We start from the raw sequence: 112611 nt of genomic DNA, 5'->3' as shown, positions 1-112611 counted from the left end.
GTCGCAGGCCGACGTAATCGGCTTCGACACCGAATCCAAGCCGACCTTCTCGAAGGGCGAAGTCTCGACCGGGCCGCACCTGGTGCAACTGGCCACCGACGAACTGGCCTACCTGTTCCAGATCGGCAGCGCCGCCAGCGCCCAGACCGCACTCGACGTACTCAAGCCGGTGCTCGAATCGGCGGCCATCCTGAAGGTCGGGTTCGGACTGGGGGATGACCTGAAGCGCCTGCGCGCCAAGCTCGGCATCGACGCGTGCAACGTCCTGGACCTGGCGACCGCCATGCGCCGGCGCGGCGAGCGCAACACCCTCGGCGCCAAGACCGCCGTGGCGCGCTTCTTCGGCCAGCGCCTGCAGAAGTCGCGCCGCATCACCACCACCAACTGGGCTCTGCCGCAACTGAGCGAAAAGCAGGTGCTGTATGCGGCCGACGACGCCCATGTGGCGCTGCGCCTGTACCGCTTCTGGCGCGCCAACCCGCCGGCCGACGAGGCTAGCGCGTTGCCGCGTCGCGCTTCCTGAGCACGCGCTTTTCCACGACAAAGTAGGCTTCCGGGCAAAACGCCGTTCCGAGCACCGGGAACGGGCTGGCGCTCGCCATTTTCACGGCGAAGCGCGCCGCCAGGTCCCGGCGGAACACCCGGTGATCGAAACCCATGTGCTCGTGATGGACCTCGACGTCGGGCGGCAGGCGACCGAGCGGCCGGTCCTTGGGCGGCATGCCGAGGGTCGCCATCAGGACGTGCCCGAGCCTGGCGTCGTAGGCGCCATGGCGCCGGCTCATGCGGAACATCCCCTTGTACAGCGCCGGCAGGCCCACTTCGACCGGCACGCCGAACACCGCCTCGCCATCGTCCTGCAGCAGCGCCACGATCTCGGCCAGCGACTGCGCGCGCATCGACAGCGGAATATGCTCGAAGACCTCGAGGCAGAACAGCAGGTCGACCTGTCCTTGCGGGATGGTGTCGAGGGCGGCGTGGAACTCGACCCGCGGCAGGCTGCGCAACTCGGTCCGGGCTTCTTCGAGCAGGTCCGAGCAGGGCTCGTAGCAGATGATGGTCGCGTTCGGATAGGCGCGCACCAGGTGCTTGCAGAGTTCGCCGCTACCGGCGCCGAAATCGAGCACGCAGCGGACCGCTTCGGGGGCTTTCTGCGCGAAACCGAGCGCGCTGCGCAGGCGCTGCCGCTGCAGCCAGCGCTTGATGGGATTGCGGTCCCCGAATACCCCTTCGGTGTAACTGACTCCCATCCTGCGCCCCGGCGATCCAAAGGGCTGCGATTATAACAAGCGGGCGAACCGGCAAGGCGCGCTACGCGTTATCATTCCAGCATTCCTACTGCCGGGTTCATCCATGATCGGACCACTCACGCTTCCGCGCCCCACGCCGTTCGCCGCGATGCCCTTCGCTGCGATGCTGGTCGCCGCGATGCTGTTCGCCGCGACGCCGCCGGCTGCCGCCGCCCCCCAGGGCCCGCCGGACACGCTGGCCCAGCGCCTGCTCGCCTGCGCCTCCTGCCATGCCCGCGTCGACGCGCGCGGCGATCCGGTCAACGACAGCTACTTCCCGCGCCTCCAGGGCAAGCCGGCCGGCTACCTGTACAACCAGCTGCTGAACTTTCGTGAAGGCCGGCGCCAGTATCCGCTCATGACCTACCTGGTCGAGCACCTGCCGGACGCCTACCTGCGCGAGATCGCCGGCCATTTCGCGGCCCAGCCGCCCGCCGCCCATGCCGCCGCCGCCCCGACGGTATCGCCCCAGGTGCTCGAGCGCGGACGCCACATCGTGATGAACGGCGACGGCGCGCGCAAGATCCCTGCTTGCGTCGCCTGTCACGGCCAGCGCCTGACCGGCGTCGAACCGACGATTCCCGGCCTGCTCGGCCTGCCGCGCGACTACGTCAACGCGCAATTCGGCGCCTGGCGCAACAAGGCGCGCCGCGCCCACGCGCCCGACTGCATGGCGCAGATCACGGCGCGCCTGTCGCTGGACGAGGTGAACGCCGTCGCGAGCTGGCTCGCCGCCCAGCCGGTGCCGTCCGATCCGCGCCCGGCGGCCTCGATCGCACGCCCCCTGCCCCTGGCCTGCGGCAGCGCCCCGGAGCAGCCATGAAGAAGCTCGCCCTGGCGCTGGTCGCGCTGGTCTCGCTTGCCGCGCTTGCCATCGCCGTCGCCTGGCCGCGCGAAGAGTTCGTGCCTTCCACCTCACCCCAGGCCTGGGCCGCGACACCCGAAAACATCGCGCGCGGCGCCTACCTGGCACGCGCCGGCGACTGCGTCGCCTGCCACACCGCGCGCGGCGGCGCCGAATACGCGGGCGGACGCGCACTCGACACGCCGTTCGGGCGCCTGTACGGCCCCAACCTGACGCCGGACCCCGACACCGGCATCGGCCGGTGGTCCGCCGACGACTTCTGGAACGCCCTGCACAACGGCAAATCGCGCGACGGCCGCCTGCTGTATCCGGCCTTCCCCTACCCGAACTACACCAGGGTCGCGCGCACCGATGCCGACGCCCTGTTCGCCTACCTGCGCAGCCTGCCTCCCCGGCGCCAGCCGAACAAGGCGCACGAACTCGACTTCCCCTACAACCAGCAGGCGCTGCTGGCGGGCTGGCGCCTGCTCTACTTCAGGCCGGCCGGCTTCACGCCGCAGCCGGCGCGCGGCGCCGAATGGAACCGCGGCGCCTACCTGGTCGAGGGCCTCGGCCACTGCAGCGCATGCCACAGCAGCCGGAATCGGCTGGGAGCGACAGGCGAGGCGCTGTCGGGCGGCCTGATGCCGACCAGCGGCTGGTACGCACCCTCGCTCACCGCCGGCGGCGAAGCCGGGGTGGGCGACTGGGACCGGGAACACATCGTGGCGCTGCTCGGCACCGGCGTCTCGCCGCGCGGCGCGGCCACCGGGCCGATGGCCGAGGTGGTGGCGCGCAGCCTGCAGCACCTGACCCGGGCCGACCTGGGGGCGATGGCGACCTACCTGAAGTCGCTGCCCGCGACCGAGGCGCCGGTCCGGGAAAGCGGCGAGCGCGCCAGCGAGCCCTTGCTGGCCGAGGGACGCCGCCTGTATGGCGCCTACTGCGTGGACTGCCACGGCGCCGACGGCAAGGGCAAAGCGCCGGCCTACCCGCCGCTGGCCGGCAACCGCGCGGTCAGCTTGAGCCCGCCAGTGAACGCGATCCGGATGGTGCTCAACGGCGGCTTCCCGCCTGGCACCGCGGGCAATCCGCGGCCCTACGGCATGCCGCCCTTCAGCCACGAGCTGAACGATGCGCAGGTGGCGGCGGTGCTGACCTACGTGCGCGCCAGCTGGGGCAATGCGGCGCCGCCGGTGGCGGTGCCGGATGTGAACCGGTACCGGAGCGTGCCGCTGGATTGAAAACGATGCCTGCCACGCGCGAACGGAGGACACTGTGGGACGCTTAATCTTCAGCATCAACCTGACCCTGGACGGCTGCCTCGACCATCGGGAAGGAATCGCCGACGACGAGACGCACGCTTTCTTCACCCGCCTCATGGACCAGGCCGGGGCAATGCTATGGGGCCGTGTGACCTACGAAATGATGGAGAGCTACTGGCCAGGGGTCGCCTGCGGCGCCGTGCAGGCAGCGCCGGCGATGCGCGAGTGGGCGCTCAGGCTGGAAGCCAAGCCAAAGTACGTGGTTTCCTCGACACGCACCGACTTCCCCTGGACCCACAGCCACCACATCGCCGGCGAGCTTCGTACGGGCATACAAAGGCTCAAGGACGCGACCCCGAAGGGCCTGCTCCTCGGCAGCGGCAAGCTCGCGGCCGAGCTGGAGCGGCTGGAGCTGATCGACGAGTACCAGTTCCTCATCCACCCCCGGATTGCCGGCCACGGCCCGACCCTGTACGAAAGCGGCCTGCACGGCACCCGACGGCTCGAGCTCGTCTCGGCCACGCCACTCTCCAACGGCGCCGTCGCCATGCACTACCGGCGCGCGCGCTGAGCTGGTGAAGGTAGTGGTGGCGTTCGACGTGGCGCCGCTCACGGGGAGCGCCGCCTGCGCGCGCTGTCAGTCGATCAGGGTCTTCACCATCACGCGCCCGTCCGGCAGCGGGCTTTCCTGGCGCAGCATCAGCTGGCTGCCCTTGGCGAACCAGAAGGTCGATTCGCTGCCCGGACGGTTGTAGTCGGTCTTGACCACCCAGCAGTCGACCGGGCCGCCCGGGCCTGCGATGGCGGCCGAGCCGGTGACGCGGAAGCTGTAGCGCTGCGGCGCCGGGCCGCCCGGATGGTAGAAGTTGATGCGCGCATCCAGGCCCTCGGCCAGCGGCAGCGCCTGCAGGAATTCGATGTCGGTCTCGAAGTTGTAGGTCGGCTCGCCGGAGGCCACCACCAGGTCCTTCCGGGTGTTCTCCGCCAGTTCGCGCATGCCGGTGATCCGGTCGGGCGCGAACACGAAGCCTTCGACCACGCGCTTGCCGTCGCGCTCGCTGATGCGCTCGTGGCTCAGGGGCCGGAAGGTACCGGCCTCGAACCAGGAGTCGAGGGTGCGCGTCGAGGGCGTCGGCAGCACGCCGTCCCAGCGCTGGACCACGCGCATCAGGCGCTTGCCGTCGCGCTCTTCGAAGCGGATCTCGCGGGTCCAGATGTCGATCGGCTGGTTTTTAGCTTGACCCGCCGGCTGATCCGCGCCGCTCGCGGGCGTGCGCATGAAGCGCAGGTAATGGTGGGTGCCCGGCTTGAGCAGGGCGAAGCGCGCCAGCGGCGTGCCGACGTCGACCTGGAGAACGGTGGCGGCGGCGGCGGAGTGGGCGTGGGCGTGGGCGGACAGGCTCGCGCCGGCGGCGAACAGCGCCAGCATGGCGGTGCGGAGGATGCGCATGGGGTCTCCCTGAATGACGATGCCGCAGAGTATCGCCGCAGTCCGCGCAGGGCCGCAACAGGAAACGGATATGCATGCCGGCGCCGCGGCGCCGGCCCTCCCCCCTCAGACCATGTCGGCGAAGCCCACCCGGTCGGTGGTGGCGTTGCGCGCATCCTCGACCCGCACCTTGTGCGCCGCCAGCAGCTGCTCCAGCGAGGCGTTCATGGTGTGGCAGCCGGGGTCGCGCCCGAGGTTCATGTGGGCGCGGATGGCGCCGACGTCGCCCGCTTCCAGCATCCGCATCACGGTGCTGCTGGGGGTCAGGCATTCGGTGGCGAGGTGGTAGCGGTTGCCCTCGACCGAGGGCAACAGCGCCTGGCACAGCACGCCGCGCAGGGCGTGCGCCAGGGCCTGCGACTGGGCTTCCGAATTGCCGAGCAGGCGCAGCATCTTCTGCAGGCCCAGCTCGGTGGAGCGCGCGTGCAGCGTGGCCAGCACCAGCGGGCCGGATTCGGCCAGGGCCAGGGCTTCCTGCGCGGTCTCGGCGTCGCGGATCTCGCCGATCACGATCACGTCCGGGCGCTCGCGCAACGCATCCAGCGCGCCCAGGTAGTAGCTGGCGACGTCGGCATCCTCGCCCACTTCGCGCTGGGTGATGATGCACTTGCGCTGCGGGATCAGGGTTTCGACCGGGTCTTCGATGGTGATGATGTGGCCCGAGCGCTGCCTGTTGATCTCGTCGATCATCGAGGCGATCGTGGTCGACTTGCCCTGGCAGGTGTCGCCGATGATCAGCACCAGGCCGCTGGCCAGGCGCGCGAACTCCTGCTCGTCCGGCCACAGGCCCAGCTCGGACAGCACCAGCGGCTCCTTCGGAAAGCGGCGGATCACGCAACCCAGGCGCTTCTTGCCCTGGAAGCTGAAGCAGTTGGCGCGGATGCGCGCCGTGTGCAGGTCGATCGAACGGTCGAAGGCGCGCAGCGCGATCCGCTCGGCCCAGTTCGGCTCGATGACGTCGAAGAATTCTTCCAGCTCTTCCTTGGTGATCGGCGAATCGGTCACCGCCACCAGGCCCTTCGGCTGGCGCAGCATCAGCGGACTGTTCTGGTGAATGATGATGTCCGAGAACACCAGGCGCGAATTCAGCAGGTGCAGAATCTGCTCGACCAGGGTCCCGAATACCGGGTGGTCTTCGTTCTCGATATACGACAGGGTGGGAATCTGCGAGGACTGGTGGTATTCCATCTGGCCGGCACGTAGGAAAAGTTTGAATGGTGCCGGACATTATAGGACCATGCCTCACCGAAAGATTGCAAAAGTGAAAGAAATGTTCCGGTTGCCCGCTCAGCGTGCCAGATTTGCAACGATGCGCTCGCCGAACAGCGTGATCGCCACCCCCAGCGCCACCACGCAGGCACCCACGACCCGGATGTTCGAGACCTTGCGCACCGCCATGTTGACCAGGCCAAAGTGGTCGATCGCCATCGACGTGAGCAGCTGGCCGGCGATCACCAGCACGATCAGGCTCAGCAGGCCGATGCGCGGCGCCAGGAACACCGTGCCGAACACGAAGGCCGCGCCCAGGAATCCGCCGGCGAACTTCCAGGCCGGCTGGCCGGCCAGGGCCGCAAAGGTCGGTCCCAGCCCGCCGCGCGAGACTGCCACGCCGGCCAGGACGATGGTCCCGCAGGCAAAGGACACCAACGCGGCCACCACGGAATTGGCGCCGATCGAGGCGGCCAGCTGGGTATTGACGGCGGCCTGGATCGACATCGCCATGCCGACACAGAAGGCCATCAGTAAGAAAATCAGGTTCATTGCTTCCTCAACCGGCTGCATGCCGGGGCAAAAAGCGGACGATTCTAGTGCAATCCGGGCGTTCGGGATAGCCACCCGGCCTGCCGGCGTGCATGCCGGCCTGTCACGCCAGCGCGCATTCCAGGTGCGCGACCCTGCGCTTCGTCGCATTCGGCATGCGCCGGGCTCGGCGCTTTCCTAAGATGTCTGCATCGACAAACGCTTCACACAGGAGACACCCATGAAGAAGACCTCCCTCGCGGCCGCCCTGCTTGCCGGCCTGTTCGTCACCGCCAGCCTGCCCTCGACGGCCGGTATCTGGCCCTGGAGCGGCGAACAGGTGCAAGGCAGCGGCACCGTCAAGCGCCAGGCGCGCCAGGTCGCGCACTTCACCGGCCTGGCGTTCGACATGCCGGGCAAGCTCGAGCTGCGCCTGGGCGACGCCGAGGGCGTCACCATCGAGGCCGACGACAACCTGCTGCCGCTGGTGGAGACCGTGGTGGAGAACGGCACCCTCAAGATCCGCCCGTCCAGGCGCAAGCTGAACCTGCGCACCAGGAACCTGAAGGTGGTGGTGACTGCCCGCCAGATCGAGCGCGTGGCGCTGGGCGGCTCCGGGTCGATCGACGCCGCCGTGCTGCGCGCGCCGAAGCTGAGCATCGACCTGGGCGGCTCGGGCGAGATCGATGTGGGCAAGCTGGACAGCGAATCGGTGGCGGTGGCCCTGGGCGGCAGCGGCAGCTTCAAGGCCGGCGACGGCAGCGCGCGCGAGCTGTCGGTATCGATCGGCGGATCGGGCACCGTCGACATGGGCAAGGTGCGGTCGGACAGCGTGAGCGTCAGCGTGGCGGGATCGGGCGACGTCACCGTATGGGCGCGCCAGGAGTTGAGCGCGACCATTGTCGGCTCGGGCGACGTCGGCTATTACGGCGATCCGCGGGTCAGCAGGTCGGTGATCGGGTCCGGAGAGACGCGCCGCATCGCGGCGGCGCCACGCTAGGCCGTTCAGTGCCCGGCGTGCGCGCTGTAGGTCAGTGGCCGCACCGGCACGCTCAGCTTGACGTCCTGGCGCTTGCCGGCCGCATCCTGCACCTGCAGGGTCAGGTCGACGTTCTCGCCTTCCTTCACCTGGCGCTTCAGGTCGAACAGCATCACGTGGTAGCCGCCGCTGGCCAGGTTCACGGGTTGACCGGCCGGCAGTTCGATCGACTCCACCCGGCGCATGCGCATGGTCGACCCGACCATGGCCATCTCGTGCAGCTCGGCGCGGCCGGCGACATCGGCCTGCACCCCGACCAGGCGCGCGGGCGCCGCCGACTGCACGCGCATGAAGGCGCCGGTCGCCTTCTGCGCGGGTACGGTGGCGCGGATCCACGGCTCGGAGACCGTCACTTGGGCATGGGCGGCGGCCGACAGCAGGCCGCCGGCGAGCAAGGCGAACAAGGCAGGAGCAAACGCAGGAGAAAACGCAGGAGCAAATGCAGGTTTCATGGTACGCAATCCAGGATGATTGAACCGCGATTATAGCTTTACCGCACGCCGCGCAGGGTTTCGCGCTCGACCAGCACCGTGTCCGCGCCGTCGGTCAGCCACACCTGCCCGTCCTGGATCGTGCACTGCAGCTGCATGTTGCGCTTGGCCATCTTCTCGAGCTGGACGCTGGCTTCGTTCGGGATGTTCACCACCGAGACGTTGCGGGCGCGGTCGATCTTGTTGGCGATGCCCTTGAACCAGATATCGCTGGTGGCGCTGTAGCTGTACACGATCACCTTGTCGGAACGTCCGGCCGCCTTCAGGAGGCGCTTCTCGTCCGGCTGGCCGACCTCGATCCAGGTCTGGATGGCGCCGGTCAGGTCCTTTTGCCAGAGCGCCGGCTCATCGACGTCGAACAGGTCCTTGGTGAAGGCGAGCGCCGGGTCCGCGTGCAGCGCGAAGGCCAGCACCCGGATCATCACGCGCTCGTCGGTCTCGGACGGATGGCGCGCGATGGTCAGGGTGTGGTCGCCGTAGTAGTTGCGGTCCATGTCGGCGATCGACAGGTCGGCCTTGTAGATGGTTGCCTTGAGAGCCATAAGCGGGGTTATCGGTATGCGCGCAATGCGGATTGGTTGGGGAAAGCCCGCTATTGTCGCACGCGCCGCGCCGGCCGGGGCAAGTGGCGGTATAGTCACGTTGTTAACATCTTCCCATCCAGGAGACAGCGATGACCAATGCATTCCCCCCCAACCAGCAGTTCCGCCTCGCCGCGCGTCCGCTCGGCCTGCCGCGCAAGGAGGACTGGGCCTTCCATGAAGAAGCCGTGCCCGAGGCCGCGGACGGCGGCATCGTCGTCAAGGTGCTGTACCTGTCGCTCGACCCGGCCATGCGCGGCTGGATGAACGAAGGCAAGTCGTATATCCGCCCGGTGGCGATTGGCGAAGTGATGCGCGCCGGCGGGCTCGGCGTGGTGGTGGCCTCGCGCTCGCCGCGTTTCGCGGTGGGCGACTACGTGCTGGGTGGCACCGGAGTGCAGCGCTACTGGTCCGGCGCGGCCGACGACAAGACCGCCGCGTTCACGAAGATCGACCCGGCGCTGGCGCCGCCCACGGCCTGGCTCAATACCCTCGGCATGCCCGGCATGACCGCCTTCTTCGGCCTGCGCGAAGTCGGCCAGCCCAAGGCCGGCGAGACGGTGGTGGTCTCGGGGGCGGCCGGCGCGGTCGGCATGACCGTCGGCCAGGTGGCCAAGAAGATGGGCTGCCGCGTGGTGGGCATCGCCGGCGGCGCCGACAAATGCCGCTTCGTGGTCGAGCAGCTCGGCTTCGACGCCTGCATCGACTACAAGGAAGCTTCCGTGCACGCCGGCCTGAAGCAGCACTGCCCGCAGGGCGTGGACGTGTACTTCGACAACGTCGGCGGCGAGATCCTGGACGCGGTCCTCACCCGCATCAACATGAAGGCGCGCATCGTCATCTGTGGCGCGATCTCGCAGTACAACACCACCAGCCAGGTCAAGGGACCGGCCAACTACCTGTCGCTGCTGGTGAACCGCGCGCGCATGGAAGGCATGGTGGTGTTCGATTACGCGGCGCGCTACCCGGAGGGCGTGGCCACCCTGGCCACCTGGATGCAGGAAGGCAGCGTCAAGAGCATCGAATACGTGGTCGAGGGCTTCGAGCGCTTCCCCGAAGCCCTCTTGATGCTGTTCGAGGGCAAGAACCTCGGCAAGCTGGTGCTCAAGGTGGCCGACGCCTGATCGGTTGGGCCGGTTCGGCGCGGCGCCCTGCACATGGAATGAACTTATCCTCTCGCGGCGCGTCTACGTGGATTTGACCCGCCCATTTCCTTGCGAGGTGAACATGGTTCAACTTCCACAACCCGACCCGCCCGGCGGCATCCTGGCCCAGCTGCGCGCCGACCATGCGCACATGCGCGCCCTGTTCCACGCCTTCGCGATGCTCGATCGCGAAGAAGAAGCGCAGCGCGCCCGCGTGGTGGACGATCTGTGCGACACGGTGCTGATGCACACCCTGCTGGAGGACGAGCTGTTCTATCCGGCACTGGGCAGCGTGGTCGACGACGCCCTGCTCGAAGACGCGGCGCTGGAACACGACAGCATCCGCGAGCTCATCGACCAGCTCGAATCCCTGTTCCCGGGCGACGACTACTTCGACGTCACGGTCGCGGTGCTGGCCGAGGAAGTGGAACGCCACGTCGCTTTCGAAGAGACCCTGCTGTTCCCGGCGCTCGCCCGTTCCGGCGCCGACCAGCTGGCGCTCGGATTGCGGCTGCGCGCGCGCCGCGACCAGCTCGAGTCCGACCTCGCCGCCCCGCCGTCCGGGATCGACGGCTGCGCGCCGCGCGCCCCCCTGCACGCGGCGGCCGGCCGCCTGCGCGAACGCCGCTCGCGCCCGCGCTAGCCGCCGAATGCACTGCCGGTCCCGGCGTGAAGGAACTAACGCTCCAGCCTCCTCTCTAAACGGCACGAGCGCATCCATACGCGCTCGGGGCTTCCCACTTCGACAGCGTAGGCACCACAAGGAGAGCGACATGGCGACAAGTAAAGAGAACGGCAAGGGCAGCGCCCAGAAAGGCAGCGGCGGCAACGGCGGCCAGGCGCCGGCCAAGCGCGGTTTCGCGGCAATGGACCAGAACCAGCAGCGCGAGATCGCCAGCAAGGGCGGCCAGGCGGCGCACCAGAAAGGCACCGCGCACGAGTTCGATTCCGAAGAAGCGCGCCGCGCCGGACAGAAAGGCGGCGAGGCGGTCAGCCGCAACCGCGCGCACATGGCCGATATCGGGCGCAAGGGCGGCGAAAGCCGGCAATCGGCCCAGCGCGCCGCGGCGGCGGCCAGACAGGCCGGCAACCGCCAGGGCGAAAAGGAAAACTGACAGGCGGTCCGCCCGAGACTGTCCGCCCGCGGCTGTCCGCCCGCGGCTGTCCCCACAACGATGCATCCACACCACGGCGCCCGCGGGCGCCGTGCTCCTGCCGAACCCGAACCTGCGGCGCCGTGGTACATTGCGGCCGCCATGCACAAGCTTCCCTACCTTACCCACTATCCCGAGCAACTGCGTACCCAGGTCGGCCAGCTGATCGACGCCGGCCAGCTCGGCGAGGTGCTCCTGCAGCGCTACCCCGAGCCCCATGGCATCCGCACCGACAAGGCGCTGTACGCCTACGTGCAGGAGCTCAAGGACGACTACCTGCGCCAGGCCGAACCGGTGTCCAAGATCGCGTTCGACAGCAAGATCCACGTGGTGCAGCACGCGCTTGGCCTGCACACCGCGATCTCGCGGGTGCAGGGCAGCCGCCTGAAGGCCAAGCGCGAGATCCGCATCGCCAGCGTGTTCCGCGACGCTCCGCTGCCATTCCTGCGCATGATCGCCGTGCACGAACTCGCCCACCTGAAGGAGAAGGAGCACGACAAGGCCTTCTATAAACTGTGCTGCTGGATGGAGGCCGACTACCACCAGCTCGAGTTCGACCTGCGGCTCTACCTGACCTGGCTCGACCTCGGCGGCGGCCGGCTCTGGGCTGGTCCCGCCTGAGTCCACCGCCATTCGGTCACGTTGCCATCGAACAACAATGATTGTCAGACCGCCTCGCCCCGGGGTGCAAATCGCTCGACTTTCACTGTTGCGTTCGGTAAAGTCTGGACGTCGCACGCCCCGGGTGGGGCCCGCTTTTCCACGCCGTCCAGCATCGATTCGACCATGACGTACCCGTTTTCCCTCCCCGCCAATCGTCTGCCGGCTGCCCTGCGTGGCGGCGTATTCGCCTATGGTCTGCTGGCCGCCGCCGTCACGGGCAATGCGCTCGCCGGCGACAGGGGCACGGTCGACGCGCCCCACGGCCCGGCCTGGAAGTTCTCGGGCTTCGGCACGCTCGGCGCGGTGCACGCCAGCATCCGCGATGCCGATTTCAGCTCGACGGTCCTGCGCGCCAACGGCGCCGGCCGCAGCGAGCGCTGGAGTCCGGACGTCGACAGCCGCCTCGGCGCCCAGCTCGACCTGTCGCAGGGCCGCTGGTCCGGCGTGCTGCAGGTGGTCAGCGAGCAGAACATGGACGGCAACTACCGCCCGCGCGTGGAATGGGCCAACATCAAGTACCAGGCGACCCCGGACCTGGCGCTGCGCATCGGGCGCATCGCGCTGCCGGTCTTCCTCGCCGCCGACTACCGCAAGGTGGGCTATACCATGCCATGGGTGCGCCCGCCGGTCGAAGTCTACGGCGCGCTGCCCATCTCCAGCAGCGACGGTGTCGACGCCACCTGGCGCTGGGGCCGCGGCGACACCCGTCACGCCATCCAGGCCTTCCACGGCCGCACCGACACCCGCCTGTACGACGATCGCCGGCTCGAGGTGCACCGCATCGCCGGTCTTTCCCACAGCATCGAACACGGCCCGCTGAGCGCGCGCCTGTCGGCGCTCAGCGGCCACCTGACGACCGGGGTCGGGGACGAAGTGTTCAGCCTCCTGCGCGCCTTCAGCCCGCAGGGCGTGGCGCTGGCCGACCGCTACCAGATTGCGCACAAGCGCGTGAGCATGATCAGCGCCGGGATCAGCTACGACCCGGGCCGGTGGTTCGTGAGCGCCGAGGCCGGCCACTCCCATACCAATTCCCTGCTCGGCGAGACCAGCACGATGTACGCCGGCGGCGGTTACCGCTTCGACAGCCTGACCCCCTATGCCGGTGTCGCCAGGGTGCGGGCCCACGGCGCCACCAGCGATCCGGGCCTGGCCCTGGACGGGCTGCCGCCGCCGGCCCGGGCGCTGGCCGGCGCGCTCAACGCCGGGCTGAACGCCTACCTGGGTACGATTCCGATCCAGACCACCTTCAGCACCGGCCTGCGCTGGGACCTCGCCACCGACGCCGCGCTCAAGGTCCAGTACGACCGCGCCCGCCCGAGCGGCGGTTCGCGCGGGACCCTGATCAATACCTCGGCCGGCTTCCGCTCCGCCCAGGTCGTGCACGTGGCAAGCGTGGCGCTGGACTTCGTGTTCTGAGGCCGGCATGGGTATCCGTCTTCGACACCTGATGGCAGCCGCCGCATTGATGCTGGCGCAGGCCGCTTCCGGCAATGCATCGGCCGAGCTGGTCGTGATCGTCTCGGCGCGCAATCCGCTGCCGGCGCTGTCCGGCGACCAGGTGGCCGCGATCTTCCTCGGCCAGGCCGGACGCTTCCCCGACGGCGCCGAAGCGGTCGCGCTCGACCAGCGCCTCGGCTCGCAGGAACGCGCCCAGTTCTACAGCCAGGTCACCGGCAAGACCCCTGCCCTGCTCAAGGCGCACTGGTCGAAGATGGTCTTCACCGGCCGCGGCCAGCCGCCGCGCGAACTGGCCGACAGCGCCACCGTGCGCCGCATGGTGGCCGACAATCCCGCCATGATCGGCTACATCGACCGTTCCGCGCTCGATGCCAGCGTGCGTCCGGTACTGGTGCTGCGCTAATTCCATGGACAGGCTGGCCTCGCCCGCGCATGCCCAGGCGGCGCCGCAACCCGGCGCGCTGTCGCGCTGGCTCGGGCGCGGGCTGGAAACCCATATCTCGCTGCCGCTGTTCGCGCTGCTGCTGGTGGCGGCGCTCTGGATTGGCGCCCTCCACATGATCCGTGCCGAGGAGAGCGCCGCGCAGGCCGCGGCGCGGGCGGCCACGCGCGAGCTGGTCGACACCTACGAAGCCCAGATGGCGCGCAGCCTGAGCGGCATCGACCAGACCTTGCGCGTGCTCCAGTACGCGGTCGAGACCAATGGCCCGAAGACGGCGCTGGACGCGATGGCGGCCAAGGGCCTGCTGCCGCCCGGACTGGTGTTCCAGGTTGCCATCACCGGCGACAACGGCCGTGTGCTGGCCAGTAATCCGCTCGCGCGCCGTCACAGCGATGTCTCGAACGCGCCCTGGTTCGCCTGGCACCGCGCGCACGACGGCGACATGCCCTACGTCAGCACCCCGGTCGGCAACGACGAGCCGCACGTAGTCTTCTCGCGCCGCATCAACAGCAGCGACGGCCTGTTCGCCGGCGTCGCCAGCGTGGCGGTCGAACCGGCCTTCTTCACCAGCTCCTACGAACACTCGCGCCTGGGCGGGCGCGGCCTGCTGGGCGTGGCCGGCAGCGACGGCGTGATGCGCGCGGTGCGCATCGGCGAACAGGTTTCCTGGGGCCAGCGCATCGCCCTCGGCAAGGCCGACAGCGTGCAACTCGACGCGGGCGCCATCGACGGCGAGCTGCGCTACACCAGTTCGCGCCCGATGAGCGGCGCTCCGCTGGTGGCGGTGGTGGGCCTGTCCGAACCCGAACAGATGGCTGCCTTTCGCGCCCAGCGCCGTGCCTGGCTGCTCGGCGCCAGTGCCGGCACCGCACTGCTGCTGTGCGTCGTCGCGCTGGTCAGCGCCTGGTCCTGGCAGCTGGCCAAGGCGCGCCGCCGCGAGCGCCTGGCGCAGGAAACCTATGCGGCCGCCTCCGAGGCCAGCCTGGACGCCTTCTTCGTGCTGCGCAGCATTCCGGGCGCCGTCGGCGGCGTGGACGACTTCCTGATCGAGACCACCAACAGCCGCGCCGAGGAGCTCACCGGCCTGCCCAAGGCGCGCATGCAGGGCAAGCGCATGTCGGTGCTGCTGCCGACCCACCTTGGCGTCGGCATCTTCGACGACCTGGCGGCGGTGGCCACCGACGGGGTGGCGCGCGAAGCCGAATGGCTGGCCCACATGCTGCCCGACGAGGACCGCTGGCTGCACCGCCAGGTGGTGCCGGTCGAAGGCGGCGTGGTGGCGATCGTGCGCGACATCACCGAGCGCAAGCTGGCCGAGCAGCGTATCCGCCACCTCGCCCACCATGACGACCTGACCGGCCTGCCCAACCGCAGCCTGCTGCGCGACCGCCTCGGACAGGCCATCCGCGACGCCGAGCGCAAGGGCGGCGCGGTGGGCCTGGCCTTCATCGACCTGGACGGCTTCAAGCTGGTCAACGACGGCCTCGGGCACAATGCCGGCGACGAACTGCTGAAGGTGGTGGGCGCGCGCATGGGTCGCTGCCTGCGCCGCAACGACACCCTGGCGCGCTTCGGCGGCGACGAGTTCGTGATCCTGCTGCCCGACCTGTCGGGCGACCCGATGGCGATCACGCCGCTGCTGGAAAAGGTGCGCCAGGCCGTCACCGAGCCGGTCGAGGTGGAGGGGCAGGAAGTGCAGGTCAGCTGCAGCATGGGCGTGGTGCTGTACCCGCGCGACGGCCTGGAGGCCAACACCCTGATGATGAACGCCGACGCCGCGATGTACCGCGCCAAGGAAAACAAGGACAGCTTCCAGTTCTATGCCAGCGAGATGAATGCCAGCGTGGAAGAGAAGCTGGTCCTGCTGGAAGGCATGCGCAGCGCGCTCGACACCTGCGTCGCCCCGGGCGGCCGGCCCGACGACTGCCAGTTCCAGTTGCTGTACCAGCCCAAGGTCGACCTGCGCACCGGCCGCCTGTTCGGGGTCGAGGCCCTGATTCGCTGGAAGCACCCCGAGCAGGGCATGATTTCGCCGCTGCGCTTCATCGGCCTGGCCGAGGAGAGCGGCCTGATCGTGCCGCTGGGCGAATGGGTGGTACGCACCGCCTGCGCCCAGGGCATGGCCTGGCGCGCCGCCGGCCTGCCTCCCGTGACCATCTCGGTCAATGTGTCGGCCCGCCAGTTCGAAGAGAAGCGCCTGGTCGAACGCATCGCCGAAGCCTTGCACGAGACCGGACTGCCGGCGGAGGCGCTGGAAGTCGAAGTCACCGAAAGCTCGATCATGCGCGACCTGGCGCGCTCGGTGGAAAAGATGCGCGAACTGAAGAGCATGGGCGTGTCGCTGTCGATCGACGATTTCGGCACCGGCTATTCGAGCCTGTCGGCGCTGAAGTCCTTCCCGATCAGCCGCCTGAAGATCGACAAGAGTTTCGTCAGCGACCTGGCCGTGAGCCCGGACGACCAGGCCATCGCCATGGCCGTGATCTCGCTCGGCCACAAGCTGAACCTGCGCGTCATCGCCGAAGGCGTCGAGACCGAAGAGCAGCGCGCCTTCCTGCGCGCCAACGATTGCGACGAAATGCAGGGCTACCTGTTCAGCCGCCCGGTGCCGCCCGAGCGCATCGCCGAACTGCTGGCCGCCAGCGCCGTCCATCCTTCAAGGAAGGCGGCATGATGCCGGCGCGGCACCTGCTGCGGCAATGCGTCGTCCTGCTGTGCGGGGCCGACCCCAGGCTGCGCCGCATGCTGCAATACTGGGCCGCCACCTGCCTGCTGTACGTGGTCTGCATCGTGCTGCTGCTGATGCAGGTGCGCCAGGGGCTGACCGATCCAGTCGCGGCGGGACGCCTGATGGCCTTCGGCGGCTGCGGCGCGTCGGTGTTCTACGTCCTGATCCGCGCCAGCGCGCGCCTTCGGCTGGCGCCCGACCAGCTGGCGGTGTCGCAGGCGGTCTTTTCGCTGATCTGCGCAATGATTGGCTACGCGATTTCCGGACCGCTGCGCGCCACCATGCTGTGCATGGCGGTGGTGGTGATCGTGTTCTGCATGTTCGCCGCGCGCCCGCGCCAGACCCTGCTGCTGACGGCGGGGGCATTGGCCGGCATGGGCACCGTCATGTACTGGCTGCAGGCCACCGACCCCTTGCGCTTCCCGCCGATGACCGAGGCGATCACCTTCGGCTACCTGGCCGGCAGCCTGCTTTCCACCGCGGTGCTGAGCGGCGAGATGAGCAAGCTGCGCGCGCGCCTGAAGCGCCAGCGTCGCGAACTGACCGAGGCGCTCGAGACCATCCGCGTGCTGGCCACGGTCGACGAACTGACCTCGCTGGTCAACCGGCGCCACATGCACGAGGTGCTCGAGGCCGAGGAACGGCGCCCGCCCGACGCCCGCCAGGGCGGCAAGGGCTGCTGCATCGCCCTGCTCGACATCGATTTCTTCAAGCAGGTCAACGACCAGCATGGCCATGCCGCCGGCGACGCCGTGCTGCGCGGTTTCTCGATCGCGGCGCGCGCCTGCCTGCGCGCCAACGACGTGCTGGCACGCTGGGGCGGCGAGGAATTCCTGCTGTTGTTGCCGGACGCCGCCCCCGAGGACGCGCGCCTGGTGCTGGAGCGGATGGCCGAGCGCGTCCATGCCATGCCGGTGCCGGGCCTGCAGGGGCGCCGCATCAGCTTCTCGGCCGGCCTGGCCAGGCGCTGCGACGGCGAACCCTTCGCCGACGCCATCCACCGCGCCGACAAGGCGCTCTACCGCGCCAAGGAAACCGGGCGCGACCGGATCGTGCTGGCCTGAGGGCCGCCCATATGCGTGGCGTCGGAAGTTAAGGCGCGCTGCATCGACGGCTGGCGGCGCGCCATCTGATCCGGAATACGCTGTGGTGGACCGCGCATGCGGACTTGCCGAGCTGGCGCGCTTCAGCTCCTGAGCAGCTGCGGCAAGGCCTTGCCGCCCGGCGTATCCGGGAACAGGGTGCGTGCCATCCGCCCCGGATCGAGCCGGAAGGTTTCGGCGCAGGCCTGCGCGATGAGCGTGTCGAGTCCCAGGGTCGGGCGCAGGTCGCGTCCCTCGAACAGGTCGGCCGGCGCCAGGCCCGGCCAGTCGGCCAGCACGCGGCCGCCCTGCACCGCGCCGCCCAGCAGCATGGCGGCCGCGCCGGTGCCATGGTCGGTGCCGCCGGTGCCGTTGGCCGCCGCCGTGCGCCCGAACTCGGTGGCGACCAGCACCACGGTGTCCATCCAGGCCGGGCCCAGGCCCTGGCGCAGGCCGCCGACCAGCGCGTCCAGGTTGCGCAGCTGGGCCGCCAGGCGGCCGCCCTGGCCGGTATGGGTGTCCCAGCCGCCGGTGTCGATCATCGCGATGCGCGGGCCGTCCGCGCGCGCCAGGAAGCCGGCCGCCATGCGGCCAAGCTCGCCCGGCGCCTGGCGCCTGGCCCTGGGGTCGGCGCCGCCCGCCATGCCGCGCGCCTCGAGCGCGGCCGACCACAGCGCATGCAGCTCGGCGTCGTGCGCGTACAGCTGGGCCACCCGCTGCATCAGGTCCTCGTTCGCGTCCGGCAGTCCCGAAGGCGCATAGGAAGGCACCGCCAGCGCGCCGCGCAGCGCCATCGGCACGGTCGGAGCAAAGGCGATGGCATCCCTGCCGCGCTGCGACAGCATGCCCACCAGCCGGTTCATCCAGCCATCCTTGACGGCGAACGGGGTGCGCCCGCCGGTTTCCAGGATGTTCTGGCCGTCGAAGTGCGACCGTTCCCGGTAGGGAGACGCGATGGCGTGGACGAAGCTGGCCTGGCCTGCCTGGTACAGCCCGTGCAGCGTGGCCAGTGAAGGATGCAGCCCGAAGCTGCCGTCGAGCTTCAAGGCCGTTTCCGGGTCGATGGCGAGCGCGCCGCGCAGGCGCGCGTAGTGCGGATCGGCGGTGGGGATCAGGGTGTGCAGGCCATCGGCCGCGCCGCGCTGGATGATGAAGACGAAGCGCCGCGCGGTGGGGAGGGCGTCGCCGGCAAAGGCCACGCGCGGCGCCGCCAGCAGGGCTGCGGCGCGGGCCAGGAAAGCGCGTCGGTCCAGGCTCATCTTATCTCCTCAGGAAGTCGGGCGAAGCGAACAGCAGCGCCAGCGCGGTGGCCGGGCTGTCGGCGCGGGCGATGGCCAGGCGCGTGGCCTGGCTCAGGGAAGCGGGCAGCACCTGTGGCGCCAGCGTGCGCGCATCGACCATGGCGGCCGCTTGCGCGCCGAGTCGCTGCGCCACCTCGACGCGGCGCAACAATGCGTCCGGCGCGGCCCAGGCGGCGGCGGTGTCGCCATAGCCGGCCGGCGAGCCGGGGCGCCAGACCGGCTGTCCGAGCTGGTTCAGCACGTTGGCCGCCGCCTGCGCCGGCATCTCGCGCCGGCCCAGGGCGCGCAGGCTGGAGATGCTCCAGTCCCACGGCGACTTGAACTTGCCGGGCCCCGGGGCCCAGGCATCCGGCGCCAGCACCAGTTCGCGGTACACGTTCGGCAGGTCGCCGCCGCTGCGCAGGAAGGCCTCGGCCAGGCGCCGCACCAGCGCCGCGGGCGGCTCGTCGGCAACAAAATGGCGCGCCAGCTTGCGCGCGATGTGCTCGGCCGTGGCCGGCGCCGTTGCCAGCTCGCGCAGGATGGCGCGCGCCTGCTCTTCGCCCCCCGGCGCATGGCTGCGCCCGAGCACGCGCCGGCTGCCCGGTTCGTGCAGGGCGGGAGCGAAGCGGAACGGCGCCGCCCCCTCCTCGCCATCTTGCGGCAAGGTCCAGCCGGTAAGCGCGCGCGCGAACTCGGTGACGTCGTCCTGGGTATAGCCGCTGCGTACCCCGAGCGTATGCAGCTCGAGGATCTCGCGGGCGAGGTTTTCGTTGAGGCCCGCGTTATTTCCCCCGCGCCGGCGCGCGCGGCGCCCCGCCACGCTGTCCGGGCCGGTGGAGCGCACCTGGTCGAGGTAGACCAGCATGGCCGGATGGCGCACCGCGGCCAGCAGCAGGTCTTCGAAGCGTCCCAGGATGTGCGGACGGATGGCGTCGGCCTCGAAACCGCCGGCCAGGCTGGTGACGGGCCGCTTGTCCACCGAGACCGCGAAATGGTTGGCCCAGAAATGCACCAGGCGTTCGGCGAAAGGCGTGGCTGTCTGCAGGGCGCCGGCCACGCGCGCCCCGAGCGCGGCGCGGTAGGTCTGGCCCTCGCTGTCGCGCCAGGCTTCGCGCAAGCTGCTGCGCTGTTCTTGCGGCGCCTGGCGCAGCGCGCGCTGGTGCGCGACCCAGCCGGCGGCCAGCTGCGGGGTGCGCGGCAGCGCGCGCCAGGGCGCGGGCAAGGGATCGAAGCGCTCGAGCTGGGACAGCAGCCAGCGGCGCGGATCGTCCGGCGGCCGGTCGTCAGGGCGGGCGCCGAGCCCGAAGCGGTTGAGGGCGATCGATGGGGGCATCATGGGCGAACAGGTAGGTGCATGTCGGTATTCCGTCCAGCCAACAGAAAAGTTCCAACTATTTTTTACCGCCGGCCCGCCCGCCGGCCTGGGGGGGGGAGGAGCGCCGCGTCAGGCGGCGCCGGGCGTGGCCGCGCGCAGGCGCCGGATCAGCGCATCCGGATCGGCCTCGACCTGCATCAGGCCGACGTGCTCGGCGCGCACGAAGCCTTCCTCGCACTGGTGGCGCACGAAGCCCACCAGGCCGTCCCAGAAGCCGTTGGCGTTGAGCAGGCCGATCGGCTTGGCGTGGATGCCCAGCTGGGACCAGGTCAGCATCTCGAACAGCTCTTCCAGCGTGCCCATCCCGCCCGGCATGGCGATGAAGCCTTCCGACAGCTCGGCCATCATGGCCTTGCGCTCGTGCATGTCCTTGACCACGAACAGGCGGGTCAGGCCGGCGTGGCCGACTTCGCGCTCGACCAGGGCCTTCGGGATCACCCCGGTGGCTTCGCCGCCGAGGCGCAGCACCTCGTCGGCGATCACGCCCATCAGGCCGACCTTGCCGCCGCCGTAGACCAGGCCGATGTTGTGCTCGACCAGTGCGGCGGCAAGCCGGCGCGCGGCATCGGTGTAGATCGGGTTGACGCCATGCGAGGCGCCGCAGTAAACGGCCAGGGTCTTCATCGTCGGGAGCATGTGAAAATCTTACAGGAATTCGGCGCCGGAGCCGGGCCTGGCTTCGGCGGACAGCTTCTTGAGGTATTCCTCGGACAGCTTCTCGAACAGCAGGCGGGTGTCGCCGCGCAGGTAGGGGCCGACCATCGACAGCACCTGGTAGCAGCCGCGCGCGAGTGCATCGGCGATGGCCTGCTGCTCGCTGTACTTGCGCGGATTGCGCACGTATTCATAGGACAGCCAGTAGGTCGCCACCACCACCATGTTGGTGGCCATCGCGCCGATCTGCTGGTCGCCCGCCTCGAGCGAACCTTCGCTGCGCAGGTCTTCGCACAATTGGCGCGCCACCTTGATCTTGTGGGCCAGGATCGCCTTGAAGTGCAGCTCGAGCTTGCGGTTGCGCGACAGGAGGTCGTTCAGGTCGCGGTAGAAGAAGCGGTAGCGCCAGATCAGCTCGAACATCAGGTGCAGGTAGAGCCACACGTCTTCCATGTTCGAACGGCGCCCGGCCGGCACGGTGAGGATGCGCTCGATCTCCGCCTCGAACTGGACGAAGATCGAGTTGACGATGTCGTCCTTGTTTCGGAAGTGATAGTACAGGTTGCCGGGCGAGATATTCATCTCCTCGGCGATGACCGTCGTCGTGATGTTCGGCTCGCCGAACTCGTTGAACAGCCTGAGCGAGAGCTCGAGGATGCGTTCGCGGGTCCGGCGCGGAGCTTTTTGTTGCATGAAGGGCGAAGTTTATGATTCCAGCCGGGAGGATAACACCAAAAGCTGTCAGGGAGACAGCATTGGGAATGCCATTCAGGCGCCTTCTTCCGCGGGCGGCGCGGCCCCCGGTGCGCGCCGGGCGCGCTTTCCCGGCGCCTTCGCCACGGGCGCCGGCGCCGGCAGGCCTGCGCCGCGTTCGGCCAGCATCGCCTCGAGCGCGTCGACGCGGCGCCGCAGGGCCTCGACCTCGCTGGCGGCAGGCACGCCGATGGTGGCCAGGGCGCGCGCCACGCGCTCTTCGAACACCTGTTCCAGCTTGCCCCAGGAACCGCCGTCACGCCCGATCCGGCGCGCGGCGCGCTCGGCGGCGCGCGCCACCGTCCCGGTGGCTTCCTCGACCTCGCGCGCGCGCCGGGCCAGCACGCTGCCGTCGCGCACCAGGCGCGTGAACGAGCGCCCGCCCTCGCCCGCTTCCTGGGCCTTGGCGAAGGCGCCGAGGCCGGCCTGCCAGATCTGCTGCGCCGATGCGCGCACGGCCCGGGCCAGCGCCTCGTCGTCGTCCTCGACCGGAAGTTTCTTGCTCATGATGTTCCTTGTAAACCGGTACGTCGATTCTAGGCGCGCACGCTAGAAGACGGGTTCTAAAGCGTCAGGATTGCCGACGCCCGCGCTGCAGGGCCAGCGCTTTGCGCATGCGCTCGCGCAGCATGGCCGCCGACACCGGCTTGGTGTAATGGGCCTCGGCCACGCCCGAACGCAACGCGGCCTCGATGTCGGCCAGGTCCTGCTGCCCGGTCAGCATCAGGCGCAGCGTGCGCGGATGGCGCGCCGCGACCAGGGCCAGCACCTCGGTGCCGCTCATGCCGGGCATCGCCTGGTCGCACAGGATCACCTCGACCGGCTCGCGCTCGAGCAGCGCCAGCGCCTCGGGACCGGATGTGGCGCTCAGCACCCGCACCGGTTCGTCGCCGAGCATGTCGGCCAGCACGGCCAGCATGAAGGAATCGTCGTCGACCAGCAGGATGGCCGGCAGGTCGTGCGGCGCGGCGCTGCCTGCGCCGGCGGCCGGCGCGGGCGCGGCAGGCGGCGCCGACGCAGGGGCGGCAGCGGCAGCGGCGCCGGCTTCGGCGGCAGGCAGGAAGGCTTCGAGCTCCGCCACGAAGCTCTCCGGTTCGATCGGCTTGCTGATGTAGCCGTCGAAGCCGGCGGCCAGTACCCGTTCGCGGTCGCCGGCCATCGCCAGCGCGGTCACGGCCAGCACCGGCACCGCGGACAGGCTCGGCTCGGCCTTGAGCGCGGCCAGCACCGCGTAGCCGTCCATGCCGGGCAGGTGGACGTCGCAGGCCACCAGCTCGGGCGGTTCGGCGCGGGCGAGCGCGATGCCGCGCGGGCCGTCGGGCGCGCTGACGGCGACGTGTCCGTAAGCGGTGAGCAGAAACGCCATCAGCTCGACGTTCGCGGGGTTGTCTTCGATGATCAGGATGCGGGCCAACTCGGCGCTCCAGTTGCGGCGTTGGGCTTACTGTAACACGCGAGGCGTCAATACAGCCAACACGGCCGGCGCGCTCAACCCGCCTGTTCCCGGCGGCGCGCATGTGCCTGGCCGCACCCGGCGATCTCGCGCATCACCGCGTCGAGCACGCGCGGATTGCGGCCCAGGGCCACGTGGCCGACACCGCCGAAAGCCAGGTTGCGCGCACCCGGCAGTTCGCTCGAGGTTTGCGGCGCGATGATGTTGTCGTGGTGCGAATACATCGACGTGACCAGTGCGCGCGCGGCCGGATCCTCGCCGGCGGCCAGCGCGCGCAGCCAGGCGCATTCGGGCGGTTCGGCCTGCGCGGCAAGGCCTGGAGCGGCCCGGCCTGGAGCGGCCCTTCGCATCTGGGCCGCGTTCAGGCCGAGGCCGAAAGCGGCCAGGCAGGTGCCGTGGTGCGGCGTGCCGAGCGTGATCACGCGCGCCACCCTGGCGCGGCCGCAGGCGCGCATCCAGGCCCGCGCCACCAGCCCGCCCATGCTGTGCGCGACAATCACCACCTGCTCGGCGCCGGTGGCGGCGCGGAGTCGCTCGACCGCGCGCTCGACCAGCGGCGCGTAGCCGTCGATGTCGCCCATCAGGGGTTCGAGGTCGACCGTGGCATGGCTGATGCGGGCCGCGTCCAGGCGCGGCAGCAAGCGCGACCAGTAGCCGCTGTTGCAGCCGTAGCCGTGCAGCAGCAGCACCGGCGGTCCCTCGGCGCCGGGATAAATGCGGGTGCCGGCGCAGGCGCGCGGCATGGTCCAGGAAGACTGCAGCATGCTGGCGCCGAACTCCTCCAGGAACATGCGCAGGCGCGCCCCCGGACCGAGCCGGAATTCGCGCGGCGTCGGGCTGGCGAAGCGCGTGCTCATGAAGAAGTTGTTGGCGTTGATGAGCAGGCGCACCAATGCCACGCCGCCCAGGCCCACGGCCAGCCCCTGCCAATGGCTGGCGCCGAAGATCCGCACCGCCGCCAGGCCGATGCCGAAGGCGGACAAGGCCTGCACGAGCAGCACCAGTTGCAAGAGGCGGCGCGCGCTCACGTCCGCATCCCTAGGCCACCGGCCGCGCCGCCGGCCTGCCGGTCAGCGCGCTCGCCAGGCCACTGGCCAGTTTCGCGCTCAGGCCGTAGATCGACAACTGCGGGTTGGCGCCGATCGAGGTCGGGAACAGCGAGCCGTCGTGCACCGAGAGGTTGGACAGGCCGCGGTAACGGCCATCGGGGGTGGCCACGCCGAGGCGCTCGTCGCCCGACATCGCGCAGCCGCCCATCACGTGGGCCGACGCCACCCGCGTGAGCTGCAGGCCCTGCGGCAGCGCCGCGATAGCTAGCTTCGCCTCGCGCCACGAGGTATAGCGGCGCGCCATCTCGTGCGCCGGCTGCACGCCGCTGGCACCGGCGGCGAACTGGATCTCGGCCATGGTGAGCAGCGCGCGCCGGGCCCCGTCCCACAGGTAATCGGTGAGCGGATAGTCGAGCTCCGGGCTGCCGTCGCCGCGCAGGCGCACGCTGCCGCCGGGCGCGCCCTCGTGGAAACCGTCGCGCAGCAGCGCCAGCATGCCCTGCAGGTGCGGGAAGTCATGCATGAGGGCGGCGTGGGCCGCCCCGAAACCGTTCATGGTGGTGGCCAGCAGCAGCGGATGCAGCGGCGGCGCTTCCAGCTTGTAGCCGATCGGGCCGTCGAGCGCGCCGGCCAGGAAGTGATCCGAATACACGGTCTGCGGCGCCCCGGCCCAGGCTTCCACCCGCTGCGGAAAGAAGGCGGCCGAGATCAGGGTCGGATGCAGGAAGCTGCGCCGGCCCAGCAGGCCGCTGGGGTCGGGGGCGCCGGAGCGCAGCAGCAGCGCCGGAGAATTGATCGCGCCGCCGGCCACGACGTAGTGGCGCGCGCGCAGGCGCAGGGTGCGGCCGGTCGGGTAGACGCCGGCAGCGTCCAGCGCCTGGCACGACAGCTCGTCGGCGCGCTCGCCCCGGAAGGCGAAGCGCTGCGCGCGGGCGCGCGTGACCAGCGTGGCGCCGTGCTCGAGCGCGGCCGGGATGGTGGTCACCAGCATCGATTGCTTGGCATTGGTCGGGCAGCCCATGCCGCAGTAGCCGAGGTTCCAGCAGCCGTTGACGTTGCGGCGGATGAAGCCGGTCGGGATGCCGAGCTGCTGCGCGCCGCGGCGCAGGATGTCGTTGTTCTCGTTGGGCGCGCCCGTCCAGTCGGCGATGTGCAGGCGCGCTTCCATCATGGCGAACCAGGGCGCCATCGCCGCCGGCGTCGCATCCGGCAGCGCGTAGTGGCGGCGCCACCAGTCGAGGGTGGTGGCGGGGGTGCGGAAGCTCGAGGTCCAGTTGACCGTGGTCGAACCGCCCACGGTGCGGCCCTGCAGGATGTTGATGCCCTTGTCGACCGTCTTGCGCGCGGCCGATTCCTGGTACAGCGCGGGATAGGCCTCGGCTTCGCGCATCTTGAAGTCGCTCGAGGATTTCAGTGCGCCCTCTTCCACCACGATGACGGACAGACCCGAGCGCGCCAGGATCTCGGCCGTGACGCCTCCGCCGGCGCCGCTGCCGACGATGACGACGTCGGCTTCCAGCACGCGGTCCTGGGTGAGCGCGGCGGCGTCGACGATCTTCCAGCCCCTGGCGATGCCGGCGTGGATCGGGTCCGGAATGATCGGCGAACTCAATGGCGCACTCATGACAGCTCCTTCATCGGCCCGGGATAGCCGGTGGCGGCCCAGCTGGCCGGCTGCGCGTACCAGGCGCCGAGCACCAGGTCGTGCAGCGCGTGGTAGGCGCTGCGCAGCAGGCCGAGACGGTGCAGGCGCCACGCCTGCAGGAAGGCGCCGACCTCCTCGGTGCGCGCACCTTCCCAGCCGCCGGCCACGCCGGTCAGCAGGCGGCGGGCAGGCGCCAGCGCGAGCAGGCCGAACAGGTCCTGCACTTCTTTCTGGGTGGCGGGCGGCAGGCCGAGGATGGCGCCGTGCACGCCTTCGATGGTGCCGGCCAGCGCGGCGTCGCGCCCTGCGCCCTGCGGCAGCGCGCCGGCCAGGATCGCGGGCAGTATCGCGTGCAGGGCCGCGCGCGCTTCGCCGTCGAGGGCGAAGCGGTGCGGCGGCGCGGCATGCGTCGCGCGGTAGAGCGCGCCGCCGGTCGCCAGCGCCAGCGCGGCCAGGCCGCCGGCTTTCAGGAAAGTCCGTCGTGATGTCCCCATGGTCTGCCTCTTGTGTTTTTTCCCCGACTTCAGTGTACGTCAAAGGACAAGGCCATCGGCGGGCCGCCATTAGAGGGGCGCCTCCAGGAGTGGAGACGGAACGGATACCCGACCTGTGGACTGCGCACGCGCTCCGGGCTGACGGAAGGCATCGCGGCCAAGGACCTGGCGATCCGCGCGATGGAGGAACTGACTGCCGACGGGTTAAGTACGCGATGTGCCTTGCGGGCCGTGGATGCAAAGGATATTTGCATCCACGCCCCCACAGGCAAATATTCTGTGCCGCCTACTTTTTCGGCGCGTGCTGGAGGATCTCGCGGGCGATGCCGCGCAGGATGTTGACCTCTTCGGTTTCCAGCCCGGTGCGCGCGAACAGGCGCTTCAGGCGCGGCATCAGCTTCCTCGGGTTGTCCGCATCGAGGAAGCCGATCGCCACCAGCGCTTGTTCCAGGTGGGCATACATGCCGTCGATCTGGGCCAGGCTGGCGGCATCGCCCTGGAAGCCGACCGCGCGCGCTTCCACGGCATCCCCCGCTTCGCCCAGGCCGGCGAGCCGGCACTCGTAGGCCAGCACCTGGGCCGCCTGCGACAGGTTCAACGAGGAATAGTCGGGATTCGAGGGGATGTTGATCAGGACGTTGCAGCCTTCGACGATCTCGTTCGGCAGGCCGACCCGCTCGTTGCCGAAGACGAGCGCCGGATGCAGCTCGCCCTGCCCGGCCACGTGGGCGGCGAAGGCGCGCGGGGTCCACACCGGCGGCGAGAACTCGCGCAGGCGGGCCGACACGGCAGCGGCGAAATTGCAGCCCGCCAGGGCTTCCCCGATACTGCCCACGATGCGCGCATTGGCCAGCACGTCGCCCGCGCCGCTGGCGAAGGCCACGGCTTCCGGATCGTTCAGCGGATCGGCGCAGCGCGGGGCGACCAGCACCAGTTCGCTGAAGCCCATGGTCTTCATGGCGCGCGCCACCGAGCCGACATTGCCGGCGCGGCTGGTTTCGACCAGCACAAAACGTAGCCGTTTGAAGAGAGATGTGTTGATTTCGGTCGGGTTCATTTAAAATAGCGCCAACGCGCGGTGCGGGCTGTTGGGATCCGGGGCTGGAAAGTCCCGAATTGTAACGGGTTCGGCACCGCTTTGCTCTTTGTCATCCTCTATTCAGCAGACCGTTCACGGCGCTTCGATGCGTGGTGGGCGTTCGCGTTTTTTCCACGGAAAGCCACATGCACCCAATGCTCAACACGGCCATCAAGGCCGCCCGCCGCGCCGCCACCGTCATCAACCGCGCGTCCTTCGATCTCGATCGCATCACCATTTCTGAAAAAAATCACAACGATTTCGTCACCGACATCGACCAGGCGGCCGAGGCGGCCATCGTGGAAACGCTGCTGAAGGCCTACCCGGACCACGCCATCCTGGCGGAGGAAAGCGGCGCGTCGAAGAACCTGAATGACGAGAGCGAGAACGTGTGGATCATCGACCCGATCGACGGCACCACCAACTTCCTGCACGGCTACCCCAACTACTGCATCTCGATCGCCCTGCAACAGCGCGGCGTGATCACCAACGCCCTGGTCTACGACCCGGTGCGCAACGACCTGTTCACCGCCACCAAGGGCGCCGGCGCCTACCTGAACGACAAGCGCATCCGCGTGCGCAACCACGACCGCATCGGCAAGGCCCTGCTGTCGGCCGGCCACGGCCCGGATCCACGCGCGCTGGCCGAATACCTGCGCATGTACGAAGTCGTCGCCTCGCGCTGCCACGGCGTGCGCAGCGGCGGTTCGGCCGCGCTGGAACTGGCCAACGTGGCCGCCGGCCGCATCGACGGCTTCTTCGAGAAAGGCCTGAAGGTATGGGACATCGCCGCGGGCGCCCTGCTGGTGACCGAAGCGGGCGGCATCGTCGGCGAGTTCAACGGCGAGTCGGAATACCTGCACAAGGGCGACATCATCGCCGCCGGCCCGAAGGTATTCGGCGCCATGATCCCGCTCCTGTCGCCTTTCGCGTAAAATACAGCTTGTGTTTCCGGGGGTGGTCATGGATTCGGTCCTTCACCCCCGTTTCACCGGACGGAAAGTCCCGGTCAGAAACTTTCCATAGAGAAACAACTCCTCTATAATCCCGGCTGCCAGTGCGTGTTTTTGCACGAGCGTTCCATGCGCGGCAGCGTCCGGCGTTCCCGCGGTTTGTACTGCGTCCCGCCTGCAATGACTAATCCGATTTCCCTGGACCGGCGCCGTGTGGCGCAGGCCCCCTTCTTATAAAGAATCTATGTCATTTTCTACTCTCGGTTTGTCCGACGCCATCGTGCGCGCGGTAACTGAACAAGGCTATACCTCGCCCACCCCGATCCAGGCCCAGGCCATCCCGGCGGTCCTGAACGGCGGCGACCTGCTGGCAGGCGCCCAGACCGGTACCGGCAAGACCGCCGGCTTCACCCTGCCGATCCTGCAACGCCTGTCGACCGACCAGGTCGGCAGCACGCTGAAAAGCAAGAGCGCCCCGCGCGCGATCCGCGCCCTGGTGCTGACCCCGACCCGCGAACTCGCGGCCCAGGTCGAGGAAAGCGTGCGCGTGTACGGCAAGTACACCAACCTGAATTCGGCCGTGATCTTCGGCGGCGTCGGCATCAATCCGCAGATCAAGCTGCTCAAGCAGGGCGTCGACGTGCTGGTCGCCACCCCCGGCCGCCTGCTCGACCACGCCGGCCAGCGCACCGTCGACCTGTCCAAGATCGAGATCCTGATCCTGGACGAAGCCGACCGCATGCTCGACATGGGCTTCATCCATGACATCAAGAAAGTGCTGGCCCTGCTGCCGCCGAAGCGCCAGAACCTGCTGTTCTCGGCTACCTTCTCGGACGACATCAAGGCCCTGGCCGACAAGCTGCTGAACAACCCGCAAGCGATCGAAGTGGCGCGCCGCAACTCGACCGTGGAAGTGATCGCGCAAAAGATCCACCCGGTCGACCGCGACAAGAAGCACCCGATGCTGTCGCACCTGATCAAGGAAAACGACTGGCACCAGGTGCTGGTGTTTACCCGCACCAAGCACGGCGCCAACAAGCTGGTCGAACAACTCGGCCGCGACGGCATCGGCGCGATGGCGATCCACGGCAACAAAAGCCAGTCGGCGCGCACCAAGGCGCTGGCCGAGTTCAAGGACGGCAGCCTACAGGTGCTGGTGGCGACCGACATCGCGGCGCGCGGCATCGACATCGACCAGCTGCCGCACGTGGTGAACTACGACCTGCCGAACGTGCCGGAAGACTATGTGCACCGGATCGGCCGTACCGGCCGCGCCGGCGCCACCGGCGAGGCGGTTTCGCTGGTGTGCGTGGACGAGCACCAGATGCTGAAAGACATCGAGAAGCTGATCAAGCAGACCCTGCCGCGTCAAGTGATCCCGGGCTTCGAGCCGGACCTGAATGCCAAGGCACAGCCGATCCAGCTGCGCAGCGGCGCGCCGGGCCATGCCAACCGTGGCGGCGGCCGTCCAGGCGGCAACCGCGGCGGCCAGGGCCAGCCGCGCAGCGCCGGTACCGCCGGCAACGGTGGCGGCAACGGCGGCCGTCCGGCCGGCGCCGGCGGCAACCGTCCGGCGGGCGCCAATGGCGGCAACCGCAACGGCAACAGCGCCGGCCGCGGCCCGCGCTCGGGTTCGGCACCGCGCCAGGGCGGCCGCGACCGCTAACGGACGGGGCAGCCAGCCTGCCCGCTCCCTGAACGGGGCCAGCGTCGAATGCTCGGACATCCGCAAGGTTTCCGCAGCATGCGACGCTGGCCTTTTTTGTCTTTCCAGCAAGCTCATCCGATCCAAGCTGCGCTTCCTCACTCCTGCACCGCAATCGCTCGCGCGCATACTTGCCGAATGTCGACAGTGGGTATATATTTGAGTAATCAACTATCTATTCATGACGGGAGTCTTCCATGACCGACCAGTACCAAGCCGACGGCGCTGCCGCGGCAGCGCTCGACAGCCCGACCAGCGAATTCTGCCTGCGCATGGCGCGTGCCTGGGCAGCCGTGTCGCGGCGCCTGGACAATTCCCTGGGAAGCATGCACGGGATTAGCTTTGCCGACTACCAGCTGCTGCTCAAGCTGCAGCGGGCGCCGGGCGGCCGCTTGCGCCGGGTCGACCTGGCGGAAGCGCTCGGCCTGACCGCCTCCGGCGTGACCCGCTCGCTGCTGCCGCTCGAGAAGATCGGCCTGGTCGGACGCCAGAGCGATCCGCGCGACGCCCGGGTCGGCTACGCCATCATCACCCCCGCCGGCGACGAGCTGGTCACGAACGCCGGCCTGGTCGTGCACAACGTCAGCCGCATGCTGCTGGGGGCGCCGTCGCGCGAGCAGATCGCCGCGACCTCAAGCCTGCTGAGCCAGCTCGCCAGCCAGTAGGTCTTGCGTCTTGCCGGGCCGGGATCGGCTAGGATAGCGGGGTCGCCACCGGAGCACCCATGCCCAAATTCGCCGCCAACCTGAGCCTGATGTTCAACGAAGTCGATTTCCTCGAACGCTTCGCCGCGGCGCGCGCGGCAAGCTTCGACGCGGTCGAGTTCCTGTTCCCGTATGCCTTCGAGCCGGAACAGATCGCAGCCCGCCTGCAGCGCTACCGGCTGGAGCTGGTACTGCACAACCTGCCGGCCGGCGACTGGGCCGCGGGCGAGCGCGGCCTGGCCTGCGATCCGCGCCGCAGCGCGGAATTCCAGGACGGGGTCGGCCTGGCCATCGATTACGCGCGCGAACTCGGCGTACAGCGCCTGCACTGCCTGGCCGGCAAGCTGCCGCCGAAGCTGTCCCACGAGCGCGCCCACGCCGCCTACGTCGCCAACCTGCGCCATGCCGCGGCCGAGTGCGCCGCGCACGGCATCGCGCTGCTCATCGAGCCCATCAACGACCGCGACATGCCCGGCTACTTCCTCACGGGCACGCGCCAGGCAGCCGCCATCATCGCCGAGGTCGGCGCACCGAATCTGTTCCTGCAGTACGACATCTATCACATGCAGCGCATGGAGGGCGAGCTGGCCGCCACCATCCGCCGCTACCGGAGCCTGATCCGCCACGTCCAGCTGGCCGACGTGCCGGGCCGGCACCAGCCCGGCACCGGCGAGATCGATTTCCCCTCCCTGTTCCGCCTGCTGGACGAGCTCGGCTACGACGGCTGGGTCGGCTGCGAATACCTGCCCCGCGGCGATACCCAGGCCTCGCTCGGCTGGCTGGAGGACGAACGCCGCAGGGGCGCCGAGACGCTGGACAGGCTCTGATCATTCGGGCAACATCACGGCTTTACCCTGGCCGAGGAGCCGCGATGATTCAGGGATTGCGCACTGTAATTTACCCCGTCACCAATCTGGCCGAGGCCAAGGCATGGTATGCGCAGGTACTCGGGCGGGCGCCCTATTTCGACGAGGTGTTCTACGTCGGTTTCCAGGTCGGCGGCTTCGAACTGGGGCTGATCCCGGACGGCCAGCCAGGCAGCGCCGGCGCCACGGCCTACTGGGGGACGCAGGACATCGAGGCCGAAGTGGCCCGCCTCATGGCCCTGGGCGCCGAGGTGGAGGCGGCGGTCGCCGACGTCGGCGGCGGCATCCGGGTCGCCACGGTGCGCGATCCCTACGGCAACCTGTTCGGCGTCATCCAGAACCCGCACTTCGACCGCGCGAAGGTCGAGTAAGACCGCCGTGCGAACGGGACAAGAAAGTCTCATTCACTGCGTACAATTTAACTGCGTGCAATTGACCGTCAGCAAAACTCCGCCAGACGGAGTTTGAAACAATGGGTACTTTCGGGCCGCCCCCTCCGGCCAGAAAGGACCCACATGCTGCGACAATTCTCGATCCGCCTGCTGTTCCTGTGCGCCCTGCTGCTGGCCGGTTGCACATCCACCGGCGGCACGGTCAGCCTGCAGGAAGTGCGCGAATTCGCCGACGCCTCGGCGCGCCTGGGCGGCTATGCCGAACTGGCGCGCCGCTACCGCGATACCTACGAGCGCGAGCAGCCCTACCTGTCTCCCGTGGCCGACAAATTGGCGCGCGAGAACGACGCCAAGCGCAAGGCGGCGTACGAGGACTTCGTCGCGATCCAGAAGACGCTGGTGCTCTACATGCAGACCCTAAGCCTGCTTGCCGGCGATGCGCGCTATGACCTGTCCGACCGCATCGACGACCTCGGCAACGGCCTGAAGGCGAACACCGAATCGGGCCTGCAGCAACGCCACATCACCGCCTACACCGGCCTGACCCGGCTGCTGACGCGGGTGATCGCGTCCGGCTACCAGAACCGCAGCGTGGAAACCATGGTGCGCGACGGCGATGCCGATGTGCAGACCCTGCTCGAGGCCATGATCTCGCTCACCCGCCTCTACTACAAGACCAACGAGAATGAGAAGAAGACGATTCTCGGCATCTTCGATGTCGAGATTCCGTTCTCGACACGCAATTCCGATCGCATGCTGGTGACGCTGGCCAAGGTGCACTACCTGAACAAGGCCACCGAATACAAGCTGATCGACCGCCGCTATGAACTGGCCCTGCAAGGCCTGACCAAGGTGGCGCTGGGACACCAGAAGATGCGCGAGAACCTCGGCAAGCTGTCGGATGCGGAGGTCCGGCGCCTGCTGGCCAACTACGGACGCGACCTGCGCAGCATCCGCGACGGGCTGTCCGGCGACTGACAGGAGAGCACATGGCTACCACCCCGACCCCTACCCGCACTGCATCGGCCGGTTCCGCCGCGGACCAGGCCGGCGCCGCCGATGACAGCGCAGCGGCCATCGCTCCGGACGCCGGCGCCGCCAGGGCGCCGGCCGATGGCGGCAGCGCCCTGTCCAGCACCGACAAGATCGTCGAACTGGCCGACCAGCTCTCGGCCTGCGCCGACCAGATCCACGACCGCGTGATGAAGGAGATCCGCAGCTATGGCGGCAAGCCGGTGCCGGAACGGGTCCAGGCCAGTGCCCGCGCGCTGCTCGAGGACGAAGTACTGCTGCGCCAGCGCGCCAACGGCCTGTACACCGACGCCGCCACCTTCATCGTCAAGGGCCTGGGCAGGTCGCAGGCCAACCTGGTGAAGCTCACTGCCGACGCCGCCGAGAAGATCCGCAAGATCGGCGTCATCGGCGAAACCGTGGGCCTGGTCGGTGGCCTGCTGGCCCTGGCCGGGGCTGCCGCCACCGGCCAGCCCGTGGTCATCCTGGCCGCGATCGACAAGGTCGAGAAGCACGGCAAGGCGCTCAATGCGCTCCAGCCGAAGCCGCCCGCCAAGGCAAGCTGAGCCCGGGCGGCCGGCTCAGTACATGTGCTGGCCGCCATTGATCGCCAGGTTGGCGCCGGTAACGAAACCCGCCTGTTCCGACACCAGCCAGGACACCATCGCCGCCACCTCGGCCGGCCGCCCCAGGCGTCCGACCGGAATCTGGGGCAGGATGCGTTCGTGCAGCACCTGGGGCGATACGTCGTGCATCGTGCGCGTGTCAAGGTAGCCCGGCGAGACCGTGTTGACGGTGATCCCGTGGCGCGCCGACTCCAGCGCGAGCGCCTTGGTCAGCCCGTGCAGGCCGGCCTTCGCGGCGGCGAAATTGGCTTGGCCGATGGCGCCGCGCTGGGCGTCGACGGCGCCGATGTTCACGATCCGTCCCCAGCACTGCGCCACCATCGGCGCGATCGCATGGCGCGCCATATTGAAGGCGCCGTCGAGGTTCACCCCCATCACCGCATGCCAGTCGTCCAGCCCCATGCCGCCCATGCGGCGGCTGCGGGCCACCCCGGCATTGTTGACCAGCACGTCGATGCGGCCGGCATGTGCCAGCAGCCGCCGGACGGCGTCGGCCGCGCCATCGAAATCGGCCACATCGGACTCGACGGCAATGAAGTCCATGCCGTCGCGGCGATGGCTGGCCAGCCATTCGTGGTGGTAGTGGTTGGACGGCGAGAAAGTGGCGGCGACGGTGAAGCCGTCGCGATGCAGGCGGCGGCACAGGGCCGTGCCGAGTCCGCCCATGCCCCCGGTAACGAGGGCGACGCGTTTGGTCATGAAGGGTCCCCTGAACATGGTGGTGCACGCCCGCCGGTAGAACCGGCGCGACGTGAACTACCGAGTGTAGGGAGGCGCCCCCTGCAGCTTGTTGACCAAGATCAAGCCCGGGCCCATGCCCGCCGCCTCAGGCAATCAGCTCGGGACGGCTGTCGGGATCGAAATCGGCCCAGTCGCCGTCCACGATATTGCCCTCGGCACGCTCGATATGGTGGGCGCCGAGCTGGCGCAGCACGTCGACCGCGCGGTCGATCATGCCGGCGTCGTCGAAGGCCACCGCCACCAGCATCCCGGCTTCGCGCGGCGGAATGCGGTTCTCGGTACTGCCCTCCTCCGACTCGCCGCGTTCCTTCATCTTGGAAAAACTGAACAGCGAGCCGACATGGCCGCCGACCAGGCCGCCGACGACCGGCCCCAGCGGCCCGGTAAGCGGCGCGGTGGCGGCGCCGATGACCACGCCGACTGCGCCGCCGGTGGCGACACCCTGCACCACCCCCTCCGGCGTCTCCTTGGCGCCGGGGGACTGGATATGGTCGCCGCCGATCGGGGTTTCGTCGTGCTGGCCCGGCTGGCTCAGGTAGAACGTGCTGATCCGGCCCGCGTCGAAGCCGGCGGCGTCCAGCGCGCTGCGCGCGCTGTCGACCTCATCCTGAAGCTGGAAACGCCCTGCAATAATGGTGGACATGACGATTTCTCCTGGATCTGTTTGGCTCAACTATGCCGAGCAAGCCGGCTTTGCTCTGTACGCGGCCGCACGCAGGCTGCCGCAGATTGTCAGCGCCATTGCCCGTACACCACCTGGGTGCCGAAGCTTTCCTCGACGACCGGCTGGGGCTCCGGCATCCAGTGGCGCGGATCTACCCTGAAATACTTCAGGAATTCGCCGTACAGGTCCGGATGGCGCGCCGCCAGCGCCCATGGCTGCTCGAAAAAGCTCTCGGTGGCCACCGCGAAGAACTCGGCCGGACTGCTGGCGCCATAATGATCGAGCACGCCCCGCTGCCCCCACATCGCGTCGCGTCGCAGCGCGGCGTAGTTGCGCGACAGGACCTCGGACCAGCTGCGGTAGCGCTCGGTACTGCCCAGGTAGGGCGCGCCGTTGGTGCTGCCCGACTCGCTGTCGAGCTGGTGGGCGAACTCGTGCAGGACCACGTTATGCCGGTCCGGCGCATCGCTGTCGTGGGCCGCGCTGTCGGCCCGGCGCACATGGTCCCAGGACAGGATCACGCGGCCGTCGCCCCAGGACTCGCCCAGCAGGTCCTGGCGCTGCTCGGTGATGACGCCGGCGGCGTCGACTTCGCGGCGCGGCACCATGAAGGCGCCCGGATAGACCAGCACCGCATGCAGCGACGGATACAGGCTCGCGGGGCCATCCTCGCCGACATCGCCGGTGCGCCCCAGCACCAGCATGCAGGCCTGACCGGCAATGGTCATCCGCATCTCGTCGGTGAGTTCGAGACCGGCGCAGCCGACGAAGGCTTTCTCGTGCAGGAACTGCTGCACCAGGCCTTGCAGGCGGCGCTGTTGTTCGGCATCCATGCCGGCATACTGGGCCAGGTTGCGCTCGAGGATCGCGACCAGGCCGGCGTCCAGCGGGCGCGCCAGGGCCCGGCGCAGGCGCCACTTCGGCAGCAGCCACGCCACCAGCAGCCCGGCCGCGGCCAGGCCGGCAAGGATTCCTTCCATCTCAGCCTTCCTGCGGGGACGTGGCCCAGGCCAGCACCTCGTCGGCGCCGCCGATCAGCCTGCCGCCAACGAATACCTGCGGCCAGGTGAGGCGGCCGGTGAGTCCGCGCAGCACACTGGTCGTGATGGTCTGGTCTTCCGCAATATCGGTGAACACGATGTCATTCTCGCGCAGTGTGGCCTTGGCGCGCGCACAATGCGGGCAGCCGGGCCGCGAGAACATGACGACCGGCTCGGGAATCTTTGCATCCGGGTTGATGTAGCTCAGCATCGTATCGGCGTCGGAAACCTCGAACGGGTCGCCTTCGCGCTGCGGCTCGATGAAGATTTTGTCGATCACGCCGTCTTTGACCAGCATCGAGTAGCGCCACGAGCGCTTGCCGAAGCCGAGCTCGCGCTTGTCCACCAGCATTCCCATGCCTTCGGTGAAGTCGCCGTTGCCGTCCGGGATCACGGTGATGTTGGCGGCGTCCTGCCCGGCCTTCCACTGGTTCATCACGAAGGCGTCGTTCACGGAGACGCACAGGATGTCGTCGACGCCGTTCTGGCGCAACACCGGCGCCAGCTCGTTATAGCGCGGCAGATGGGTCGACGAACAGGTGGGCGTGAAGGCCCCGGGCAGCGAGAACACGACCACGGTCCTGCCCTTGAACAGTTCGTCGGTGCTGATGTCGCGCCACTGGTCGTCGGGGCGGGTCTTGAACGTGGCGCGGGGGACCGGCCTGCCCTGCAGGGACTCCGCAGTCGGTAATGCTAAGCTGTTTGACATCGGTCTTCCTTTCCATGATGCGGCAGTCTCGGCCGCGTTGGGAGGGAGGTAAGGCTTGTTGACCGGATTTCAACGCTTCCGCCATAAATAATTGTTCGCCCGAAAAGCATGGACGCAAGGCAGCACCGAAAAAAACAAAGCCGCGCACGGGGCGCGGCTGAAGCGACGACAGCGATCGTCTGGACCGGTACCTGCCGCGGGTCTCTACCGCGGCGAACCGGGGGCGCTTATCAGGCGCGTTCCTTGGCCGGTTGGGTCGGAGCCGGGCCGAACAGTGCTGCGACCAGCGGATCGCGGGACACCGGGCTGCGGTTCACGCGGATCGCGTAGTGGGTGTCGTCCGCCAGGATGTGGAAATGGCGACCGCTGCCGGCCATGTTCTGCTCGCGCAGGCCCGGGCGCTCCTTGCGCGGGGCGGCGCCTTCGCGCTTCGGCTGGCAGATCGCCGCCAGGAAGGCCTTGACGCGCTCCTGGTCCGGGCAGATCTGGTACACGGCCTTGCCCAGGTAGGTGGCGGTGCCCTCGATGTAGCGGGCCAGTTCGATGACGCCGGCTTCGCGCAGGTCGCGGATGTACTTGCGCGCACCCGACGGCGAGAACTTCAGGAACCAGGCGATTTCATCGGCCAGCATTTCGTGGGTCGACAGTTCGTTGATCAGCTTCTGCATGTTTTCGATCCGGCGCTGCGTGGCCGAGGTCGAACGGACTCGTTCGATCGGCGCCAGCGAAATCGGCGCACGCTCGGTTGGTTGCGGGGGGACGCGTTCGATCAGCGCAGAGTTGCTGGAAGTGTGCACTGCGCCGATGTCGCCTTGCACCGCGTTGTGATGGGTCGTTGCATGCATATTGGTGAGCTCCGTTATAGAGTGAGACTGTGTGGTCCGGGTCGCTGTGTGTCGTTTGACACCCTGACAACACTTCGGTTCCGCTTAACTGGCCTCAAGATTGCCTGCGTCGGCATCGATGGTCTGTGCGCCATCCAACATTCAAGAACATTCCTGAAAGCATTCTTGATAAGTCTGCTTGCCAGGAACTTTTTTCCCATGCTCATTTCTTCAAATAAAAACGCACCAAAACAGTGCGGAGGTGAGGTGACGTGGTTTTTTTACCACTGTTGTAAAATCGCACAACAGGCCCGGGATGGGTGCGGTACCGCACCGAGGTTGCGGAACTTGGACTGTTATTCTTTATCCAACATGTGTGTCACGGCATGCGATGTCATCCACCTTCACCTTATGGGAGTTACCTGTGAATAATACGAAGAAGATCGCCCTGGCCGCCGCCATGCTATGCGCGGCCGGCACCACCATGGCCCAAGAAACGATCAATCCGTCGTGGTACATTCAGCCGAGTGTCATCCACGCCAAGGCGGACGGCCGTTTTGGTGTGGACGACCGCGACTGGGGCGGCGGCCTGAAGTTCGGCAAGGCCGTGTCGCCCATGTGGGACATCCAGTTCGGCGGCAGCCAGGTGCGCTTCGAGGACGGCCCTGCCCGTTACCGCCAGACCCTGCTGGGCGCCGACGCCCTGCTGATGTTCTCGCGCGAACGCTTCCGTCCGTTCGTGCTGCTCGGCCTGGGCTTCGAACGCGACAAGGTGCAGAACCCGCTGCGCAACGTCGCCAAGAATTCTCCGTATCTCACCGCAGGCCTGGGTTTCCAGGCATCGCTCACCGACCAGTGGTCGCTGCAGGCCGACCTACGCGCAGTGCGCGGCTTCCTGCGCGACCACGAAGAATTCGGTTTCCGCCGCAGCAACAACAAATACCTGACCATCGGCCTGAACTACGCCTTCAACCCGCCGCCGGCGCCGCCGGCACCGGCACCGGAACCTGCCCCGGTCATGGAAGCCCCGGCCCCGGCGCCCGCCCCGGCCCCGGTCGCCCCGCCGCCCGCGCGCTTCGAGAAGATCACCCTCGAAGCCACCAAGCTGTTCGAGTTCGACAAGTCGGACCTCATCATGCCGTCGCCGAAACTGGACGAGATCGCCGCAGCCCTGCAGGCCGACCCGAGCATCACCGACGTCGACATCACCGGCTACACCGACCGCCTGGGCTCCGAGAAATACAACCTGAAGCTGTCGGAACGCCGCGCCAACTCCGTGCGTGACTACCTGGTCAGCAAGGGCGTCGACGGCAACCGCCTGAAGGCCTATGGCAAGGGCGAAGCCAACCCGCTGGTCCAGTGCGACCAGAAGAATCGCCAGGCCCTGATCGACTGCCTGGAGCCAAACCGCCGCGTCGAGGTCGAGCAGATCACCATCGAAAAGCGCGTTCAGTAAAAGCCGGCCTTGCATGCCCGCTTCCCTGCCGCGACGTGCGGCGCGAAGGCCGGGCATGAATGCCGCCGTGTGACACGAGGGGGCTGCGGCCCCCTTTTCAATTTAAGGATGAGACATGGCTGTTAAAAATTGGCTTCCATATTCACGCCAGCTGGTGCATGTGATGCGCTGCGCGGTGACCGAGTGGCTCGACCATCGGGCTTCCAGCAAAGGCGCCGCGCTCGCCTTCTATACCCTGTTCTCGCTGGCGCCGGTGCTGGTGCTGGTGATCGCCGTCGCCGGCTTCTTCTATGGCGCCGAGGCGGCCCAGGGCCAGCTGATGAACCAGCTGCGCGGCCTGGTGGGGCCGCAGGGCGCCGAGACGATCCAGACCATCCTGGCCGGCGCCCAGAACAAGGACACCGGCTTCATCGCCACCATCGTCGCCACCGTGCTGCTGCTGATCGGCGCCACCACCGTGTTCTCCGAGCTGAAAGACAGCCTGGACGAGATCTGGGACGTACCGAAGCCGAAGGACGCCGGCTTCTGGAACCTGGTGCGCACCCGCCTGCTCTCCTTCGGCCTGATCCTGGTGCTGGGTTTCCTGCTGATGGTGTCGCTGGTGGTCAGCGCCGCGCTGGCGGTGGTCGAGAGCTACATCGGCGGCATGTGGAAGGAAGCCGCGGTGGTCATGGGCTGGGTTGCCTGGGCCTTCAGCTTCCTGGTGATCGCAACCCTGTTCGGGGTGATCTACAAGCTGCTGCCGCGCATCCATCTGTCCTGGCGCGACGTGACCATCGGCGCGCTCGGCACGGCCCTGCTGTTCACGCTCGGAAAGTTCGGCATCGGCCTGTATATCGGCAATAGCGGCACGACCGACAGCTTCGGCGCGGCAGGTTCGCTGATCGCCCTGCTGCTGTGGGTGTATTACTCGGCGCAGATCTTCTTTCTGGGGGCCGAGTTCGCCCGCCAGTACGCGCTCAAGATGGGGAGCCTGAAGCACAAGCCGGCGCACGAGACCGGGGACAAGAAGAAGGCGGCAGCGATGGAACCGGACGCCACCTGGAAGAACGGGCGCACCGGCTGAGGCGAAGGGCGTTCAGGCACGCACGGCGTCGGGGTCCACCTGGCCGACCGATGCGCTGCCTGGACGCCCCGGGGCATGTCGCCCCCAGGGGGCTTACTCGCCCAGCAGCTCCGCCAGCACTTCCATCCCCTCGACGCGCTCCGCCACCACTTTCAGCACCACCACGACCGGCACGCCCAGCAGCAAGCCCCACATTCCCCACAGCCAGCCCCAGAACAAGAGGCTCACGAACACGGCCGCGGGATTCATCTTGGCGATCCTGCCGGTCATCCAGGTGGTCACGACCATGCCGACCAGCGTGGCGATCCCGAGCGAGGCGCCGGCGACCAGGATCACCATGCGCAGCGACTCGAACTGGAAAAAGGCCACCGCCCCGGTCGCGAAGGTGATCAGGAGCGGCCCGAAGTACGGCACCACGTGGGCCACGCCGGCGAAGGCGGCCCAGGCGCCGGCGTTTTCCAGTCCGATGGCGCGCAGCGCCGCCCAGGTCAGCAAGGCCAGCAGGACATTGGTGACCAGCAGCATGAACATGTAGTTCTGGATCGCATTATTCATGTCGTCCAGGATGTGGACCGTTACTTTCTTTCGCGTCAGCGATGGCCCGGTCAGCTTGACCAGCTTGCGTTTGAAGGTGTCCCCCGCGAGCAGCAGGAAGAACACCAGGAACACCACCATCGTCGCCTGCGACAGGAACGTGGCCAGGCCCACCGACCCGACCAGCACCCAATCCATCACGCGGATGCTCGATCCGCCTTCGGCTTGCGCCGCGGGCACGGACTGGGTCCGCTTCTGGATGGCGTGGCGCTCTTCGCCGCCGGTCGCGTTGGAGGCGGCGCGCTCGATCTCGGCCGCTGCCGCCTGCACTTGCTGGATGGTGGAGCGCTGGCCGCTGCTGTTGGTCAGGATTCGGGTGACCTTGTGCGTCAGGGCCGGGAGCTCGTCGATGATGTTGAAGAATTCGTCCTGCAAGCGGTACAGGGTGCCGCCCAGGGCGCCCATGATCAGGACCGTCACGAGGGTGGCGCCGATGACACGCTTGACGTGCCAGCGTTCGAGCCAGCGCACGACCGGATTGAGGGTATAGGCGATGAAGATGCCGAGCAGGAGCGGCACCAGGAATTTTTGCGCCCATTGGAGCGCGAAGATGCAGGCAATGGTGGCGATGATGCCGAGCGACAGCCCGCGCGCATTGACGTGAATCGGCAGCCGCAGGCCGCCCACGTGCATCGTGAGCTCGTCGCCTGCAGGGCCGGGCTCGGCGCCGCCTTCGGGATTGCCTCGGGCTGGCGCCGCCGGAGCGGCATTGTCGGGCGCGTTCGCAGCAGGTTCTACAAAAAGTTCACCGGATTCGCTTGGTGCTGGCTGCATGGATCGTGCCTTGACAATGGAGCCGGGCCGCCCCGGCATGGGGGATTACTTGACGCGGATGTCGTTCTTCACCGAGGTTACACCTTTTACGCCACGCGCAATTTCGACGGCGCGCTGCGCGTCACGCGGCTCGGCCACGAAACCGGACAGCTGGACGTCACCCTTGTAGGTTTCGACGTTGACTTCGGTGGCCTTGACGGTCGGATCCGCGGCGAAAGCAGCCTTCACCTTGGTGGTGATGACGGCGTCATCGACGTATTCGCCGGCGGTCTTCGAGGTCGGGTTCGACGATGCGCAGCCCACGGCGGTGATGGCGACGGCGGCAGCGAAGGTGGCGGTGACGAGGCGTTGTGCGATTTTCATGATAGCTCCTTGTTGATAAGTCAGACTACGAAAGCAAGCCCAATGCGGGCAAGTGGGCGGTACCGGCACGCCGGCCCGCAAATCATTTTCCGAACGCAGTCTTGGCAGCGTTCACACACTGGTCCTTGACTGCGCCGGCATAGGCGTCGCATTTTTCCATGGCGACGCGGTATTCGGCGGCGAGCTTGTCTTCGCGCGCATCCTGGCGCGCCTCGATGCTCTTGCGGTCGGCCTTGGCATCGGCCTGCACAGCGACCAGGGTCGCCTTGGCCTGCTCCATGCAGACGTCGCGTTCGTTGCCGGTGACGGCGGCACAGCGCACCTTGTCGCGGTCGTAGTTGGCCGAGGCGATGCGCATCCGGGCCCGGGTATATGCCGACAAGGTGTTCTTATAGGCGGCCTCGGCCTCCTCCTCGGTGCGGACACGCGCCGCACGGGCTTCGGCCACGCACAGCTCATGCGGATTCCCGGCGATCTGGTCGCAACGCGCACGGGCCGCCTTGAAGTTCGCTTCGGCCGTGTCCTTGGCCTGTTCATAGACCGCCCTGGCGTCGGGCGCAGCCTCGGCACGCGCAGAGCCGGCCCAGGCGAGCGCGGCGCCGATGAGCAGGAAAGCATGGGATGTTTTCATTTTTTATTCTCCATTTGTCAACACGCCAGTAACGTTTTACACGTCAGTAGCCCGGGTTTCTGTTCGGTGCCGAACACAGCATCGCTCGTACAACAACTCATCTGTATGCGGCACGATCCGGCGGCCGACCGGCAGGCGAAGTCGGCGCCCCTTCTTGTCAATACCGTAAGGAAGGACGGTTAGGCAACGCACAGACCCCCAACGCGACGGTGACTAAGCTGGAATCACACTTTTGTCAGGAGAACAACATGAAAGCAACCCGTACCCTTGCTGCTGCCGTGCTCGCGACCACCGCCCTTCTCACCGGCTGCGCCAGTACCTCGACCAGCCCGTATGCGTCCAACAATGGCTACAACAGCGGCTACAACAACGTGTCGATGGGTTACGGCACGATCGAGTCGATCCAGGTAAGCCAGGGCAGCAACCGTACCAGCGGCGCCGGCGCCATCCTCGGCGGCGTGGTCGGCGCGCTGGCCGGTAACCAGGTCGGCAGCGGCAGCGGCCGTACCGCGGCGACGGTTGCAGGCGGCGTGGCAGGCGCGGCGATCGGCAACAATGTCGAGCGCAACCGCCAGGCGGGCGGCCAGGAGCAGTACCAGATCAACGTGCGCATGGATAACGGCGAATACCGCAGCGTGACCCAGGACAGCGTCTACGACCTGCGCGTCGGTAACCGCGTCCGCATCGTCGACGGCCGCGTCTACCGTTACTGATCGGCGCGATCGGCGCGCCGGGCAGGCACCGCAAGAACGGGCTTGCTCGCGCCGCCCCACCCGGTCCGGCCCGAGCGGACCGGGGATCTGCGCATTGCCCACGATCGCTGGAGGACCCATGCGACATCTTTCCCCCATCATGCGCGGCCTGTGCGCCTGCCTGCTGGGCGCCAGCCTGCATGCACAGGCCCAGTCCCCGACTCCACCCCGAACCAATGGCGACGCCGTCGTCGCGCCGCTCGCCGCCGCCAAGCAGGCGCGCGAGATCTCCCAGGGCGACCCGGCACGCTGGTACCGTGAGGACGGCAGCCCACAGGCCCGGCTACGCACCCTACAGAAGGAAATCGGGGCAGCCTTGCAGGAAGCGGAGAACGCCTGCAAGAAGGCAGCGGCTGCCGAGCGCACTGCCTGCCTGCGGGAAGCCCGTGCAATTTACCAGCGCGATCTTACGCATGCCCAAGCGCAGACCGAGACGCAGGCCACAGCGAACCCACCGACTCCTGCGCGCTGAGCCGCCCAGGGCCACCTTTTCAAACCTCGGCTGAGATGCCTGCCGCTGAGTAAAATCGTGACACCGAACCAGGGCAGCGAAGTGCCGTCATGATGAAACCCCGGATCAGTCCGTTTGCCGGGGAGACGAGCATATTCAGCGGCGCTCATGCGACCAAACACATTTATGCGACGCGGAAACGGCGCAAGCGCGCGATCGCCACACCGCGCATCCGTGTCGAGCGTGTGTTTGGCGCCCTGGCCCGGATGGGCGGCAAACTGCTGCGCTGTCCGGGGACTGTGCGCACCACGTTCGTCTTGCAGCTCAAGGCCGCCAGTTACAAGCTCAAGCGTTTCGTCTTTTTACAAGTAGTTTGGCCCAAGGTGCCGGACGCTTTGAACATCACGCTGCTGAGCTGATGCTGGAATGCGGCATCACGCTTCGCGTGGCATTGCTTACGCCAAAAACGGGTGATTCGAGGTGGCCCCAAGGCGCGCATCCTCCACACACCCCTTCCTTGCCCTGGCAGGGCGCCCCGCGCATCCCGGCTCGCGTCGCGGCATGCGCTCCGTGGCATGGCTGCTGCCCTGCTCATCCGTCAGGCCGAAAAAAAACGGCGTGCAATCAATGATTGCGACGCCGCTCAAGCCCCACCATATTCAGTACGAATGCTGCGTTCCTGCCCTGTCAGCTCAGCCCTTGCTGCTGGACGCGGCGCTTGTTCAAGTACCAGCCGGCCACGCCAAGCAGGATGGCGGCGGCACCGACCGGCTTGCCCATCTTACGCTGTCGAACAAAATTGAACAGCGCCAGCCCGTAGGGCATCAGGACCGACACGCTGGTGCCTGTCGGCTTCAGCAGAGCGTCGGCACGTGCCCGCAGGGCCCAGGTGGCGTGGTCGATCACACCGTGCAGCATGACCTCGGGACGCGCCCCATGGCGGATCTGCGCTTTCGCGTGCACCGCGCTGCTACGAAAGAACTCGCCTTCGCGCAGGAGCTCCTGCTTGCGCACTGCCGGGTCAAGGCTGTGCTTGTGGCCGGCCATTCCGGTCGTTCCGTCTTGATTGTGCATGTTTCCCCTCCTTCGTGTCGCCGCTTAGAGCAGCATGTCGCGGTCGTTCTTCAGTTCCTTCATGGTCGCCGGCAAGGAGAGCTTGTCCTGCTTGAGTAGTGCCAGGCCCTTCGCCACCAGGATGCCGGTGATGACCAGGAACACGACGAACATGATCAGCAGGATCTTCCAGCCCATGTCGTCCCAGGCCAGCGCGACGATGGTCGCGGTGCCGTAGGCGATGGTGAACCAGACCGTCAGGATGGCCGCGCCGAACAGGGCCGCCAGTTCGACCAGGTGCTTGCGCACCTCGGACAGCTCGAGCGCGGCAAGTTCCAGGCGCGAGACGAGCAGTCCGAACAGGCTCTTCATGAAGCTGGAGACCCCGCCCATGAAACCGGGTTGATGCACGACGGTGTCGTCATTTTGCATGGCAGTCCCCGGCCGCGCTTATTGCTTGCGGCTCAGGAGGACGCCGAGCAGCACGCCCACGCCGGCGGCGAGCGCCAGCGTACGATATGGGTTGTCCTTCACATAGACATCGGCCTCGTGTGCCAGTTCCCGGCCCTTTTCCACGGCCTGGCCCTGGTAGTGGCCGGCGCGGCCGAGCGCACGATCGAGCATGTCCATGCCGCGATTGCGCAGTTCCTCGGCCTTGTCGCCCGTCAGCGCGGCGGCAGCGGTCAGCATCGACTGGGCGTCACGCACCAATGCCTTCACGTCCGACGAGGCGTCCGATGCATTGCTGTCGAACTGGTAGCCGTGGGCCTGGGATTTGAAGTTGCTGCGGTTGGTGTCTAGCATGGTCTACTCCGGTAGTGTTGTGGTTGTTGGATGCTGCCTGGCTTCAGGCCAGCAGGTCGCGCATGTCGTCGGCATGCTCTTCTTCGACGGCCATGATGTCGACCAGCAAGGCTCGCGTGGTCGGGTCCTGGTCGCCGATCGCCAGGATCATCTGACGGTAGGACTCGATCGCCACACGTTCGGCGATCAGGTCGGCACGGATCATTGCCTGCACGTCGTCGGAATCGTCATACTCGGCATGGCTGCGCGCGGTCAGGGTGGCCGGGTTGAAGTTCGGCGATCCGTTGAGCTGCACGATGCGCTCGGCGATGCGGTCGGCATGATCCTGCTCCTGCTGGGCATGCTCGAGGAACTCGGCCTTGATGTGACCGGTGTTCGGGCCGCTTACGGTGTAGTAGTGGCGCTTGTAGCGCAGCACGCACAGCAACTCGGTGGCCAGCGCATCGTTGAGCATGGCGATGACCGCCTCGCGGTCGGCCTGGTAGCCCTCGGTGACGGCGCCGTCGTCGAGCCTGGCCGCGGCGCGGCGGATCGCCGCGACGTCGAAGCCATGTGCCAGGTGTTTTGTTTCTTCCATAAACGCTTCCTTCACTTGAAGAGCCGGCTCAGCGTCCCGCCGTGCGCGGCGGAATCTGCGCATTCTCGTTGGACAGCACGATCTCGACCCGACGGTTGAGCTGTCGGTTGGAGGCCGTATCGTTCGGTGCTACCGGGAACGCTTCGCCGTAGGCTTTCATGGCGATGCGGTCACGCGGCACGCCCATCGAGCTCAGTGCCGAGGCAACGGCTTCGGCGCGGCGCTGCGACAGCTCCATGTTGTACGAGGAGCTGCCGGTACTATCCGTAAACCCTTCGACCAGCACGGTGCGGTTCGGGTTCTGCGACATGACATCGGCGAGTTTGCGCAAGCTCGACATACCGTTCGGTGTCAGGGTCGCCTGGTTGGTGGCGAACAGCACGTCGCCGATGGTCACGACATAGCCGCGTTCGGTCTTGACGGCCTGCAGCTCGACCAGCATGGCTTCCAGCACGGCGGCGCGCTGGGCCAGCGCGGCATTCTGCTGCTGGACGGCGGCGGCCTGCTGCTGCGCGGCCTGGGCCTGCTGCTGGGCCTGGGCGGCGGCGGCCTGCGCGGCCTCGGCTTCGCGCTTGGCGCGGTCGGCTTCCGCGGTACGGGCTTCCAGGCGAACCTGGTTGCGCTCGCGCGATGCGTTGGCGACGTCGGCTTCCGCCGCCTTGGCCTTCGCGATCTCCATGGCGGTGGCGATGCGCTGCTTGGCGACATACGCCAGACGGTCGACGTCGGCCAGGCTGTCGCGGCGCGCGGCCGCGGCATTGGCCTGGTCGAGCGCGTCGCTGGCCTGCTTGAACTCGAGCGGCGCATACTGCGATACCCGCGGATTGTTGTTGGCGGCAACGAAATCGGCGCGCGCCTGGTCCAGCGTCGGCGTCGTCATCGGGGCGGTAGCGCAGGCTGCGGCCAGCACGGCGGCGGCCAGCAGCGACATCGTGGAACGGGTTTTCATGGGTCTGTCCTTTTTTCCTGGGCGCCGCGGCTTGCGGCGGTCAACGAAGGGAACTTCTTGTTATTGCGGCTGCGATGCCGATCCTTATTGCTGGATCGTGGCCGGCTGCGCCGCATTCGCGCGGTCGACTTCCTGGCGCAGCACGCGCAGGTCTTCGTCCAACGCCTGCGAAGCGGCGGTGGCCTTGGCCGACCTGGCCTTGCTCTGCGCCAGCTTGGCGTCGGCCTGGGCCTGGATCGCCAGCTCGCGGGCCAGCTTGTAATCCTTGGCGGCCAGTGCGGCATTGGCGCGCGTCATCTTGTCGCGGGCAGCCGTGATCTCTTCCGGCGCCAGCTCCGCCGCGCCAGCCGATACCGCGTTCTCGACCGCATTGCGCGAGACCGCCACATCGGCGGTCGCCGGGGCCTTTTGCGGGCTGGCACAACCGGCCAGCACCATCACGCCGGCCACGGCGGAGGCCGTAGCAAGCGACTTCAGCAAACGGGTGAGCGGGTATTGTTGGTCCATCGCTTGTTCTCCTGTTGATGAGGAAATGTCTTCAGTAACGTTATAAACCTGTTATCGCCTCGCTTCGGTTCGCTGGCGCACATTGACTGTCCCACGGCGTCTCGCTCAATGGCAGAGCGTTAGGCAGCGCACATTGGCGCCGGCTGGCTTTGCGCTAAGCTGGCCTGAACCTTCCACTCACGAAAGTCCGCCATGGCCGAGTCAGACAAGCCGGCGGCGCAAGGCCGTCACTCGGCGCGCCGCAAGAAAAGCAAGACAATACTCCTGAGCACAGTCGGCATCCTGGTCGCGCTCCCGGTGATCGCCATCGTGTTCATCCTGAGCTTCGACTGGAACCGCGCCCGCCCCTGGATCAACGCCAGGGTGAGCGATGCGATCGACCGTCCCTTCGCGATTCGCGGCGACCTGGACGTCGAATGGGAACGCCCCGCCGAGACCATGGCGCCATCGGAACGCACCTGGCGCGACCACATTCCCTGGCCGCACCTGATCGCCAACGACACCCACATCGGCAATCCGGCCGGCATGCCGGCCCGGGACTCGGGCAGCGCGCGCCGGTTCTCGTTCTCGCTCAATCCCTTCGCCCTGCTCGCGCGCACCATCCACATTCCGCTGCTGCGCTTCGACGGTCCGCGCGTCGACCTGCTGCGCCTCGACGAGCAGCGCAACAACTGGACCTTCAGGAAAAAAGCGGAAAAGTCGCGCTGGACACTCGATCTGGAACGCGTGGTTCTGACCGACGGCGTCGTGCACATCAAGGACGCCGTGACGAAGGCCGACGTCACGGCGCAGGTCCGCACGCTGGAGCGTGACCCGCGCTACGGCGTCGGCTGGACCCTCGACGGCACCTATCACGGCGCCAGGGTGGACGGCGGCGGCAAGGCCGGCGCGGTGCTCTCGCTGAAGCAGCAAGGCACGCCCTATCCGATCCAGGCCGATATGCGTTCGGGCAAGACCCGGATCGCAGTCGAGGGCACGGTGACGCGCCCTTCCAGGCTGGCCGCGCTCGACCTCAAGCTCGAACTGGCCGGCAACAGCATGGGCGAGCTCTACGGCTTCACCGGCATCCTGCTGCCCACCACCGGGCCGTTCTCGACCTCCGGACACCTGACCGGCACCCTGGACGACGACAAGAGCCGCTGGGTCTACGACGATTTCAAGGGCAAGGTCGGGGCCTCCGATATCGCCGGGCGCCTCGAGTTCGTCACCGGCGGGCCGCGCCCCAGGCTGTCGGGCAAGGTGCACTCGCGCCAACTGGTGTTCGCCGATCTGGCGCCGCTGATCGGTGCGGATTCCAACGCCGCCAAGAAACGGCGCAATGCCGGTGTCGTGCAACCGGAGGGCAAAATGCTGCCGGTCGAGGAATTCAAGACCGAGCGCTGGAACGCGCTCGACGCCGACGTACGCTTCGCCGCGGAGCGCATCGTGCGCGATACCGCCTTCCCGATCAGCAAGCTGTCGACCCACCTGAAGATGGACAATGCCGTGCTGAACCTCGAGCCGATCGAATTCGCCATGGCGGGCGGCCTGGTGCGTTCCAACATCCGTCTCGACGGCCGCGGCCGCGCAGGACCGAAGGCGATCAAGGCCCAGGCCAAGATCACGGCGCGCGGAATCGAGATCAAGAAGCTGTTCCCGAAGATCGAACAGTTGCAGGCCTCGGTCGGCAGCATCAGCGGCGACGCCAGCCTGAGTGCGCAGGGCAATTCGGTGTCCAGCCTGCTGGCCGGCTCGAACGGCGAGCTGAAGACCCTGATCAACCAGGGCCAGGTCAGCAAGCTGCTGCTCGAGATGATGGGCCTGAACGTGGCCAACATCATCGTCACCAAGCTGTTCGGCGACAAGCAGGTGCAGCTGAACTGCATGGCCACCGATTTTGCCGTCACCAACGGCATTGCGCGCACGCGCTACTTCGTGGTCGACACCAACGAAGCGCTGGTCAACATCAACGGCAGCATCAACCTGGCGAACGAACAGCTCGACCTGCGCATCGACCCGAAGACCAAGGGACTGCGCCTGTTCTCGCTGCGTTCGCCGTTCTACGTGCGCGGCCCGTTCAGCCAGCCGGACGTGTCGGTGGACAAGGGTGTGCTGGCGATGAAGGCAGGCAGCGCGCTGGCGCTGGCCGCCGTCTCGCCGGTCGCCGCCCTGCTCCCGCTGATCAATGCCGGCCCGGGCGAAGACAGCGACTGCGCACGCCTGCTGGCCGAAACGCGCGAGAAACCGAAAGCGCCGCCACCCGGCCAGCGCCGCTGAGGCGTGCCTGCGCCGTACTGTGAGTTGTCGAACAGACCAGCCCAGGCCGAAATCATATCTTGTGCACATGGACTCGACGAACACTGCCGCCGGATGAAGCAAAGAAAGAAGCAACTGAGGCAGCGGCTGGGCTGCACCACCGTCCTGGCAGTGATGCTGGCCCTGGGCCAGCTTGCAGGATGCGCGATGTCGGGTGGCGGAGGACCGGTGGCGCAAGCCGTCGACGACGCCACCATCACCGCCGGCGTCAGGGCGGCGATCGGACGCGATCCGGCGCTGCGGGTGTCGGAGCTCGGCATCGAGACCGTGCAGGGCGTTGTGCAGCTGAGCGGCTTCGTCAGCTCGGCGGACAGTGTAGCGGCCGCGGCAGCACTTGCCCGGACCGTGAAAGGCGTGAAATCCGTTAAGAATGATTTACGCTTGAAATAACCCACCGTAAAGGAGATTACTATGAAAACCATCAAACAACTGGCAGTGACCGCAACCCTGGCAACCGCAGCCCTGGCCCTGACCGGCTGCGCCGGCATGTCGCAGCAGGACAAGAGCACCGCAGTCGGCGCCGGCGCCGGCGCCGTGATCGGTGGCGTCCTGACCGGCGGCAGCGCGGTCGGCACCGTCGGCGGCGCGGCCGTGGGTGGCGTGGTCGGCAACCAGGTCGGCAAGACCCGCTAAGCTTTTTTCCAGACCGCGACGCAAACAAGCCCGGCTAGCCGGGCTTGTTTGTTTTCGGCGGGCGGTCGCCCTACATCACCCCGTGGAAAGGCTGGGCAGCCGCTTCTTTCACGATTTCGTAGCAGGTGCAGGATGCCGCCGCCAGGCCTTCCGGATCGAGGATGGTGATGTTGCCGCGGCTGTAGATGATGAGCCCCTGCTGCTGCAGTGCGCTGGCGGCCTTGGTCACGCCGACGCGGCGCACGCCGAGCGCATGCGCCAGGAACTCGTGAGTAAGGTGAAAGTTATCCGACCGCAAGCGGTCGCGCGTGATCAGCAGCGAGCGCGCCAGCCGGGCCTCGAGCACGTGGAAGCGGCTGCAGACGGCGATCTGGATCGCCTGCGCCAGCAGCGTGTCGGTATAGCGGTACAAGACGCGCTGCAGCGAGGGGTTGCGCGCCACTTCGAGGCGAAAACGGGCGCTGTCCATGCGGCTGGCGCTGCCGCCGCGCTGGACGATGGCGCGCACCTGGGTGGTGTCGTGGCCCAGCGCCACCGTGGCGCCGATCATGCCCTCGCGGCCCACCAGGCCGACCTCGAGCGTCATGCGTCCTTCGGCCACGCCCATCAGGGAAATCAGGCAATCGTGCGGAAAATAAATATGGCGCAGCGGATCGCCGGCCTCGCACAGCACCTCCCCGACCGCGACGCTGACCGGTTCGAGCAGTGGGAGGATCTGCGCCAGTTCCTGGGGAGGCAGCGCGGCCAGCAGCAGGTTGCTGTTGTGTTCGGCAATCGGCGGCGGTACGGCGAAATTCATGGGGTTCTCGTATGGGGACTGCATGACCCGAACCGTCTGTCGGATACATTTGCAAACAATGTGGACCAGCGTAACCGCCCCGCTCGGAGCGAGTATGTACGGTGACGCACGGAACCGCTTGTTGTTCCTGTGGACAATCTGCCAATGAACAGACCGCCTGTCGTGCATGCGTTTCGGCTTTGCCTCGACACGACCGGGCTCCCCAGTACACGCCGAAAGGATGCGCCATGAACACCTCACCCACTCCGTCCGCAGGCGGACGCCTGCACCCGTTGTTGATCCTGGCCGCGCTCGCGGTGCTGCTGTTCTCACTGGTGGGGACCGCGGCCATCCTGGGCTGGATTCCTTCCTCCGTGGGGAGCACCGGCGAGCGCCAGCTGAGCGAGGCCGAGCGCCTGGCGCTGGCCTCGACCCTGCCGCAAGGGGCAGACGTCGCGTATCCGCTCGAGCCGGCCGTGCCGGCGCGGGCGTATGCGCCTGCCGGCGGCAACGCTGTACCGGCGCAGGCGGTGTCGGCAGCCCCGGTCCATGACGAAGCGGCGAGCCGGCCGGGGAACAAAGCGGTCCAGGTGGCCGAGGCCGAGGCCACCCCCGGCCGCAACTGGTGCTCGAACTGCGGCAACGTGGAAACGGTCCGTACCATCACGCAGCGCGCAGAGGGCAGCGGCGTGGGTGCGGCCGGCGGCGCGGTCATCGGCGGCCTGCTGGGCAACCAGATCGGCGGCGGCACCGGGCGCACCCTCGCCACCGCGGCCGGGGCGATCGGCGGCGCGGTGGTCGGCAACCAGGTCGAAGGCAACATGAAAGCCACCACCAGCTACGAAATCCGCGTGCGTCTCGACGACGGCACCCTGCGCACTTTCCGCCAGAGCAGCGCGCCGGCATGGCGTAGTGGCGACCGCGTCCGTATTGTGAAGGGCCGCCTGCGTTCGGTCGCCTGACGCTACTGTCCGTCCCGCGCAAGCCGGAATGCCGCAAGGCTTCCGGCTTTGTTGCATTTGGAAAATTTTCTTATTTGCAATGTGCGACAACGCACGGACCAATGGATGAGCTAGCCCGACAATGGCTGCACGCTATCAGTGCGAGGGGCAACACCAACCACTTCAGGGGGAACGCGTCATGAACGGCACAACATGGATCGGGATCATCGTTTGGGGGCTCATTGTGGCAAGCTTCGGCCTGCTGTCGGCGCATCCGCCCGGCGAGGCGGCAACGGGCGGACTGCAGGCGCAGGACGTGGTGTTCCTGGTGGCCGGCGGATTGCTGACCTGCCTGATCGGCGTTACCGGCCTGCTGGGCTTCATGGGCTGGATTCCCGGACTGCGCAAGGAGCAGGGTCGCGCCTGACGCTGCGCGCGGTCCTGGTGGAAGTTGTCGAATAGGTACGCCATCGTACAGAGGCCAGCAGCAGCGAGCGGCATACTGGAATCACGACGCCGAAGCGCGTGATTCCAGCGAAGGAGTTTCATCATGCTTTATACGATTGCCGTCATTCTCATCGTTCTCTGGCTGCTCGGCCTGGTGACTTCGTACACCATCGGCGGCTTCATCCACATCCTGCTGGTCGTTGCCGTGATCATGATCCTGGTGCGCCTGATCAGCGGACGCGGCATATAGCGACTGGCCGCCATTGAACAAATTTTCCGCACTACCCGATCCGCTTTACGCTCATGCCTGCAGTCGCGCTCCGCGGGCATGAGCGCGAAGCGGATTTTCGCTTTTTAAAGGAGATCACCATGCATACCAAACTGAGCAAATCCCTGGTTGCCGCGTCCCTCGTGGCCTTCACCGCCACCGGTTGCGCCGACATGAGCCCGACCCAGCGCGGCACCGCGCAGGGCGCCGGCATCGGCGCTGCGCTGGGCGGCATCGTCGGCGCCAGCACCAGCGGCGGCGGCGGCAAGCGCACCGCCGGCGGCGCCGCCATCGGCGCCGCTGCCGGCGCCGTGATCGGCAACATCTGGTCGCAGCGCATGGAACGGCAGAAGCAGGCCATGGAACAGGCCACGCGCGGTACCGGCGTGCAGGTCAGCCAGACCGCCGACAACCGCCTGAAGCTCGACATCCCGAGCGACGTCTCGTTCGACACCGGCCGTTCCGACATCCAGGCGAACTTCCGCCCGGTGCTGGATCGCTTCGCCGCCACGCTCAACGAGAACCCGGCCACCACCGTGACCATCATCGGCCACACCGACAATACCGGCACCGACGCGATCAACCAGCCGCTGTCGGTCGATCGCGCGGCAAGCACCCGCGACTACCTGGCCGCGCGCGGCGTGAACCCGGGGCGCATCACGATCGAAGGCCGCGGCTCGCGCGAGCCGATCGCCTCGAACAGCGACGCGTCCAGCCGGGCACGCAACCGCCGCGTCGAGATCTACGTCGCCGAGCGCGCCCAAGGCTGAGTCCGGCCCCAAGCTGCTCGAATGGAAGCCGCCCGGCGCAAGCCCGGCGGCTTTTTCATTGGGCATGGCGATGCGCGCCAGCCGGCGGCTCCGTTGCGGGAAGCCCTGCGGCAGTAGGGTGTTCGGCGACGCCGAACGCGTGTTCAGCCGGTGCATGCGCCGGGGCCGGGCAAGCCGGAGCTGGACGCGTGGGCAGGAAACCTGCCCACCCTGGGGCTTACGTGGTTTCGGTAAAGGCCAGATACAGCTCGCGCGCGCGGCGCGCCACCGGGCCGGCGTCGAGCGTGCGGTCCTCGAAGCGGGTGCATGGCGTTACTTTGCCGTAGTTGCCGGTACTGAAGATCTCGCGCGCCGACATCAGCTCGTCCGGCGCCACGCTGCGCTCGTCCACATGCACGCCCTCCGCGGCGAGCAGCGCGATCACGCGCGCACGGGTGATGCCGGCCAGGAAGGTGCCGTTCAGCCTGGGCGTGACCACGGCGCCATCCTGCGTCACGATGAACAGGTTCGAGGTGGCGAACTCGGCCACATTGCCGTCGGCATCGAGCATGATCGCCTGGTCGAAGCCACGCGCCTTGGCCTCGCGCATGGCGCGGGTCGAGTTGGCGTACAGGGCCGAGGCCTTGGCGTCGGTCGGGGCCATGCTCGGCTGCGGACGGAGCAGGGTCGACAGGCAGCTCGAAAAACCGGCAAACGGCGGCAGCGGCGCATCGAACAGGGTCAGCGCGAACTGGCTGGCCTCGGCCACCGGGACCAGGAAGCCCTCGGTGCCGAACACCAGTGGCCGGATGTACAGTTCGGCATCGGCGGGGAACTTCGCCACGCCTTCGCGCACCAGCGCTTCCATCTCGTCCACGCCCAAGGGGCAACGCAGGCCCAGCTTCTCGCTCGATGCAATCACGCGCTCGAGGTGCGGACGCAGGTCCGGCAGCTTGCCGCGCATCGCGCGCGCGCCATCGAAGACCGACGAGCCCAGCCACAAGCTATGGTCCATCGCGCCGTACAGTGGCACATTGCCCTCAGCCCACTGGCCGTTGAAGTAAGTCAGGTACATGCATTCCTCGATCTTGATTGACTCAGCCTGGCAGTGTACCGCTTTCGGCGGATTCATTGTTCGGTGGCGAACCATACGGCCGCGATGCCTCGCGTACACTGTGGCTTTCCACAGTCAACATTGCCCATGCTTCCTATTCTCCAACGGATCGATCCCGACAGCGACCGACTCGACCTGCTGGTCGAACTGGTCGATTGCCTGCGCCCGCGTCATCGCTGGGTCTGGCAAGACGCGGACGACCCGGTGGAAGCCGTGCGCACCCTGATTGAACTGCTCAAGGCCAATCCATCCCTGGCCTGGGCGCTGCGGCGCTACCTGACCACCCTGCTCGAGAGTCGCCGGCATACCAGCCTGTACAGCGACATCGGCGTCCTGTCGAACGATGGCTTCGTCACCGAACTCAAGCGGCGGGTAAGTTACCGCTTCCTTCCCCCGGCCTTGAACGACCTGTACCTGTCGGACGCGCTCGACCAGGTCCTGTACGACGAGGACGACCAGGTCTGGATACGGATGGTGCCGAATGCCGACTGGATGACCCTGTTCGATGTCATCTCCGACGCCCCGCCCCCTCCCGGGCGCAGCGGCGAACCGGCCACTTCCGACCGCGCACGCTACGTTACCCTGATGGGCCTGCTGGACGCGATCCGCACCCTGTCCTGCCGCATCTGCGCCCTGGGCCTGGAGCCGCGCCTGGTGCACAGCTACAGCGAGATCGAGGAATTCGACTCCCCCTTCCTGATGCAGAACATCGAGGTCAACCGCTACCTGGACGAGTACGGCCGCTACCTCGACGGCAAGATCGAGCAGCCGGAAGACGCCCGCCACCTCTTGGTGATGCTCGACCAGTGCGCCGGAGTCGTGGCCAAGATCCGGCGCAGCGCGCTCAACAGCGGAACCAGCGTGGCCCTGACCTACCTGCTGGTGGCCCTGCAGCAGAGCATCGACCGCCTGCACAAGCTGCTCTACCTGGTGGACCTCAGCGGCGAACTGCCGAGCGCGCCGACGGTGGACCTGGATGCGCTGGCCAGTTCGGTGGGGACGCCGGCCGGCACCCTGAACAGCGACCGGCGCCTGGCGGCGATCGCGCTGGCCGAGGAACTGATCGAGGCGCACAACGCCAAATACCGCATCCGCGACCTGCTGCGCGACAACGTCGACCTGCTGGCGCGCAACGTCACCGAAAACGCCAGCCGCACCGGAGAGCACTACGTCGCCGAAACCCGGCGCGACCTGCGCCACATGTTCCTGGCTGCCTCGGGCGCCGGTTTCATCGTCGCCTTCATGGCCATGTTCAAGATCATGCTGGGCTACCTGCACACGGCGCCCCTGGTCGAGGCTTTCCTGTTCAGCATGAATTATTCGCTGGGCTTCATCCTGATCTACGTGCTGCATTTCACGGTGGCGACCAAGCAGCCCGCCATGACGGCCCAGCACATCGCGGCCTCGCTGCAAAAAGCCGACAACGGCCGCGGGCTCGATGTCGACAGCCTGGCGGCCCTGGTCGCCAAGGTGTTCCGCAGCCAGATGGTGGCCGTGCTCGGCAACGTGGTGCTGGCCTTCCCGGTAGCCTGGGCGATCGCGGTCGGCTACAAGACGATCAACGGCGACCACATGGTCGATGCCGCCAAGGCCCATCACCTGCTTGCCGACATCGATCCCATCCATGGCGCGGCGCTGTTCTACGCCGCCATCGCCGGTGTCTGGCTGTTCGTGTCCGGCCTGATCTCGGGGTATTACGACAACAAGGCGCTGTATACGCGCATGGCCCAGCGCGTGCGCCAACTGCGCAGCCTGCGCCGCCTGCTGGGGGCCGAACGCCTCGAGCGTTTCTCGGTCTATGTCGAGCACAACCTGGGCGGCTTGATGGGTAATTTCTTCTTCGGCCTGATGCTGGGCATGACCGGCTTCGTCGGCTTCCTGCTCGGCTTGCCGCTCGACATCCGTCACGTCGCCTTCTCGACCGCCAATTTCGCCACCGCCCTGGTCGGCCTCGACCATGCGCTGTCCTGGCAGCAGATCGCCAATGCCGGCGCCGGCGTGGCCCTGATCGGCGCCGTCAACCTGCTGGTCAGCTTCGGGCTGGCCCTGTGGGTGGCGATGCGCGCCCGCAAGATTCGCTTCAAGCGCGGCATCCTGCTGGTGCAGGCCCTGTGCCGCCGCTTTTTTACCGCACCTGTCGAATTCTTCCTTGGCCCGAAAGACCTAGGCCCCAGCAGCGAACTCATCGTGAGGGACACGAAATGAACAACAAACGCCTGAGCACCTTCCTGGTCTTCCTGGGCTTCGCCTGCGTGGTCGCCTCGTGCAAGACCTTGCCCGATGCAACTACCCTGCCCGACAATCCGGCCAAAGCGACGCCGGCGGTCGCGACCCCGCGCGGTGTGCTGCAGCCGAAACAGGCGGCGCGGCTGCTGGCCAAGCGCTGGGCCAACGCCTCGCCCGACCTCAAGCAACTGGCGGTGCTGGAGGAACAGGCGACCGGCGCCCCGCTCATCCCCGGCAACAAGGTGACCCTGCTGTTCGACGGCCCCGCCACGATGCGCGAGATGATGGCGGCGGCGCGCGAGGCGAAGTCCTCGATCAACCTGGAAACCTACATCTTCGACCGCGACCCGATCGGCCTGGAGTTCGCCGAGGTGTTGATGGAGAAGCGCCGCCAGGGCGTGGTCGTCAACATCATGGCAGACGGCGTCGGCACGCTGGCCACGCCCAAGGAATTCTTCGAAGGCATGCGCGCAGCCGGCTTGAACGTGCTGATCTTCAATCCGGTCGATCCGACCAAGCGGCCCGGCAAGTGGCAGCTGAACAACCGCGACCACCGCAAGATCATGGTGGTGGACGGCCGGGTCGGCTTCACCGGCGGCATCAACATCAGCGAAACCTACGCCAACAGCTCGCTGTTCCGCTCGCGCCAGAAGGCCGAGACCGCCGACAGCAGACAGGTGGGCTGGCGCGATACCCACATCCGCATCGAGGGCCCGGCGGTGGCTGCGCTGCAGTATGCCTTCATCGACAACTGGGTGCACCAGGACGCCGGCGAGCTTCCCCCCGGCGAATACTTCCCGCGCCTGACCCCTGCGGGCGACAAGGTGATGCGCGTGCTGGCCACCTCGCCGGACCGCGATTCCGAGATCTACAAGTCGCTGATGGTGGCGATGAACGAGGCCAGGAAGTCGATCCACATCACCTCGGCCTATTTCGTGCCCGACCGGCAGATCGTCGACGCCCTGACCGCGGCGGCAAAACGCGGGGTCGACGTCAAGCTGGTGCTGCCGGGGGTGTCCGACCATGACCTGATCAAGTATGCCGGCCAGGCCTTCTACGACGAACTGCTGGCGGGCGGCGTGAAGATCTACCAGCTGCAGGTCGCGGTACTGCATGCCAAGACCGCGGTCATCGACGGCATCTGGTCGACCATCGGCTCGGCCAACATCGACCGCCGCAGCTTCATCCACAACTACGAACTGAATGTGGTGGTGCTGGACCCGGCCTTCGGGCGCGACATGGAAAGCGCCTTCAACGAAGACCTGCGCGATTCGAAGCAGGTGACGCTGGAACAGTGGCGCAACCGGCCGTGGAAGGACCGGCTGCGCGAGTTCATGGGCCGGCTGGCCGAATACTGGATTTAAGCAGGCTAGCGCGCCGGTCGGCCAGCCTACAGCCCGGCCGCCAGCAGGCCGTCGTGATGCGGCGTCCACACGTTCCCGGTGCGCAGGAACTTGTCGGTATCGACCAGCTCGAAGTGCCCGTGCACCACATCCCAGCCGTAGCGGTCGATTTCGACCTGCTGCGGTTCCACCCGCAGCACGTTGAACGAATTGACTTCGCCCCGCCCGCGCGTGGAGGTCGCCGTCCCCGCCTGCACCACCAGCGCCGCGTATTCGCTCATCTGGTAACGCGCCGCGGTGTTGCCCGCATGGCTGGCGTGCATGTGGCCGCCCATCAGGATGTCGATCCCGCATTCCGCAAACGCGGCCATTGCACGCGGCGCCCGGTTCACCAGGTCGCGCTCCTCGAAATGCCCGGGCAGGTCGAAGGGATGGTGGGCGACCACGATGCGCGTGACCTCGGCCGGCACCGCGGCCAGCTGCCGGCGCACGCTCGCGAGCTGGTCGCCGCTGACCTTGCCGTCCTTGATCGTGAACGAACGCGCCGTGTTGACGCCGACCACGGCGATTTCCTCGTCGATGTAGACCGGGTCGAGGTCGTCCGTGATGTAGCGCTTGTAGCGCGCCAAAGGCTTCACGAAGCGCCGGAACACGTTGTATAGCGAAATGTCGTGGTTGCCGGGCACGATGATCTGGGGGCCCGGCAAGGTGTCGAGCCAGGCGCGCGCCTGTTCGAACTGCTCGCTTTTGGCGCGCTGGGTGAGGTCGCCCGAGACCACCAGCACGTCCGGGGCAATGTGTTCGATCATTGCGCGCAGCGGCGCCAGCAGCGCCTGGTCGACGCGCCCGAAATGCAGGTCCGACAGGTGTACGAGTGTTCGCATCGATTGTTCCTGGTTTCCTAAGGTTTCCGTGTTGCTTGGTCAAATGTCCTGCGGCCCGGCACGCCGGCGCGCGCGCCTGCGCCGCTCGAGCGTGGCGGCGCCGGTGATGCAGATCGCCAGCCAGCCGCAACCCTCGGCGACGGCGGCCAGCACGTCCGACAAATAATGGACTCCAAGATACATCCTGGAGAAAGCGACCGTCGCCACCATGGCCAGCGCCAGCACGAAAGGCAGCACCCTGCCCGTCCAGCCGCGCGCATGGCGCGCCGCATGGCAGGCCAGGAAGCCATACAGCACCGTGGCCCCCATCGCGTGACCGCTGGGGAAGCTGTAGGTGCCCAGCTCCAGCAGCGGCTCGGCAAAATGGGGACGCGCGCGCTCGAACGTGTGCTTCAGCAGCACGTTGAGGATCTGCCCGCCCGGCACGCTGGCGACCAGCGCGATGGTCCAGCCGCGCTGGCCCCTGCGGTACAGCCAGGCGCCGGCGAGCAGCGCCAGCATCAGGATGCCCGGCGTGCTGTGCACGTGGGTCAGCACCAGCAGGACCTCGCGCAGCGCGTCGTTGGCGCGCGCGTGCGCATGCAGCCAGTTGGCCACCTCGAGGTCGAGCTGGGTGATCGGGGCGCCGGCGACGACGGCGCCCGCCATGCGGGCAAACACGGCGGTGGCAAGCAGGAGCATCGCCACGCCGGCCGTCAGGTACAGGCCATACTCGCCTTCGGCGGAGAAGCGGGCGGCGGCGAAGCGGCGGAGTCGAGGAAGGATGTGGGTGGGCATGCCAGAAATCAATCGTTTTGCGGATGGAGCCGGACAGGGTGTCTATTGGCGGAAAAGCTACAAAAATGAAAATTTACTGTACATCCGAACAGTAACTGTGGATTTATACAGTGGTTATGATATTCTTTACTCACTCCAACGATTTTAATAAAAGGAAACACCATGACCACTCTGAACAGCTCCTTCGGCCTGGAATATGCACCTGTCCCTTTTATGGTTCGCATCGGCCGTCGCGAACTCCTGATCACCCGTGATTTCCGCAAGCGCTTCTATGCGGTCAACCCGGTCATCGAATGCGACACCGGCATCGAGCCGGGCCACCTGGAAGTGCTGCTGTTCAAGCGCTGGCTGCTCATCCTGTCGAAAGCGCACTGAAGCAGCGTAGCAAATCGCATATTGTTATGCGAATAAATTCCTTCCTTCAGGGGGAGCCGAGCCCTAGTCTGATGGCTCCCGACTGCCCTCTGAAAGAACAAGATGCTTCGCAAAACCGTCCTTCGCTTGCTCGCTGCGCTCGGCCTCCTGGCCCCGCTGCTGGCGCCATTGCTGAACCAGTCCGCTGCGGCAGTGGATGTCACGCTCCTCAACGTATCCTACGATCCGACGCGTGAGCTCTACCAGGACGTCGATGCCGCCTTTGCCCGTCACTGGAAGGCGCGAACCGGCGACAAGGTAAAAATCAGGCAATCGCACGGCGGCTCGGGCAAGCAGGCCCGCGCCGTCATCGACGGCCTTCCGGCCGACGTCGTCACGCTGGCCCTGGCCTATGACCTCGATGCTATCAGCGAGCGAGGTTTGATCGCGCCCGGCTGGCAAGCTCGCCTGCCCTATCGTAGCTCGCCGTATACCTCGACCATCGTCTTCCTGGTGCGCAAGGGTAATCCGAAACAGATCCGCGACTGGGCCGACCTGGTCAGGCCGGGCGTGGCCGTGATCACGCCGAATCCAAAGACCTCGGGCGGCGCGCGCTGGAACCACCTGGCCGCCTACGGCTACGCGCTGCGCCGGCCGGGCGGCTCGCCGGCCGCGGCGAAGGAATACCTGAGCAAGCTCTACAAGAACGTCCCGGTACTCGATTCGGGTGCGCGCGGCGCCACCACGACCTTCGTCGAACGCGGCATCGGCGACGTGCTGCTGGCCTGGGAAAACGAAGCCCTGCTTGCCATGCGCGAACTCGGTCCGGACAAATTCGAGATCGTCCCTCCCTCGATCAGCATCCTTGCCGAGCCGCCGGTCGCCGTGGTCGACAAGAACGTCGACCGGCGCGGCACCCGCCAGGTGGCCCAGGCCTACCTCGCCTTCCTGTACACCGACGAGGGGCAGGAAATCATCGCCAAGAACCATTACCGTCCCGCCGTCGAGCGCTACGCCAGAAAATACGCGTCGCGCTTTCCGCACATGACGCTGTTCCCGATCACCGAACTGGGTGGCTGGACGCAGGCGCAGCGCGCCCATTTCGCGGATGGCGGACTGTTCGACCAGATCTACCAGCCGGGGAAGTCGCGCTAAAACTTCCAGCAAGCAAGCGCGCATCCCGATTTCTCCAGCCGGGCTAGCATGACGATCCTTCCCCGACGGCCCGCCCTGCAGCCAGACGCCGCGCGCAGGCCGCTTCACCCACCTTGAAAAGGATCACGTCATGGCAATCAGACTCCGGAAACTCCACGACCAGGTCATGGTCATCACCGGCGCCACCAGCGGCATCGGCCTGACCACCGCCCGCATGGCCGCCGCGCGCGGCGCACGGCTGGTACTGGCTTCGCGCAGCAAGGACGCCCTGCACGAACTGGCGGACGAGCTGCGCAGCAAGGGAGCAATGGTCGAGACCGTGGCCGCCGATGTCGGCGAGATCACGGACGTCGAGAACATCGGCGAACAGGCGATGGCGCGCTTCGGCCGCATCGACACCTGGGTCAACAATGCCGGCGTTTCGGTATTCGGCCGCCTGGAAGAGGTGAAGCCGGAAGACCACCACCGCCTGTTCCAGACCAATTTCTGGGGTATCGTCAACGGTTCGCTGGAAGCGGTGCGGCGCATGAAGCATCGCGGCGGCGGCGCCATCATCAATCTCGGCAGCGAGGTGTCGGAACGCGCGATTCCGTTGCAGGGCATGTATGCGGCCTCGAAGCATGCGGTAAAAGGCTTTACCGATGCCTTGCGCATGGAGCTGGAGGACGAAGGGGCGCCGCTGTCGGTCACGCTGGTCAAGCCGGCCGCGATCGACACGATGTACACGGTACACGCCCGCAACTACCTGGACCAGGAACCGGCCCTGCCTGCGCCGATCTACGCCCCGGAAGTCGTCGCCGAGGCGATCCTGCATTGCGCCGAGCATCCGAAGCGCGACGTCTACGCCGGCGGCGCCTCGAAGATGATCGCCGCGGGGGCGAAGATGATGCCGGGCCTGATGGACCGCTTCATGAACGCCACCATGTTCAAGCAACAACGATCGGACCGGCCGGCCGCGCCGAACCGTCGCGATGCGCTCTACAAGCCCGATCCGTCGACCGAGCTGCGCCAGCGCCAGGGCATGCCGCAAACCGTGCATGAGCGCAGCCTGTACACCAGGACCAGCCTGCGCTCCTCGCCGCTCATGACCGCCCTGGTGGGCGGCGGCGCGCTGCTAGCGGCCTTCAGCGTTTCGCGGCGGCTGAGTCGATAGGAAGTCGGTGTCGTCCTCGGTCAGCGGCAGGTCGGGGATCGACACGACCCGGTCGGTGCCGATGTCGGCGCCGTCCTTCGACACGTTGTCGCGCCCGGCAGCGGCGCGCTCGCCGGTGCCGCCCATGTCGCTGTCGGCCGAGAAGTCGGCGTCACCGACATCCGGACCGGCGGTGCCGCCGGCATGGCTCTCTTCGAGGTCCGAGGTGGTGCCGTGGTCGAAGTCGAGCGTCTGGTCCGGGTCGAGGGCCTCGGCAAAGCCGGGGCCGCCGACCACGTCGCTGCCGGTGTCCGAGATATCGCTCGGTCCGAGGGAATCGATGCCGTGTCCCTTGCCCAGATTGCGGTCTGGACGATCCGGGAAGTTGTCCGGATCGAGTGTGCTTGCGCCTGTCATATTGCCTCCAAAACGTGTTTAACCATGGGCACAGGCTAACGTTTTTTGCGGCATCGCGTCGCCGCGCACGGATGCGTCGCGCGCTCAGAAGGCGCGGCGCATGCCCAGGTTGATCGCGCCGCCGCCGCCATAGCCGGCGCCGGGGTTCCGGGCGCCGCTCTGCTGCCTGATGTGCGAGTAGGCGGCATAGAAATCGAGCTTGCGCGAGACCGCATAGGTGGCGCCGATCGCGACCTGGCGCGCGTCGCGGTTGGCCGGGTCGCGGTCGTTCTTGCGGATATAGGAAGCCAGCAGCGTGGTCGCATGGCCGAGCGGCACCGCCACCCCGGCCAGCACGTCGCGGCTGTCGGTGGACGGGACGCTGGCGATGCCGGCGCCGTACGGATTGTCCGGATTGAACAGCGGCGAACTGCCCCAGCCGCGGTTGGCGCTGTAGGCCGCATAGGCGGTGCCCCAGCCAAAGCGCATGTTGGCGGCGATGATGGAATTCTTCGCCGCCATGCTGATATCGACCGGATTGATACGGGTAACCTTGGCCACGTTGCGGTTCTGGTGCGCGGCGCGGATGTTGATCGGGCCGGCCTTGAACCCGACCGTCATGCCCCAGGCGCGGCCCGAGGGCGAACCGTCGATGTCGCCCTTGCCCCAGGACGATCCGGCGGTAAAGCCGTCGAAGCCGCCGGCATAGACCACGCTGTCGCCGCTGCGGCGGACGTCGGCAGCGCCGCTGCCGCTGCCGGCCAGGCCGCCGTGGAACGGATCGCCGACCTCGTTCAGCGCGCGCGCGTCGAGGTTGTACTGGCGTCCGACGGTGAGCGACTGCGCTGCGCCGCTGCGGCGCTGCTCCGCTTCGTGCGCGGTTTCCAGCGTGAAAATCGCCGGCGCGTCGCCGATATGCCCGACGCCGGCGCCGTCCTGCGCGGACCCGCCCTTGGCTCCGGTTTCCCTGGCTTCCTTGACTACCTCGGCGGTGCCTGTGCTCCCGTCGGGAACAGCCGCGTTCTCGGCCGAGGCGCAAGCCGCGCTCGCTCCGAGCACGGCACATGCGACGATTGACATCTTCATGGCGTCATTTCCTCTTTGAAGCCATCATTCCCTTCTTTGGCAAACTGATCTGTTTAACACTTCACATAAAACAGTAGCGCGAAGTCAAACGCCAAAAAAAGCGGCAGTGCGGCCGTCTGAGCCGAACTTTCCTGCCTGCCCCAAGTTCTACACCGTAGAATGACTGGACACAAGAGACTTTTACAAAATACGAGGGGTCCCCCATGTCATCTGTTGTCCGTACGCTGCCCGTTCTTGCTCTGGCGCTCTGTGCCGCCTTCACCTCCCCGCCGGCGCCGGCCCAGCCGCCGGCCGCGGCCCCGATGGCCCATCCGGCCTGGTCGCGCAGCGCCAACATCTACGAGGTGAATATCCGGCAGTACACGAAGGAAGGCACCTTCGATGCCTTCGCCCGGCACCTGCCGCGGCTGCGCAAGATGGGCGTGGACATCCTGTGGCTGATGCCGGTGCAGCCGATCGGCGTGAAGAACCGCAAGGGCACGCTCGGCAGCTATTACGCGGTGCGCGACTACACGGCCGTAAACCCGGAATTCGGCACGATGGACGACTTCCGGCGCCTGGTGAAGCAGGCGCAGGGACTCGGGATGCGGGTGATCATCGACTGGGTCGCCAACCACACCGCCTTCGACAACCCCTGGACGGTGCAGCACAAGGACTGGTACCTGAAGGATGCCAAGGGCGAGATCTTCCCGGTCACCTATACCGAGGGCGCGGAGCCGGAATACTGGACCGACGTGACGGGGCTGGACTGGAAGCAGCCGGGCCTGTGGAAGGGCATGCAGGAAGCGATGGCCTTCTGGGTGCGCGAGACCGGCATCGACGGTTTCCGCTGCGACGTGGCGGCCAAGGTGCCGACCGCGTTCTGGGAACAGGCGCGTGCCGAGCTGGAGCGGATCAAGCCGGTGTTCATGCTCGCCGAAGCCTGGCAGCCTGAGCTGCACCAGCGCGCGTTCGACATGACGTATGGCTGGGATACGCTGGGCGTGTTCAAGGACATCGCCAAGGGCCAGGCCGATGCCCGGGCGCTGCGGGCGCTGTTCGCGCAGCCGCCGGTGGCCTATCCCGCGCACGCCTACCGGATGCGCTTCACCAGCAACCACGACGAGAATTCCTGGCATGGCAGCGACCAGGAGCACTACGGCCCCGCGTTCCAGGCCATGGCGGTGCTGGCTGCAACCCTGCCGGGCATGCCCCTGATCTACGGCGGACAGGAGGCGGGACTGGACAAGCGGCTGGCATTCTTCGAGAAGGATCCGATCGCGTGGAAGGCCTCGCCCAACGAGGCGCTGTACACCTGGCTGCTGAAGCTCAAGCACGACAACCCGGCGCTGTGGAACGGCCAGTATGGCGGAGCGATGCGGGTACTGGAAACGGGCAACGACAAGGTGTTCGCGTTCCGGCGCGAGCGCGAAGGAAACGCCGTGCAAGTGGTCGTGAACCTGAGCGGGGTGGCGCAGCAATACGTGCTGCCCGGGGCCGCGGACAAGCAGTCGCTGGGGGCGTGGGCGTACCGGGTGTCGACGCCGGGCAGCTAGGGCCTGGCGCCGCTTGCCGCCCTACCTGCGCAAGCCCGCGAACGCGGCCGGTTCCCACTCCCGCAGCGCCAGCAGCAAGCCGGTACCGCGCCGTTGCGGCAGCGGGGCCGCCAGGCTGTCTTCGTGGAGCTGGGCGAAGCGCGATCTGAGCTGGCGCAGCTCGCCCTGCAGCTTGGCGTGTGCGCTCTCGGTGAGCATGCCGTGCACGAAGTCGAGGGTATCGCCCGGCTGGCCGAAGGCGCTGTCGATAAACTCGGGCATGCCCTGCTCGCGGAAGTACTGGCGGATCGGCCCGCCCGGCAGCCAGTCGAAATCGCGCGCCACGTTCAGGCGGATGCGGTTGCCGGGCAATAGCGTGATCAAGGCAAGCTTGTCGAGGCGCAGCAACTGCTGCACGCACTCGGCTTCGCTCAGGCGGTAGGCCTGCAGCATCTGGGCCATGGTCCAGTGGTTCAGCGCGCACACCGCCACCAGCAGCAGGCGCGCATCGGACACCAGCTCGCGCTCCTGCGCCGGGCTCAGGGTGCGCAGGCGCTGGCTGCCCTGCCCCGCTTCCTGCGCCAGCTCGGCCAGCGTGAAACCCAGCAATCCGCAGATCTCGACCAGGCGGTCGAGCGTGAACTGCTCGGTGGCGAACAGGCGCTTGACGCTCGGTTCGGACAGGCCCAGGGCCTCGGCGACGTCGCGGTAGGTCTTGCCCTGTTGCTTGAGCTCGCGCTTGAGGGTGGCGATGAGTTGGGTGATCTGGGACATGCGAAGCAGCTCGGCCGGGAGGCTAACAGTGCGGCGATGGTAGCAGCCGCCCGCCCCCGAGGGCAAGCGCTTCGCCTCAGAGCGAGGCTGCGATCGCCACGCCGTTCTTGCCGGTGCGCTTGACCGCGTACATGGCGTGGTCGGCGCGCGCCAGCCAGGCGTCGACGTCGGGCGGGTCGTCCGGGCGGTGCAGCGCGATGCCGATGCTGGCGCCCACCTCTACCGCGGCGCCCTGCAGCATGAACGGTTCCCTGAGGCGATCGAGCAGCTTGCGCGCGGTCTCCTCGGCATGCGCGGCATCGCTGAGCATCTCCAGCACGACCACGAACTCGTCGCCGGCCAGGCGGGCCACCATATCGGTCTTGCGCACGCCCAGCGCCAGGCGCTCGCCGTACTGGCGCAGCAGCTCGTCGCCTTCGTCGTGACCGTAGGTGTCATTGACCGCCTTGAAGCCGTCCATGTCGAGGAACAGCAGCGCGGCCGGACGCCCGACGCGGCGCGCGCGGCTGGCCGCCTCGGGCAGGGTCTCGAGCAGCGCGCGGCGGTTCGGCAGGCCGGTGAGCACGTCGCGCAGCAGCATCGCCTGCAGTTCGGCGGTGCGCTCGGCAACGGTCACCTCGAGGCGCTCGTTGAGGGCCAGCAGCGCCGCGCGGTGCGCGGCCTCGCTGTTCACCAGTTCGCGCATCGTGCTCGACAGGACCTGGGTCTCGAGGAAGCCGTCGATCTGCGGGATCGGCGGCGCGTCCCTGCCGGCCCGGGTCGCGTCGGTCACGCGCTCGATCGCTTCGCGCAACGCCGCCATCGGCCGCGTCAAGTGGCGCGCCATCATGGCGGCGACGCCGGCCAGCGCCAGGGCCAGCAGGGCACTCCAGCCGAGCATGCGCCGCTTCAGGTCCACCGTGCCCGCCAGGGCCCGCTGTTCGGTCTGGCGCACCAGCACGCTCCAGCGCAGCGAGGCGGGGTCGAGCACGTCACCGGTCCGGCTGTAGCCGGTGAGGTAGGCGCGGCCATCGGGCCAGACTTCGCGCAACGATCCGGTCATGCCTTTCTGCGCCAGGCGCAGGCTGGTGGTGTCGACCCTGGTCTCGATCATCGACTGCGGACCGAGCAGGACGGTGCCGTCGTCGCGGATCACGAAGATCTCCGCGCCGTATTCGCGCAGCGCCGGCGTGAGCAGCTTGCGCGCATGGCGCCGCGCCCACTCCCAGCTCATGTGCATGCCGAGCACGCCCACCAGCTTGCCCTCGGCATCGACGATGGGCCCGGATGTGTCGACGAAGCGCCATGGATCGGCCCTGCGCGGCAGGACCTTCTCCAGCAGTTGGGCCGGGTGGTAGTCGCTGGCGTGGGCGCCGCGCATGCCGGCGCTGAACCAGGGACGCTTGCTGACGTTCGCGCCTTCGAGCATGCGCCCGGTGGAGGCAGTGACTCTGCCGTCGAGGTCGGCGATGCCGATCCAGGCGTAGTCAGGGAAGGTGCGCTGCAGGCTTTCCAGCACCGCGCGGCTGTCGCCGGCGTTCTTCGCATAGCGCACTTGCGGCAACTCGGCCAGCAACCGGGTATCGTCGGTGGCCTGCTCGACCACGCGGTTCAGCGTATCGCGCATCTGCCACGACAGCTGCTGCAGGCGCAACTGGGCTTCTTCACGTGCCTGGCGTACGGCAAAGTGGTTGACGAGTACCAGTTGCAGCGCGACCGTCAGCGCGACCGTGGCACAAACAGCCACCGTCATGACGCTGGAGAGACGCATTTTTGCAAGGAAGCCGCTCATGACAACATCATAGCGATGCAAGTGGAATAAACACACATTGTAACGAAGTTCCCGCGAAGAAACATAACCGCGTCCGCTTCATTTGTGGCAGACAGCACTGTTTTTGACGGAACTACAACAAATGGGATGGCACAGGCGAGATAGTGATCGGCCTGGAACGTGGCCAGCATTGCGTTGTCATGCTGGCCAGCGAGGTCCGCGCCGTACGGATCCATCGCGCACCGGCGCGGCGCGCCGGTGCGCGGGACGGACATGCGGTGGCGCCCGAAGCGCGGCCGGTACCGGCCGTGAGCGCGCGCTGAAGGCTCGGCGGCGGGTCAGTTACCGAAATAGCGGCCCGGGCGATGCCAGGCCATGACCATGCTGCTCATCGCGATCGCGCTGAGCGAGGACCAGCCCACCAGTTGCGGGGCCACCAGCGACAGCGCGGCCAGCAAGATGACGCCGTCGATCGCGACCTGGGTGCGGCCGGCATTGATGCCGTAGCGCTTCTGCAGCCACAGGGTGACGATACCCGTGCCGCCCACACCGGCGCCATGGCGCGCCAGGGCCAGGATGCCCATCCCGCAGAAGGTGCCGCCGCCCAGGGCCGCGACCATCGGATGGACGTGCCCAATCACCAGGCCGTTCGGCACCAGTTTGAGCAGCGCCATGATCATGACGCTGCCGAGCAGGGACTTGACGGTGAAGCGTGCACCCATGAACAGGTAGCCGAACAGGAAGAACGGCAGGTTGATGAGCATGAACAGCATGCCGACCGAATAGCCCGACACATAGGACACCAGCAGCGCGATGCCGGCCACCCCGCCCGTGATCAGGCCGGCGGCCTGGAGCAGCAGCACGCCCATGACGACGAACAGGATGCCCACGGTAATGCCGTAGACGTCGTCGAAAACGGTATGCGGCTTGGCCGACACCGGGCGGCTCGCCATCGCAGGCTGGGGCTGCGCTTGCGGTTGCAAGGCGCCCTGCATCATCGTGCCACCTCGCTACCGGCCGCACACGTGGCACGTTCGTCATCTCGGTAGGAAGTCGAGCCGGACAGGAGATGATGCGTCATTTTCCTCACAATGCATGAACGAAATCGGGGGGCGTCAGCGCTGCGCGATGCCGGCACTTGCGATGCCAACATCCGCGAACATGGAAGGTACTACTGGGTACAGGCCCGCATTATTACCGATGTTGCACCGCAATGAAAGTTCGCGTTCCGCATGTCTGCCATTCGCGAAACGCATAACTTCCTGGAGTTGCAATAGAATCACGCATGACGCCGGCTGGCCGCCCGCCTGCCTGCCTGATCGCCGGTCGTCAAGCCTGCAGCTTGCAGATGCCGGTCAGGAGTTCAGCCGTCGTCGTGTAGGCGTCGCCCGAGGTCTCTCTTGCGCGCACCAGGCACGCCGCCTTGGATGGCAGGCCGGTGTCCGGGAAGCGCAGCCCCAGGACGTCGCCGGGCCGCCTTGTGAGGCGGGCAATGCCGTCGAGCTGGGAACCGGACGCGTTCGCTACCAGGACTGCACCGGGCTTGCCTGTTTCGTCCAGCCATCGGAAGAACGTTTCCCTGGTCTTCGCATCGATGGACATGACTTCGATGATGAGATCACAGTCCTTCAGGTGATGGAATCTCTCGGTGGCGGCAAACAGCGCCAGGCGCCGGTAACGCTGATTTGCAGTCAGCGCGCCGCCCGTGAGCGCGTCCGTGTAACTTGCGCGCAGCAGCGCGCGCCCCTGGTCGAGCGCCTCCCGCCTGTCGAACACCGTGACCGGCATGTCGGCATCGAGTAATGCCCGGGCGAGGCCGATCCCCATGCCGTTCGCGCCCATGATGCCGACGCGGCCCACCGGGCGTACGGTATCGTTGGCTGGCTGTTCAGAGAAGCCCGCGGTCGCGGGTAAGGCCCGCGCATGCGGGTCTGTGTGAATCTGGCATCGGACGAAAGCGCCGACGGAAGCGCGGACCGAAGCGCGGCTGCCCGCTGCGTCATCGCTCACCGGGGCAGTCGCGCCACTGCTTGCGGGGCTGGTATGTGCATTATTCATGTTTGTCCCAGAGCTTGCGAATAGACCGGGGACGCCGCAAGCCGGCGTCCCCCCTTTCCTGCAGCCGGTCAGAACTGGTTCATCGTGTTGTGCTTGCCGCCGGCCTTGAGCGCCGCTTCACCGCTGAAGTAGTCCTTGTGGTCGTCGCCGATATCCGAACCCGACATGTTCTGGTGCTTGACGCAGGCGATTCCCTGGCGGATCTCCTGGCGCTGCACACCCGCCACATAGCCCAGCATGCCCTGCTCGCCGAAATACTCTTTCGCCAGATTGTCGGTCGACAGTGCCGCGGTATGGTAGGTCGGCAGCGTGATCAGGTGATGGAAGATGCCGGCTTCACGCGCCGAGTCGGCCTGGAAGGTGCGGATCTTCTCGTCGGCGATGCGCGCCAGCTCGGTATCGTCGTATTCGACGCTCATCAGCATGTTGCGTTCGTAGGCGCTGACATCCTTGCCCTCGGCTTTCATGCTGTCGAACACTTGCTGACGGAAATTCAGGGTCCAGTTGAACGAGGGGCTGTTGTTGTACACCAGCTTGGCGTTGGGAATGACTTTACGGATCTCGTTCACCATGCCGCCGATCTGGCCGATATGGGGTTTTTCGGTTTCGATCCACAACAGGTCGGCGCCGTTCTGCAGCGAAGTGATGCAGTCCAGCACGCAACGCGCTTCGCCCGTGCCCTCGCGGAACTGGAACAAATTGCTCGGCAGGCGCTTCGGGCGCAACAGTTTTCCGTCGCGATTCAGAAGCACGTCACCGTTCTTCAGGGACTCGACAGATACTTCTTCCGCGTCCAGGAAAGCGTTGTACTGGTCGCCGAGGTCGCCCGGTTCGCGGGTGAAGGCGATCTGCTTGGTCAGACCGGCGCCCAGCGAGTCGGTACGCGCAACGATCACGCCGTCGTCCACCCCCAGCTCGAGGAAGGCATAGCGCACCGCGCGGATCTTGGCCAGGAAGTCCTCGTGCGGGACGGTGACCTTGCCGTCCTGGTGGCCGCACTGCTTCTCGTCGGAGACCTGGTTCTCGAGCTGGATGCAGCAGGCGCCCGTTTCGATCATCTGCTTGGCCAGCAGGTAGGTGGCCTCGGCGTTACCAAAACCGGCGTCGATGTCGGCGATGATGGGCACCACGTGCGTCACGAAGTTGTCGATCTTGTGCTGGATGGCTTCCCTGGCGGCGCCGGAGGCGTCGTCGAGCTGGCGGAACAGGCCGCCCAGTTCACGCGCGTCGGCCTGGCGCAGGAAGGTGTACAGCTCCTTGATCAGGGCCGGCACCGCGGTCTTCTCGTGCATCGACTGGTCCGGCAGCGGGCCGAATTCGGAGCGCAGGGCGGCGATCATCCAACCCGACAGGTACAGGTAGCGGCGATCGGTGCTGTTGAAATGCTTCTTGATCGAGATCAGCTTTTGCTGCCCGATGAAACCATGCCAGCACCCCAGCGACTGGGTATACATGGACGGATCGGCATCGTAGGCAGCCATATCCTTGCGCATGATGCCGGCGGTGTAGCGTGCAATATCCAGGCCGGTCTTGAACCGGTTCTGGGCGCGCATGCGCGCGGCCGATTCCGGATTGATGGAATTCCAGGCACTGCCATGCATCGCCTTGAGACTGGAAATGGATTCAACATCGGTGTGGAACTGGGACATCGATAACTCCTGTTTTATGGGGGAAGGCTGTGCTAGTCAGGCGCGCCATGGGCGCAGCAAGACTTGGTGCTATTTATATTACGCACCTTTGCTGCGCGCGCGATTCAAACAGCCCCAGGAGCGCATCTAAATTAAATCTTTTTATTTCAATGGCTTACATACCAAATTTCACATGACGAAAAAACATCCTGGAGACTGGAATAATGGTTTGCTGCTTTGCAGCGCGAATTTTCGCATTGTGAAATTCTATTTATGTTGATGAAAAGGGCAGCTTTTACCTACTTGGCACGCCAGACACGCGTCGATCGCACTACACACCGTCAAGTTGTATTAGTGTCCAGCTCCGTGAGCACGTAAAATCCAGCTCTTTGGGCTTCCGGACGTCGACCATGTCACCTGATATCTTTAGCTTCCTGAACGGCGGCGGTAACACCGCGGAACTGATTCGCGCCTTTTCCTGGAACCGAACCGCCCTGGGTCCGATCGACGCCTGGCCGGGCGTGCTGAAGACGACCGTCGGCGCGGTGCTGCGCTCACCGGTGCCCATGGTCACCATGTGGGGCGAAGATGGCTTCATGATCTACAACGACGGCTACGCCGGCGTCGCAGGTGGACGCCATCCCCGGCTGCTGGGATCGAAGGTGCGCGACGGATGGCCCGAGGTTGCCGACTTTAACGACAATGTGATGAAACGCGTCATGCGTGGCGAATCACTGAGCTATGTCGACCAGGAGCTGACGCTGCATCGCAGCGGCGCCCCGGAACAGGTCTGGATGAACCTCGACTATTCTCCGATCGTCGACGAGAACGGCAACATCGTCGGCGTGCTGGCCCTCGTCATCGAAACCAGCGTCAAGGTGAAAACCGAGTCGGCGCTGCGCGAGAGCGAGGCAAAATTCCGCACCTTCGCACAGGCGATGCCCCACCATGTGTGGACGGCGCCGGCCGACGGCCGGCTCGACTGGTTCAACCAGCGCGTGTATGCGTATTCCGGCGCCCGCGAAGGCGAGCTGGATGGCGAGGCCTGGGCCAGCATCATCCATCCGGACGACATCCCGAGCGTCGTCGCGCGCTGGTCGGCGGCGATTGCGGGCGGCGTGGAATACGAAGCGGAATTCCGCATCCGGCGTCATGACGGCGCCTACCGCTGGCACCTGGTGCGGGGCGTGCCCATGCACAACGAGCGTGGCGAGGTGGTCCGCTGGATCGGCAGCAACACCGATATCGAAGACCAGAAAGCGACGGCCCAGGCGCTCGTCAGCCTGAACGCCACACTCGAGGAGCAAATCTCGGTACGCACGGCCGAGCGCGACCGCATCTGGCGCCTGTCGAAAGACATCATGCTCGTCGCCGACTTCAATGCGACGCTGACCTCGGTCAACCCGGCGTTCACCTCGACCCTGGGCTGGCGCGAGCAGGATGTGGTCGGAAAATCCTTCCTCGACTTCGTGCATCCCGACGATGTGCAGCCCACCATCGAACGCGTCAGCTCCCTCAGCAGCGGCGCGCACGTTTTCCGTTTCGAGAATCGCTACCGCCGGATGGACGGCAGCTATTGCACCCTGTCCTGGACTGCGGTGCCCGACACGCATTTCATCCACGCCATCGGCCGGGACATCACCGCGGAACTGCAACAGGCCGATGCCATGCGACAGACCGAAGCCGCGCTGCAACAGGCGCAGAAAATGGAAACGATCGGCAAGCTGACCGGCGGTGTCGCGCACGATTTCAATAATCTCCTGCAGGTTATCTCCGGTAACCTGCAACTGATGGAGGCCGACGTGCATGCCATGCCGGCCGTTCGCCGCAGGGTGGAAAACGCGCTGGCCAGCGTCGAGCGGGGCGCCAAACTGGCCAGCTCGCTGCTGTCCTTCGCGCGCAAGCAGCCGCTCGAACCAAAGGTGATCAAGGTCGGCCGCCTGATCACCGGCATCGAAGACATGCTGCGCCGCAGCCTGGGTGAGGAGGTCGAGATGGAAACGGTGGTCTCCGGCGGCCTGTGGAGCACCTCGGTCGACATCGCCCAGCTCGAAAACGCCATCCTCAACCTGGCCATCAATGCACGCGATGCGATGGATGGCCGCGGCAAGCTGACCATCGAAGTGAACAATGCCCTGCTCGACGCCGCCTACTGCGCCACCCACCCCGACGTGGCGCCGGGTCAGTACGTGGCCGTGGCCGTCACCGATACCGGCACCGGAATGACGCCCGAGGTCATGCGCCAGGCCTTCGAACCGTTCTTCTCGACGAAGGCCGAGGGCAAGGGGACGGGCCTTGGGCTATCGATGGTCTATGGCCTGGTCAAGCAGTCCGGCGGACACATCAAGATCTACAGCGAGATCGGCGAAGGCACCACCATCAAGCTCTACCTGCCGCGTTCGCGCAATGCCGAAGACAGCTACGTGCCCCTCGAGACCCATCCGGTGGTGGGCGGCAGCGAAACGGTGCTGGTTGCCGAAGACGACGAAGCGGTGCGCGCGACGGCCGTCGACATCCTGACGACGCTCGGCTACCGCGTGCTCAAGGCCAACGATGCCAGCGCCGCCCTCACCGTCATCGACAGCGGCGTCCACATCGACCTGCTGTTCACCGACGTCGTGATGCCGGGCCCCTTGCGCAGTCCCGAACTTGCGCGCAAGGCGAAAGAGCGTCTGCCGGCGCTTGCCGTGCTGTTCACCTCCGGCTACACCGAAAATGCGATCGTGCATGGCGGCCGGCTCGATCGCGGCGTGGAACTGATCGGCAAGCCCTATACCAAGGAGAGCCTGGCCAGGAAGATCCGGCATGTGCTCGCCAACGAGAAGCAGCGGCAGCTCGCCGTGCCGACCGCGCCGCCGGGCGAGGGCAGGCGCGAGGCGCCGTCGTCCACGGCGCCGGCCATGCGGGTGATGCTGGTGGAAGACGACGCCGACATTCGCAACAACACGCGCGACATGGCCGAGTTCCTGGGCTACGAGGTCGTCGCCATCGGCAGCGCCGAAGAAGGCCTGGACCAGCTCACGCCCGATATCCAGGTGCTGATCGCGGACCAGCAACTGCCGGGCATCCAGGGCGACGACCTGGTCCAGCTGGCGAAGGCGCGCTTCCCGCATCTGCGGGTGCTGCTGGCAAGCGGTCTGGGCAGCGCTAGCACGTTGTCAGGCGTGGAACTCCTGCCGAAGCCGTATTCCCTGGAGATGTTGCGGACCGCGCTGCAGGGTGGGACCGTGACGGGTTAAGGTCGGCTGGTCCCGTTTGGCGACCGCGGACGTCAAACGGGCGGGCGCAGGGCACGCCCCACTGCTGTCGGCGCGGCGGTGGATCAGCCCAGCCCGGCAAGATTTGCCGACAATCGGGGGAGAGCAAGGGAGTCGATACTCCCCTCTCCCGCTTACTCCGGGCTGTCGCAATTCTTTACAGGATTTTTTCCTGGCCTGGACCTGCCTGTTTTTTCCAGCGTAGATTCAAGGGCTTACTTCTCGACGATCCTCCAGGTATAAATCTTGCGTGGAAGAACCTATAACACGAGGGGAAGTCATGAAAATCGTATCAATTATCCTCAGCGCTATTTTGCTGACATTGTCGAACTTTGCACATGCCGGCGTCTGGTACAAATGGCACGCAACAAATCATGTCGCTCCGTTCGGGATCTCCCTGCTGCTCGAGTTTGACGCGGCAGCCGTGAAAGCCGGTTCGTTTCAGATGCAAATCGACGAGATCGATCTGGAACAGGCCTACCCGCAATCAGGCCTGCTGCGCCTGATGTACAACCCCGGGACTGAACCAGGCGCGGGAATCCACTGGGATTTTCGGACGGGTATCCGCGCCCCGGGACCCACGATTCTGAACATGAATGTCGACTTCGGCCCTGGGAACCTGCTTACCGGGCACATCTATGCCCACAATTTCGATAGCCAGTTCGGCATGACGACGGGCCTCGGAAACGGTCCCCACTTCACCATCTACGAAGCCGAAAGCGATGCCGGGATGAACGGCTGCGGGTGGGTCACGCCAGATGCCGCTCCATGCAGCGGCGCTACGGGGCTGATCCGGCAGATTCCAGAACCCGGCTCACTTCCACTGCTCGCGCTCGGATTGACGGGATTGTTGGCGGCACGTCGGAAAATCGTCGGGCGGTGAAGATTGCAGTGTCAGCGAACCCTTCCTGCAGGCGCACCATGGCTTTGCTCCGGACGATTTCCGGCGCCGCCTCCTGGGCCGGTCCTATCTCGGTACCGCCACAGTCACTGCCGCTGCGCGAGTTGTGCGCCTTGACGCCGTGGCACATCTCGCACTGCCCGGCCTTCCATTGACCAGGCGCCCCCTGACGGTCTTCGCGTACGCGCCGTCAGTGGCGTCGATATCCCATTCGTGCTTGGTCTTGAGCCACTACCTGTGAAGCCCCTTAGTGCACCGTGGCAGTCTGCACGCGTTCCAGCACGGCGAGGTTGTGATTGTCCGCATCGAACACCTTGCTTGGGACGGCGTTCGCACATCTTGCAGGCACCATCGCTCATTTATGCATTTAGCATGAAATTTATCGACGATCTTGATATGAGGAAACATTCCCCCAGATTGACTTTATCGAACTCAACAAGGACCCTGCGAAGCGATGGATGACGCAACATGCACCGAAGATGGCCATAACTATAACGCCATCGAATTCTCCCGCCTTTCCCCCTCAGACCTGGAGCGTAAACGCCGGCAGCTCATCTGCACGGAGTGCCACAACCCAGCATTTTTCCGTAAAGAATCGCGCGATGGCCGCGGTGCTTGCTTCGGCGCACGCCCGCATATCGACGGCTGCTCTCGTGCTGTTGAGGATCGCGACCTCCGCTTGCCGGGAATGGGGGACGGACAAGACGAACTCATCAATTTCAATAACCGCATTATCGTAGACTTGGATTTTGGTGCGGCTGAGCCGCCGACCCATTTCGACCCGGTTCCTGGGGCACCACTTCGGCCGCGCGCAGGTGCATACGTTGGCGGCGACGGTCCTCGTGTGGCGAACATGCACCGCCGCCTCCGGCCATTGCTCCGCCTGCTGGTTGAGTCGCCCAATTTCCGACATTCGGATGTAGTGATTGCTCTAGAGAATCGGTCGGAAATGTCGGCCTGCGACTTTTTCGTCAATTTCGGCGACGTTGATGCCGGCTACGCTGGCTCGTTGAGGGGCTATTGGGGTCAGCTGACCGATGCCAGGGAGGGGGCCAACGGCGTTCTATGGTTGAACACGGGTGGACAAGGCGACATGAGCATCGGCCTTCCTCCAGAGCTTCGTGCTGATCTTATGGGCCGCTTCGATTTAGAAATCAAGGAGGAATTTGCTGGCGCATACATCCTTGTAATTGGCGAAATGCGTGTCTCTCAGCACGGTAAGATGGTGTGCATTATTGACGACCTAGCCATGGTCACAATCCGTTAACCATGCGGGTGGATGCAACTATGCTCCCCGCCCGCATAAACTCCTCGATACCCCCTACGCCTCTGCTTTTTTCGTTTGGATAGCGGCTACAAAGTGCAACGCCTAAAGATCGGCCACTACTCCTGATCTCGCCCTTCCATCGCCCGTCAAGAATCCTCTGACAATCACCCACACTTGGAGGCTCTTGGCGGAAGCGGTGTCAGCAGTAGTTTGTCTATGAAAATTGAGTTATTTTTCCGAGGCTACCCACCGGGGTGCCCACTGGGCTGCTTTGCTTGCGGCGGAGAACTGTTTGCTACTTCGGATGTGAGAAGCTTTTACCGAGGTCCGCTTTCGACCGCGCATTCAATCGGTCGACGCAACACATGCGTGGGATCGGGTATCTACGTTTATAGAGAATGGGCAACCTAACGAAGCGAACATCGAAAGGTTCAGCGGTAGAGTCCTGTCCAAGTGAATACTATTCTGATTGAAACGACTGCACGCTACGATTGCCGGGCTATCACGTTGTCGGCTAGCGCAGCAATGCACCAGTGCGCCGCCTAGGTGTACACGTTCACTGTCAAGTCAGCGATAGTATACGGCTTAGGGGTCGTCACCGGCGTGAATACCGGCAGCGGCATGCTCTGCGCGCTGAGGTAGATGTAATCCAATGGCGCCGAGCCGCTCGGGACTTCTCGTGCTAACAATTTGAGTCGCGACCATGAGAGCCATGCTGCTTGCGCGTTAAACGGCTCCTTACCGCTGAACCTGGCCCACCAGCGGTTCAGTACGAGCAAGCGAACGGTTAGCTTGGCCGGATCGATGGCATCGTCGCCAAGGCCGACTGTCCGCAGCACGTTGTCGGGCCCAACCTTTCCAACCCAGCTGGCCACCTTTTGCACCCAACCGCCTGCCTTGTTCAGCAACTCGTCATACTGCTTTTCACGTCGCGCTAACTCACGCGCATAAACTGCAAGCCACTTAAGCTGAATCAGGTATAAACAGTTAGTAGACCTTTCGTAGACAACGAGGTCAATGTCTGTGAGGATTTGCTCCTCCTTGAGCAGCTTGACGTTTGATTCGCCAAAAAGGTAGTGGTTAGATCTGAGCAGCGTGGCGATCTCGTCTTGAAACTCGCTTTCTCGCTCCGCAAGGATTCTGCGCATTTGGAACGAGTAGATTTTAGCGAGACGCTGGACAAGAAACATGTAGGGGTTACCCAGGCGGGAGTATCGGGGAGCAAACACCGCGTCGCCGAGACTGACTAAACAAGGAATTGCTCCATCCGGCCCATAATCAAGCTTCGCGTTCTCTTCGCCAAGGACAAGGCACGCCTTGACCTTTTCGAATAACTCCGGCTGCTCAGGCACTCCTGGCACTCGGAAGCACTCACGGAGTTCTGCATCGCTAATCTGGGTCGGGATGAGCGTTAGAAAGCCCAGCGGGTTAAAGCGACGTTGCTCCATTAAGGTTATCTCTTCCAGCCAGGCCTTTGCGAACGCTAGCGAGCAGACATTGACAACGATCTGTTTCCACTGCGCGAAGGTAAGCGGGCCAATTTCCGTACCGTCGGCAAACGCATCAGCCTCGGCATATTCTGAAGCGAAAAATTCGAGGTATTGGCGACCGGCCTCCCTAAATGCTGCAAGTGCTTGCGAGTCGCCGGCAGGCCCAGCGGCGAAGCGAGCGTGCCAAGCCTGTTCAAACAATTTATCGATGCGCTTGCGATTATCCGACCGTTCGTTATGCTCGGCGTCGAGCAGAGCGTCCCGATCGCGATGCTCCAATGCTTCCTCCGAGGCAGCCACTTTCCGAATTTCGACCTCGTCAGGTCCGCAGACGCGGCACGCAACAAGCTTATATTCTTCGGCTTCCGCCAACGTTTTCAGGTCCAGCAGCTGGCCGGTTTCCATTAAACTGGTGCGGACCGCCTGAAATTCTACTTCAGCTGCCGGAAGAGAGATGCCTGCATCAGCACTGTTGGCTTTCATCATCTCCGGTAGCAGCCTACCGATCCCGAGACACATGACTTTCGCTACGCCCTTCGGATGCTTACGCACCCCAGCAAAATCTCTCTGCGCAAGCTCAGCATGAAAGTCCGCAACTTTGATCATGGTCAAAATATGCTGATTAGGGCGCTCACCGCCAGCCCTTAAAGCGTTGCCGATCGATTTGTTTGAATAGCTCTCAAGAATAGCTTGAACGGACTCTTCATCATGCATCGTTGCATACTCCTGATCGGTTGATTGACTTTTGGCGCAGTTCAAGCTGACGGCATAGCTCTACAGGGAATGTTCCTGCGAAACAACTTCTAACGCTGGATTTTACTCGCAGTTTTGGTGCGGTCACTTCTGGATAGGTGCCCGATTTCTGAGTAGTGTTACGCGACCCGAACTGCGCCGCGCAGAACTAGTTGTATGGACGTCACTCTTGGCCCGATAGCGGGCAGTTAGAAACTCTCAATGCACGAGACTGCTGCCTTTAAATTAACCGAAGTGTTTTTTTATTTAACCTAAAGTTATTTTGGTGTTCGCCAAGCCGAGGCCGTACTGAGCTTTTCTGGAACTCGTTCGAGCTGCCCCATTTCCTTAAGCCTATTAAACACATCCTTCATTTGATTGGAATCTTTGATTCCAGTTATCTCGCGCCCTTTCGCGTTATTGATTTCGTCGTGCGTCTTCATATAGTCCAAAACAAGTTGTTCAGCCGACGCTAACGGCTCGTGTCGAATCCGGACGATCACCGAATTCTCAGTTTCTTCAATCTCGGGCGGTTTGAGCTTAAGATTGCGCATTGCTTCGAATGCAGTATTCAATCCCTCGCCTACGTCCTTATTCGGAGGGTTCGGAAATTTATTTATCAATCGAACTATTTGGGGATTTCTCGCACTTTGAGTGTCGAGGATATTTTTCACGGTAACGTGACCAGGGAGTCGACCAGGACTTTCAATCTCTATGCGGTTATCAAACACACGAATTTGAATATCAGCCGTCCGGCTATAGTCGCGATGCAAGACAGCATTTGTTATGACTTCATGAAGCGTCTCATCGGGATAACGTACCGCTTCCAAACCTTCGGCTCCGATACGTTTTTCCTCTTCAATCATCTTTTTTGTCTTATCGACCGCGTCGTATATTTGCGAGTACAAGCAACCTTCGACAGTCTGAGGATCGCCAGCCAGCGACTCTCTACTTATATCATCATTTTTTGTCTTATACCGCATTAGTTTTATGCTCGACCTTTTTGGCAAAAACACGGCTGGTTCGTCACAAAACAGAAGAATACCGGAGACCTTAACGAATCCGTCTTTAACAAGATCTTGGTTTTTCAGGTATTTGTGCGGCTCGCCAGTAGGGATCACGTTGAGCATGAAATTGATAATGCTCTCACTGTTCTCAACACGATTCAACGAGCATTCGATCCACTCGTTTTCAAACGTTGCCACGCCTTTATCGAACTCCAACTGGCGTAGTTTTTCCTGCGTGTCGACCTTAATCTTCCCTGCGTTAGCACGAATGAAGATCTCGCCTGACGACGCCTTCACGATCTCTTTGACTTTACGAACAGTAATATGAAGGACATATCCAGCGCTCGAATCATTACTCAAGAATTCGAATGAAAGATGATTGCCTAGTGCATGTGACTGCAGAAGAACATGTACCACTGCATTTGCATCTTCAGGATTCCCGAAACCGCGCCAGGAGCGGGTTTTTTTCGATTTATCTTCGTCAATCCCGATGTAAATGTCGCCACCGATGAAATTTGCGAAAGCCGAGACTGTTTCCGATAGCTTACTCGGCTTGATCTCGATAGCTTTCACGTCATTTAAGTAACTCTCTTCGAGACTTATTATATGCTGTACTTGCTCGTCGTCGATCTTATAAACCGGGTAAGTCATCAAAATCCCTTTTTTATTAACTATGTGGCGCGGCAGAAAATGATCGTCAATTCAGCCAATTGATCGTTGCGCGGAGCGCTCATCTTCTACACGGAAATAGTAGAGTGCTGCCAAGTGCCTAAAGTGTTATACAAGCGTAACCCGCACGTCATCCCGCTGCCGCAGCCGAGTTCACGCGGCAGGTTATCTCGGGGCATCCTGGTCTTGCATTATGGAAGTCGATACTTTCGACCATATGACTTTCCTTGGGGCTTCTCACTAGTACAAGCATACCTGCGCTTGGCCAGCGCAGTCGTCTAGCCGCGTCCGCGTTCGACCTAAAGCGGTCTGGAGACAAAATCGAAGGTGAACGCTCCATCGACCTAACCCCGACCATGGACGCGTCAGCTCCAGATGGCAACCAGCTCGGCAATTTTCTTTGCGATCACCGTCATCGAGTCTTCCGAGGTGTCTAGTCCGCTACGAGAAGCAAGCATGGGACTGACGTCTCGGAGCGCTGTATAAGTTGTCCAGTGTACGATTGGCACCAGCCGGTTACCTTGTAAGAGCGTTGAAAGCTCTTTGTCGGCTACTCCTTCTTTGGGGAGACGTGCGAGCAACGCGGGAGTTACGAGAACGAGGCCAATTTTTGAGGTTGCCAACCCCTTATCTATCGCACGCATCATTGGCACGCCAAGGCCTAGATCCTTCTCGCTGAACCAGACCTTGACGCCGACTGCCTCAAGCAAGTCGTGCAGTTCCCTGGCGGCTCCCTGCCGATCATCCCAGGCGTGACAGAGAAAACAATCTCGAAGATCTGGCTTGGTCGCCGTTTGAGTTTCAATAGCTTCCCGGACCGGAGTGAGCGACGCAACTTGATCTGGTGTATACGAGAGAGATGAACCGGCACGCGACCAGCGAGGTCTTGAACTCCCACTCGCCACTGACCTGCTACCGCTGCTGTAGCTGCTGCCCGACGGGTAAGACGAACTGTAGCCGCCGCCATAAGCGTAGCTACTGCTGTAGCCGCCAAATTTGGAACTGCATGCAGGACAGTTCGCTCGTGCGGCTGCGGAACTGTGTCCCCGAACGGGTGCAGTGCATCGTGCCATTGCTTACCTTTCTTGGTTGTTGCGACAGGGCTGTTTATATGCACAGCAGCCTAAAGCCATCGTTGTTGGCTAACTTAAAGTATATATTCCCATAAAAAAATTGCCATAGCAACATTCATCTAGTAGAAGGAACGAACATCCGAAAATGGCCTATCACGGACCTGTATAACGGCTCAGTTTACGGCTTGTAACTCAGAAAGCAAGTAAAAGGATCTCAACCGCTTGAAGACCGCGTACCCGCAGTCCCGAAGGGACGAGGACCAAAAGGTTAATCTCAAAGAGATTAACCTTTTAAGACGTCAGTCTATCCTGCCTCCGAAACCTAAACCCCAATAAACCGTCTTCAACGCATTTGATCCTTCTGCTATGAAGCGTGCATAGGTACCGGCGCAATATCTCAGGAGCTACGCAACGTCAAACTGATTGTGCATTGTGGGTACTCGACGCAACGTCTATTAGTAAGCCTAGGCACAGGAACATATCGGTGCCTGAACCACCGGCCTGACGTAGCCACGAGGTCTCATTCACTTTCGTTTGGAGGGATCCATGGATCAACAAGCTCCTAATGTGGCTGTCGAACGCCGTGTATCGAGTAATCGTCCAGGCGTGCAATTCATCAGACTAAAGGAAGTGCTTGCCATCTGCGGCAGGTCGCGCAGTAGCATCTACGAGGCGATCAAGAAAGGAAACTTCCCGAAACCTGTGAAGCTGCAAGGCAGGTCGTCGGCCTGGATCAAATATGAAGTCGAACAGTGGGCAGTCCAGTGCATCCGCGCCAGTCGGCCTGATTCGTAGCAGCACGTGGAGAAAAAGTTCGTCATGACGAAATCTAGACGCCCCAGCATAGCGGGCGCCGGCATCAATCCGCTAACTTGTCGCGATACTCAGGGCAGCGGAGACGCTGGCCGTCGCACCAGATCATAGCTTGTGCTGCGCCCGCCAGCACCAGACCGCTGCAGGATGCCAAGTTCGACCAACTCGTTGATATCGCGTAGCGCGGTATCCGTCGACGATTTCGCGATTGCCGCCCACTTGCTGCTAGTGAGCTTGCCTTCGAAGCCATCGAGCAGCCGATTGATGATCTTGACTTGCCGCTCGTTAAGCGCCACACCCGAGACGCGTTGCCAAAAGTGGGCCTTCTCCAGCACGGCATCGAGCGCGTGGTGAGCCAGATCCACGGCCTCGCCGAGCATTTGCAGGAACCATAGCAGCCATTCGGTCACGTCCATGCCGGTTTTTTGCGTGCGCTCGAGAATGTCGTAGTACGCCTTTCGCTCGCGCTGGATCTGCGCCGACAGGCTGTAAAAGCGCTCCGGACTGCGATCGGCGCGCGCCAGCAGCAGGTCGCCGATGGCCCGCGCGATACGGCCATTCCCATCATCAAACGGGTGCAGGGTCACGAACCAGAGATGCCCCAGCGCCGCGCGAATCAGTGCCGGCTCGGCCTGGACCGGTGCGTTGACCCATGCAAGGAAGTGCTCCATCTCGCCAGCCAGGTTCTGCGCCGGCGGGGCCTCGTAGTGGACGCGTTGCCTTCCGATAGGCCCGGACACAACCTGCATCGGACCGTGCGCATCGTCGCGCCATGTGCCGGTGCTGATCTTGCTGAGGCCAGAGTAACCGGTCGGGAACAGCGCCGCATGCCAGCCAAACAGGCGCTCCTGCGTCAACGCCGACGCGCTGTTGATGGTGGCGTCGAGCACCATCTCGACCACGCCCTCGACGTGCCTGTCCACCGGCGCCAGCGAACCGATCTCGACGCCCAGGCGCCGCGCGATGGATGAGCGTACCGAGGCGACGCTCAGGTGCTCGCCCTCGATTTCGCTGGTCTTGATCACGTCGTCGGTCAATGCGGCCAGACTGGCTTGGTCGCGCAAACCCAGGCCGATGTCGGCAAGCCTGCCCAGAAGCAGGCCTTGGCGCTGACTGACCTGCGCAAGCGGCGACACCAGCGCCGCCAGGTCGTAGCGCCAGTTCGGCCAGTCCGGGGCCTGCCAAATATAGGTGTATTCGCCGCAATTCATGCGGTGATTGTACGGATTAATCGCCGCATTGCCAATGCCGAAAAAAGGCAGCCTCCCCTACTCCAGGCCGCCGCAGTAGTCGGCCCACGCCTGCATCAGGACAACCCGCTTCTCCAGCAGGTCGCCACGCCGGTACGCAGCTTCCACCTTGTCCGGCAAGCCATGCGCAAGCGCGTGCTCGCAGACCTCGCGCGAGAACGCATTCTTGCCGTACTCCGAGCACCAGTCACGGAAGGTCGAACGAAAGCCGTGCACCGTGATGTCCGTCCTCCCCATGCGCCGCAAGACGCTCGTGAGGCTCATATCGGAAAGAAGCGTCTCCTTGTCCCGGCCGGGAAAAACAAAGCCGCTACGGGCCCCTATCTCGGCCAGGATCGCCACGGCGCTGGTGGACAACGGAACCCGATGCTCCTTCCCTGCTTTCATGCGCTCGGCCGGGATCGTTCACAGCTTCGCATCCAGGTCGATCTCCGACCAGCGCGCACCGCGCACCTCGCCCGACCTGCAAGCCGTCAAGATGGCAAACTTGATCGCCCGCGCCGACACGCCCTCGCGTTTGCGCAGCTCCGTCATGAACGCGCCGATCTCGCGCCAGGGCAGCGCTGAATGGTTCTTCACCGGCGCGATCGTGTTTGGATTGGCGAGCAGGTTCTCCAGATGCCCACGCCAGCGCGCCGGATTTTCGTCATGACGAAATTTGTGGGTCGTGGCCCAGTCGAGGATGGACTCGATGCGTCCGCGCAGCCGCGTAGCCGTCTCGGTCTTCGTGGTCCAGATAGGCTTGAGCACCTTGACGACGAGGTCCGTGTCCACGTAGGCCACCGGCAGCGCACCGATGATGGGACTCACGTAGGCCGCGATCGTGGTCTCCCACTGCGCCGCATGCTTGGCGCTCTTCCAGCTGCCGCGGTGCGCGGAGATGTAAGCTGAAGCGCATTCGTCGAAGGTGACGCGCTTCGCCTGCTGATGCACGTATTCGGCCCGGGCTTTGTCACGCTCCTCGATGGGATCGCGTTTTTCCAGCAGCACGAGGCGGCATTGCTTCGCCTTCTCGCGCGCCAACGCCAAGTCGACAGTGTGACAGGAACCGAGTCCCATCTCGCGACGCAGGCCGCAAAAGTCGTAGCGGAACATCCAGCTTTTGGCACCGCTCTTCGACACCTGCAGCCAAAGCCCGGCGCCGTCGCCATACATGCCCGGCCTGGTGACGGAACGGACCTTGATCGCGGAAAGCTTGTTGATCGTGTAGCTCATCGGTGTGTACCCACCTTTCGGCGTAGTCTCCGCCCAGGTTTTCACTCTTGAAACGATCCATATTCCTACCCACCCCTCGTGCGTGGATGTGGGTAGATTTTAGTGGACGTCGGTGGACACCGATTTTAATTTTTCTCCTATGAGGAGACGAAAAAAAGCCCCGATTTCGGGGCTCTTGTTCAGTATGCTTGGCGGAAGCGGTGAGATTCGAACTCACGAACGGTTTCACCCGTCGGCAGTTTTCAAGACTGCTGCCTTCAACCACTCGGCCACGCTTCCCTGAGGAACCGGCATTATACATAATTCATCAACACCGGCGAAGTCAATCAGGCCAGCAGCAGCCAGTTCTCGCGCAGGCAGCGCTCGAAGCCCTCGGCCGGCAGCGGCTTGCTGTACAGGTAGCCCTGCACCTCGTCGCAGCCCGAGGCGCGCAGGAAGGCCAGTTGCTCCAGGGTCTCCACACCTTCGGCGATCACACGCAGGCCCAGTTGCTGGGCCATGCTGACGATGGTGCCGGCGATCGCGCAGTCGCTCGGATCGTCGGGGATGCCGGTGGTGAAGGAGCGGTCGATCTTCAGGGTGTCGATCGGGAAGCGCTTCAGGTAGGACAGGCTCGAGTAGCCGGTGCCGAAGTCGTCCAGCGACAGCGCCACGCCCAGCTGGTGGATGCGGTCCATGATCGCGGTGACGCGCTCGAAGTCGTGCATCAGGGTGCTCTCGGTGATCTCGAGCTCCAGCCAGCATGCGTCCAGTTCGTAGCGCGCCAGGGTATCGGCCACGCGGCCCGGGAGCGATTGGGTGAACTCGCGCGCCGACACGTTCACCGCTAGCCGGAACGGCGCGATGCCGGCGCGCTGCCAGATCGCGGCCTGGGCGCAGGCCTGCTCCAGCACCCACTCGCCCACCTGCACGATCAGGCCGGTGCTTTCCGCCAGCGGGATGAATTCGCTAGGTGGCACGATGCCGAAGCCCTGGTGCAGCCAGCGCACCAGGGCTTCGGCGCCGACGATGCGGTCGCTGCCGATCTCGAACTTCGGCTGGTAGTACAGGGTCAGTTCGCCGTTGCCGAGCGCCTGGCGCAGGCCGGATTCGATGCGCATGCGCTCCTGCATGCCCTGGTTCATGTCCTGGCTGAAGAAGGCGACGCTGCGGTCCGGATTCGCATCGAGCTGCTTGGCCCGTTCCATCGCGATGTCGGCCAACCCGAGCAGGGTCTCGGCATCGCTGCCGTCCTGCGGGTAGACGCTGATGCCGATGCTGGCGCCCACGCGCAGGTCGTGGCCACCGATCAGGAAGGGGGCGTCGAGCGCGGCCTGCAGCTTCTGCGCCACCGTGGTGGCCTCGAAATGCTGGCGGATGTCGAACAGGCCCACCGCGAACTCGTCGCCGGACAGGCGCGCCACCACGTCCTCGTCGCGCAAGGTGTTGCGGAAGCGTTCGGCGGCCTGCCGCAGCAGTTCGTCGCCGATGCGCCGACCCAGGGTGTCGTTGATGCGCTTGAAGCGATTCAGGTCGATGAACAGGAGGCAGCCGGCGGCCTCGTTGCGCTGCGCGACCATCAGCGCCTGGTCGACCAGGCGCGCGAACAGCGTGCGGTTCGGCAGGCCGGTGAGTTCGTCGTAATAAGCCAGGTGGTGCAGCTGTTCCTCGGCGCGCTTTCTCTCGGTGATGTCGGTGAGATAGGCGATCAGGCCGATCGGGCGCTCGGCCAGGTCGCGCAGCGGCGACAGCGACAGGCTGGCCCAGAACACGTCGCCCGACTTCTTGCGGCGACGCACTTCCATCATGCGTCCGCCCTCCTCGGCGAAGCTGTCGTGGAAGCCCTCCTCCTCGTCCGCATACAGGAACAGGATGTTGCGGCCGATCGCTTCCAGCGCGCTGTAGCCGAACAGTTCTTCGGCGCCGCGGTTCCAGCTGGTGATGTAGCCCATCTGGTCCATGGTCAGCACCGACTCGTGGATCTGGTCGAGGATCTGCGACTGGTGCGCGAGCTGGGCTTCCATCTGCGCGTAGGCATGGGTCGAGCGCACCGCCAGCGAATGCACCTGCAGCAGCGACGCGGCCAGGTGCGCCAGCGCGGCCAGCTGGCCCGCATCCTCGGCGGTATAGGCCGCGCGCCCGGCCACCTCGACGATGCCGAACTGCTCCGATGCGCCGGCCACGACCTGGCGCAGGACCGGGCCGGCGCCGGCCGGGCCGCCGACGCCGGCGCCGGGCAGGAAGCGCCCCACCGGGCTGTCCGTCAGCGCGGCGGCGATGCGGCCCAGCGCTTCGTGCAGGGCCTCGCCGCGCAGGCGCAGCACGGCGTCGCAGGTGGCGCTGGCGGCGCCGGCGAAATCCAGGGACGCGACCACGGCGACGGCCGAATCACACATTGCGGCCCACCTGGATCGCCCAGTGATAGGCGTGCAGCTGGCTGCTCCACCAGTCGGCCCGCTGCACGCCGGCCCCGTCGAGTGCGGCCTGCGATGGGTGGGTTTCGGTCAGGCGCAGCCAGCTGCCCAGCGCGCCGCTGCGGTCCAGGAGCGCGCCGGCCACGTGCTGCGGCAGGTGCAGGTCGGCGACGATCTCGGACATCGGCATGTGCAGCAACCGATCGAGCAGCGAGAACACGCCGGCCATGAAGGCCAGGTCGCAGTCGTCGCGCTCTCCCCCGCCCTGCTTGCACAAGGCTTCCAGCTGCGCGCCGCGGCGCGCGGCCAGCGGCAGCAGCAGGTTCGGCAGGCCGTCCACGCCCTGGCGCGCGTACAGCAGCAACTGCAGCCAGCGCTGCAGCTGGCGCCGGCCGAGCAGGCTGATGGCCTGGTTGAAGCTGGTGATCTGGGTGCTGACCGCGAAGGCGGCCGAGTTGACCAGCTTGAGCAGGTGGTAGGACAGCGCCGGGTCTTGCTTGAGCTGTTGCTCGAGCTCGCGCGAATCGGCATCCCGCGACAGCAGGCCGAGCAGGGTCAGGATGCGGCGCCGCGAGCCGACGTCATGGGTGTCGCCGGAAAACAACGGGTCTAAGGGGTAATCGCCGCTGAACCAGTCGAAGCCGGCCAGCTCGCTCTGGCTGAAAGCGGCGACACTGTCGACGCCACGCACCAGGTGCGGGCCGAACAGCGCGGCCAGGCGCCCGGGCGGCAAGCGGTCTTGCGCGCAGTCGCGCGCGATGGTGCGCAGCGCCGGCGGCACCGCCACGCCGGGCGGCGGCGCGCCGTCGAGCCAGAGACGGTAGCCGAGTTCGTGCAGTTCGGTGAGGCGGCGCCCCGCCCCGTCGCGCGCCAGCGCGGAGGCCGCGACAACGAAGCCAATGCGGTTGGCCGGCGCCAGGGCCAGCACCGGTTGCGTGAGCGCAGCAGGGTCGTCGAGCAGGAGCAGGCCGTCGAGCGGGGCGATCGCGGCCAGCAGGTCCGGCGTACCGAACACGGCCTGCAGGCGCTGCGACAACCCGGGGCCGCCCTCGACACGCAGGCACAGCGCCACCCACTCGTTCTGCCCATTGGCGACCGGGTCGATTGCTACCAGCGGAAACGAGTCGGGATGCTGCTCGGCCATTATGGGAGGGCTCTCAGTGATATTCGGCCAATCTTATTGCACCGATTATCAGAAAGCAACATCTTTTATTTCTTTGGAGATACTTTTCGTCCACGCCTACGGATAACCGCCGTGTTCGGCGCGCTGGACGGCGTAGCGGATCAGTTCCGCCTGCCCCTCGATGCCGAGCTTGCGCTTGATGTTGAGGCGGTGGGTTTCCACGGTGCGTACCGACAGGTCGAGCGCGCGCGCGATCTGCTTGTTCGACTGGCCCGCGGCGAGGTGGTCCAGCACTTCCTGTTCGCGCACCGTCAGCACGCTGCCCGCGGCGGCCGGGCTGGCCAGCTGGCGCGCCAGCGCGGCGCTGTAGTAGATGCCGCCGCCCATCACGGTATCGATCGCCAGCACGATGTCCTTGCCGGGTGCGTCCTTCAGCACGTAGCCGCGCGCACCGGCCGCCATCGCCTGCGTCACGTATTCCGGCTTGTCGTGCATCGACAGGATCAGCACCGCGATGCCCGGATAGTGCCGCAACAGGCTGGCGGTCGCTTCGATGCCGCTGCCACCCTTCATGTTCACATCCATCAGCACCAGGTCGGGGCGGCAGGCGCCGGCCTGCGCGATGGCTTCCTGGCCCGATCCGGCCTCGCCCACCACGCGCAGGCGCGGCGCCGCTTCCAGGCGCGCGCGCAGGCCGTCGCGCACCAGGGGATGGTCGTCCACCAGCAGAATGCGGGTCTCCAGCGGGCTCTCCGATGCCTCGGTCATGTCTGTTCCTTCAGGTCGATGCTGGCCGCCACGCGGGTGCCGAGCGGTGAGGAATCGATCGCCAGGCGGCCACCGATCGCTTCCATGCGTTCCATCATGTTGCGCAGGCCGATGCCGCGCTGCGGGTGACGGGCGATGTCCTGGGCATCGAAGCCCTCGCCGTCGTCGGCGATGCTCAGGCTCAGGCAGCGGCCGCGCCGCGCCAGCAGCATCTCGACCTGGCGCGCGCCGGCGTGGCGCTCGACATTGGTGAGCGCCTCCTGGGCGATGCGAAACAGCACCGTCCCCGCCATTTCCGGCAGCGTATCGACCGCGCCCTCGCAGCGCAGGCGCACCGGGGTGCCGCTGTGGAGCCCGAACTCGCCGGCCAGGTGCTCGAGCGCCGGCGCCAGGCCCAGGTCGTCGAGCAGCGCCGGACGCAGGTCGTGCGAGATGCGGCGCACTTCGCCCAGCACCGATTTGACCTGCTCCACGGTCCGGTCGAGCGAGGCGCGCGCCGCCCGCTGCTGGCCGGCGTCGCCGTCCAGGCGGATGATGCCGGCTTCCAGCTGCAGCTTGACCGAGACCAGCGCCTGGCTGATGCCGTCGTGCAGGTCGCGCGACAGGCGCGCCCGCTCTTCTTCCTGCGATTCGACCACGCGCTGCGCCAGCGCCTTGAGCTTGGCGTCGGCCACGCGCAGCTCGCGCAGGTTCAGGGCCAGGCCGCCACCGGCCACCGCGCTCGATGCCAGCACGGCCAGGCCGGCGATCCACAGCAGGGTCTCGTCGATGTTGCGCGACTGCTGGGCATCGACCTGGGCCAGCGCGGCCTCGACATCGTCGAGATAGATCCCGGTGCCCATCATCCAGCCCCAGTGCGCCACCGGCACTACGTAGCCGAGCTTGGGGGCCGCCCGGTGCGAGGACGGCTTGGTCCAGGTGTAGCGGTGGAAGCCGCCGCCGGCGCGGGCGCGCTCGATCAGGCGCTGGATGGTCGGCACGCCGTTCGCATCGACCCAGTTCCACATGTCGGTGCCGACCAGCTCGGGCTGGCGCGGGTGCATCAGGCTGCGCCCCTTCATGTCGTAGACGAAGAAGTAGCCGTCGTCGCCGAAGCTCAGGCTGCCCAGGATGCGCTTGGCCTCGTCCAGCGTGGCCGGGTCGCTGCGCCCGGTGCGCACCAGGTGGCCGATCGACTGGGCCGCCAGGGCCACGTAGTGGCGCAACTCGGCCTCCTTGCTGGCCAGGTAGGCGCGCTGGATGGTGGCGCGCTGCTGCTGGGCCAGTTCGACGGCCTGCTGGCGCACGAACAGGGCGATGGCGCACAAGGCCACGATCAAGGGCGCGATCGCCAGCACGATGAGCTTCTGCCTTAGTTTCATCGGTGAATGTCGGGTTTCGCAGGGTGGACGGCGATGCCGTCCGCGCGTTCAAACGGTGGTGGAATCATTGGCCCGGCATTTCCAGCGTGAGCGCGGGGGGATGGTCAGGTATTTTACGGCCTGAGCCGGCCTCGGGCCTACGTACTACTACGCAGATACTGCGTAATGGTGCGCTTGCGGCGCTGATATTCGTGCAACATACTCTCCGGTACGCTGTCCAAGAAACCGCCGGTCCATCGAGTCGGGTCCGGCCACGACAAGTAGTCAATCCACCTCGGAGGAGCACCATGAAACGCATGTCGGGCATGCTCGGCTGGATCGCGCTATCGATCCTCGGCGCCTTTTCGCTCGGTTACGTCGCCGTCAAGCGCGGCGAAACCATCAACGCCATCTGGATCGTCGCGGCTGCCGTCTGCGTCTACCTGATCGCCTACCGCTTCTACAGCAAGTACATCGCCTACAAGGCGCTCGGCCTGGACCCGACGCGCCAGACCCCCGCCTACAAGTACAACGACGGCCTGGACTACGTCCCGACCAACAAGTACGTGCTGTACGGCCACCACTTCGCCGCGATCGCCGGCGCCGGCCCGCTGGTCGGCCCGGTGCTGGCGGCCCAGATGGGCTACCTGCCCGGCATGATGTGGATCCTGGCCGGCGTCGTCTTTGCCGGCGCCGTCCAGGACTTCATCGTGCTGTTCATGTCCACCCGCCGCGACGGCCGCTCGCTGGGCGACCTGGTCAAGTCGGAGATGGGCGAGATCCCGGGCCTGATCGCGCTGCTGGGCACCTTCATGATCATGGTGATCATCCTGGCGGTGCTGGCACTCATCGTCGTGAAGGCGCTCACCGGTTCGCCCTGGGGCACCTTCACCGTGATGGCCACCATCCCGATCGCGCTGTTCATGGGCCTGTACACCCGCTACGTGCGCGTCGGCCGCATCGGCGAGATCTCGCTCATCGGCTTCGTGCTGCTGATGCTGGCCATCATGGGCGGCCAGTGGGTGCACGATTCGCCGACCCTGGGCCCGATGTTCACCTTCACCGGCACCGAACTGACCTGGATGCTGATCGGCTACGGCTTCGTCGCCTCCGTCATTCCCGTGTGGCTGCTGCTGGCGCCGCGCGACTACCTGTCGACCTTTCTCAAGATCGGCACCATCATGGCGCTGGCGATCGGCATCCTGATCGTCGCCCCCGACCTGCGCATGCCGTCCACCACCAGATTCATAGACGGCACCGGCCCGGTCTGGTCGGGCAGCCTGTTCCCGTTCCTGTTCATCACCATCGCCTGCGGCGCGGTGTCGGGCTTCCACGCCCTGATCTCGTCGGGCACCACCCCGAAAATGCTCGAGAACGAATCCCACGCGCGCTTCATCGGCTACGGCGGCATGCTGATGGAATCCTTCGTGGCCATCATGGCGCTGGTGGCGGCATCGACCATCGACCCGGGCGTCTATTTTGCGATGAACAGCCCGGCGGCGGCGCTGGGCACCACGGCGCAGTCGGCGGCGGCGGCGGTGTCGCAGATGGGCTTCGTGGTCACGCCGGAACTGCTGGAACAGATGGCGCGCGACGTCGGCGAGCACACCATCATCTCGCGCGCCGGCGGCGCCCCGACCCTGGCGGTGGGCATGGCCCAGATCCTCTCGAACGTGGTCGGTGGCCAGGCCATGATGGCGTTCTGGTACCACTTCGCGATCCTGTTCGAGGCCCTGTTCATCCTGACCGCGGTGGATGCCGGCACCCGCGCCGGACGCTTCATGCTGCAGGACCTGCTGGGCGCCTTCGCCCCGTCGCTCAAGCGCACCGAGTCGCTGCCCGCCAACCTGCTGGCCACCGGCCTGTGCGTGGCCGCCTGGGGCTACTTCCTGTACCAGGGCGTGGTCGATCCGCTGGGCGGCATCAACACCCTGTGGCCGCTGTTCGGCATCGCCAACCAGATGCTGGCCGCCGTCGCCCTGATCCTCGGCACCTGCGTGCTGTTCAAGATGAAGCGCGCCCAATACGCCTGGATCACCATCGTGCCGACCATCTGGCTGCTGGCCTGCACCCTGACCGCCGGCTGGCAGAAGATCTTCGATCCGAACCCGAAGATCGGCTTCCTGGCCCACGCCGACAAGTTCCGGACCGCGCACGACGCCGGCACGGTACTGGCGCCGGCCAAGACGGTCGAGCAGATGGAGCGCATCATCTTCAACGACTATGTCGACGCCGCGCTGGCGGGCTTCTTCATGATCGTGGTGCTGTCGGTGCTGGTGTACGGGATCCGCACGATCCTGGCCTCGCGCGCCAGCAGCGGCCCGACCGCGAAGGAGACCCCGTACGTCGCCATGCCGAGCCCGCAGGTGTCATGATGTTCAGCGACCTGGTAGACGCTGGTGTACAAGCGACCAAGCAGGCCGGCAAGTACCTCGGGCAGAGCATGCGCCTGATGGTCGGCCTGCCCGAGTACGACACCTACCTGGCGCACATGGAACGTACCCATCCGGACCAGACGCCGATGACGTACGAGGAGTTTTTCCGTGAGCGCCAGGAGGCCAGGTACGGGGGCAAGCGGGCCACCTGCTGTTGAGGGACTCGATGTCCGTTGCATAACGAAGGGGCGCCGCGGCGCCCCTTCCCTTTTCCATCCTACGCTTCAGTACTGCGTTCGCATATCGCACCTTGACCTCCCTCAACGCTACCCCTGCGCCTTGAACGTATATTTTTTTCTTGCGGGAATTTGCATTCCGCAAAGGAAGCCCAGCGTCGTCCGTCGCCGGGCCGCTCCGCCGTGCCTGCGGGATCAGAATGCCGAACTTCGAGCGCTCCAGCCTGAACCAGAAGCTGACCATCATCTCGCTGCTCTCGACCGCGACCGCGCTGGTGTTCGTGTTCGCGACCTTCACCGCGACCTCGGTGGTCAAACATCGCAAGGACGAGGCGATCCAGCTGTCCACCTTCGCCCAGGTCATCGCGGCCAGCAGCGCCGACTACCTGCTGCTGCGCGACCGTCCGCGCGCCCAGGGCGCGCTCGGGGCGCTCGCCGCCAAGAAGGACATCGCCGCCGCCGTCCTGTACGACCGCAACGGCCAGCCCTTCGCGCACTACGTGGCCGGCAGCGACAGCGCGACCGAAGCGCCGCTTCCGGACGCGCTGCCGGGGGTCGATGCCGAAGCCCTGGCCGCCGCCAATACCCAGGGACAGCAGCAGCTGTCGCGCCGCATGCGGCTGTACCGGCCGGTCATGGCCGGCACCCTGCAGGTGGGCGTGGTCATGATCGAGACCGACATGTTCGCGACCTGGGTCGACCTGCTGGCCGGGCTGGCAGTGATGGGCCTGGCCATGGGCGCCTCGCTGGTGGTATCGGTGGCCATGGCCGGACGTTTCAAGCGCAGCATCGCCGAACCGGTGACCAAGCTGATCCAGGCCGCGCAGAAGGTGTCCGCCAGCCAGAACTACAGTCTGCGCATCGCCCACCAGCGCACCGACGAACTGGGACAGCTGATCGACAGCTTCAACACCATGATGGCGCAGATCGAGGACCGCGGCGCCGCCCTGCTGCACCATCGCGACGAGCTGGAGCGCCAGGTCGGCGTGCGCACCGAGCAGCTTGAAAAAGCCAAGAACGCCGCCGAAGCCGCCAGCCGCGCCAAGAGCGCGTTCCTGGCCACCATGAGCCACGAGATCCGCACGCCGATGAATGGCGTGCTCGGCATGACCGAGATGCTGCTCGCGACAGAGCTCACCGAGGCCCAGCGCAACTACACCACCCTGGTCAAGCGCTCGGGCGAGCACCTTTTGGTGATCATCAACGACATCCTCGACTTCTCCAAGATCGAGGCCGGCAAGCTGACCATCGAGTACATCAACTTCAACCTGTGGGACCTGCTGGATGACATCCACAACGTCTATACCCCGCAGGCGGCCGGCAAGGGCATCGGCTTCGATTTCGACATCGCCAACGACATCCCGGTGGCGATCTGCGGCGATCCGAACCGGCTGCGCCAGATCATGGCCAATCTGCTCGGCAACGCCATCAAGTTCACCGAGCAGGGGCGCATCCTGGCACGGGTGCGCGTGGCCGGCGAGGACAGCCAGTCGGTCATGCTGCGCTTCGAGGTGCACGACACCGGCATCGGCATCTCGCGCGAGGCGCGGGCGCGCCTGTTCGAGGCATTCTCGCAGGCCGACGATTCCACCACCCGGCGCTACGGCGGCACCGGCCTGGGCCTGGCCATTTCGAAGCAGCTGGCGGAACTGATGGGCGGCGCGATCGGGGTCGACAACGCAGCCACGCGCGGTTCCATCTTCTGGTTCACGGTCAGCTTCGACAAGCGCCGCGTCGATCCGGACGCGCCGGACGCGCCCGGGCGCCGCCAGCATCCGCTGGAGGGCCTGCGCGTGCTGGTGGTCGACGAGCAGGAGGAAAGCCGCGAGGACCTGGCCCAGCAACTGCAGGCCTGGCGCGCTTCCTGCGACGGCGCGGCCAGCGCCGCTGCGGGCTACGAACGCCTGCTGAGCGCGGCGCGGGCCGGCCGTCCCTACGACGCCGCGGTCCTCGACATGGAACTGACCCACACCAGCGGCCTGGCCTTGGCCGCCTCGATCAAGGCCGACGCCGGGGGACGCGCCACCCACCTGGTGCTGCTGAGTCCCGAGCGGCTGGCGGCCGACCCGGTGCAGCGGCGCACGGCGGGCGTGGCCTACCAGCTGGTCAAGCCCGCGCGCGCGGCCGACCTGTACGCGTGCCTGGCTGCCTGCGCCGCGCGGCTGCACGCGCCCGCGGCTGGCGCCGTGGGCACCATTGGCGCGCCGCCGGCCGCGCCCGCGCAGCGCTTCCCTGCCAGCGCCGGATCCGCGATGCCCACGCCATCGGCAGCCCCGGCCCTGGCGGCCGCCCCTGCCCGCCCGGCGCCACGCACCAGGACCCGCCGCGTGCTGCTGGCCGAGGACAACCCGGTCAATGTCGAAGTCGCCAAGGCGATGCTGGAAAGCCTGGGCATCGAGACGCATTGCGCGCGCAACGGCCAGGAAGCCCTGCAGGCGGTGCGCACGGGCAGTTTCGATGCGGTGCTGATGGACTGCCAGATGCCGGTGATGGACGGCTTCGCGGCCACCGCCGCCATCCGCCGCCACGAGCGTGACGCGGGGCGCGCGCGCACGCTGCCGGTCATCGCGATCACCGCCAACGCCCTGCAGGGCGATCGTGAGGCCTGCCTGGCGGCCGGCATGGACGACTACCTGTCGAAGCCCTTCACCCAGCAGCAACTGGCCGCCGTGATCGGGCGCTGGGTCGCGGTGCCGCTGGCGGCCGGCAGCCACCACGACGACGCGCCCCTGCGCGCACCGGCGCGCCTGCCGCCCGAGACGGTCGAGGTGATCCAGCGCGAAGCCGTCAACCGGGTCGCGCTCGACAACATCCGCGCGCTCAGCCGCGACGGCGGCGATGCGCTGGTGCAGAAGGTGGTCGCGGCCTACGTCGGCGACATGCCACGTCAACTGGCCACGCTGCGCGAGGCGGTCGAGGGCATGGACACGGGGAGCTTGCGCCGTGTCGCCCACGGCCTGAAGTCGGCCAGCGCCAACGTCGGCGCCGCGCGCCTGGCGACGCTGTGCAAGGAACTCGAACAGCTCGGGCGCGCCGACAAGGTCACTGGTGCCGACCGCATCCTCGCCGACATGGAACACGAATTCCAGACCGTGCGCCACTCGCTCCACGCCATGCTTGAAAAGGAAACTTGAGATGCCTTCTTCTGCCCCGAAGCGCGGAACGGTCCTGGTCGCCGACGACGACCCGGTGATGCGCCTGCTGATGCTCGAAATGCTGGCCCAGGTCGGGCTGGATGCGATCGAGGCGGTCGATGGCGCGCTGGCGGTCGAACTGGCAGCCAGCCGCGCACCCGACCTGATCCTGATGGACGTCGAGATGCCGCGCATGGACGGCTTCGCGGCCTGCGAGGCGATCCGCCGCGCAGAACGCGCCAGCTCCGCCGACGGCACCGGCGTGCCGATCGTGATGGTCACCGGCGGAGACGACCTGGAGGCGGTGACGCGCGCCTACGAAGCCGGTGCCACCGACTTCGTGTCCAAGCCGATCAACTGGCCGATCCTCGGGCACCGCGTGCTGTACGTGCTGCGCGCCAGCGACGCCATCGCCCGCCTGCGGATCGCCGATGCCCAGAACCGCGCGGTGCTGGCCGCCATTCCCGACACCTTCTTCCGCCTCGACCGCGACGGCTTCTACCTCGATTATGAGCCGGGCCACGAGAGGCCGGGCCACGACAGGCCGGGCCACGACAGGCCGGGCCGCAGGCGCGCCGGGCCCGCGCAGCAGCCGCAACCGCCGCAACCGCAAGCCTGTGTCGGCAAGCACATCACCGACGTGCTGCCGCCCGAGATCGCCGCGCGGATGCTGGAACAGATGCACGCGGTGCTGGCGACCCAGCAGGTGCGTTCGGTCGAGTACGAGCTCGAACACTGCGGCCAGGTGCAACATTTCGAGGCGCGGCTGGTCGCCACCGGTGCGTCGCAGGTGCTGGGACTGGTGCGCGACATCAGCGAGCGCAAGCGCGCGGAAGAACAGATCCGGCGCCTCGCCTACTGCGACAGCCTGACCGGCATCCCGAACCGCCAGGCTTTCCTGGAGACGCTGGAGCGCGAGCTGCAGCGCTCGAAGATCGGCAACAAGAAGTTCGCGGTGCTGTTCATGGACCTCGACGCCTTCAAGCGCATCAACGACACGCTGGGGCACAACGCCGGCGACACGCTGCTCAAGATGGTGTCCGAGCGCCTGCGCGAGACCACGCGGCCGAGCGATCTGGTCTCGCGCGGGGATGGCACGGACGGCGCGTCGGGCGGCAATCCAGGCAAAAGCGGGGCCGACCACACCAGCAACCTGGCGCGCCTGGGTGGCGACGAGTTCACCATCCTGATTCCCGACCTGGAGCGGGTCGAGCATGCGCTGAACGTGGCGCACCGCGTCAAGGAGGCGATGCGGCGGTCCTTTCTGATCGAGGGCAACGAAATCTTCGTCACCGCCAGCATCGGCATCTCGCTGTTTCCGGAGGACGGCGACGACTGCGGCTCGCTGCTCAAGTTCGCCGATACCGCGATGTACCACGCCAAGAACTGCGGCAAGAACAACGCGAAGCTGTACAGCTCTTCGCTGACGATGCAGATCATGAGCCACGTGAAGCTCGAGGTGGGCCTGCGCAAGGCGCTGCAGAACGACGAACTGTACCTGGTCTACCAGCCGCAGCGCGACGTGCGCACCTCCGAGATCGTCGGGGTCGAGGCGCTGGTGCGCTGGCGCCACCCCGAGCGCGGCCTGGTGCCGCCGACCGAGTTCATCCCGCTGGCCGAAGAGACCGGCCTGATCGTGCCGATCGGCGAGTGGGTGCTGCGTACCGCCTGCCGCCAGGCCAGGGTCTGGCAGCGCCACGCGCGGCGCACGCTGCGCATGGCGGTCAACCTGTCGGCCAAGCAGTTCAAGGACGAGAACCTGTCGCAGATGGTGCACTCGGCCCTGCTCGACGCCGGCCTGGAGCCGCGCCTGCTGGAGCTGGAGCTGACCGAAGGCACGCTGATGGACGATGCGCGCGCCACCCTGGTCACGCTGGAACGGCTGCGCGGCATCGGGGTGTACCTGTCGATCGACGACTTCGGCACCGGATACTCGTCGATGAACTACCTGAAGCGCTTCGACGTGCGCGCCCTGAAGATCGACCGCAGCTTCATCAACGGCCTGCCCCAGGATTCGGAAAACGCAGCCATCACCCGCGCCATCATCGCGATGGCGCACGGGCTCAAGATGGTGGTGGTGGCCGAGGGGGTCGAGACCGGCGAGCAGCTGCTGCTGCTCGAGCAGTACGGGTGCGACATGGTGCAGGGCTACTTCCTGGGCCATCCCTCGAATGCCGACGACATTACCGGGATGCTGCGGGCGCCGCCGCTGCTGCTGCCCTCGAAGTAGCGTTCGACCATACGTTGCAATCACACGTCGGCTGCGCGAATACCCTCTGGACGCGTGCTCACCCCTACGGCACGAAGCGCAAGATGTGCTTCGCCGGCCCCGGCAACAGCGGCACCGGCTGCGCCCTCACCCACTCGGCGTGGCCGGCCAGGAAGAACGGCGACAGCGGATGCCCGCTCTGCCCGCCCGGCATGTTGTACAGGCCTTCCTCCTCGCGCCCCGGCGACACCGTCAGGCGCTCCGACTGCCCGAACTTCGGCCCGGCCACGCGCGGCATGTTCGCGTCACCCGGCAACTGGTCCGCCGGCGCCTCCAGCACCGGAGCCAGGGCCGGCACCGCGATGCTGATCGGATGCGCGATCGCGCTGGTGTTGCGGCGGCCCCAGGTGGCCTGGTCGAGCGCCTGGCCATCCTTGCCCAGATCGGCGATCACACGGTCGACGGCGGCCAGTTCCACCGCCCGCCAGTCGGCATACCCCGGCGGCAGCCAGCCGGGCGGACGGGCGTCGAGCAGGCGCGCCACCACCTCGGGCCAGCGGCTGGTCGCGGTAGCCAGCGTGGCCTTCGGCGCGAGCGCATCGATCGCCGCGTTGGCGCGCCCGAACAGCAGCGCGTTCAGCGCCCACATACTGTTGCGCGCCAGCCGGTAAGCGACCGAGTCCACGCTGGCGCGGCCGTCCCAGCTGGTTTCCAGCAGGCGCCGGAACTCGGCACGGCGCGGCTGGCCCGCCAGCGCCTGCGGGTCGAGCGCCGCCAGCAGGCGCTGGCGCCAGCCCGCGATGAACAGGGCGCGGTCGTCGAGCGCCGCGCCGGCAGCCTGGCGCACATCGAGCCCGGCGCCGAGCGCGCGCAGGCCTTCGGCCAGCTGGCGGTTACGTGCGCCCAGGTCGAAGCCGCCGTCGCCGATCAGGGCCGCGCCCTCTCCCATCAGCTGGCGGCTGTTGGCGGTCGTGATCTGGCCGCCGGCCGGGTTCACCACGCGCGGATAGCGTTGCGGCGCCAGCAGCGCGCTCCAGGTGGGCACGTCGCCCGCCAGCGGGAAGGTGGTGGCCAGCACGGGCGTGCTGCGCCGCGGCAGCAGCCCGGCGATGGTCCAGCCGATGTTGCCCAGCGCGTCGCCGGCCACGAAATTCTGGGCCGGGATGCCGTCGACGGCGGCAATCGCCAGCGCTTCGTCCACGTTCGCGGCGCTCTCCAACTCCATGTGCCTGAGGTTGATCGCGGCCGGATCGTGGGCGATCCAGTGCAGCGCGTACCGGCGCCCGCCGGCGTCGCGGATCGGGCCGAGCGACGTCTCGCGCACCACGAAGCGGTCCGGCTGTTCTCCCTTCACGGCGATCAGCTCCAGGTGGCTGGCCGGGGTCTCCCAGCCGTTCGGGGTGCGCACCTGGCCGGGGCGCGCCGGGTCGCTGCCGAGCACCACCAGGTCGACCAGGTCGGCGTAGCTGTTGGTGAAGGCCCAGGCCACTTGCCCGTTGCTGCCGACGATGATGCTCGGCGGCGCGCCCGGCAGGCTGACCCCGGCCAGGCGCCGCTGCCCGCCTTTCGGGTCGGGAAACCGCAGCGCCAGGCGGTACCAGATGTTCGGCAGCTGCAGGCCAAGGTGCATGTCGTCGGCGACGATGGCGGCGCCGCTGGCGCTGCGCTTCCCTGCCAGCGCGTAGTTGTTGCTGCCGACCGCGTCGACGAACCCGGCGCCGGCCAGTTGCACGGGCTGACCGGCGGCCGCCCCCCACCATGCCGGCGCCGTCGGCGGAATCGGCGCCTGCCCTGGCGCTTGCGCTGCCAGGCCGGCATCGAGGGTCGCGTCCCACCTGCTCGCTTCCGGCAGCAGGAAGGCCAGTTGTTCGGGCGTCGCGTGCTCACGCAGCCAGCCGCGCGCCAGTTCGCGCGGCTCCTGGTTGTCCTGCAGGTCGATGTACATCGCCCAGATCACCAGCAGCGAATCGGCGGCACGCCAGGGCTGCGCCTCGGTGCCGGTCAGCGCGTACTCGAATGGCCTGGCGCCCAGCGCCCGCAGGCCGTCGTTGACGCCGGCCACGTAGCGATCGAGCAGGGTCCGCTCCGCTGCCGGCAGGCGCGCCAGTGCCGCCCGCGCACGGGCCCGGAAACGGTGCAGCCGACGCGCGCGGTCGAGCGGCAGGGCCCGCGGGCCGAACAGCTCGGCCAGCTCGCCGGCTGCGGTGCGGCGCAGCAGGTCCATCTGGAAGAAGCGATCCTGGGCGTGGACGAATCCGGTGGCATAGGCCACGTCGGCGCGGTTGGCGCCGCTGATCAAGGGGACGCCGCTTGCGTCGCGCGCCACGGTGACCGGCGCGCCCAGGGCCGGCGCCCGCCGTTCGCCGTCGAGCTGGGCCAGGCTGGCGCGCAGGTACAACCAGCCGGCGGCCAGCGCCAGCACGACCAGCACCAGCAGTCCGGCCGCCCCGCGCAGGGTCCAGGTCTTCCATCGGCGCTGTCGCATCGTGTGGTCCTCCGTGTTGTTGGCGTATCTTGCCAGAAGTTACGCGCTTCCGGCGAACCGGCTCTGTCCGCCGCTGGGCGGAAAATGGCGTCAAGCACGATTGATTTACGCGCTACGTATCCCCACCTGCAGTTCTATACTGGAACCGGAACGCCAGGACGGCGGACAAAGGAGCAGATCATGCAAATGGCAAGGTTGGCGGTATTGGGAATGACGGCGGCGCTCGCGGCTTGCAGTACTCCACAGCAACGGGCCGAGCGCGCGCAGGCGGAAATGGCCGAGCAGATGGCGATCTACGGTCCGGCCTGTTCGCGCCTCGGGTATGCGCCGAACAGCGACGAGTGGCGCCAGTGCGTGCTGCAACTCAGTACGCGCGAGGAACTGCGCCAGACCGGTCCCTCGTACTATGGTGGATGGGGCCCGCGCTACTGGCGTGGCGGCTACTGGGGGCCATACTGGTAATGCCCGGGGCCGCCAGGCGCCGGGCAAAGCCGGCCTTGGTGAGTGCCGCACGGCTTGCCAGCAAACGCTCGACCGTGGCCTGCGCATGGCGCAGCAGCCGCGGATGGCGCACGTCCGGCGGATGCAGGCTCAGCCGGATGAGCGGGCGCTGCGCCAGGGCCAGCGCGAGCAGGTCCGCCATTAGCGGCGAGGCCAGCCGGCCGATGCGGTTGCGTGCGGCGTAGACCAGCGACGGCGACAGCACCTGGCCGGCGCCGCCCCTCCCCGCGGCGGGGCCGCCACGCAGCAGGTGGAAGTACCTGAAGGTGGTGGTGTAGTCGAAATCGAAAGCACGCACGGCCTGCCAGGCCCCCTCGCCCATCAGCCAGGCCGGCGGCACGAAACCGCGCACCGGCCAGCCGCGTTCGGCGAACCAGTCGAGCCCGCACTGGATGCGCCGCGCCGCTTCAATGGCCGGGAGGGCGGCGAATTCGCCCTCGTGGCTGTAGGTCCCGCGCAGGAAACGCTGGCCCAGGCCCGGCCCGCGCGGGGCAGTATCGAGGTGGGTGAAACCATGCAGCGCGAGCTCGTCGCCGCGCGCCAGGGCGCGCTCGAGCCCCGTTTCCATGCGGCCCTGGTCGCCGCCGCCACGGTGGTACTCGGGCACCACCAGCCAGGTCAGCGGAATGTCGGCCACCGCGCGCACGGCCTGCGCCAGGCGCTCGCACGCGTCCCAGGTGGCCGGCGCGACGTCATGGATCGAGACGCACAGCGCCGGCCCCTGGACGATATCGGCCGCCGCGCGGCCGCGCTCAGTCCTGGACACAGACCCGCTCCAGCGCGCGCTGCGTACCAGGCCGCGCCGCCAGCAAGCTGCCGTAGCGGTGCATCAATTGCGGGAACACCTGGCTCCAGTCATGGTGCTCGGCCGCCTTGCGCCGCGCATTGGCGCTCATGCGCACCAGGTCGCGTCCGTAGATCGCCTCGATGGCGCCGGCCAGGCTGCCGGCATCGTCGGGACGCGCCAGGATGCCGGTTTGCTCGTCCACCAGTTCGGCCACCCCGCCGCCGTTGGTGCCGACCACCGGCAGGCCGCAGGCCATCGCTTCGAGCACGATCAGGCCGAAGGTTTCGCAATCGCCCGGATGCACCAGCACGTCGCAGCTCGCCAGCACCCCGGCCAGTTCGCGCTGGTCGCGCTTGAAGGGCATGAGGCTCAGCTGCGGGTGCGGCGCCAGCGCCTCGCCGCCGCCGACCAGCAGCAGGTGGTAAGGCTTGCCGAGCTTGCGGACCGCCCCGATCAGGACGGGCAGCTTCTTGTCGGCGGTGAAGCGGCCGGCATACACCAGCAGGCGCGCGTCTTCCGGCAGGCCGAGTTCGGCCCGCAGGCTGTCGCGGCGGCGGCGCGGATGGAAGATCTCGCTGTCGATGCCGAGCGGCTGGTGCAGGGCGTGGGTGACGCCCATGTCGGCCAGCTGGTGCACCATCAGGCGGCTTGGCGCCAGCACGGTGTCGAACTCGCGGTACAGGTGCGCCAGGTACTTGCAGGTACCCTGCGAGATGGCGTTTCCCAGGCGGTTCTGCACCAGGCGCGGCAGGTCGGAATGGTAAAAGGCGATGGCCGGAATACCGAGCCGCTGACGCAGACGCAGTGCCGCCCAGGCGCAGTGACCGGCGTCGCCCGCCTCGATCAGGTCGGGACGCGCCGCGCGCAGGCGCCGCGCCGCCGCGGCCACCGAGAACGGCATGCGGTAGCCGTTGATGCCGGGCAGCGTCACAGCCGGCACCCGCACCAGGCTGGGCGCTTCGTCGTCGGCGACGTTGGGACTGAAGATGGTGTGCCGCGCCCAGGCGTAACGCGCGAGCCAGCGCGACTTGGCATTCAGGTAGGTGCTGACGCCGCCGCCTTCCGCCGCGTAGAACATCGTGATGTCGACAAGATGCATTTAAGAACCTATCCCAGTAGGGAATGCGTCGCTTTCGGCGCGCCTGGCAAGCGGGGGCCGCGTTGCTCGCGCTTGCCATGCAACGCCGCCAGCGTCCTCTCTCCTACTGGAACAGGTTCAAGGGGCCCGCTGAAAGTAGCAACATAGCAGCGGTCCGCCAACGCGGCTTGCGCGCACGCACAGGTATTCGCGGAACCCTGAGCGGTCGTCCGCCACCTTCGTCTTTACGGGAATTATGCGCTGCGGCGGTCAAGCATGGCGCGCGCTATCGTGCCCGCGTCGACATACTCGAGCTCGCCGCCGACGGGTACGCCGCGCGCCAGCCGGCTGACCTTCAGTCCGCGCGCCTTCAGCATCTCGCTGATGTAGTGGGCGGTCGCTTCGCCCTCATTGGTGAAATTGGTAGCAAGCACGACTTCGACGACGAGTCCGTCGCCGGCGCGCCCCACCAGCTTGTCGAGATGCAGGTCGCGCGGGCCGATGCCGTCCAGCGGCGAGAGCCGCCCCATCAGCACGAAGTACAGGCCCTTGTAGGTCATGGTCTGCTCGATCATCATCTGGTCGGCAGGGGTTTCGACGACGCACAGCAGCGTGTGGTCGCGCGTCTCGTCGGCGCACAGCTCGCACACCTCGGTGTCGGCGAAGGTATTGCACATGGCGCAGTGGTGGACCGTATCCACCGCCTGGTAGAGCGCGCGCGACAGCATGGCCGCGCCTTCGCGGTCATGCTGCAGCAGGTGGAAGGCCATGCGCTGCGCCGACTTCGGACCAATGCCGGGCAGGCGCCGCAATGCCTCGGTCAGGAAGTCGAGCGACCTGGACATATGGGTTCGGGTCAGAACGGCATCTTGAAGCCGGGCGGCATCGGCATGCCGGCGGTCAGGCCGCTCATCTTCTCGGCGGACGTGGCTTCGGCCTTGCGCACGGCGTCGTTGAACGCGGCGGCGACCAGGTCTTCCAGCATGTCGCGGTCGTCGCCCAGCAGCGACGGGTCGATGGTGACGCGCTTGACGTCGTTCTTGCAGGTCATTACGACCTTGACCAGGCCGGCGCCCGACTGGCCCTCGACTTCGATCTGAGCCAGCTGCTCCTGCGCCTTCTTCATGTTGTCCTGCATGGCTTGTGCCTGTTTCATCAAGCCTGCGAGCTGGTTTTTCATCATGGTCGGTCTCTCCAAAAAATGCCAAGTGGGTGATTCAAATTGTCAGGCGGCGGCCGGCTTCACCGAGCCGGGCACGACGAAGGCGCCGAAGCTTCGCTCCATCGCCTGCACGAAGGGATCGGCGGCGACCAGTGCCTCGGCCTGGCGCTGGCGTTCCTCGCGCGCGGCCTTGGCTTCGGCCGCGGCCGTGTACCAGGTCGGGCCGATCTCGGTGTCGAGCGTGACGCGCACCTGCGGGAAATGTTCTTGCAGCGCGGCGGCCAGCTTCTCGCTGTTGCCGCTGGCGCGCAGGGTGTCCACCGGCACGCGCAGGCGGAAAGTCACGGCATGGGCATGCTCATCTGCGTCCACCTTGCATTCGATCAGTTCGGTCTGCAGGGCCAGCTGCTGGGCCACGCCGCGCAGCGGCAGGCCGGCGGCCAGGGCCGGCCAGTTGCCGTCCCAGCCGATGCCCGGGACCGGCGTGACGACATAGGCGTGCGGCGGCGCGGCCGGGGCGCGCATCTGCGCCGGTGCAGGCGCAGTGACAACTGCCGGTGCGTCGGCGGCGACGGCGGTGTCGTCGGAGAACTCGGTGACCCAGGAAGGCGGCTCGTCATCCGCGGGGGCCTGCTGCATGCGCGCCTGCGGCTGCTGCGCTCCCATCTGCGGCGGCGGCACCGCTTGCGGCCGGGACTGCTCCCATGGCGGCGTGGCGCCCGGGGCCGGACGGCCGGACGCGGCGGCGCCCATGGCGGCCGACGGGCCCGCGGCCGGCGGTGCCGCGGTCGGCGCAGACGCCGGCGGCGCTGCGGCCGGGGCAGGTGCTTGCGGTGCAGATACTGGCGGCGCGGCAGCCGGCGCCTCGGCGCGCGGTCTCGCGCCGCCGCCGCTGCGGCCGGATGCCGCGCGTGCCGCTTCCAGCGCCGCGTTGATGGCGGCGCGCGCGGAGCTCATGGCCGGCGCCGGCGCTGGCGCCGCACCCGCGGCCGAAGCCGAAGCTGCCGGCGCCTGGGCCGGCGCGGCGGGGCGCGCCGCGGGCGCAGGCCGCGCCACCGCCGCATGGCTGGCCGCGGCGACCGCCGCCGCCCGTGCCGCCGGCGCGGCGCCGGCTGCCACACCGGGTGCGGCCGTCGCAGGCGCCACCTGCTCGGCGCCGCCCTGCCCCGGACGGAAGGCGAGCATGCGCAGCAGGGTCATGGTGAAGCCGGCGTATTCGTCCGGCGCCAGGCCGATCTCGTTACGGCCGTGCACCGCGATCTGGTAGTAGAGCTGGACTTCCTGGGGGTCGAAGGCCTCGGCCAGGCGCAGGATGTCGCTCAGTTCCGGCAGGTCTTGCGGTACCGCCGAAGGCACCGACTGCGCCAGTGCGATGCGGTGCAGCAGCGTGCCGAGGTCTTGCAGCGCGCCGTTGTAGGACAGGCTGCGGCTGGCCATCTCGTCGGCCACCGCCATCAGGTCGGCGCCGTCCTGCGCCTGCAGCGCGTCCAGCAGGCGCACCAGGTAGGACTGGTCGAGCGCCCCCAGCATGCCCTGCACCGCCTCCAGGCTCACCTGGCCGGCGGCATAGGCGATCGCCTGGTCGGTGAGGGACAGCGCGTCGCGCATCGAGCCGTGCGCGCCCTGCGCCAGCAGGCGCAGGGCCGGCTGTTCGAAGGCCACGCCCTCCTGGCCGAGGATGTTCTCGAGGTGGCCCACGATGTGGCCGGGCGGCATCTGCTTGAGGTTGAACTGCAGGCAGCGCGACAGCACCGTGACCGGGATCTTCTGCGGGTCGGTGGTCGCGAGGATGAACTTGACGTGCGGCGGCGGTTCCTCGAGCGTTTTGAGCATCGCGTTGAACGCGTGATTGGTGAGCATGTGCACCTCGTCGATCATGTAGACCTTGAAGCGCGCATTGCTCGGCGCATACACCGCCTGCTCCAGCAGCTGGGCCATCTCGTCGACGCCGCGATTGGAGGCCGCGTCCATCTCGATGTAGTCCACGAAGCGGCCGGCGTCGATCGCGCGGCAGGCTTCGCATTGTCCGCAGGGTTCGGGCGTGATGCCGCCCTGCCCGCTTGGTCCCACGCAGTTGAGCGACTTGGCCAGGATGCGCGACAGCGTCGTCTTGCCGACCCCGCGCGTGCCCGTGAACAGGTAGGCGTGGTGCAGGCGGCCCGTTTTCAGCGCATGGGTCAGCGCACGGACGACGTGCTCCTGGCCGACCAGCGTTTCGAAGTTCTTGGGACGGTATTTGCGGGCGAGGACTTGATAGGACATGCCGCGATTTTACCGCAGTTGGCGGGCGCCGCGAACTTTCCGCGGCGTCCCCGGCTACACCCTCAGGCCGCGATGCGGGCCTGGCGGGGGTCCAGGTGGAAGACCCCGACCACCTCCGCCAGCCGGCGCGCCTGCCCTTCCAGCGACCCGGCCGTACTGGCGGCCTGCTCGACCAGCCGGGCGTTGTCGCGCGTGGAGGCATCCATCGCGCGGATCGCCTCGTCGATCTCGGCAATGCCGGCTGCCTGCTCGCGGCTGGCGCTGCTGATGCCGGCAATCAGGGTGGAGACCTGGCGCACGCTGTCGACCACCTGCTCCATGGTGGCGCCCGCCTGTCGGACCAGCGCGCTGCCGGCCTCCACCTGGGACACCGATTCGCCGATCAGCGCCTTGATCTCGTGCGCGGCCGTGGCCGAGCGCTGCGCCAGGTTACGCACTTCGCTCGCGACGACGGCGAAGCCACGCCCCTGCTCACCCGCCCGGGCCGCCTCGACCGCCGCGTTCAGCGCCAGGATATTGGTCTGGAAGGCGATCCCGTCGATCACCGCGATGATGTCGGCGATCTTGCGCGACGAGGCATCGATCGATGCCATGCGCTGCACCGCCTTGGCGACCACCTCCCCGCCGAGGGCGGCGACGTCGGAGGCGCTGCCCGCCAGTTCGTTGGCGGCAACCGCGCGCGCGGCGTTCTGCTGGACGGTGCCGGTCAGTTCGGCCATCGAGCGCACCGTCACCTGGATCGAGGCGGCCTGCGCGCTGGTGCGCGTCGCCAGCTCGGCATTGCCGGCGGCGATCTGCACCGAACTGGCGCTGGTCGCCTGCACGCTGCGCTGGACGCTGGCCATCGCTTCTTCCAGCAGGCGCACCACGTCGCGCAGCGCGCGCCCGCTGCCGCTCTCGGCCGGCAGGGCCGCGGCGCGCAGGTCGATCCGTCCGCCCGGGTTCGCCATCGTGGCCACGCTCACGCGCAGTTCGGCCGACTGCAGGGCGTCGCGGCGCAGTACCTGGGCCAGGAAGCACAATACCGCGCTCTCGGCCACGACATACGCGGCATGGAACAGCACCATGGGCAGGCCGGGCTCGCTCAGGCAGCGCACGCCGAAACCGAGTTCCTGCAGGTAATTAAAAGACAGGTGGTGCAGCGCCACCACGCCTGCGGCCGCGACGATCACGCGCCAGTCGCGGTAGCACAGCAGGAAGGCCAGCAGCACGAAGATCCCGAAGTGCAGCTCGGTGCGTCCGGCCGCCTGGTGGATGTGCAGGGCGCAGAACACCATCATGGCCACCGCGACCGCCATGCGCGACAGGCGGGTGCCGCCATTGGCGAGCGTCAGCAGGGTCGGCACGAGCGCCGCCGGCAGGCCGACCAACAGCGCCCAGCGCAAGGTGTCGTACATGCCGGACAGGGCAAGCGCCATCGCGAACAGGCACCACAGCACCCCGCACATGAGCCGGTCGGCCCGTAGATGACTCGCCTTCAACACCTGGTCTACACTGTACTGTTCCACGTTGCGCTCTCATCAATATGTCAAGGCGCACATTCAACCAGATTTCATAATTTCCACAGGGAAATTTGATTGAATTAACGGAACAATCCCGGTTCGTGCAACGTAAATGCAACACGGCCAAGGATTTTTCGAAAGTACATTTCAGACGGGAATATCGACGCGCTGCCAATGCCGGCGTGGGAACGACTGAGGAGAGATGAAGCGAAGAGAAAGGAGGAGGCGAGCCTGATCTGCGGCACTTGCGGTGAACGGCTTTGGCTGCTTCGTTCCCGACCTGACCAGGTAAACCATGCCGCAATGCGCAGGGGCCCGCCAGCGATCATTATACCCGACCCCCGAACTTTATGGGGCCGGATCTTGCAAAGCCTGTTTGCGCGCTTTCAGCAGTGCCGGCACGCCATGCGCGCTTACAGGCCCAGCTGGCCCCAGATATCGTCCACGCGCGCCTTCACTTCCGGCGTCATGACGATCGGCGTGCCCCACTCGCGGCTGGTCTCGCCCGGCCACTTGTTGGTGGCGTCGATGCCCATTTTGCTGCCCAGGCCGCTGATTGGCGAGGCGAAGTCGAGGTAGTCGATCGGCGTATTGTCGACCATGACCGTGTCGCGGGTCGGGTCGACCCGGGTCGTGATGGCCCAGATGACTTCCTTCCAGTCGCGCACGTCGACGTCCTCGTCCACCACCACGATGAACTTGGTATACATGAACTGGCGCAGGAAACTCCAGACCCCGAACATGACGCGCTTGGCGTGGCCGGCGTACTGCTTCTTCATCTGCACCACCGCCATCCGGTAGCTGCAGCCTTCCGGCGGCAGGTAGAAGTCGGTGATTTCGCTGAACTGCTTTTGCAGCAGCGGGATGAAGACCTCGTTCAGGGCCACGCCCAGCACCGCCGGCTCGTCGGGCGGCTTGCCGGTGTAGGTCGAGTGGTAGACCGGGTCGCGCCGCATCGTGATGCGGTCGACCGTGAACACCGGGAAGCTGTCCTGCTCATTGTAATAACCGGTGTGGTCGCCGTACGGGCCTTCGAGCGCATGCTCGAAACCGGACGGATGGTTCGTATCCGGATAGATATGCCCTTCGAGCACGATCTCGCTCGATGCCGGCACCCGCAGTTCGCTGCCGATGGCTTTGGTGAGCACGGTGCGCTGGCCGCGCAGCAGGCCGGCGAACTGGTATTCGGACAGGCTGTCCGGCACCGGCGTCACGGCGCCCAGGATGGTGGCCGGATCGGCGCCGAGCGCCACCGCCACCGGATAGGGCTTGCCGGGATTGGCCAGCGCGTGCTCGCGGAAGTCGAGCGCGCCGCCGCGGTGCGCCAGCCAGCGCATGATCAGCTTGTTCGGCCCCAGCACCTGCTGGCGGTAGATACCCAGGTTCTGGCGCTTCTTGTGCGGACCCTTGGTGATCACCAGGCCCCAGGTGATCAGGGGCGCGATGTCGCCCGGCCAGCAGTGCTGGATCGGCAGCCTGGCCAGGTCGACGTCCTGCCCTTCCCAGACGATGTCGTGGCAGGGCGCGCCGCGCACTTCTTTCGGCGCCATGTCCCACACCGCCTTGACCAGCGAGCCCAGGCCCATGACGTCCTTGAAGCCCTTGGGCGGCTCCGGCTCCTTCAGGCGCGCCAGCACGTGGCCGATATTGCGCAGCTCGGTGACGCTTTCGGCGCCCATGCCCAGCGCGACCCGGCGTGGGGTGCCGAACAGGTTGCCCAGCACCGGCATGGCGTACCCGGTCGGCTTCTCGAACAGCAGCGCAGGGCCTTCGGCGCGCAGGGTCCGGTCGCAGATCTCCGTCATCTCGAGGTGGGGCGACACCGGTACGCCAACGTGTTTGAGCTCGCCCATTCGTTCGAGCTGCGCCATAAAGTCCCGCAAATCTGAATATTTCATCAAGTTTTGATCGTTATCTCGTCAGTAGAAGCTGGTTCAAGGCACCATGCCAAGTAGTTGATTTAGCAAGCCTTTTGAAAATTTCGGCCTGGCAATCAGAACTAAAAGTAATAAGAGCGGATCGTGCTAGGGTTGACTTGGTATAAGGGAGCCACTAGAATCCGTCCTACTTGATGAGGCAGGTAGTCGTTCTGACGTGATTTTAGCTGTTCTCATGCATTCACGGGGTCGGGGCCCCACATGACATTTTTGAGGAGTGTTTTCACTGGGCGTCTGCCCAATCCCCCGAGACAGTTGTTGAGCCACTGGTTCTACCCGCACGGGTTTCAAAGCAGCCAGCTGTAGCAAGGCAATGACGGCGTTAGTCGGCCGCGACGCGGCGACCTACGATATTTCTGATGCACGGCAATCAGTCCCGAACACAGCGCGAACTTCACGTTCCTGCGCCGTGACAGGAGTCTTTTTGCCGCGACAAGGGGAATTCGATGATCCATCGTTTCATCACGAGCGCAAGGCTCGTGCAATCCATGGCCAGCCAGCCAGTCACATGGTCTTCCATGAGCAAAGCGGCACGCGGCATGTTCAACACCGCACGCAACACCCTGACCGTATTCGGTCTCTCGGCAGTGGCCATGCTGGCGCTGCTGTATACCAACGAAGACGTCGCCAAGCGCGTCTCGACCATGCTGCATCCCCAGCCCGAGATCGTCGCCGTGGCGCCGCCCGCTCCGGCGCCCGTGGCCGTGCCGGCCGCCGAGGCCGTCGAAACGCGCCACGTGACTGCGCAGCACCTCGGCAATACCAAGCAACAGCAATGGGTCACCTCCTGGCTGAGCCGGCGTTACCGCGTTGCCAGCGACGCCGCCAACATGCTGGTCTCGACCGCCTACATGACGGCGCACGAGGTCAAGCTCGACCCGCTGCTGATCCTGGCGGTGATGGCGATCGAATCCGGCCTGAACCCCTTCGCCGAAAGCCCGATGGGCGCCAAGGGATTGATGCAGGTCATGGCCAAGGTTCACCACGACAAGTTCGAGAAGGTCGGCGGCCAGGAAGCCGCCCTGAATCCGGTCGCCAACATCAAGGTCGGCGCCCTGATCCTGAAGGATTACGTCAAGCGCACCGGTTCCGTCGAAGGCGGCCTGAAGACCTACGTCGGCGCGGCCGACCTGGCAACCGATTCCGGCTACGGCGCCAAGGTGCTGGCCGAGTACAAGCGACTGAAGCAGGTTGCGCGCGGCCACAAGGTGCCGATCACCAATCCGCGTCCGCTGCCGGCGCCGGTCGTGGTCAAGCAGGCGCCGGCCGCCGTGCCGAACGAGGCTCCGGTGACCAGTCCTGCGGTTGCTCCCGCCAAGCCGGACAACCACGGCCTGGAAGCGCTGGCCACCCTGTAAGCCAGGCAGGAAACACGCCTCGGCAGCCACCCTTTGCGGTGGCTTTTTCGTTGGCGCCGCCAGCGTTGGCGAGGGATGAGGCCTGAACTGTTGCGGCTCAAGCCCCTCCCCTGGCCGGGCCCGCCGGCGCCGCCTGTTGCGTGGCTTCAGGACAACATGGTGGCGCGCCATCGGCTTCATCGACGGGCAAGCGAAACAGCGGCAATAAAAAAGCCACCGGGCAACGCCACGGTGGCTTTCTCTCCATATGGAAGAACCGCGGATCAGCGGCGCGCGTCTGCCGCCACTTCGTCCGGGCGCAGGCTCGACGCCAGCTTGTCCAGCACGCCGTTGACGTACTTGTGGCCGTCGATGCCGCCGAAGGACTTGGTCAGCTCGACCGCCTCGTTGATGACGACGCGGTAGGGGATTTCCGGATGGTTCTTCAGCTCGTAGGCGCCCAGCAGCAGCACCGCATGCTCGATCGGCGACAGTTCGGCCACGCCGCGGTCGATCAGCGGCGCGATGGCTTCGCGCAGTTCGACGGAGGTGGCAATGGCGCCGTTCAGCAGTTCGCCGAAGAATTCGCCGTCGGCCTTC

The 112611-nt window shown here is 66.4% G+C and carries 105 protein-coding genes, 1 tRNA gene, 1 other RNA gene and 1 pseudogene (2 of these 108 running past the window's edge); 47 read left to right on the top strand and 61 right to left on the bottom strand.

The features are described from left to right. Positions 1–523, top strand: the 3' portion of a protein-coding gene (locus IM543_09465) for a 3'-5' exonuclease domain-containing protein 2 (GenBank protein QOY96031.1). 119 nt of this gene lie to the left of the window's left edge; 523 of the gene's 642 nt are visible here — the last part of the coding sequence; the start codon falls outside the window, past its left edge; it ends in the stop codon at positions 521–523. Here the strand turns inward: IM543_09465 and IM543_09460 are convergent. Beyond that, a complete protein-coding gene (locus IM543_09460) occupies positions 495–1250 on the bottom strand; it encodes a class I SAM-dependent methyltransferase (GenBank protein ID QOY96030.1) in 756 nt (251 codons plus the stop codon). The two genes, IM543_09465 and IM543_09460, sit on opposite strands and share 29 nt — an antisense overlap. Positions 1251–1413: 163 nt before the next feature. Between IM543_09460 and IM543_09455 the strand changes: the two genes are divergently transcribed. The 3 genes from IM543_09455 to IM543_09445 are packed head-to-tail and all read left to right on the top strand — an operon-like array spanning position 1414 to position 3969. Beyond that, entirely contained in the window at positions 1414–2112 is a 699-nt protein-coding gene (locus IM543_09455; protein ID QOY96599.1) for a cytochrome c4, read from the top strand. After that, positions 2109–3377 carry a cytochrome c gene (locus IM543_09450; GenBank protein ID QOY96029.1) on the top strand — a complete coding sequence of 423 codons (1269 nt, stop codon included), beginning with the start codon at positions 2109–2111 and terminating at the stop codon, positions 3375–3377. Before IM543_09455 ends, IM543_09450 begins: the two co-directional genes overlap by 4 nt. 34 nt (positions 3378–3411) lie before the next feature. Next, positions 3412–3969, top strand: a complete 558-nt coding sequence (locus IM543_09445) for a dihydrofolate reductase family protein (GenBank protein QOY96028.1) — start codon at positions 3412–3414, stop codon at positions 3967–3969. Positions 3970–4035: 66 nt separating this feature from the next. Here IM543_09445 and IM543_09440 read toward each other — a convergent pair whose 3' ends face one another. From IM543_09440 to IM543_09430, 3 genes are all read right to left on the bottom strand, one after another. After that, positions 4036–4827, bottom strand: coding sequence for a hypothetical protein (locus IM543_09440; protein QOY96598.1), 792 nt, complete (start codon positions 4825–4827; stop codon positions 4036–4038). A gap of 126 nt (positions 4828–4953) precedes the next feature. Further along, complete coding sequence (gene tadA, locus IM543_09435) at positions 4954–6075, bottom strand: Flp pilus assembly complex ATPase component TadA (GenBank protein QOY96027.1); 1122 nt, start codon at positions 6073–6075, stop codon at positions 4954–4956. A gap of 99 nt (positions 6076–6174) precedes the next feature. Beyond that, positions 6175–6648 carry a DMT family transporter gene (locus IM543_09430; protein QOY96026.1) on the bottom strand — a complete coding sequence of 158 codons (474 nt, stop codon included), beginning with the start codon at positions 6646–6648 and terminating at the stop codon, positions 6175–6177. Positions 6649–6868: 220 nt separating this feature from the next. Between IM543_09430 and IM543_09425 the strand changes: the two genes are divergently transcribed. Beyond that, entirely contained in the window at positions 6869–7627 is a 759-nt protein-coding gene (locus tag IM543_09425) for a DUF2807 domain-containing protein (GenBank protein QOY96025.1), read from the top strand. A 5-nt stretch (positions 7628–7632) separates the two neighbouring features. Here IM543_09425 and IM543_09420 read toward each other — a convergent pair whose 3' ends face one another. Then, complete coding sequence (locus tag IM543_09420) at positions 7633–8118, bottom strand: copper chaperone PCu(A)C (protein ID QOY96024.1); 486 nt, start codon at positions 8116–8118, stop codon at positions 7633–7635. 38 nt (positions 8119–8156) lie between these two features. Further along, a complete protein-coding gene (locus tag IM543_09415) occupies positions 8157–8699 on the bottom strand; it encodes a YaeQ family protein (GenBank protein ID QOY96023.1) in 543 nt (180 codons plus the stop codon). A 131-nt stretch (positions 8700–8830) separates the two neighbouring features. Here IM543_09415 and IM543_09410 point away from each other — a divergent pair, with 131 nt between their 5' ends. The 8 genes from IM543_09410 (at position 8831) to IM543_09375 (ending at position 17392) form a co-directional block, all read left to right on the top strand. After that, entirely contained in the window at positions 8831–9862 is a 1032-nt protein-coding gene (locus IM543_09410; GenBank protein QOY96022.1) for an NADP-dependent oxidoreductase, read from the top strand. Between the two features lie 103 nt (positions 9863–9965). Next, entirely contained in the window at positions 9966–10526 is a 561-nt protein-coding gene (locus IM543_09405; GenBank protein QOY96021.1) for a hemerythrin domain-containing protein, read from the top strand. A gap of 130 nt (positions 10527–10656) precedes the next feature. Continuing rightward, a complete protein-coding gene (locus IM543_09400; protein QOY96020.1) occupies positions 10657–10998 on the top strand; it encodes a hypothetical protein in 342 nt (113 codons plus the stop codon). A gap of 141 nt (positions 10999–11139) precedes the next feature. Next, the gene (locus IM543_09395) at positions 11140–11658 is read left to right on the top strand and encodes a M48 family metallopeptidase (protein QOY96019.1); all 519 of its coding nucleotides are present in this window, start codon (positions 11140–11142) and stop codon (positions 11656–11658) included. A gap of 165 nt (positions 11659–11823) precedes the next feature. Then, a complete protein-coding gene (locus tag IM543_09390; protein QOY96018.1) occupies positions 11824–13116 on the top strand; it encodes a hypothetical protein in 1293 nt (430 codons plus the stop codon). A gap of 7 nt (positions 13117–13123) precedes the next feature. After that, positions 13124–13561: a phosphate ABC transporter substrate-binding protein gene (locus IM543_09385; GenBank protein QOY96017.1), complete on the top strand. Its 438-nt coding sequence runs from the start codon at positions 13124–13126 to the stop codon at positions 13559–13561. Positions 13562–13565: 4 nt separating this feature from the next. Beyond that, on the top strand, positions 13566–16274 hold the full coding sequence (locus tag IM543_09380; protein QOY96016.1) for an EAL domain-containing protein: 2709 nt from the start codon (positions 13566–13568) through the stop codon (positions 16272–16274). After that, entirely contained in the window at positions 16274–17392 is a 1119-nt protein-coding gene (locus IM543_09375) for a GGDEF domain-containing protein (protein ID QOY96597.1), read from the top strand. Before IM543_09380 ends, IM543_09375 begins: the two co-directional genes overlap by 1 nt. A 122-nt stretch (positions 17393–17514) precedes the next feature. On the opposite strand, the gene IM543_09370 is transcribed toward IM543_09375, so the two are convergent. The 10 genes from IM543_09370 to IM543_09325 all read right to left on the bottom strand — a co-directional run bounded on the left by IM543_09370 (position 17515) and on the right by IM543_09325 (position 27173). Further along, positions 17515–18669: a DUF1501 domain-containing protein gene (locus tag IM543_09370; protein QOY96015.1), complete on the bottom strand. Its 1155-nt coding sequence runs from the start codon at positions 18667–18669 to the stop codon at positions 17515–17517. 1 nt (position 18670) lies between these two features. Further along, entirely contained in the window at positions 18671–20029 is a 1359-nt protein-coding gene (locus tag IM543_09365) for a DUF1800 domain-containing protein (GenBank protein QOY96014.1), read from the bottom strand. Between the two features lie 108 nt (positions 20030–20137). Next, a complete protein-coding gene (locus tag IM543_09360; protein ID QOY96596.1) occupies positions 20138–20692 on the bottom strand; it encodes a TIGR00730 family Rossman fold protein in 555 nt (184 codons plus the stop codon). Positions 20693–20713: 21 nt separating this feature from the next. Continuing rightward, complete coding sequence (locus IM543_09355) at positions 20714–21415, bottom strand: TetR/AcrR family transcriptional regulator (protein ID QOY96013.1); 702 nt, start codon at positions 21413–21415, stop codon at positions 20714–20716. Positions 21416–21490: 75 nt separating this feature from the next. Next, positions 21491–21982: a phasin family protein gene (locus IM543_09350; GenBank protein ID QOY96012.1), complete on the bottom strand. Its 492-nt coding sequence runs from the start codon at positions 21980–21982 to the stop codon at positions 21491–21493. 64 nt (positions 21983–22046) lie between these two features. Next, positions 22047–22889: a response regulator gene (locus IM543_09345; protein QOY96011.1), complete on the bottom strand. Its 843-nt coding sequence runs from the start codon at positions 22887–22889 to the stop codon at positions 22047–22049. Between the two features lie 74 nt (positions 22890–22963). Next, on the bottom strand, positions 22964–23956 hold the full coding sequence (locus IM543_09340; GenBank protein QOY96010.1) for an alpha/beta fold hydrolase: 993 nt from the start codon (positions 23954–23956) through the stop codon (positions 22964–22966). A 10-nt stretch (positions 23957–23966) separates the two neighbouring features. Beyond that, a complete protein-coding gene (locus tag IM543_09335; GenBank protein ID QOY96009.1) occupies positions 23967–25601 on the bottom strand; it encodes a GMC family oxidoreductase in 1635 nt (544 codons plus the stop codon). Beyond that, complete coding sequence (locus tag IM543_09330) at positions 25598–26116, bottom strand: twin-arginine translocation signal domain-containing protein (protein QOY96008.1); 519 nt, start codon at positions 26114–26116, stop codon at positions 25598–25600. The genes IM543_09335 and IM543_09330 overlap by 4 nt, the downstream gene beginning before the upstream one ends. Before the next feature lie 286 nt (positions 26117–26402). Beyond that, on the bottom strand, positions 26403–27173 hold the full coding sequence (locus tag IM543_09325; protein QOY96007.1) for an RNA methyltransferase: 771 nt from the start codon (positions 27171–27173) through the stop codon (positions 26403–26405). Positions 27174–27349: 176 nt separating this feature from the next. On the opposite strand from IM543_09325, the gene IM543_09320 reads away from it, so the two are divergent. From IM543_09320 to IM543_09290, 7 genes are all read left to right on the top strand, one after another. After that, positions 27350–28129, top strand: a complete 780-nt coding sequence (locus IM543_09320) for an inositol monophosphatase (protein QOY96595.1) — start codon at positions 27350–27352, stop codon at positions 28127–28129. Positions 28130–28391: 262 nt separating this feature from the next. Then, entirely contained in the window at positions 28392–29813 is a 1422-nt protein-coding gene (locus IM543_09315; GenBank protein QOY96006.1) for a DEAD/DEAH box helicase, read from the top strand. Between the two features lie 236 nt (positions 29814–30049). Next, positions 30050–30517: a winged helix-turn-helix transcriptional regulator gene (locus tag IM543_09310; GenBank protein QOY96005.1), complete on the top strand. Its 468-nt coding sequence runs from the start codon at positions 30050–30052 to the stop codon at positions 30515–30517. A gap of 59 nt (positions 30518–30576) precedes the next feature. Then, positions 30577–31383 carry a hydroxypyruvate isomerase gene (gene hyi, locus IM543_09305; protein ID QOY96004.1) on the top strand — a complete coding sequence of 269 codons (807 nt, stop codon included), beginning with the start codon at positions 30577–30579 and terminating at the stop codon, positions 31381–31383. A 44-nt stretch (positions 31384–31427) separates the two neighbouring features. Then, positions 31428–31793, top strand: coding sequence for a VOC family protein (locus IM543_09300; GenBank protein ID QOY96003.1), 366 nt, complete (start codon positions 31428–31430; stop codon positions 31791–31793). A 144-nt stretch (positions 31794–31937) separates the two neighbouring features. Next, entirely contained in the window at positions 31938–32792 is an 855-nt protein-coding gene (locus IM543_09295; protein QOY96002.1) for a hypothetical protein, read from the top strand. 149 nt (positions 32793–32941) lie between these two features. Next, positions 32942–33391 carry a hypothetical protein gene (locus tag IM543_09290; GenBank protein ID QOY96594.1) on the top strand — a complete coding sequence of 150 codons (450 nt, stop codon included), beginning with the start codon at positions 32942–32944 and terminating at the stop codon, positions 33389–33391. A gap of 15 nt (positions 33392–33406) precedes the next feature. Here the strand turns inward: IM543_09290 and IM543_09285 are convergent, their stop codons facing one another. From IM543_09285 to IM543_09265, 5 genes are all read right to left on the bottom strand, one after another. Beyond that, complete coding sequence (locus IM543_09285) at positions 33407–34150, bottom strand: SDR family oxidoreductase (GenBank protein QOY96001.1); 744 nt, start codon at positions 34148–34150, stop codon at positions 33407–33409. 127 nt (positions 34151–34277) lie between these two features. Next, positions 34278–34835 (bottom strand): hypothetical protein, encoded by a 558-nt coding sequence (locus IM543_09280; GenBank protein ID QOY96000.1) that lies wholly within the window; start codon positions 34833–34835, stop codon positions 34278–34280. 89 nt (positions 34836–34924) lie between these two features. Further along, positions 34925–35836 carry a zinc-dependent peptidase gene (locus tag IM543_09275; GenBank protein QOY95999.1) on the bottom strand — a complete coding sequence of 304 codons (912 nt, stop codon included), beginning with the start codon at positions 35834–35836 and terminating at the stop codon, positions 34925–34927. A 1-nt stretch (position 35837) separates the two neighbouring features. Beyond that, entirely contained in the window at positions 35838–36605 is a 768-nt protein-coding gene (locus IM543_09270) for a glutathione peroxidase (GenBank protein ID QOY95998.1), read from the bottom strand. 230 nt (positions 36606–36835) lie between these two features. Beyond that, positions 36836–37450 carry a winged helix-turn-helix transcriptional regulator gene (locus tag IM543_09265; GenBank protein ID QOY95997.1) on the bottom strand — a complete coding sequence of 205 codons (615 nt, stop codon included), beginning with the start codon at positions 37448–37450 and terminating at the stop codon, positions 36836–36838. Between the two features lie 403 nt (positions 37451–37853). Here IM543_09265 and IM543_09260 point away from each other — a divergent pair, with 403 nt between their 5' ends. Both IM543_09260 and IM543_09255 read left to right on the top strand, forming a co-directional pair. Further along, positions 37854–38885: an OmpA family protein gene (locus IM543_09260; GenBank protein ID QOY95996.1), complete on the top strand. Its 1032-nt coding sequence runs from the start codon at positions 37854–37856 to the stop codon at positions 38883–38885. 115 nt (positions 38886–39000) lie between these two features. After that, entirely contained in the window at positions 39001–39951 is a 951-nt protein-coding gene (locus tag IM543_09255; protein ID QOY95995.1) for a YihY/virulence factor BrkB family protein, read from the top strand. A 93-nt stretch (positions 39952–40044) separates the two neighbouring features. Here IM543_09255 and IM543_09250 read toward each other — a convergent pair whose 3' ends face one another. From IM543_09250 to IM543_09240, 3 genes are all read right to left on the bottom strand, one after another. After that, positions 40045–41319 carry an AI-2E family transporter gene (locus tag IM543_09250; GenBank protein ID QOY95994.1) on the bottom strand — a complete coding sequence of 425 codons (1275 nt, stop codon included), beginning with the start codon at positions 41317–41319 and terminating at the stop codon, positions 40045–40047. Between the two features lie 45 nt (positions 41320–41364). Further along, positions 41365–41682: a BON domain-containing protein gene (locus tag IM543_09245; GenBank protein QOY95993.1), complete on the bottom strand. Its 318-nt coding sequence runs from the start codon at positions 41680–41682 to the stop codon at positions 41365–41367. 82 nt (positions 41683–41764) lie between these two features. After that, positions 41765–42313: a hypothetical protein gene (locus IM543_09240; protein QOY95992.1), complete on the bottom strand. Its 549-nt coding sequence runs from the start codon at positions 42311–42313 to the stop codon at positions 41765–41767. Positions 42314–42561: 248 nt separating this feature from the next. Here IM543_09240 and IM543_09235 point away from each other — a divergent pair, with 248 nt between their 5' ends. The 3 genes from IM543_09235 (at position 42562) to IM543_09225 (ending at position 43935) form a co-directional block, all read left to right on the top strand. After that, positions 42562–43026: a glycine zipper 2TM domain-containing protein gene (locus tag IM543_09235; protein QOY95991.1), complete on the top strand. Its 465-nt coding sequence runs from the start codon at positions 42562–42564 to the stop codon at positions 43024–43026. 118 nt (positions 43027–43144) lie between these two features. Continuing rightward, positions 43145–43537, top strand: coding sequence for a hypothetical protein (locus tag IM543_09230; protein ID QOY95990.1), 393 nt, complete (start codon positions 43145–43147; stop codon positions 43535–43537). Positions 43538–43626: 89 nt separating this feature from the next. Continuing rightward, a complete protein-coding gene (locus tag IM543_09225; protein ID QOY95989.1) occupies positions 43627–43935 on the top strand; it encodes a hypothetical protein in 309 nt (102 codons plus the stop codon). A gap of 268 nt (positions 43936–44203) precedes the next feature. Here IM543_09225 and IM543_09220 read toward each other — a convergent pair whose 3' ends face one another. The 6 genes from IM543_09220 to IM543_09195 all read right to left on the bottom strand — a co-directional run bounded on the left by IM543_09220 (position 44204) and on the right by IM543_09195 (position 47406). Beyond that, the gene (locus IM543_09220) at positions 44204–44590 is read right to left on the bottom strand and encodes a hypothetical protein (protein ID QOY95988.1); all 387 of its coding nucleotides are present in this window, start codon (positions 44588–44590) and stop codon (positions 44204–44206) included. Between the two features lie 24 nt (positions 44591–44614). Beyond that, positions 44615–44962 carry a phage holin family protein gene (locus IM543_09215; protein ID QOY96593.1) on the bottom strand — a complete coding sequence of 116 codons (348 nt, stop codon included), beginning with the start codon at positions 44960–44962 and terminating at the stop codon, positions 44615–44617. A 57-nt stretch (positions 44963–45019) separates the two neighbouring features. After that, complete coding sequence (locus IM543_09210) at positions 45020–45373, bottom strand: DUF883 family protein (GenBank protein ID QOY95987.1); 354 nt, start codon at positions 45371–45373, stop codon at positions 45020–45022. Positions 45374–45416: 43 nt separating this feature from the next. Then, positions 45417–45950, bottom strand: a complete 534-nt coding sequence (locus tag IM543_09205) for a ferritin-like domain-containing protein (protein ID QOY95986.1) — start codon at positions 45948–45950, stop codon at positions 45417–45419. 28 nt (positions 45951–45978) lie between these two features. Next, positions 45979–46899: a DUF4398 and OmpA-like domain-containing protein gene (locus IM543_09200; protein QOY95985.1), complete on the bottom strand. Its 921-nt coding sequence runs from the start codon at positions 46897–46899 to the stop codon at positions 45979–45981. A gap of 84 nt (positions 46900–46983) precedes the next feature. Next, a complete protein-coding gene (locus tag IM543_09195) occupies positions 46984–47406 on the bottom strand; it encodes a DUF4398 domain-containing protein (protein QOY95984.1) in 423 nt (140 codons plus the stop codon). A 192-nt stretch (positions 47407–47598) separates the two neighbouring features. On the opposite strand from IM543_09195, the gene IM543_09190 reads away from it, so the two are divergent. The 3 genes from IM543_09190 (at position 47599) to IM543_09180 (ending at position 50334) form a co-directional block, all read left to right on the top strand. Then, positions 47599–49662, top strand: coding sequence for an AsmA family protein (locus IM543_09190; GenBank protein ID QOY95983.1), 2064 nt, complete (start codon positions 47599–47601; stop codon positions 49660–49662). Between the two features lie 153 nt (positions 49663–49815). Continuing rightward, a complete protein-coding gene (locus IM543_09185; GenBank protein QOY96592.1) occupies positions 49816–50091 on the top strand; it encodes a BON domain-containing protein in 276 nt (91 codons plus the stop codon). A gap of 21 nt (positions 50092–50112) precedes the next feature. Further along, entirely contained in the window at positions 50113–50334 is a 222-nt protein-coding gene (locus tag IM543_09180; protein ID QOY95982.1) for a glycine zipper 2TM domain-containing protein, read from the top strand. A 70-nt stretch (positions 50335–50404) separates the two neighbouring features. Here IM543_09180 and IM543_09175 read toward each other — a convergent pair whose 3' ends face one another. Further along, entirely contained in the window at positions 50405–51133 is a 729-nt protein-coding gene (locus IM543_09175; GenBank protein QOY95981.1) for a Crp/Fnr family transcriptional regulator, read from the bottom strand. A gap of 227 nt (positions 51134–51360) precedes the next feature. Here IM543_09175 and IM543_09170 point away from each other — a divergent pair, with 227 nt between their 5' ends. The 4 genes from IM543_09170 (at position 51361) to IM543_09155 (ending at position 53538) form a co-directional block, all read left to right on the top strand. Beyond that, complete coding sequence (locus IM543_09170) at positions 51361–52074, top strand: glycine zipper 2TM domain-containing protein (GenBank protein QOY95980.1); 714 nt, start codon at positions 51361–51363, stop codon at positions 52072–52074. Positions 52075–52252: 178 nt separating this feature from the next. Continuing rightward, positions 52253–52480 carry a hypothetical protein gene (locus IM543_09165; GenBank protein QOY95979.1) on the top strand — a complete coding sequence of 76 codons (228 nt, stop codon included), beginning with the start codon at positions 52253–52255 and terminating at the stop codon, positions 52478–52480. Positions 52481–52603: 123 nt separating this feature from the next. Beyond that, the gene (locus IM543_09160; GenBank protein ID QOY95978.1) at positions 52604–52750 is read left to right on the top strand and encodes a lmo0937 family membrane protein; all 147 of its coding nucleotides are present in this window, start codon (positions 52604–52606) and stop codon (positions 52748–52750) included. A 119-nt stretch (positions 52751–52869) separates the two neighbouring features. Then, entirely contained in the window at positions 52870–53538 is a 669-nt protein-coding gene (locus IM543_09155) for an OmpA family protein (protein ID QOY95977.1), read from the top strand. A 217-nt stretch (positions 53539–53755) separates the two neighbouring features. Here the strand turns inward: IM543_09155 and IM543_09150 are convergent, their stop codons facing one another. Next, positions 53756–54592, bottom strand: a complete 837-nt coding sequence (locus IM543_09150; GenBank protein QOY95976.1) for a branched-chain amino acid aminotransferase — start codon at positions 54590–54592, stop codon at positions 53756–53758. 126 nt (positions 54593–54718) lie between these two features. Between IM543_09150 and IM543_09145 the strand changes: the two genes are divergently transcribed. Together IM543_09145 and cls are read left to right on the top strand one after the other, a co-directional pair. Further along, entirely contained in the window at positions 54719–56836 is a 2118-nt protein-coding gene (locus IM543_09145; GenBank protein QOY95975.1) for a site-specific recombinase, read from the top strand. Continuing rightward, positions 56833–58221 (top strand): cardiolipin synthase, encoded by a 1389-nt coding sequence (gene cls, locus IM543_09140; protein ID QOY95974.1) that lies wholly within the window; start codon positions 56833–56835, stop codon positions 58219–58221. Before IM543_09145 ends, cls begins: the two co-directional genes overlap by 4 nt. A gap of 26 nt (positions 58222–58247) precedes the next feature. Here cls and IM543_09135 read toward each other — a convergent pair whose 3' ends face one another. Continuing rightward, positions 58248–59084 carry a metallophosphoesterase gene (locus IM543_09135; protein QOY95973.1) on the bottom strand — a complete coding sequence of 279 codons (837 nt, stop codon included), beginning with the start codon at positions 59082–59084 and terminating at the stop codon, positions 58248–58250. A 39-nt stretch (positions 59085–59123) separates the two neighbouring features. Beyond that, complete coding sequence (locus IM543_09130; protein QOY95972.1) at positions 59124–59861, bottom strand: phosphatase PAP2 family protein; 738 nt, start codon at positions 59859–59861, stop codon at positions 59124–59126. A gap of 162 nt (positions 59862–60023) precedes the next feature. Between IM543_09130 and IM543_09125 the strand changes: the two genes are divergently transcribed. The 3 genes from IM543_09125 to IM543_09115 all read left to right on the top strand — a co-directional run bounded on the left by IM543_09125 (position 60024) and on the right by IM543_09115 (position 62523). After that, a complete protein-coding gene (locus IM543_09125; GenBank protein ID QOY95971.1) occupies positions 60024–60236 on the top strand; it encodes a hypothetical protein in 213 nt (70 codons plus the stop codon). 102 nt (positions 60237–60338) lie between these two features. After that, the gene (locus tag IM543_09120; protein QOY95970.1) at positions 60339–61370 is read left to right on the top strand and encodes a sulfate ABC transporter substrate-binding protein; all 1032 of its coding nucleotides are present in this window, start codon (positions 60339–60341) and stop codon (positions 61368–61370) included. Between the two features lie 130 nt (positions 61371–61500). Continuing rightward, positions 61501–62523 (top strand): SDR family oxidoreductase, encoded by a 1023-nt coding sequence (locus tag IM543_09115; GenBank protein QOY95969.1) that lies wholly within the window; start codon positions 61501–61503, stop codon positions 62521–62523. On the opposite strand, the gene IM543_09110 is transcribed toward IM543_09115, so the two are convergent. Continuing rightward, a complete protein-coding gene (locus IM543_09110; protein ID QOY95968.1) occupies positions 62485–62919 on the bottom strand; it encodes a hypothetical protein in 435 nt (144 codons plus the stop codon). The genes IM543_09115 and IM543_09110 overlap by 39 nt on opposite strands. Positions 62920–63003: 84 nt before the next feature. Then, complete coding sequence (locus IM543_09105) at positions 63004–63984, bottom strand: porin (GenBank protein QOY95967.1); 981 nt, start codon at positions 63982–63984, stop codon at positions 63004–63006. Positions 63985–64187: 203 nt separating this feature from the next. On the opposite strand from IM543_09105, the gene IM543_09100 reads away from it, so the two are divergent. Beyond that, the gene (locus IM543_09100) at positions 64188–65519 is read left to right on the top strand and encodes an alpha-amylase (protein QOY95966.1); all 1332 of its coding nucleotides are present in this window, start codon (positions 64188–64190) and stop codon (positions 65517–65519) included. A gap of 21 nt (positions 65520–65540) precedes the next feature. On the opposite strand, the gene IM543_09095 is transcribed toward IM543_09100, so the two are convergent. From IM543_09095 to IM543_09075, 5 genes are all read right to left on the bottom strand, one after another. After that, the gene (locus IM543_09095; protein QOY95965.1) at positions 65541–66272 is read right to left on the bottom strand and encodes a helix-turn-helix transcriptional regulator; all 732 of its coding nucleotides are present in this window, start codon (positions 66270–66272) and stop codon (positions 65541–65543) included. A 76-nt stretch (positions 66273–66348) separates the two neighbouring features. After that, entirely contained in the window at positions 66349–68043 is a 1695-nt protein-coding gene (locus IM543_09090; GenBank protein QOY95964.1) for a GGDEF domain-containing protein, read from the bottom strand. Positions 68044–68360: 317 nt separating this feature from the next. Next, positions 68361–69020 (bottom strand): YitT family protein, encoded by a 660-nt coding sequence (locus IM543_09085; GenBank protein QOY95963.1) that lies wholly within the window; start codon positions 69018–69020, stop codon positions 68361–68363. A gap of 331 nt (positions 69021–69351) precedes the next feature. Then, entirely contained in the window at positions 69352–70080 is a 729-nt protein-coding gene (locus IM543_09080; GenBank protein QOY95962.1) for a hypothetical protein, read from the bottom strand. Between the two features lie 68 nt (positions 70081–70148). Beyond that, positions 70149–71729, bottom strand: coding sequence for an isocitrate lyase (locus tag IM543_09075; GenBank protein ID QOY95961.1), 1581 nt, complete (start codon positions 71727–71729; stop codon positions 70149–70151). Between the two features lie 389 nt (positions 71730–72118). Between IM543_09075 and IM543_09070 the strand changes: the two genes are divergently transcribed. The 3 genes from IM543_09070 to IM543_09060 all read left to right on the top strand — a co-directional run bounded on the left by IM543_09070 (position 72119) and on the right by IM543_09060 (position 77133). Then, positions 72119–74947 (top strand): PAS domain S-box protein, encoded by a 2829-nt coding sequence (locus tag IM543_09070; protein ID QOY95960.1) that lies wholly within the window; start codon positions 72119–72121, stop codon positions 74945–74947. 298 nt (positions 74948–75245) lie between these two features. Beyond that, positions 75246–75848, top strand: a complete 603-nt coding sequence (locus tag IM543_09065; protein QOY95959.1) for a PEP-CTERM sorting domain-containing protein — start codon at positions 75246–75248, stop codon at positions 75846–75848. Between the two features lie 472 nt (positions 75849–76320). Further along, positions 76321–77133, top strand: a complete 813-nt coding sequence (locus IM543_09060) for a hypothetical protein (protein QOY95958.1) — start codon at positions 76321–76323, stop codon at positions 77131–77133. Between the two features lie 542 nt (positions 77134–77675). Here the strand turns inward: IM543_09060 and IM543_09055 are convergent. The 3 genes from IM543_09055 to IM543_09045 all read right to left on the bottom strand — a co-directional run bounded on the left by IM543_09055 (position 77676) and on the right by IM543_09045 (position 82104). Continuing rightward, positions 77676–79337, bottom strand: a complete 1662-nt coding sequence (locus IM543_09055; GenBank protein QOY95957.1) for a hypothetical protein — start codon at positions 79335–79337, stop codon at positions 77676–77678. A 296-nt stretch (positions 79338–79633) separates the two neighbouring features. Then, complete coding sequence (locus IM543_09050) at positions 79634–81013, bottom strand: putative DNA binding domain-containing protein (protein QOY95956.1); 1380 nt, start codon at positions 81011–81013, stop codon at positions 79634–79636. Between the two features lie 383 nt (positions 81014–81396). Beyond that, complete coding sequence (locus tag IM543_09045) at positions 81397–82104, bottom strand: toll/interleukin-1 receptor domain-containing protein (GenBank protein ID QOY95955.1); 708 nt, start codon at positions 82102–82104, stop codon at positions 81397–81399. Between the two features lie 546 nt (positions 82105–82650). Here IM543_09045 and IM543_09040 point away from each other — a divergent pair. Then, positions 82651–82899 (top strand): AlpA family transcriptional regulator, encoded by a 249-nt coding sequence (locus tag IM543_09040; protein ID QOY95954.1) that lies wholly within the window; start codon positions 82651–82653, stop codon positions 82897–82899. Between the two features lie 89 nt (positions 82900–82988). Here IM543_09040 and IM543_09035 read toward each other — a convergent pair whose 3' ends face one another. The 7 genes and pseudogenes from IM543_09035 to IM543_09005 form a co-directional block, all read right to left on the bottom strand. Beyond that, positions 82989–84128 carry a Fic family protein gene (locus IM543_09035; protein QOY95953.1) on the bottom strand — a complete coding sequence of 380 codons (1140 nt, stop codon included), beginning with the start codon at positions 84126–84128 and terminating at the stop codon, positions 82989–82991. A gap of 57 nt (positions 84129–84185) precedes the next feature. Then, positions 84186–85382: pseudogene (locus IM543_09030) on the bottom strand (integrase arm-type DNA-binding domain-containing protein). A 189-nt stretch (positions 85383–85571) separates the two neighbouring features. After that, positions 85572–85661: transfer RNA gene (locus tag IM543_09025), tRNA-Ser, on the bottom strand. A 47-nt stretch (positions 85662–85708) separates the two neighbouring features. Then, on the bottom strand, positions 85709–87757 hold the full coding sequence (locus IM543_09020; GenBank protein ID QOY95952.1) for an EAL domain-containing protein: 2049 nt from the start codon (positions 87755–87757) through the stop codon (positions 85709–85711). Beyond that, entirely contained in the window at positions 87750–88919 is a 1170-nt protein-coding gene (locus IM543_09015; GenBank protein ID QOY95951.1) for an HDOD domain-containing protein, read from the bottom strand. The genes IM543_09020 and IM543_09015 overlap by 8 nt, the downstream gene beginning before the upstream one ends. A 96-nt stretch (positions 88920–89015) precedes the next feature. Further along, on the bottom strand, positions 89016–89666 hold the full coding sequence (locus IM543_09010; protein ID QOY95950.1) for a response regulator transcription factor: 651 nt from the start codon (positions 89664–89666) through the stop codon (positions 89016–89018). Further along, complete coding sequence (locus tag IM543_09005; protein QOY95949.1) at positions 89663–91027, bottom strand: cache domain-containing protein; 1365 nt, start codon at positions 91025–91027, stop codon at positions 89663–89665. Before IM543_09005 ends, IM543_09010 begins: the two co-directional genes overlap by 4 nt. Positions 91028–91314: 287 nt before the next feature. Between IM543_09005 and IM543_09000 the strand changes: the two genes are divergently transcribed. From IM543_09000 to IM543_08985, 4 genes are all read left to right on the top strand, one after another. Further along, a complete protein-coding gene (locus tag IM543_09000; protein ID QOY95948.1) occupies positions 91315–93381 on the top strand; it encodes a carbon starvation protein A in 2067 nt (688 codons plus the stop codon). Next, positions 93378–93599 carry a YbdD/YjiX family protein gene (locus IM543_08995; GenBank protein QOY95947.1) on the top strand — a complete coding sequence of 74 codons (222 nt, stop codon included), beginning with the start codon at positions 93378–93380 and terminating at the stop codon, positions 93597–93599. The genes IM543_09000 and IM543_08995 overlap by 4 nt, the downstream gene beginning before the upstream one ends. 218 nt (positions 93600–93817) lie before the next feature. Next, a complete protein-coding gene (locus IM543_08990; protein ID QOY95946.1) occupies positions 93818–96751 on the top strand; it encodes a response regulator in 2934 nt (977 codons plus the stop codon). 1 nt (position 96752) lies between these two features. Next, a complete protein-coding gene (locus IM543_08985) occupies positions 96753–98981 on the top strand; it encodes an EAL domain-containing protein (protein QOY95945.1) in 2229 nt (742 codons plus the stop codon). Positions 98982–99045: 64 nt separating this feature from the next. On the opposite strand, the gene IM543_08980 is transcribed toward IM543_08985, so the two are convergent. The 9 genes from IM543_08980 to ubiD all read right to left on the bottom strand — a co-directional run bounded on the left by IM543_08980 (position 99046) and on the right by ubiD (position 110635). Next, on the bottom strand, positions 99046–101445 hold the full coding sequence (locus tag IM543_08980; GenBank protein QOY95944.1) for a penicillin acylase family protein: 2400 nt from the start codon (positions 101443–101445) through the stop codon (positions 99046–99048). Between the two features lie 364 nt (positions 101446–101809). Continuing rightward, the gene (locus tag IM543_08975; protein ID QOY96591.1) at positions 101810–102676 is read right to left on the bottom strand and encodes a polysaccharide deacetylase family protein; all 867 of its coding nucleotides are present in this window, start codon (positions 102674–102676) and stop codon (positions 101810–101812) included. Between the two features lie 22 nt (positions 102677–102698). Beyond that, on the bottom strand, positions 102699–103832 hold the full coding sequence (locus tag IM543_08970; GenBank protein ID QOY95943.1) for a glycosyltransferase: 1134 nt from the start codon (positions 103830–103832) through the stop codon (positions 102699–102701). Between the two features lie 233 nt (positions 103833–104065). Then, a complete protein-coding gene (gene recR / locus IM543_08965) occupies positions 104066–104656 on the bottom strand; it encodes a recombination protein RecR (GenBank protein QOY95942.1) in 591 nt (196 codons plus the stop codon). A gap of 11 nt (positions 104657–104667) precedes the next feature. Then, positions 104668–104994: a YbaB/EbfC family nucleoid-associated protein gene (locus IM543_08960; GenBank protein ID QOY95941.1), complete on the bottom strand. Its 327-nt coding sequence runs from the start codon at positions 104992–104994 to the stop codon at positions 104668–104670. A gap of 42 nt (positions 104995–105036) precedes the next feature. Further along, complete coding sequence (locus tag IM543_08955; GenBank protein QOY95940.1) at positions 105037–107235, bottom strand: DNA polymerase III subunit gamma/tau; 2199 nt, start codon at positions 107233–107235, stop codon at positions 105037–105039. A 62-nt stretch (positions 107236–107297) separates the two neighbouring features. Continuing rightward, complete coding sequence (locus IM543_08950) at positions 107298–108743, bottom strand: chemotaxis protein (protein ID QOY95939.1); 1446 nt, start codon at positions 108741–108743, stop codon at positions 107298–107300. Between the two features lie 215 nt (positions 108744–108958). Then, positions 108959–109057: signal recognition particle sRNA small type (ffs, locus tag IM543_08945), an RNA gene on the bottom strand. A 93-nt stretch (positions 109058–109150) separates the two neighbouring features. After that, positions 109151–110635 carry a 4-hydroxy-3-polyprenylbenzoate decarboxylase gene (gene ubiD / locus IM543_08940; protein QOY95938.1) on the bottom strand — a complete coding sequence of 495 codons (1485 nt, stop codon included), beginning with the start codon at positions 110633–110635 and terminating at the stop codon, positions 109151–109153. 527 nt (positions 110636–111162) lie between these two features. On the opposite strand from ubiD, the gene IM543_08935 reads away from it, so the two are divergent. Continuing rightward, positions 111163–112032: a transglycosylase SLT domain-containing protein gene (locus tag IM543_08935; protein QOY95937.1), complete on the top strand. Its 870-nt coding sequence runs from the start codon at positions 111163–111165 to the stop codon at positions 112030–112032. A gap of 263 nt (positions 112033–112295) precedes the next feature. Here the strand turns inward: IM543_08935 and nusB are convergent, their stop codons facing one another. Further along, positions 112296–112611 carry the 3' portion of a transcription antitermination factor NusB gene (gene nusB, locus IM543_08930; GenBank protein ID QOY95936.1) on the bottom strand. Its footprint extends 155 nt past the window's final position, so 316 of the gene's 471 nt are visible here — the last part of the coding sequence; the start codon falls outside the window, past its right edge; the stop codon is at positions 112296–112298.

This window comes from Massilia sp. UMI-21 (genome assembly GCA_015277795.1).
Classification (GTDB): Bacteria; Pseudomonadota; Gammaproteobacteria; order Burkholderiales; family Burkholderiaceae_D; genus Telluria.
This window is presented reverse-complemented; position numbering and strand designations above follow the sequence as displayed.

Excerpts from the sequence above, each read along its gene's own strand:
- tadA (QOY96027.1), bottom strand. The coding sequence starts at position 6,075 with ATGGAATACCACCAGTCCTCGCAGATTCCCACCCTGTCGTATATCGAG.
- IM543_09335 (QOY96009.1), bottom strand. The coding sequence starts at position 25,601 with ATGAGTGCGCCATTGAGTTCGCCGATCATTCCGGACCCGATCCACGCC.
- IM543_09040 (QOY95954.1), top strand. The coding sequence starts at position 82,651 with ATGGATCAACAAGCTCCTAATGTGGCTGTCGAACGCCGTGTATCGAGT.
- IM543_09185 (QOY96592.1), top strand. The coding sequence starts at position 49,816 with ATGCTGGCCCTGGGCCAGCTTGCAGGATGCGCGATGTCGGGTGGCGGA.
- IM543_09240 (QOY95992.1), bottom strand. The coding sequence starts at position 42,313 with ATGAAAACATCCCATGCTTTCCTGCTCATCGGCGCCGCGCTCGCCTGG.
- IM543_09085 (QOY95963.1), bottom strand. The coding sequence starts at position 69,020 with ATGATGCAGGGCGCCTTGCAACCGCAAGCGCAGCCCCAGCCTGCGATG.
- IM543_09050 (QOY95956.1), bottom strand. The coding sequence starts at position 81,013 with ATGACTTACCCGGTTTATAAGATCGACGACGAGCAAGTACAGCATATA.
- IM543_09410 (QOY96022.1), top strand. The coding sequence starts at position 8,831 with ATGACCAATGCATTCCCCCCCAACCAGCAGTTCCGCCTCGCCGCGCGT.
- IM543_08935 (QOY95937.1), top strand. The coding sequence starts at position 111,163 with ATGGCCAGCCAGCCAGTCACATGGTCTTCCATGAGCAAAGCGGCACGC.
- IM543_09275 (QOY95999.1), bottom strand. The coding sequence starts at position 35,836 with ATGGAAGGAATCCTTGCCGGCCTGGCCGCGGCCGGGCTGCTGGTGGCG.
- IM543_09400 (QOY96020.1), top strand. The coding sequence starts at position 10,657 with ATGGCGACAAGTAAAGAGAACGGCAAGGGCAGCGCCCAGAAAGGCAGC.
- IM543_08980 (QOY95944.1), bottom strand. The coding sequence starts at position 101,445 with ATGCGACAGCGCCGATGGAAGACCTGGACCCTGCGCGGGGCGGCCGGA.
- IM543_09285 (QOY96001.1), bottom strand. The coding sequence starts at position 34,150 with ATGACCAAACGCGTCGCCCTCGTTACCGGGGGCATGGGCGGACTCGGC.
- IM543_09455 (QOY96599.1), top strand. The coding sequence starts at position 1,414 with ATGCTGGTCGCCGCGATGCTGTTCGCCGCGACGCCGCCGGCTGCCGCC.
- cls (QOY95974.1), top strand. The coding sequence starts at position 56,833 with ATGAACAACAAACGCCTGAGCACCTTCCTGGTCTTCCTGGGCTTCGCC.
- IM543_09180 (QOY95982.1), top strand. The coding sequence starts at position 50,113 with ATGAAAACCATCAAACAACTGGCAGTGACCGCAACCCTGGCAACCGCA.
- IM543_09000 (QOY95948.1), top strand. The coding sequence starts at position 91,315 with ATGAAACGCATGTCGGGCATGCTCGGCTGGATCGCGCTATCGATCCTC.
- ubiD (QOY95938.1), bottom strand. The coding sequence starts at position 110,635 with ATGAAATATTCAGATTTGCGGGACTTTATGGCGCAGCTCGAACGAATG.
- IM543_09230 (QOY95990.1), top strand. The coding sequence starts at position 43,145 with ATGCGACATCTTTCCCCCATCATGCGCGGCCTGTGCGCCTGCCTGCTG.
- IM543_09130 (QOY95972.1), bottom strand. The coding sequence starts at position 59,861 with ATGCCCACCCACATCCTTCCTCGACTCCGCCGCTTCGCCGCCGCCCGC.
- IM543_09395 (QOY96019.1), top strand. The coding sequence starts at position 11,140 with ATGCACAAGCTTCCCTACCTTACCCACTATCCCGAGCAACTGCGTACC.
- IM543_09280 (QOY96000.1), bottom strand. The coding sequence starts at position 34,835 with ATGTCCACCATTATTGCAGGGCGTTTCCAGCTTCAGGATGAGGTCGAC.
- IM543_08960 (QOY95941.1), bottom strand. The coding sequence starts at position 104,994 with ATGATGAAAAACCAGCTCGCAGGCTTGATGAAACAGGCACAAGCCATG.
- IM543_09190 (QOY95983.1), top strand. The coding sequence starts at position 47,599 with ATGGCCGAGTCAGACAAGCCGGCGGCGCAAGGCCGTCACTCGGCGCGC.
- IM543_09430 (QOY96026.1), bottom strand. The coding sequence starts at position 6,648 with ATGAACCTGATTTTCTTACTGATGGCCTTCTGTGTCGGCATGGCGATG.
- IM543_09110 (QOY95968.1), bottom strand. The coding sequence starts at position 62,919 with ATGACAGGCGCAAGCACACTCGATCCGGACAACTTCCCGGATCGTCCA.
- IM543_09205 (QOY95986.1), bottom strand. The coding sequence starts at position 45,950 with ATGGAAGAAACAAAACACCTGGCACATGGCTTCGACGTCGCGGCGATC.
- IM543_09065 (QOY95959.1), top strand. The coding sequence starts at position 75,246 with ATGAAAATCGTATCAATTATCCTCAGCGCTATTTTGCTGACATTGTCG.
- IM543_09155 (QOY95977.1), top strand. The coding sequence starts at position 52,870 with ATGCATACCAAACTGAGCAAATCCCTGGTTGCCGCGTCCCTCGTGGCC.
- IM543_09145 (QOY95975.1), top strand. The coding sequence starts at position 54,719 with ATGCTTCCTATTCTCCAACGGATCGATCCCGACAGCGACCGACTCGAC.
- IM543_09250 (QOY95994.1), bottom strand. The coding sequence starts at position 41,319 with ATGCAGCCAGCACCAAGCGAATCCGGTGAACTTTTTGTAGAACCTGCT.
- IM543_09095 (QOY95965.1), bottom strand. The coding sequence starts at position 66,272 with ATGTCCCAGATCACCCAACTCATCGCCACCCTCAAGCGCGAGCTCAAG.
- IM543_08995 (QOY95947.1), top strand. The coding sequence starts at position 93,378 with ATGATGTTCAGCGACCTGGTAGACGCTGGTGTACAAGCGACCAAGCAG.
- IM543_09350 (QOY96012.1), bottom strand. The coding sequence starts at position 21,982 with ATGAGCAAGAAACTTCCGGTCGAGGACGACGACGAGGCGCTGGCCCGG.
- IM543_09115 (QOY95969.1), top strand. The coding sequence starts at position 61,501 with ATGGCAATCAGACTCCGGAAACTCCACGACCAGGTCATGGTCATCACC.
- IM543_09170 (QOY95980.1), top strand. The coding sequence starts at position 51,361 with ATGAACACCTCACCCACTCCGTCCGCAGGCGGACGCCTGCACCCGTTG.
- IM543_08990 (QOY95946.1), top strand. The coding sequence starts at position 93,818 with ATGCCGAACTTCGAGCGCTCCAGCCTGAACCAGAAGCTGACCATCATC.
- IM543_09035 (QOY95953.1), bottom strand. The coding sequence starts at position 84,128 with ATGAATTGCGGCGAATACACCTATATTTGGCAGGCCCCGGACTGGCCG.
- IM543_09450 (QOY96029.1), top strand. The coding sequence starts at position 2,109 with ATGAAGAAGCTCGCCCTGGCGCTGGTCGCGCTGGTCTCGCTTGCCGCG.
- IM543_09270 (QOY95998.1), bottom strand. The coding sequence starts at position 36,605 with ATGTCAAACAGCTTAGCATTACCGACTGCGGAGTCCCTGCAGGGCAGG.
- IM543_09330 (QOY96008.1), bottom strand. The coding sequence starts at position 26,116 with ATGGGGACATCACGACGGACTTTCCTGAAAGCCGGCGGCCTGGCCGCG.
- IM543_09010 (QOY95950.1), bottom strand. The coding sequence starts at position 89,666 with ATGACCGAGGCATCGGAGAGCCCGCTGGAGACCCGCATTCTGCTGGTG.
- IM543_09150 (QOY95976.1), bottom strand. The coding sequence starts at position 54,592 with ATGTACCTGACTTACTTCAACGGCCAGTGGGCTGAGGGCAATGTGCCA.
- IM543_09425 (QOY96025.1), top strand. The coding sequence starts at position 6,869 with ATGAAGAAGACCTCCCTCGCGGCCGCCCTGCTTGCCGGCCTGTTCGTC.
- IM543_09265 (QOY95997.1), bottom strand. The coding sequence starts at position 37,450 with ATGCATGCAACGACCCATCACAACGCGGTGCAAGGCGACATCGGCGCA.
- IM543_09080 (QOY95962.1), bottom strand. The coding sequence starts at position 70,080 with ATGAATAATGCACATACCAGCCCCGCAAGCAGTGGCGCGACTGCCCCG.
- IM543_09060 (QOY95958.1), top strand. The coding sequence starts at position 76,321 with ATGGATGACGCAACATGCACCGAAGATGGCCATAACTATAACGCCATC.
- IM543_09370 (QOY96015.1), bottom strand. The coding sequence starts at position 18,669 with ATGAGCCTGGACCGACGCGCTTTCCTGGCCCGCGCCGCAGCCCTGCTG.
- IM543_09420 (QOY96024.1), bottom strand. The coding sequence starts at position 8,118 with ATGAAACCTGCATTTGCTCCTGCGTTTTCTCCTGCGTTTGCTCCTGCC.
- IM543_09235 (QOY95991.1), top strand. The coding sequence starts at position 42,562 with ATGAAAGCAACCCGTACCCTTGCTGCTGCCGTGCTCGCGACCACCGCC.
- IM543_08985 (QOY95945.1), top strand. The coding sequence starts at position 96,753 with ATGCCTTCTTCTGCCCCGAAGCGCGGAACGGTCCTGGTCGCCGACGAC.
- IM543_09405 (QOY96021.1), top strand. The coding sequence starts at position 9,966 with ATGGTTCAACTTCCACAACCCGACCCGCCCGGCGGCATCCTGGCCCAG.
- IM543_09360 (QOY96596.1), bottom strand. The coding sequence starts at position 20,692 with ATGAAGACCCTGGCCGTTTACTGCGGCGCCTCGCATGGCGTCAACCCG.
- IM543_09105 (QOY95967.1), bottom strand. The coding sequence starts at position 63,984 with ATGAAGATGTCAATCGTCGCATGTGCCGTGCTCGGAGCGAGCGCGGCT.
- IM543_09075 (QOY95961.1), bottom strand. The coding sequence starts at position 71,729 with ATGTCCCAGTTCCACACCGATGTTGAATCCATTTCCAGTCTCAAGGCG.
- IM543_09165 (QOY95979.1), top strand. The coding sequence starts at position 52,253 with ATGAACGGCACAACATGGATCGGGATCATCGTTTGGGGGCTCATTGTG.
- IM543_08970 (QOY95943.1), bottom strand. The coding sequence starts at position 103,832 with ATGCATCTTGTCGACATCACGATGTTCTACGCGGCGGAAGGCGGCGGC.
- IM543_09365 (QOY96014.1), bottom strand. The coding sequence starts at position 20,029 with ATGATGCCCCCATCGATCGCCCTCAACCGCTTCGGGCTCGGCGCCCGC.
- IM543_09125 (QOY95971.1), top strand. The coding sequence starts at position 60,024 with ATGACCACTCTGAACAGCTCCTTCGGCCTGGAATATGCACCTGTCCCT.
- IM543_09055 (QOY95957.1), bottom strand. The coding sequence starts at position 79,337 with ATGCATGATGAAGAGTCCGTTCAAGCTATTCTTGAGAGCTATTCAAAC.
- IM543_09045 (QOY95955.1), bottom strand. The coding sequence starts at position 82,104 with ATGGCACGATGCACTGCACCCGTTCGGGGACACAGTTCCGCAGCCGCA.
- IM543_09135 (QOY95973.1), bottom strand. The coding sequence starts at position 59,084 with ATGCGAACACTCGTACACCTGTCGGACCTGCATTTCGGGCGCGTCGAC.
- IM543_09220 (QOY95988.1), bottom strand. The coding sequence starts at position 44,590 with ATGCACAATCAAGACGGAACGACCGGAATGGCCGGCCACAAGCACAGC.
- IM543_09300 (QOY96003.1), top strand. The coding sequence starts at position 31,428 with ATGATTCAGGGATTGCGCACTGTAATTTACCCCGTCACCAATCTGGCC.
- IM543_09200 (QOY95985.1), bottom strand. The coding sequence starts at position 46,899 with ATGAAAACCCGTTCCACGATGTCGCTGCTGGCCGCCGCCGTGCTGGCC.
- IM543_09380 (QOY96016.1), top strand. The coding sequence starts at position 13,566 with ATGGACAGGCTGGCCTCGCCCGCGCATGCCCAGGCGGCGCCGCAACCC.
- IM543_09440 (QOY96598.1), bottom strand. The coding sequence starts at position 4,827 with ATGCTGGCGCTGTTCGCCGCCGGCGCGAGCCTGTCCGCCCACGCCCAC.
- IM543_09215 (QOY96593.1), bottom strand. The coding sequence starts at position 44,962 with ATGGGCGGGGTCTCCAGCTTCATGAAGAGCCTGTTCGGACTGCTCGTC.
- IM543_09295 (QOY96002.1), top strand. The coding sequence starts at position 31,938 with ATGCTGCGACAATTCTCGATCCGCCTGCTGTTCCTGTGCGCCCTGCTG.
- IM543_09160 (QOY95978.1), top strand. The coding sequence starts at position 52,604 with ATGCTTTATACGATTGCCGTCATTCTCATCGTTCTCTGGCTGCTCGGC.
- IM543_09015 (QOY95951.1), bottom strand. The coding sequence starts at position 88,919 with ATGGCCGAGCAGCATCCCGACTCGTTTCCGCTGGTAGCAATCGACCCG.
- hyi (QOY96004.1), top strand. The coding sequence starts at position 30,577 with ATGCCCAAATTCGCCGCCAACCTGAGCCTGATGTTCAACGAAGTCGAT.
- IM543_08955 (QOY95940.1), bottom strand. The coding sequence starts at position 107,235 with ATGTCCTATCAAGTCCTCGCCCGCAAATACCGTCCCAAGAACTTCGAA.
- IM543_09375 (QOY96597.1), top strand. The coding sequence starts at position 16,274 with ATGCCGGCGCGGCACCTGCTGCGGCAATGCGTCGTCCTGCTGTGCGGG.
- recR (QOY95942.1), bottom strand. The coding sequence starts at position 104,656 with ATGTCCAGGTCGCTCGACTTCCTGACCGAGGCATTGCGGCGCCTGCCC.
- IM543_09120 (QOY95970.1), top strand. The coding sequence starts at position 60,339 with ATGCTTCGCAAAACCGTCCTTCGCTTGCTCGCTGCGCTCGGCCTCCTG.
- IM543_09325 (QOY96007.1), bottom strand. The coding sequence starts at position 27,173 with ATGAACCCGACCGAAATCAACACATCTCTCTTCAAACGGCTACGTTTT.
- IM543_09320 (QOY96595.1), top strand. The coding sequence starts at position 27,350 with ATGCTCAACACGGCCATCAAGGCCGCCCGCCGCGCCGCCACCGTCATC.
- IM543_09175 (QOY95981.1), bottom strand. The coding sequence starts at position 51,133 with ATGAATTTCGCCGTACCGCCGCCGATTGCCGAACACAACAGCAACCTG.
- IM543_09415 (QOY96023.1), bottom strand. The coding sequence starts at position 8,699 with ATGGCTCTCAAGGCAACCATCTACAAGGCCGACCTGTCGATCGCCGAC.
- IM543_09385 (QOY96017.1), top strand. The coding sequence starts at position 13,124 with ATGGGTATCCGTCTTCGACACCTGATGGCAGCCGCCGCATTGATGCTG.
- IM543_09070 (QOY95960.1), top strand. The coding sequence starts at position 72,119 with ATGTCACCTGATATCTTTAGCTTCCTGAACGGCGGCGGTAACACCGCG.
- IM543_09020 (QOY95952.1), bottom strand. The coding sequence starts at position 87,757 with ATGTGTGATTCGGCCGTCGCCGTGGTCGCGTCCCTGGATTTCGCCGGC.
- IM543_09315 (QOY96006.1), top strand. The coding sequence starts at position 28,392 with ATGTCATTTTCTACTCTCGGTTTGTCCGACGCCATCGTGCGCGCGGTA.
- IM543_09100 (QOY95966.1), top strand. The coding sequence starts at position 64,188 with ATGTCATCTGTTGTCCGTACGCTGCCCGTTCTTGCTCTGGCGCTCTGT.
- IM543_09310 (QOY96005.1), top strand. The coding sequence starts at position 30,050 with ATGACCGACCAGTACCAAGCCGACGGCGCTGCCGCGGCAGCGCTCGAC.
- IM543_09195 (QOY95984.1), bottom strand. The coding sequence starts at position 47,406 with ATGGACCAACAATACCCGCTCACCCGTTTGCTGAAGTCGCTTGCTACG.
- IM543_09225 (QOY95989.1), top strand. The coding sequence starts at position 43,627 with ATGATGAAACCCCGGATCAGTCCGTTTGCCGGGGAGACGAGCATATTC.
- IM543_09245 (QOY95993.1), bottom strand. The coding sequence starts at position 41,682 with ATGAAAATCGCACAACGCCTCGTCACCGCCACCTTCGCTGCCGCCGTC.
- IM543_09005 (QOY95949.1), bottom strand. The coding sequence starts at position 91,027 with ATGAAACTAAGGCAGAAGCTCATCGTGCTGGCGATCGCGCCCTTGATC.
- IM543_09355 (QOY96013.1), bottom strand. The coding sequence starts at position 21,415 with ATGCAACAAAAAGCTCCGCGCCGGACCCGCGAACGCATCCTCGAGCTC.
- IM543_09090 (QOY95964.1), bottom strand. The coding sequence starts at position 68,043 with ATGAGCGGCTTCCTTGCAAAAATGCGTCTCTCCAGCGTCATGACGGTG.
- IM543_09255 (QOY95995.1), top strand. The coding sequence starts at position 39,001 with ATGGCTGTTAAAAATTGGCTTCCATATTCACGCCAGCTGGTGCATGTG.
- IM543_09390 (QOY96018.1), top strand. The coding sequence starts at position 11,824 with ATGACGTACCCGTTTTCCCTCCCCGCCAATCGTCTGCCGGCTGCCCTG.
- IM543_09210 (QOY95987.1), bottom strand. The coding sequence starts at position 45,373 with ATGCTAGACACCAACCGCAGCAACTTCAAATCCCAGGCCCACGGCTAC.
- IM543_09460 (QOY96030.1), bottom strand. The coding sequence starts at position 1,250 with ATGGGAGTCAGTTACACCGAAGGGGTATTCGGGGACCGCAATCCCATC.